The organism is Myxococcus sp. MH1, from assembly GCF_059738865.1.
Map to the genome: position 1 here is coordinate 8939523 of NZ_AP026947.1, position 115343 is coordinate 9054865.

General features: G+C 70.1%; 93 protein-coding genes and 1 pseudogene (1 of these 94 only partly in view). 46 read left to right on the top strand and 48 right to left on the bottom strand.

Translation table 11 applies throughout. The features are described from left to right. Positions 1–63: 63 nt before the first annotated feature. Positions 64–444 carry a type II secretion system protein GspG gene (locus tag AC6JA9_RS35255; RefSeq protein ID WP_223751381.1) on the top strand — a complete coding sequence of 127 codons (381 nt, stop codon included), beginning with the start codon at positions 64–66 and terminating at the stop codon, positions 442–444. 79 nt (positions 445–523) lie between these two features. On the opposite strand, the gene AC6JA9_RS35260 is transcribed toward AC6JA9_RS35255, so the two are convergent. Beyond that, complete coding sequence (locus tag AC6JA9_RS35260; protein WP_223751380.1) at positions 524–1060, bottom strand: carboxymuconolactone decarboxylase family protein; 537 nt, start codon at positions 1058–1060, stop codon at positions 524–526. Between the two features lie 115 nt (positions 1061–1175). On the opposite strand from AC6JA9_RS35260, the gene AC6JA9_RS35265 reads away from it, so the two are divergent. Both AC6JA9_RS35265 and AC6JA9_RS35270 read left to right on the top strand, forming a co-directional pair. Beyond that, entirely contained in the window at positions 1176–1748 is a 573-nt protein-coding gene (locus AC6JA9_RS35265; protein WP_223751379.1) for a MarR family winged helix-turn-helix transcriptional regulator, read from the top strand. A gap of 260 nt (positions 1749–2008) precedes the next feature. After that, positions 2009–2533: a hypothetical protein gene (locus tag AC6JA9_RS35270; protein WP_223751378.1), complete on the top strand. Its 525-nt coding sequence runs from the start codon at positions 2009–2011 to the stop codon at positions 2531–2533. Between the two features lie 81 nt (positions 2534–2614). Here AC6JA9_RS35270 and AC6JA9_RS35275 read toward each other — a convergent pair whose 3' ends face one another. From AC6JA9_RS35275 to AC6JA9_RS35290, 4 genes are all read right to left on the bottom strand, one after another. After that, a complete protein-coding gene (locus AC6JA9_RS35275; protein WP_497958458.1) occupies positions 2615–6175 on the bottom strand; it encodes an endopeptidase in 3561 nt (1186 codons plus the stop codon). Between the two features lie 248 nt (positions 6176–6423). Then, positions 6424–7023: a TetR/AcrR family transcriptional regulator gene (locus tag AC6JA9_RS35280; protein ID WP_267699577.1), complete on the bottom strand. Its 600-nt coding sequence runs from the start codon at positions 7021–7023 to the stop codon at positions 6424–6426. Positions 7024–7043: 20 nt separating this feature from the next. Then, a complete protein-coding gene (locus tag AC6JA9_RS35285) occupies positions 7044–7613 on the bottom strand; it encodes an imm11 family protein (protein WP_497958459.1) in 570 nt (189 codons plus the stop codon). A 37-nt stretch (positions 7614–7650) separates the two neighbouring features. Beyond that, entirely contained in the window at positions 7651–8070 is a 420-nt protein-coding gene (locus AC6JA9_RS35290) for a DUF4345 domain-containing protein (RefSeq protein ID WP_497958460.1), read from the bottom strand. Between the two features lie 62 nt (positions 8071–8132). Here AC6JA9_RS35290 and AC6JA9_RS35295 point away from each other — a divergent pair, with 62 nt between their 5' ends. The 3 genes from AC6JA9_RS35295 to ileS all read left to right on the top strand — a co-directional run bounded on the left by AC6JA9_RS35295 (position 8133) and on the right by ileS (position 13189). After that, positions 8133–8735, top strand: a complete 603-nt coding sequence (locus tag AC6JA9_RS35295; RefSeq protein ID WP_497958461.1) for a TetR/AcrR family transcriptional regulator — start codon at positions 8133–8135, stop codon at positions 8733–8735. A 103-nt stretch (positions 8736–8838) separates the two neighbouring features. Next, positions 8839–9381, top strand: a complete 543-nt coding sequence (locus AC6JA9_RS35300; protein ID WP_408889241.1) for a hypothetical protein — start codon at positions 8839–8841, stop codon at positions 9379–9381. A gap of 61 nt (positions 9382–9442) precedes the next feature. Continuing rightward, positions 9443–13189 (top strand): isoleucine--tRNA ligase, encoded by a 3747-nt coding sequence (gene ileS, locus AC6JA9_RS35305; RefSeq protein ID WP_497958462.1) that lies wholly within the window; start codon positions 9443–9445, stop codon positions 13187–13189. Positions 13190–13452: 263 nt separating this feature from the next. Here the strand turns inward: ileS and AC6JA9_RS35310 are convergent, their stop codons facing one another. The 8 genes from AC6JA9_RS35310 to AC6JA9_RS35345 are packed head-to-tail and all read right to left on the bottom strand — an operon-like array spanning position 13453 to position 20521. Next, positions 13453–15192, bottom strand: a complete 1740-nt coding sequence (locus AC6JA9_RS35310) for a complex I subunit 5 family protein (protein WP_223751370.1) — start codon at positions 15190–15192, stop codon at positions 13453–13455. Further along, positions 15189–16676 carry a proton-conducting transporter transmembrane domain-containing protein gene (locus tag AC6JA9_RS35315; protein WP_223751369.1) on the bottom strand — a complete coding sequence of 496 codons (1488 nt, stop codon included), beginning with the start codon at positions 16674–16676 and terminating at the stop codon, positions 15189–15191. The genes AC6JA9_RS35310 and AC6JA9_RS35315 overlap by 4 nt, the downstream gene beginning before the upstream one ends. Further along, positions 16673–18100 (bottom strand): complex I subunit 5 family protein, encoded by a 1428-nt coding sequence (locus AC6JA9_RS35320; RefSeq protein WP_223751368.1) that lies wholly within the window; start codon positions 18098–18100, stop codon positions 16673–16675. Before AC6JA9_RS35320 ends, AC6JA9_RS35315 begins: the two co-directional genes overlap by 4 nt. Continuing rightward, positions 18097–18426: a cation:proton antiporter subunit C gene (locus AC6JA9_RS35325; RefSeq protein WP_223751367.1), complete on the bottom strand. Its 330-nt coding sequence runs from the start codon at positions 18424–18426 to the stop codon at positions 18097–18099. The genes AC6JA9_RS35320 and AC6JA9_RS35325 overlap by 4 nt, the downstream gene beginning before the upstream one ends. Next, positions 18423–19355 (bottom strand): hydrogen gas-evolving membrane-bound hydrogenase subunit E, encoded by a 933-nt coding sequence (gene mbhE / locus AC6JA9_RS35330; protein WP_223751366.1) that lies wholly within the window; start codon positions 19353–19355, stop codon positions 18423–18425. The genes AC6JA9_RS35325 and mbhE overlap by 4 nt, the downstream gene beginning before the upstream one ends. Beyond that, positions 19352–19663 (bottom strand): monovalent cation/H(+) antiporter subunit G, encoded by a 312-nt coding sequence (mnhG, locus tag AC6JA9_RS35335; RefSeq protein ID WP_223751365.1) that lies wholly within the window; start codon positions 19661–19663, stop codon positions 19352–19354. The genes mbhE and mnhG overlap by 4 nt, the downstream gene beginning before the upstream one ends. Beyond that, complete coding sequence (locus tag AC6JA9_RS35340) at positions 19660–19956, bottom strand: MrpF/PhaF family protein (RefSeq protein ID WP_223751364.1); 297 nt, start codon at positions 19954–19956, stop codon at positions 19660–19662. The genes mnhG and AC6JA9_RS35340 overlap by 4 nt, the downstream gene beginning before the upstream one ends. Beyond that, on the bottom strand, positions 19949–20521 hold the full coding sequence (locus tag AC6JA9_RS35345; RefSeq protein WP_194869425.1) for a Na+/H+ antiporter subunit E: 573 nt from the start codon (positions 20519–20521) through the stop codon (positions 19949–19951). The genes AC6JA9_RS35340 and AC6JA9_RS35345 overlap by 8 nt, the downstream gene beginning before the upstream one ends. 301 nt (positions 20522–20822) lie before the next feature. Here AC6JA9_RS35345 and AC6JA9_RS35350 point away from each other — a divergent pair, with 301 nt between their 5' ends. Both AC6JA9_RS35350 and AC6JA9_RS35355 read left to right on the top strand, forming a co-directional pair. Beyond that, positions 20823–22223 carry a tryptophanase gene (locus AC6JA9_RS35350; RefSeq protein ID WP_223751363.1) on the top strand — a complete coding sequence of 467 codons (1401 nt, stop codon included), beginning with the start codon at positions 20823–20825 and terminating at the stop codon, positions 22221–22223. Positions 22224–22336: 113 nt separating this feature from the next. After that, on the top strand, positions 22337–23158 hold the full coding sequence (locus tag AC6JA9_RS35355; protein ID WP_223751362.1) for an alpha/beta fold hydrolase: 822 nt from the start codon (positions 22337–22339) through the stop codon (positions 23156–23158). A gap of 18 nt (positions 23159–23176) precedes the next feature. Here the strand turns inward: AC6JA9_RS35355 and AC6JA9_RS35360 are convergent, their stop codons facing one another. Beyond that, the gene (locus AC6JA9_RS35360) at positions 23177–25894 is read right to left on the bottom strand and encodes a N,N-dimethylformamidase beta subunit family domain-containing protein (protein WP_223781524.1); all 2718 of its coding nucleotides are present in this window, start codon (positions 25892–25894) and stop codon (positions 23177–23179) included. Positions 25895–26263: 369 nt separating this feature from the next. On the opposite strand from AC6JA9_RS35360, the gene AC6JA9_RS35365 reads away from it, so the two are divergent. Both AC6JA9_RS35365 and AC6JA9_RS35370 read left to right on the top strand, forming a co-directional pair. Continuing rightward, positions 26264–27025: an alpha/beta fold hydrolase gene (locus AC6JA9_RS35365; protein ID WP_267699564.1), complete on the top strand. Its 762-nt coding sequence runs from the start codon at positions 26264–26266 to the stop codon at positions 27023–27025. Between the two features lie 53 nt (positions 27026–27078). Continuing rightward, positions 27079–29514: a hybrid sensor histidine kinase/response regulator gene (locus AC6JA9_RS35370; RefSeq protein ID WP_497958463.1), complete on the top strand. Its 2436-nt coding sequence runs from the start codon at positions 27079–27081 to the stop codon at positions 29512–29514. Here AC6JA9_RS35370 and AC6JA9_RS35375 read toward each other — a convergent pair. Beyond that, the gene (locus AC6JA9_RS35375) at positions 29457–31238 is read right to left on the bottom strand and encodes a condensation domain-containing protein (RefSeq protein WP_483578680.1); all 1782 of its coding nucleotides are present in this window, start codon (positions 31236–31238) and stop codon (positions 29457–29459) included. The genes AC6JA9_RS35370 and AC6JA9_RS35375 overlap by 58 nt on opposite strands. A gap of 138 nt (positions 31239–31376) precedes the next feature. Continuing rightward, entirely contained in the window at positions 31377–32009 is a 633-nt protein-coding gene (locus tag AC6JA9_RS35380; protein WP_497958464.1) for a TetR/AcrR family transcriptional regulator C-terminal domain-containing protein, read from the bottom strand. 87 nt (positions 32010–32096) lie between these two features. On the opposite strand from AC6JA9_RS35380, the gene AC6JA9_RS35385 reads away from it, so the two are divergent. The 3 genes from AC6JA9_RS35385 to AC6JA9_RS35395 all read left to right on the top strand — a co-directional run bounded on the left by AC6JA9_RS35385 (position 32097) and on the right by AC6JA9_RS35395 (position 35878). Continuing rightward, a complete protein-coding gene (locus AC6JA9_RS35385; protein ID WP_497958465.1) occupies positions 32097–33599 on the top strand; it encodes an FAD-dependent monooxygenase in 1503 nt (500 codons plus the stop codon). A gap of 82 nt (positions 33600–33681) precedes the next feature. Beyond that, on the top strand, positions 33682–35160 hold the full coding sequence (locus AC6JA9_RS35390; protein ID WP_497958466.1) for a hypothetical protein: 1479 nt from the start codon (positions 33682–33684) through the stop codon (positions 35158–35160). A 67-nt stretch (positions 35161–35227) separates the two neighbouring features. Then, on the top strand, positions 35228–35878 hold the full coding sequence (locus AC6JA9_RS35395) for a carbonic anhydrase (RefSeq protein WP_223751354.1): 651 nt from the start codon (positions 35228–35230) through the stop codon (positions 35876–35878). A gap of 64 nt (positions 35879–35942) precedes the next feature. Here the strand turns inward: AC6JA9_RS35395 and AC6JA9_RS35400 are convergent, their stop codons facing one another. Together AC6JA9_RS35400 and AC6JA9_RS35405 are read right to left on the bottom strand one after the other, a co-directional pair. After that, entirely contained in the window at positions 35943–36404 is a 462-nt protein-coding gene (locus tag AC6JA9_RS35400; protein WP_426745102.1) for a hypothetical protein, read from the bottom strand. 117 nt (positions 36405–36521) lie between these two features. Continuing rightward, on the bottom strand, positions 36522–38948 hold the full coding sequence (locus tag AC6JA9_RS35405) for an ABC transporter permease (protein ID WP_267699558.1): 2427 nt from the start codon (positions 38946–38948) through the stop codon (positions 36522–36524). 285 nt (positions 38949–39233) lie between these two features. Here AC6JA9_RS35405 and AC6JA9_RS35410 point away from each other — a divergent pair, with 285 nt between their 5' ends. Together AC6JA9_RS35410 and AC6JA9_RS35415 are read left to right on the top strand one after the other, a co-directional pair. Continuing rightward, positions 39234–41288, top strand: coding sequence for a glycoside hydrolase family 71 protein (locus AC6JA9_RS35410; RefSeq protein ID WP_497958467.1), 2055 nt, complete (start codon positions 39234–39236; stop codon positions 41286–41288). A 103-nt stretch (positions 41289–41391) separates the two neighbouring features. Next, positions 41392–42138, top strand: coding sequence for a hypothetical protein (locus tag AC6JA9_RS35415; RefSeq protein ID WP_497958468.1), 747 nt, complete (start codon positions 41392–41394; stop codon positions 42136–42138). 12 nt (positions 42139–42150) lie between these two features. Here AC6JA9_RS35415 and AC6JA9_RS35420 read toward each other — a convergent pair whose 3' ends face one another. From AC6JA9_RS35420 to AC6JA9_RS35430, 3 genes are all read right to left on the bottom strand, one after another. Further along, positions 42151–43485, bottom strand: coding sequence for a hypothetical protein (locus AC6JA9_RS35420; protein WP_408889227.1), 1335 nt, complete (start codon positions 43483–43485; stop codon positions 42151–42153). Then, a complete protein-coding gene (locus AC6JA9_RS35425; RefSeq protein ID WP_497958469.1) occupies positions 43482–45524 on the bottom strand; it encodes a hypothetical protein in 2043 nt (680 codons plus the stop codon). Before AC6JA9_RS35425 ends, AC6JA9_RS35420 begins: the two co-directional genes overlap by 4 nt. Positions 45525–45639: 115 nt before the next feature. After that, positions 45640–47034, bottom strand: coding sequence for a hypothetical protein (locus AC6JA9_RS35430; RefSeq protein ID WP_408889224.1), 1395 nt, complete (start codon positions 47032–47034; stop codon positions 45640–45642). Between the two features lie 119 nt (positions 47035–47153). Between AC6JA9_RS35430 and AC6JA9_RS35435 the strand changes: the two genes are divergently transcribed. Then, positions 47154–47399, top strand: coding sequence for a hypothetical protein (locus AC6JA9_RS35435; protein ID WP_408889223.1), 246 nt, complete (start codon positions 47154–47156; stop codon positions 47397–47399). A gap of 22 nt (positions 47400–47421) precedes the next feature. Here the strand turns inward: AC6JA9_RS35435 and AC6JA9_RS35440 are convergent, their stop codons facing one another. Continuing rightward, the gene (locus tag AC6JA9_RS35440; protein WP_408889222.1) at positions 47422–48729 is read right to left on the bottom strand and encodes an acetamidase/formamidase family protein; all 1308 of its coding nucleotides are present in this window, start codon (positions 48727–48729) and stop codon (positions 47422–47424) included. A 99-nt stretch (positions 48730–48828) separates the two neighbouring features. Here AC6JA9_RS35440 and AC6JA9_RS35445 point away from each other — a divergent pair, with 99 nt between their 5' ends. Both AC6JA9_RS35445 and AC6JA9_RS35450 read left to right on the top strand, forming a co-directional pair. Further along, complete coding sequence (locus AC6JA9_RS35445) at positions 48829–50202, top strand: SWIM zinc finger family protein (RefSeq protein ID WP_408889221.1); 1374 nt, start codon at positions 48829–48831, stop codon at positions 50200–50202. Continuing rightward, the gene (locus tag AC6JA9_RS35450) at positions 50199–52883 is read left to right on the top strand and encodes a DUF6493 family protein (protein WP_408889220.1); all 2685 of its coding nucleotides are present in this window, start codon (positions 50199–50201) and stop codon (positions 52881–52883) included. The genes AC6JA9_RS35445 and AC6JA9_RS35450 overlap by 4 nt, the downstream gene beginning before the upstream one ends. Here the strand turns inward: AC6JA9_RS35450 and tal are convergent. Further along, entirely contained in the window at positions 52789–53910 is a 1122-nt protein-coding gene (gene tal / locus AC6JA9_RS35455) for a transaldolase (RefSeq protein ID WP_408889219.1), read from the bottom strand. The genes AC6JA9_RS35450 and tal overlap by 95 nt on opposite strands. Positions 53911–54104: 194 nt before the next feature. Here tal and AC6JA9_RS35460 point away from each other — a divergent pair, with 194 nt between their 5' ends. Beyond that, positions 54105–56000 carry a transketolase gene (locus tag AC6JA9_RS35460; RefSeq protein WP_497958470.1) on the top strand — a complete coding sequence of 632 codons (1896 nt, stop codon included), beginning with the start codon at positions 54105–54107 and terminating at the stop codon, positions 55998–56000. Positions 56001–56036: 36 nt separating this feature from the next. Next, on the top strand, positions 56037–58517 hold the full coding sequence (locus AC6JA9_RS35465) for a WD40 repeat domain-containing protein (protein WP_408889216.1): 2481 nt from the start codon (positions 56037–56039) through the stop codon (positions 58515–58517). Between the two features lie 9 nt (positions 58518–58526). Here AC6JA9_RS35465 and AC6JA9_RS35470 read toward each other — a convergent pair whose 3' ends face one another. Next, positions 58527–59345 (bottom strand): hypothetical protein, encoded by an 819-nt coding sequence (locus AC6JA9_RS35470; RefSeq protein ID WP_408889215.1) that lies wholly within the window; start codon positions 59343–59345, stop codon positions 58527–58529. 113 nt (positions 59346–59458) lie between these two features. Between AC6JA9_RS35470 and AC6JA9_RS35475 the strand changes: the two genes are divergently transcribed. Next, the gene (locus tag AC6JA9_RS35475; protein WP_497958471.1) at positions 59459–61420 is read left to right on the top strand and encodes a discoidin domain-containing protein; all 1962 of its coding nucleotides are present in this window, start codon (positions 59459–59461) and stop codon (positions 61418–61420) included. 126 nt (positions 61421–61546) lie between these two features. Then, positions 61547–62410: a GRP family sugar transporter gene (locus AC6JA9_RS35480; RefSeq protein ID WP_408889213.1), complete on the top strand. Its 864-nt coding sequence runs from the start codon at positions 61547–61549 to the stop codon at positions 62408–62410. A gap of 186 nt (positions 62411–62596) precedes the next feature. Here AC6JA9_RS35480 and gstA read toward each other — a convergent pair whose 3' ends face one another. After that, positions 62597–63205: a glutathione transferase GstA gene (gstA, locus tag AC6JA9_RS35485; protein WP_408889212.1), complete on the bottom strand. Its 609-nt coding sequence runs from the start codon at positions 63203–63205 to the stop codon at positions 62597–62599. Positions 63206–63340: 135 nt separating this feature from the next. Here gstA and AC6JA9_RS35490 point away from each other — a divergent pair, with 135 nt between their 5' ends. From AC6JA9_RS35490 to AC6JA9_RS35515, 6 genes are all read left to right on the top strand, one after another. Then, on the top strand, positions 63341–63736 hold the full coding sequence (locus tag AC6JA9_RS35490; RefSeq protein ID WP_473570994.1) for a winged helix-turn-helix transcriptional regulator: 396 nt from the start codon (positions 63341–63343) through the stop codon (positions 63734–63736). Between the two features lie 151 nt (positions 63737–63887). Further along, complete coding sequence (locus tag AC6JA9_RS35495) at positions 63888–64484, top strand: hypothetical protein (protein ID WP_223751339.1); 597 nt, start codon at positions 63888–63890, stop codon at positions 64482–64484. A gap of 146 nt (positions 64485–64630) precedes the next feature. Beyond that, a complete protein-coding gene (locus AC6JA9_RS35500; protein ID WP_497958472.1) occupies positions 64631–65542 on the top strand; it encodes a bestrophin family protein in 912 nt (303 codons plus the stop codon). A 77-nt stretch (positions 65543–65619) separates the two neighbouring features. After that, positions 65620–67026, top strand: coding sequence for an MATE family efflux transporter (locus AC6JA9_RS35505; protein WP_497958473.1), 1407 nt, complete (start codon positions 65620–65622; stop codon positions 67024–67026). Between the two features lie 256 nt (positions 67027–67282). Further along, on the top strand, positions 67283–67918 hold the full coding sequence (locus AC6JA9_RS35510) for a CAP domain-containing protein (RefSeq protein WP_223751336.1): 636 nt from the start codon (positions 67283–67285) through the stop codon (positions 67916–67918). Positions 67919–68259: 341 nt separating this feature from the next. Then, on the top strand, positions 68260–69672 hold the full coding sequence (locus AC6JA9_RS35515) for a hypothetical protein (protein WP_267699546.1): 1413 nt from the start codon (positions 68260–68262) through the stop codon (positions 69670–69672). A gap of 76 nt (positions 69673–69748) precedes the next feature. On the opposite strand, the gene AC6JA9_RS35520 is transcribed toward AC6JA9_RS35515, so the two are convergent. Then, a complete protein-coding gene (locus AC6JA9_RS35520) occupies positions 69749–70627 on the bottom strand; it encodes an aldo/keto reductase (RefSeq protein WP_223751334.1) in 879 nt (292 codons plus the stop codon). A 234-nt stretch (positions 70628–70861) separates the two neighbouring features. On the opposite strand from AC6JA9_RS35520, the gene AC6JA9_RS35525 reads away from it, so the two are divergent. Further along, positions 70862–72439, top strand: a complete 1578-nt coding sequence (locus AC6JA9_RS35525) for a hypothetical protein (protein WP_223751333.1) — start codon at positions 70862–70864, stop codon at positions 72437–72439. Here the strand turns inward: AC6JA9_RS35525 and AC6JA9_RS35530 are convergent, their stop codons facing one another. The 3 genes from AC6JA9_RS35530 to AC6JA9_RS35540 form a co-directional block, all read right to left on the bottom strand. Then, a complete protein-coding gene (locus AC6JA9_RS35530; RefSeq protein WP_223751332.1) occupies positions 72440–72952 on the bottom strand; it encodes a type II restriction endonuclease in 513 nt (170 codons plus the stop codon). Between the two features lie 97 nt (positions 72953–73049). Next, positions 73050–73520: an NUDIX hydrolase gene (locus AC6JA9_RS35535; protein ID WP_267699544.1), complete on the bottom strand. Its 471-nt coding sequence runs from the start codon at positions 73518–73520 to the stop codon at positions 73050–73052. Positions 73521–73613: 93 nt separating this feature from the next. Next, a complete protein-coding gene (locus AC6JA9_RS35540; protein WP_223751330.1) occupies positions 73614–74084 on the bottom strand; it encodes an NUDIX hydrolase in 471 nt (156 codons plus the stop codon). A 207-nt stretch (positions 74085–74291) separates the two neighbouring features. Here AC6JA9_RS35540 and AC6JA9_RS35545 point away from each other — a divergent pair, with 207 nt between their 5' ends. After that, positions 74292–75470 carry an IS256 family transposase gene (locus tag AC6JA9_RS35545; RefSeq protein ID WP_497958474.1) on the top strand — a complete coding sequence of 393 codons (1179 nt, stop codon included), beginning with the start codon at positions 74292–74294 and terminating at the stop codon, positions 75468–75470. 43 nt (positions 75471–75513) lie between these two features. On the opposite strand, the gene AC6JA9_RS35550 is transcribed toward AC6JA9_RS35545, so the two are convergent. From AC6JA9_RS35550 to AC6JA9_RS35575, 6 genes are all read right to left on the bottom strand, one after another. Next, the gene (locus AC6JA9_RS35550; RefSeq protein WP_497958475.1) at positions 75514–76629 is read right to left on the bottom strand and encodes a DUF2380 domain-containing protein; all 1116 of its coding nucleotides are present in this window, start codon (positions 76627–76629) and stop codon (positions 75514–75516) included. Positions 76630–76981: 352 nt separating this feature from the next. Continuing rightward, entirely contained in the window at positions 76982–78328 is a 1347-nt protein-coding gene (locus AC6JA9_RS35555; RefSeq protein ID WP_497958476.1) for a hypothetical protein, read from the bottom strand. 121 nt (positions 78329–78449) lie between these two features. Continuing rightward, a complete protein-coding gene (locus AC6JA9_RS35560) occupies positions 78450–78704 on the bottom strand; it encodes a hypothetical protein (RefSeq protein ID WP_223751327.1) in 255 nt (84 codons plus the stop codon). Between the two features lie 489 nt (positions 78705–79193). Further along, entirely contained in the window at positions 79194–80096 is a 903-nt protein-coding gene (locus AC6JA9_RS35565; RefSeq protein WP_141332606.1) for a hypothetical protein, read from the bottom strand. Positions 80097–80140: 44 nt separating this feature from the next. Beyond that, complete coding sequence (locus AC6JA9_RS35570) at positions 80141–81007, bottom strand: DUF6345 domain-containing protein (protein ID WP_223781497.1); 867 nt, start codon at positions 81005–81007, stop codon at positions 80141–80143. A gap of 166 nt (positions 81008–81173) precedes the next feature. Continuing rightward, positions 81174–81854, bottom strand: coding sequence for a MotA/TolQ/ExbB proton channel family protein (locus AC6JA9_RS35575; protein WP_223747237.1), 681 nt, complete (start codon positions 81852–81854; stop codon positions 81174–81176). Positions 81855–82140: 286 nt separating this feature from the next. Between AC6JA9_RS35575 and AC6JA9_RS35580 the strand changes: the two genes are divergently transcribed. The 3 genes from AC6JA9_RS35580 to AC6JA9_RS35590 all read left to right on the top strand — a co-directional run bounded on the left by AC6JA9_RS35580 (position 82141) and on the right by AC6JA9_RS35590 (position 84542). Next, a complete protein-coding gene (locus tag AC6JA9_RS35580; RefSeq protein WP_223781496.1) occupies positions 82141–82707 on the top strand; it encodes a hypothetical protein in 567 nt (188 codons plus the stop codon). A gap of 42 nt (positions 82708–82749) precedes the next feature. Then, positions 82750–83298: a P-loop nucleotide/nucleoside kinase family protein gene (locus AC6JA9_RS35585; protein ID WP_497958477.1), complete on the top strand. Its 549-nt coding sequence runs from the start codon at positions 82750–82752 to the stop codon at positions 83296–83298. 149 nt (positions 83299–83447) lie between these two features. Beyond that, positions 83448–84542, top strand: a complete 1095-nt coding sequence (locus tag AC6JA9_RS35590; protein WP_408889202.1) for a glycosyltransferase family 4 protein — start codon at positions 83448–83450, stop codon at positions 84540–84542. Positions 84543–84548: 6 nt separating this feature from the next. Here the strand turns inward: AC6JA9_RS35590 and AC6JA9_RS35595 are convergent, their stop codons facing one another. The 4 genes from AC6JA9_RS35595 to AC6JA9_RS35610 are packed head-to-tail and all read right to left on the bottom strand — an operon-like array spanning position 84549 to position 88163. Continuing rightward, positions 84549–85148, bottom strand: a complete 600-nt coding sequence (locus tag AC6JA9_RS35595; protein WP_223747233.1) for a carboxypeptidase regulatory-like domain-containing protein — start codon at positions 85146–85148, stop codon at positions 84549–84551. Beyond that, the gene (locus AC6JA9_RS35600) at positions 85148–86806 is read right to left on the bottom strand and encodes a caspase family protein (protein WP_497958478.1); all 1659 of its coding nucleotides are present in this window, start codon (positions 86804–86806) and stop codon (positions 85148–85150) included. Before AC6JA9_RS35600 ends, AC6JA9_RS35595 begins: the two co-directional genes overlap by 1 nt. Before the next feature lie 10 nt (positions 86807–86816). Continuing rightward, the gene (locus AC6JA9_RS35605) at positions 86817–87587 is read right to left on the bottom strand and encodes a hypothetical protein (protein WP_497958479.1); all 771 of its coding nucleotides are present in this window, start codon (positions 87585–87587) and stop codon (positions 86817–86819) included. Positions 87588–87590: 3 nt separating this feature from the next. Beyond that, positions 87591–88163 (bottom strand): RNA polymerase sigma factor, encoded by a 573-nt coding sequence (locus AC6JA9_RS35610; RefSeq protein WP_141333301.1) that lies wholly within the window; start codon positions 88161–88163, stop codon positions 87591–87593. A gap of 308 nt (positions 88164–88471) precedes the next feature. On the opposite strand from AC6JA9_RS35610, the gene AC6JA9_RS35615 reads away from it, so the two are divergent. The 3 genes and pseudogenes from AC6JA9_RS35615 to AC6JA9_RS35625 form a co-directional block, all read left to right on the top strand. After that, complete coding sequence (locus AC6JA9_RS35615; protein ID WP_223747230.1) at positions 88472–89218, top strand: hypothetical protein; 747 nt, start codon at positions 88472–88474, stop codon at positions 89216–89218. A gap of 129 nt (positions 89219–89347) precedes the next feature. Further along, positions 89348–91027 (top strand): carboxylesterase family protein, encoded by a 1680-nt coding sequence (locus AC6JA9_RS35620; RefSeq protein WP_497958480.1) that lies wholly within the window; start codon positions 89348–89350, stop codon positions 91025–91027. Between the two features lie 188 nt (positions 91028–91215). After that, positions 91216–91341 (top strand): annotated as a pseudogene (locus AC6JA9_RS35625) (imm11 family protein); the annotation flags it as partial. Positions 91342–91351: 10 nt separating this feature from the next. Here AC6JA9_RS35625 and AC6JA9_RS35630 read toward each other — a convergent pair. From AC6JA9_RS35630 to AC6JA9_RS35640, 3 genes are all read right to left on the bottom strand, one after another. Then, positions 91352–91846 (bottom strand): VOC family protein, encoded by a 495-nt coding sequence (locus AC6JA9_RS35630; RefSeq protein WP_223781490.1) that lies wholly within the window; start codon positions 91844–91846, stop codon positions 91352–91354. Between the two features lie 15 nt (positions 91847–91861). Beyond that, the gene (locus AC6JA9_RS35635; RefSeq protein WP_141327776.1) at positions 91862–92587 is read right to left on the bottom strand and encodes a sulfotransferase domain-containing protein; all 726 of its coding nucleotides are present in this window, start codon (positions 92585–92587) and stop codon (positions 91862–91864) included. Between the two features lie 158 nt (positions 92588–92745). After that, positions 92746–93522 (bottom strand): helix-turn-helix domain-containing protein, encoded by a 777-nt coding sequence (locus AC6JA9_RS35640; protein WP_497958481.1) that lies wholly within the window; start codon positions 93520–93522, stop codon positions 92746–92748. 135 nt (positions 93523–93657) lie between these two features. Between AC6JA9_RS35640 and AC6JA9_RS35645 the strand changes: the two genes are divergently transcribed. The 3 genes from AC6JA9_RS35645 (at position 93658) to hflC (ending at position 96171) form a co-directional block, all read left to right on the top strand. Continuing rightward, positions 93658–94041, top strand: coding sequence for a hypothetical protein (locus tag AC6JA9_RS35645; protein WP_223747225.1), 384 nt, complete (start codon positions 93658–93660; stop codon positions 94039–94041). A gap of 127 nt (positions 94042–94168) precedes the next feature. After that, positions 94169–95236, top strand: a complete 1068-nt coding sequence (gene hflK, locus AC6JA9_RS35650) for an FtsH protease activity modulator HflK (RefSeq protein ID WP_223747224.1) — start codon at positions 94169–94171, stop codon at positions 95234–95236. Further along, the gene (gene hflC, locus AC6JA9_RS35655) at positions 95233–96171 is read left to right on the top strand and encodes a protease modulator HflC (RefSeq protein WP_141327784.1); all 939 of its coding nucleotides are present in this window, start codon (positions 95233–95235) and stop codon (positions 96169–96171) included. The genes hflK and hflC overlap by 4 nt, the downstream gene beginning before the upstream one ends. Positions 96172–96261: 90 nt before the next feature. Here hflC and AC6JA9_RS35660 read toward each other — a convergent pair whose 3' ends face one another. After that, positions 96262–99660 carry a hypothetical protein gene (locus AC6JA9_RS35660; RefSeq protein WP_497958482.1) on the bottom strand — a complete coding sequence of 1133 codons (3399 nt, stop codon included), beginning with the start codon at positions 99658–99660 and terminating at the stop codon, positions 96262–96264. Between the two features lie 244 nt (positions 99661–99904). Between AC6JA9_RS35660 and AC6JA9_RS35665 the strand changes: the two genes are divergently transcribed. Further along, positions 99905–102118, top strand: a complete 2214-nt coding sequence (locus tag AC6JA9_RS35665; protein WP_497958483.1) for an RCC1 domain-containing protein — start codon at positions 99905–99907, stop codon at positions 102116–102118. A 117-nt stretch (positions 102119–102235) separates the two neighbouring features. Beyond that, a complete protein-coding gene (locus AC6JA9_RS35670) occupies positions 102236–102520 on the top strand; it encodes a hypothetical protein (protein ID WP_223781484.1) in 285 nt (94 codons plus the stop codon). A gap of 63 nt (positions 102521–102583) precedes the next feature. On the opposite strand, the gene AC6JA9_RS35675 is transcribed toward AC6JA9_RS35670, so the two are convergent. Both AC6JA9_RS35675 and nrfH read right to left on the bottom strand, forming a co-directional pair. Continuing rightward, the gene (locus AC6JA9_RS35675; protein WP_223781483.1) at positions 102584–104068 is read right to left on the bottom strand and encodes an ammonia-forming cytochrome c nitrite reductase subunit c552; all 1485 of its coding nucleotides are present in this window, start codon (positions 104066–104068) and stop codon (positions 102584–102586) included. After that, on the bottom strand, positions 104065–104583 hold the full coding sequence (gene nrfH, locus AC6JA9_RS35680) for a cytochrome c nitrite reductase small subunit (protein WP_223747217.1): 519 nt from the start codon (positions 104581–104583) through the stop codon (positions 104065–104067). The genes AC6JA9_RS35675 and nrfH overlap by 4 nt, the downstream gene beginning before the upstream one ends. Positions 104584–104954: 371 nt before the next feature. Here nrfH and AC6JA9_RS35685 point away from each other — a divergent pair, with 371 nt between their 5' ends. Together AC6JA9_RS35685 and AC6JA9_RS35690 are read left to right on the top strand one after the other, a co-directional pair. Further along, the gene (locus AC6JA9_RS35685) at positions 104955–107051 is read left to right on the top strand and encodes a PQQ-dependent sugar dehydrogenase (protein ID WP_497958484.1); all 2097 of its coding nucleotides are present in this window, start codon (positions 104955–104957) and stop codon (positions 107049–107051) included. 137 nt (positions 107052–107188) lie between these two features. Continuing rightward, a complete protein-coding gene (locus tag AC6JA9_RS35690; protein WP_497958485.1) occupies positions 107189–108712 on the top strand; it encodes a PKD domain-containing protein in 1524 nt (507 codons plus the stop codon). Positions 108713–108758: 46 nt separating this feature from the next. On the opposite strand, the gene AC6JA9_RS35695 is transcribed toward AC6JA9_RS35690, so the two are convergent. Both AC6JA9_RS35695 and AC6JA9_RS35700 read right to left on the bottom strand, forming a co-directional pair. Next, the gene (locus AC6JA9_RS35695) at positions 108759–109325 is read right to left on the bottom strand and encodes a hypothetical protein (protein WP_483578712.1); all 567 of its coding nucleotides are present in this window, start codon (positions 109323–109325) and stop codon (positions 108759–108761) included. Between the two features lie 121 nt (positions 109326–109446). Then, positions 109447–111381, bottom strand: coding sequence for an ankyrin repeat domain-containing protein (locus tag AC6JA9_RS35700; protein WP_497958486.1), 1935 nt, complete (start codon positions 111379–111381; stop codon positions 109447–109449). A gap of 259 nt (positions 111382–111640) precedes the next feature. Here AC6JA9_RS35700 and AC6JA9_RS35705 point away from each other — a divergent pair, with 259 nt between their 5' ends. Continuing rightward, on the top strand, positions 111641–112462 hold the full coding sequence (locus AC6JA9_RS35705) for a trypsin-like serine peptidase (protein WP_223781479.1): 822 nt from the start codon (positions 111641–111643) through the stop codon (positions 112460–112462). A 51-nt stretch (positions 112463–112513) separates the two neighbouring features. Here the strand turns inward: AC6JA9_RS35705 and AC6JA9_RS35710 are convergent, their stop codons facing one another. Next, positions 112514–112942, bottom strand: coding sequence for a hypothetical protein (locus AC6JA9_RS35710; RefSeq protein WP_426745059.1), 429 nt, complete (start codon positions 112940–112942; stop codon positions 112514–112516). Between the two features lie 175 nt (positions 112943–113117). Here AC6JA9_RS35710 and AC6JA9_RS35715 point away from each other — a divergent pair, with 175 nt between their 5' ends. Both AC6JA9_RS35715 and AC6JA9_RS35720 read left to right on the top strand, forming a co-directional pair. Next, positions 113118–113660 carry a DUF3060 domain-containing protein gene (locus AC6JA9_RS35715; protein WP_426745058.1) on the top strand — a complete coding sequence of 181 codons (543 nt, stop codon included), beginning with the start codon at positions 113118–113120 and terminating at the stop codon, positions 113658–113660. Between the two features lie 169 nt (positions 113661–113829). Next, positions 113830–115343, top strand: the 5' portion of a protein-coding gene (locus AC6JA9_RS35720; RefSeq protein ID WP_473570973.1) for an eCIS core domain-containing protein. The gene runs 463 nt beyond the window's last position; only the first 1514 of its 1977 coding nucleotides appear in the window; the start codon lies at positions 113830–113832; its stop codon lies beyond the right edge, outside the window.

The following is a 115343-nucleotide window of genomic DNA, read 5'->3' on the forward strand; positions in this document are numbered from 1 at the left end:
GACACCGACGCCCCACCGCCCCTCCCGGACTCCCGCCCGCGCCCACGAAAGGTGTGGCCCTGGGTGGTGGCGCTCAGCCTGCTGTCCTGCTGTGGCTTCAATGTGTTCGCGGTCATCCTCCCCAATTACAAGGCGGCGCAGCTGGACCGGGCCCAGTACGACCTGAAGAACCTCCGGCGCATGCTGGTCGGCTACCGGATGAAGACAGGGCGATACCCGACGCGAGAAGAAGGACTCCAGGCCCTGGTGACGAGCGGGCTCATCATCGGGGCCGTGCCGCTCGACCCCTGGGAGCGGCCCTATGGCTACTCGGTCGAGGCAGACGCCGTGGAGGTGTGGAGCCTGGGCCCGGACGGCCGTCGCGGCTGCGAGTGCGATGACCTCGTGGATGGGTATCCCGAGGGCCGACGTCCACCGTGCGCGGCGCCGCCGCACGCGCGATGACGACTATCGCGCGGGGCCGGGCGGGGACCTCCCGCTCGGCCTCACACGGTGCGAACACGCCACGGACCTCCGCGAGGACTCAAGCGACGCGAGGGAAGTCCACCTCGGTGCCCGCCACGACGTTGAGGTAGTTGGTGAGCACGTTCTGCGCGACGGCGGCCACCACCTCCACCAGCTCCGCGTCGCTCAGCCCCACCTTGCGCGCCTGCGCCAGCTGCGGGCCCACGTCCGCCGCCCGCGTCCGGGCGATGGCCACGGCCAGGTCCAGGATGGCCTGCTCGCGCGGGTCCGCCGAGCGCCCCGAGCGGAACCCCGTGAGCTCATCCGCCTTCACCCCCTGCCCCTTCGCCAGCGCCGTGTGCGCGGAGAGGCAGTAGGTGCAGCGGTTCAGCTCCGCCACCGCGATGGCGATGGCCTCCTGCGTGCGCGCGGACAGCTTCGCGCCGCCCATGGCGTTGAAGTAGCCCGCCACGGCCTCCAGCGCCGCGGGCGAGTGCGCAAAGGTGGAGAACATCTTCGGCACACCCCCGAACTTCGTCTTCAGGGCGGCGAGCGTGGGCTCGGAGGCCGCGGGCGTGTTCGAGGGGCCAACAGGGGCAATCAGGGGCGTCGTCATGGGGTGCTCCCAGGGACTGCGGGTGGTTCAGCGGGTCGATTAGTATCGACTCGATACTAAATGCGCCCGTCCCCTTCGCTTGTCAACTCAGTATCGACACGATACCTTTTGACCCATGGCCGGCGACCGCCTCTACGCGCTGCTCGAGCGACTCGGGAACCTGCTCCGAACGGAGGAGCGGGCGGCGGGGCTGCCCCATGGGTTGCAGCCGGTGCACCTGCAGGCGCTGCGCTACCTGCAGGCGTGCAATCGCTACAGCAACACCCCCGCGGCGCTGACGGAGTACCTGGGGCTCACCAAGGGCACCGTGTCCCAGACGCTGCTGCTGCTGGAGGAGAAGGGGCTGCTCCGAAAGGAGGCGGACACGGAGGACCGGCGCGTCGTCCACCTGCTGCTGACGGACGAGGGCCGCGCCGTGCTGAGGGCGGCCCTGCCACCGGAGCTCTTCAAACGGGCCCTGGCGCGGCTGCCCGGCGATGGCGAGGGACTCGAGGAGGCGCTCACCGGACTCTTGAGCGCGCTGCAGGCGGCGAACGCCCAGCGCAGCTTCGGCGCCTGCGCCACCTGCAAGCACTTCCAGCGCGAAGGCTCGGGGCGCTTCCGCTGCGGACTGACGCGCGAGCCGCTGTCTCGCGAGGACAGCCAGTTGTTGTGTCGGGAGCATGAAGCCCTGCCCGTGCCTCACTGACACGAGGCTCAGTGCGTGCGCCCGGCTGCGATTCCATCCGGTGGAACGGCTCCCGGACACCCTTCCCACCGAGGGCTTCGACTTCACCGTCGCCCCAGCGCCGCACGGAGCGTGCTGAAGACGCGAGACGCCCCGTGGGAGGCAGATGGTTGCCGGATGAGTGGCATCCAGACACCTCCTTGAACCTGTCTCCTCGGAGGAGGTCTCATTGCATCAGGGCACGCGGTGGTGATTCACGGCCCCAACGGAGGAGGCATCGGATGCGGAAGGCGACGTTCGCGAGATTGGGAGCCATCGGCACCGTGGTGATGCTGTCGACGGGGTGCGGCTTCGAGAAGAGCGTTTACGACATCGAGCTGAACGAGGCCGAGCTGAGCGCCGTGCCCTACGTCTGCGACAACGGCCGGAAGGGCTTCTCGGCTGCCTGGGAGGTCTCTACGAAGCAGCGATGGACCATCACCGCGGGAGAGCATGGCGACACGCGCATCGAGGTCCCTGGCTACTTCCGGACCCAGCTCCACAAGGTCCCCCTGGATGAGACGCCCTTCATCGTCAACGGAACCTCGGTCGAACGAGGCCCGTTCCAGTTCGTGGGCCTCGAGACCTTCATCGAGGACGACACCGGCAGTGGGACGGTGGTGCAGCGCTTCGTCATCGAAAGCGATTCGCTCGAGGCAGACCGCGTCGAGGGATTCATCGACCTCAGGACCCAGCTCATGGATGCCAACTTCGACACGCCCACGTGCAACTACGTGGTGAGCTTCACCGGCCGCCGCGTGGACTGAGTCTCGCGATACTCCACCAAGAGGCGCGCCTGGCGCACCGCCAGCCCCTGACACGAGCGGGCTGGCGGCACCGGAGCAAGCTCAGCGAGTCACCTTCGCGCGGCCCTGCACGGCCTGGGGCCGGGTGGGGCTGGACGCGACGGCGGCGGAGACTCCGAACACGACGTCGTCGTTGTCATCGTAGAAGCCGAAGGTGCAGCTCAGCTGCGGGCTGGACGCCTCCACGAACTGGGCCCGCAGGACGTGCTGGCCCACGCTGCTGCCCACGGTGAAGGTGTGGCTGAAGGTCTTAGCGCCGCTGCCCGTGCACTGCAGGCCGGTGACGAGCGTGGACCAGAGCGGGAAGCCGGACACGGGGGCGTAGTAGAGGTTGAGCTTGTCCGTGGCGTCGTAGCACCAAACCGTCACGTCCACCTTGACCTGCTTGCCCGGCGTAATCGGCCCGCCGTCCACGCTGCGCAGCACGACGCGGTCGATGCTCTCGTCCAGGTGGTAGAAGCCGAACGGACCATCCGGGCAGCCATCCAGCGTGTTGGGCTCGTTCGGCTCCGCCGCGAGGAACTGGCTGCCACGGCTGTTGACCAGCGTTCCGGTGTCGCAGCCGCAGCCGTTGCCGCAGACCGGCGTGCCGAGCGTGGCGTCATACGTGGCCACGGGCGGCGTCGTGCACGTCCCGCCTCCGCCCGTCTGGGTGGTGAAGCTGAAGCCCGCGCTGTAGTTGCCCGCGCCGCACGCATCCACCGCGCGCGCCCGCCAGAAGTACTGCGTGCCGGCCGTCAGCGCGGGCGTCACGCTCCAGGTGCTGGTGGGGAGCGTCGAGGCCGAGCGCACCACGCTGGAGAAGCCCGCGTCGGTGGCCACCTGCACCTCGTAGGACGTCGCGCCCGTCACATCCCCCCAGTCGAGCACGGGGGACAGCGCGACGCCCGTCGCGCCATTGGACGGCGTGGCGAGCACCGGGGCCGCCGCGGGCTGACAGGTGGTGTCCGCGGTGGTGAAGCGGAAGGCCGCGCTGTAGTTGCCGGCGCCGCAGCCGCTCACCGCTCGCACGCGCCAGAAGTACTGCGTATTGGCCGTCAGCGCGGGCGTCACGCTCCAGGTGCTGTTGGAGAGCGCCGTCGCCGAGCGCACCACGGTGCCGAAGGCCGCGTCGGTGGCCACCTGCACCTCGTACGACGTCGCGCCCGCCACGTCCGCCCAGTCGAGCACGGGCGACAGCGCCACGTTGGCCGCCCCGTCCGCCGGGGTGGAGAGGGTGGCGACACCCGGGGGCGTGCACGGACCGCCGGCCGTCGCGCAGGTGCACGCGGCGGCGGGGCCGTAGCAGGCGCTGGAGCTGGCCGGCACGACGGAGTAGCAGTACTGCCGGCCATTGGCGACCTCACCATCCGTGTACGTGGTGCCGGTGACGGTGGCGACGCGCACCTTGCCGAAGTCACAGCCCGCGTAGCCCTCCGTCTTCATCACCCAGTACTCGCTGGCGCCGGGCACGCTGTTCCAGCCGAGCGCCACCTGGCCGTCGCTCGGCGTGGCGGTGGCGGTGGGCGCCGTCTTCGGGCCCGTGGCGCAGCCGGAGTTGGCGGGCGCGGGCGTGGAGCAGGCGATGCCGTGGCGGTTGAACGCCGCGTGGATGGCCGTCATGTGCGGCGTGCCGTCGTTGAGGTTGCCGTTGTCGTCGTCCGCGGCCAGCCACTGCATGTAGCCGTGGCTCGCGCCGCAGCCATCGGACGTGCCCGCCGAGCAGTTGCAGGCGTGCCACGAGCCCACGTTGCCGCTGCCCTGGTAGAAGACCTTGTTGCCGATGATGAACGCCGTGTTGGAGTCGTAGTTGAACGGCGCGGCCTGCAAGTCACGAGCGACCAGGTCCCACGCGGCCTGACGCACGGGCGCCGCGGCGCAGTGCACCTGACGGCCGCAGGGGCCGGTGCCGGAGGAGCAGCGCGAGCACACGAAGTTCTGCGGCGTGGCCGGCGTCTGGTTCGCGTGCGCCAGGTAGTCCGCGTCGCGCACGCCGGAGCAGCGGGTGTTGCACCACGTCCCGCCCGCCTGCGCCTCGTTCTGGTTGTAGCCCGTGCCGTCCGGCGTCATGCCGCAGCCCAGGTTCGTCGTGGCGAAGAAGCCATAGCCCACGCACGAGGCCTGCAACCGGTAGATGGACGCGATGTCCGCGTACGCCTCGCTGGAGTTGCTCAGCGCGCCGCCGGAGTCGAAGTCATCCATGCCGTGGCCCCACTCGTGGTCGAACACGGCCGCGATTTCGCCCGTGTTCCGGCAACCACCGCCGCTGCGGTAGAAGTTGACGGTGGAGCCGTTCCAGAAGGCGTTGCACGTGCTGTTGATGTTCACGTTGGCGGTGAGCTGGTTCTGCAGCCACGTGTTGTTGGGCAGCCAGCCGCGGCCCAGCTCGGCGATGCGGTTGAGCTCGTAGAAGGCGGAGCGGGAGGCCGGCGTGTTGCCCGCGCCACCGCCGCCCGTGGTGCAGTCGTGCTGGTTGTTGGCGCCGCCCAGGTTGAGGTTGCCGGTGGCCGAGCTGGTGCTGGGCGAGCCGCACGTGTCGCTCACTCGCACGTAGCGGCCGGCCAGCGTGGTGGTGACGTTGCCGGAGGAGTAGTTGAAGACGCCGGCGCCGTCGGTGAAGTTGTTGGGCGAGGCCAGGCCCGTGTTCGCCCAGGGCATGGGCGTGTCCAGCTGCATGGTGCCGCAGGTCGTGTTGTCGGGGCAGATGCCGGTGCTGCTCAACGGATAGATGCCGCCCTTGATGGTGGCGTCCAGGTAGTGGTTGTCGTCCTCGAGCGCGAGCACCTCGCCGGAGTGCGCGTCCACCGTCACCTTCCAGCGCTCCACCTCACCGGGGTTCTGGAAGCCATACGTCCAGACGAGCTGGTGACGGTAGCCCTCGCCGAAGGCCGCGTCGGCGCGCGCCAGGGGGGCGAGCTCCAACGTGGGCTCCTGCCACAGCGTGCTCGGTGTCTCCAGGAGGCCAAAGCGCTCACCGCCGAGCGTCAGGGCCTGCTCGGGGCTCAGCGTGGGCTTCGTGGCCGCGGTGACGTTGCTCCACGCCTCCGTCCCCAGGAGCACCATGTTGCCGTGGCTGAGCGTGGCGACGAGCTTGCCGTGGCGCACGGGGATGCCGTCGACCTCCTGCGGGATGAGCACGTGCCACAGCACGTCGGTGACTTGCTTCACGCGGGGCTGGCCCAGCTGGCGCAGGTCCACGCCGAGCGCGGCCTCGTTGTCGCTCAGGAACTTGAAGAGTGCGTCGGCGACGACGGCCTCGTCGACCTCGCCGGTGGAGCGGCCCAGCTGCTGCTGGAGCGAGCCGAGCGTCACGGTGTTGCCCACGCCCTTGCCGGGGATGAGGGGGATGGCGCCCTGGACGGCGGAGGGCATGCCCGTCAGCGGGTCCAGGTACACGTGGAAGTCGCGCCCGTTGCGGGCGAAGAAGTCGTCCCACGCGCCGGGCGCCGCGCCCTTCAGCTTCGAGCGGGCTTCATCCAGGGACACGTTGGAGACGGGCAGGTACAGCTCCGGCTTGAAGAACGCCTGGCTCGCCAACGGGCTCGGTTGTGAGGGCTGGAGTGCCCACGCCAGCGCGCTGCAACACAGCACGAGACAGGCGACCCACTTCGACGATTGACGCATGCGGTCCTCCCGCGAAACGCGAAAGACAGACACTCCCCCCTGGGAGCACGCGTCCAGTCGAGCCCGCATCTGCGGGGCGTGAAAATCGCTACTTTCAGGAACTGTCGGACTTGCGGAAAGCCCTCTGGCGACGCGGAGCTAGACGGCCAAGGAGTGAACACTCACAAGGACTTCAAGTCTCACGTGTTCAAGACGGCGGGAAAGCAGCCGTTGCACTGGAGTTGACGCTTCGCGCCGGAGGCGGGGGCTCAGGAGGGGAAGAGCAGCCGCGTGTATTGCTTCACCCAGGCGCGGCGGGTGTCGAGGGTGCGGAAGTCGAGCAGGAGGACCTGGTCGAAGACGCGGGGGAGCATGGACACGAGGAGGATGGAGGACCAGACCTGGGTGAGCGCGAGTCGGCGGCGTGCTTCCTTCAGGTGGGGTGTGGCGGGGGCGAGCTTTCGGGACAGCGCTTCGAGGAAGGTGTTGAGGCGTTGGACGGCGGCGCCGTCGTAGCGTTGGTGCACGAGCGCGTCGTGCAGGTGGGCGTGGGCGATGCGGGGGTAGCGGCCGACGTTGCCGACGACGTCCTCGAGGAGGGTCTCGAAGGCCTCGCGGACGGAGAGGCCCTCATCGAGGAGCCTGTCGAAGTCGAGGAGGACGTGGGTGAAGGCCTGGTCCAGGGTGGAGTCCAGGGCCTGGGTGATGAGCTTCTCCTTGCTGCGGAAGTAGTAGCTGATGGCGGCGCTGTTCACCTGCGCCTCGCGGGCAATCTCGCGGATGCCGGTGGCATCCAGCCCGTCGCGCTCGATGCAGATGATGGTCGCCCGGAGGATGCGCTCCCGGGCGTCCTGTTCCTTCGTTCCCATGCGCCACCATACGGTGGACCTCAGACCTCAGTGAAGCGCATCCCCGTGATACCGAGCGCCTCCAGCGCGAGCTTGAGGTCCTCGGAGATGATGAGCGCCACGGACCAGCCCCACGTCCGGAAGAGCTTTGCCTCACCCACCTTCGAGGGGTCGATTCTCAGCCCGTCCACGTCCCGGTACTGGCCCACCTTCTCGGGCCGGCCGTCCTCGGCGGTCCACCGCTCCACCTCCCGGGACGCCGCGTCGTCGATGCACTCGATGAGTTTCGTCGCCACGAGGATGCTGTACTGCTCGGGGTACTCCGGAATCTCCACCGGGATGACCTGCACATCCTCGGGTGCCAGTTCCGTGAGCAGCGTCGCCACTCGGACGTGGACGACGGGTGTCGAAATCCCCGCGAGGGTGAAATCGAAAGTCCTGCCCGGGACGTCCACGGGAATCCTCAATCGACCCGGGTTCTCGATGCGACGCCCCTTCTTGAACAGCCAGGGGTCCTCGACCTCGCGGCCACTCATGTCCGTGGGGATTCCGAGAGAACATCGCCCAGGGAGCGACATGTCGGGAGCAAGCTCGAAGAACCGTTTCGTCATGGGCTTTGAGCAGAAGGCTGCAAGTACGTAGCACCCATCAAGTCCACGGCAGCGCCTCCGCGCGCACCAGCATCTGCGCGCTCCTCGACCACAGCACCGCGCAGAGCGCGCCAATCACCAACTCCGCCACCATCGCCGCGACCAGCTCCGGCGCGGGCGTGCCGTCCACGGCCAGGCTCAACAGCCGCGACATGCCGTAAGACAGGTACAGCGTCGTCGACACCGCCAGCGACGTGAACGTCAGCCGGCTCCAGATTCCGCCGGCCATGATGAGCAGCCCACACGCCAGCAACGCCCCTCCCGGCGCGCGCACCTCGCTCAACAGACTCACCTGCCCTCCATGGTCGATTCCACTCCACCCGTGGAACGCCTGCGGCGTGAACAACAACGCCGCGCCAATCGCCCCCCCGATTGCGCCCACGACCAGCAACACCCCCTTCGTCATCCGGTTTCGCATCGCCGTCCCTCGCTTGACACCGTGTCAATTGACTCCGCGAGAGATATTCGCGACTTTACATCATGTCAAGTGAACCGCCGGAGACCCGGACCCGCATCCTCGCGGCCGCGCTGCACCTGTTGGAGACGCGCCAGGGGCAGGCCGTCCGGATGAGCGACATCGCGAAGAAGGCCGGCGTCAGCCGTCAGGCCGTCTATCTGCACTTCAACACCCGGGCCGCCCTGCTCATCGCCACCACGCTCTACCTGGACGAGCTCAAGGACGTGCGCACGCGCCTGGTCCCCAGCCGCACCGCGAAGAGCGGCTCGGAGCGGCTGGACGCATACGTCGGCGCCTGGGCCGACTACATCCCGGAGATTCGCGGCGTGGCCAAGGCGCTGATGGCCATGGCCGACACCGACGAAGAGGCCGCCGAGGCCTGGAAGAAGCGCATGGAGGACATGCGCGAAGGCTGCGCCGCCGCCATCGAGGCCCTGCGCGCCGATGGCACCCTCTCCCCCGACTACACGGCCCGCGAGGCCACCGACCTGCTCTGGACGCTCCTGTCCGTGCGCAACTGGGAACACCTCACCCTGGAGCGCGGCTACTCCCAGCCTCGCTACAAGGACCTGCTGCTGCGCACCGCGCGCCGGCTCTTCGTCCGCGCCCCGCGCTCGACTTCATGAGCGTGCGCCAGCCGCTGCGCACCGTGCAGTCCCCTGCACACGTCCCACCCCCTGCCTCCGCTGCAACTTCCTCCAGGTCCGTGCGTTGCAACTCCAGCACGCCATGAACCCACGCCTCCTCTGCGCCCTCCTCGTCCTCCTCCCCTTCGCGTCGCAGGCCCAGGTCTCCTTCCCCAAGAACGAGACCTGGCTCACCGTCGGCCCCCTCGTCAGCATCGACGACCTCACGGGCAAGCCCCGCTACGGGCTGGGGCTGGAAACCACCCTCAACTGGGTCCATGAAGTCCAGAGCCTGGGCGCCTTCGCCCAGGCCCAGTGGATGACCCAGGGGGAGGCCCGCCTCGCCGGCGGCATCCAGGGCACCCTGCTCTTCGCGGGCCTGGAGCTGGGCGCCTACCACCTCACCGGAACCGAGGACCACCTGCCCACCACGGGCCTGCAGCTCACCCCCTTCCTCACGGGCATCTACGGCTCGCTGGGCGTGCGCATCAGCCTGCCCCTGAGCGACAAGGGCGGCGCGCTCGGCCCGGACGGCGTCCCCGGCCGCGTCCGACAGGGCCGCGAGGTGGGACTCGTCCTGACAGGCAAGCTCCCCTTCCTCCTGGGCGGCACGAGCACCTACGAGCCGTCCTATCCCTGGAACTAGGAGCGCATCCCTCCTCGGGCCCCCTTCCCTCCCTCGCTCCGGGTGCTATCAAGCACCCACCATGCCTGAGTCAGCGCCCCCCGCCCTGTTCGACGCCGTACCCGCGGAGATGGACTTCCCGGCCGAGGAACGCCGCATCCTCGCCTTCTGGAAGGACCGTCGCATCTTCGAGCGCTCGCTCGAGGCGCGCGAAGGGGCCAAGAGCTTCGTCTTCTACGAGGGCCCGCCCACCGCCAACGGCCTGCCCCACAACGGCCACGTCCTCACCCGCGTCATCAAGGATTTGTTCCCCCGCTACCAGACGATGCGCGGCCACTACGTGCCTCGCAAGGCGGGCTGGGACACCCACGGCCTGCCCGTGGAGGTGGAGGTGGAGAAGGAGCTGCGCATCCACGGCAAGGCGGAAATCGAGCGCTATGGCGTGGAGCCCTTCACCGAGCGCTGCATCGAGTCCGTCTTCCGCTACACCTCCGAGTGGGAGCGGCTCACCGAGCGCATCGGCTTCTGGGTGGACCTGAACCAGGCCTATGTCACCTACCACCGCCCCTTCGTGGAGAGCGTCTGGTGGGCGCTGGCGGAGCTGCACCAGAAGGGCCTGTTGTACCAGGGCCACAAGGTGGTCTGGTGGTGGCCGCAGGGCGGCACCGCGCTGAGCTCGGCCGAGGTGGGCCTGGGCTACAAGACGGTGGACGACCCGAGCGTCTACGTCGCCTTCCCGCTGCGCGACGCGCCGGACACCTCGCTGCTCGTCTGGACGACCACGCCCTGGACGCTGCCGTCCAACATGTACGCGGCCGTCAACGCGGGCGTCGACTACGTCACCGTGGACGCGGGCGACCGCAAGCTCATCGTCGCCGCCGCGCTGCGCGAGGAGCTGGCCAAGAAGCTCAAGAAGGACCTGCCTGTCCTCGACACGCAGCCGGGCCGCGCGCTGGTGGGCCAGCGCTACCTGCCGCCCTTCGACGTGTACTTCTCCAAGGAGGGGGACACGCGGCTGGCGCTGCGAGACGGCGGCGACGACGTGCGCGCCTGGCGCGTGCTGGCCGCCGACTTCGTCACGCTGTCGAGCGGCACGGGCATCGTCCACATCGCCCCGGCCTTCGGCGAGGACGACTACGACGCCTTCCGCAAGGACCGCGAGCGCTTCGCCCAGCCGCACGCGATGGAGCTGTTCTGCGCGGTGAAGCCGGACGGCACCTTCTCCGAGGACGTGCCGCTCGTCACCGGCAAGTTCGTGAAGGACGCGGACAAGGACATCCAGCGCAACCTCAAGGAGCGGGGCCTGCTGCTCGTCACCGAGCAGTACAAGCACGAGTACCCGTTCTGCTGGCGCGCGGATGACGACCCGCTCATCCAGTTCGCCCGCCCCGCCTGGTACATCCGCACCACGGCGGTGAAGGACCGCGCCATCGCCAACAACCGCGCCGTCAACTGGGTGCCCGAGCACATCAAGGAAGGCCGCTTCGGCGACTTCCTGGCCAACAACGTCGACTGGGCCCTGTCGCGCGAGCGCTACTGGGGCACGCCGCTGCCTTTGTGGGTCCACTCGGAGACGGGCGAGGTGGAGGCGGTGCCCTCGCTCGAGGCGCTGCGCCAGAAGCCCGGCAGCAACCTGGGCGCCGTGGAGTCGGAGCTCGCCGCGTTCCTCAAGGGCAAGCCGCACGAGGCCAACGCGCGCCACCTCATCGTCCACAAGCCCTGGATTGACAAGGTGACGTACGAGAAGCCGGGCACCCCGGGCCGCTTCGTGCGCGTGCCCGAGGTGGTGGACGTGTGGTTCGACTCGGGCTGCATGCCCTTCGCGCAGTGGGGCTTCCCGCATGCGGAGGGCTCGCACGCCATCTTCAACCGCGCCTTCCCGGCGGACTTCATCTCCGAGGCCATCGACCAGACGCGCGGGTGGTTCTACTCCCTGCTCATGGTGAGCACGCTGGTCTTCGACGAGGAGACGCAGGCGCGCCTGGGCCTCGTGCCCCAGCGGGAGTGGCCGCACCCGTACAAGAGCTGCATCGTGCTGGGCCACGTCTCCGACAAGGAGGGCCGCAAGGAGTCCAAGTCCAAGGGCAACTACACGCCGCCCGAAATCATCCTCGACGAAGTGCGCATGGACTTCGCGGTGCTCACCGCCGCCGAGGCGGGCATGCCGGGTGAGCCGGGCGTGGCGCTCATCGCGCGCGAGGACCTGGAGGGCCTGGACCTGGTGGAGGGCGCCAAGGTGCAGGTGTTCCGCCCGGACCGGCCGGACGTCTTTGTCACCGTGACGGTGAAGGCGCACAAGAAGCTCAAGCGCCGCGTGGTGCTGCTCGGGCCCGCGGAGCACGAGAAGCTGGGCGTGGCGCCGTCCGCCAAGGGCGCGGGCGTGATGCCGGTGGAGGTGCCGAGGCTCGCGGCCTCCGAGCGCGTCACCGTGAAGGACCCCAACGCCAAGGCCCCCGGCGCGGACGCGTTCCGCTGGTTCTTCTACGCGGCGAGCCCCACGTGGTCCAACACGCGCCACTCGCTGGCGAACGTGCGGCTGTTGCAGAAGGACTTTCAAATCAAGCTGCGAAACGTCTACTCGTTCTTCACCATCTACTCGAACATCGACGGCTTCAACCCGGCGAAGGGCAACCCGGACGCCAAGGCGGCGCCGTGGGAGGCGGTGAAGCAGAGCCAGGGCTGGCGCGAGGTGAAGCAGCGCCCGCTCCTGGACCGGTGGATCCTCTCCGAGGTGCAGCTGGCGCTGCGCGACGTGGAGAAGGCGCTGGACACCTATCAGGTGTACGACGCGGCCCAGCGGCTGGTGGCGCTGGTGGACGGCCTGTCCAACTGGTTCCTGCGCCGCAGCCGGGACCGGTACTGGACGGCCGGCCTGGAGCAGGACAAGCAGGACGCTTACTTCACGCTGTACGAGGCGCTGACCACCATCGCCGCCATCTCCGCGCCGTTCATCCCGTTCTTCGCCGACGAGATGTGGGGCAACCTGGTGCGCAAGCCCTGGCCCGCGACGCAGCCGGAGAGCGTGCACCTGGCGGACTTCCCCAAGGCGGACGCGAGCCTCATCGACGCGGAGCTGGCCGCGGACATGGCGGCGGTGCGCGAGCTGGTGTCGCCGGGCCTCAAGGTGCGCACGGACAACAAGCTCAAGGTGCGCCAGCCGCTGGCGCGCGCGGACATCATCCTCGCGCGCAAGGAGCTGACGCAGCGGCTGGCCGCGTACAAGGATTTGCTCGCGGACGAGCTGAACGTGCACGAGGTGCGCTTCGTGGAGCCGGGCAGCCCGGACGCGGACGTGGTGCGCTTCCGGGTGCGGCCGAACCTGCGCGCGGTGGGCGGGCGGCTCGGGCCCAAGCTGGCGCCGGTGCGCAAGGCTTTCGACACGGGCGACGGGCGCGCGCTGCACCGCGAGCTGCTCCAGACGGGGCAGGTGGCGCTGGAGCTGGGCGGCGAGAAGCTGGTGTTCACCGGCGAGGAGCTGGAGACGCTCGTGGAGGCCAACCCCGGCTTCGCGGCGGCGGGCACCGGCGCGGGCGTGGTGGTGCTCCACACGCAGCTCACCGAGGCGCTCGTCGACGAGGGGCTCGTGCGCGAGCTGCTCGCGCGGGTGCAGGGGGCTCGCAAGGATTTGGAGCTGGGCTACACGGACACCATCCAGCTCTGGGTGGACGGTGATGCGCGCGTGAAGCGCGTGACGGACGAGGGCCGCGCGTTGATTGCGCGGGAGACGCTCGCCTCCGCCATCCACGTGGGGCCCGAGGGCTTCACCGGGCAGGAGGAGGAGGTCAGCCTCAACGGCCTGCCGGCCCGCCTGCGCGTCCAGCGCGGCTGAGCCTCACCGGCCCGCGTGCTCGACACGCGGGCCGCGCCCCGGGGTGCGCTATTTCGCGCGAGCGCGCGGGCGCCAGGCACGCCCCGGGCCCACCCTCACGAAGCTCGCGGGCTCAGCGACACCAGGCCCTGGCGCGAGGGCAGGAGCAACATCCGCGCGAAGCGCGCATGGCTCCGCCGGCCCCTCATCGCGGCGCGAGAGCAAGGTCGACACCGGCGCGAAGCCCTTGTGAACCGGCGACGTCCTCGCGAGCCCGCGCAGCCTCAGCGCACCAGCAGGAACAGGAAGACGCCCAGGAACACCAGCAGCAGGAAGCCCACGTGGCTCAGCCGGCTCAGCCCCTCCTCCCCGCGACCCACCGCGCGGAGGAAGAGGTCCCGCACCCGCTCGAACCCGCGCAGCGTGCGCACCGTCAACTCACTCGGCTTCGAGTCCTCGCGCTCCGCCCCTCGCGTCAAGAGTCGCCACCCGGGGAGCACCCGCCGCGACAAGGGCCACAGCACGTCCCCCGCCGGTATCTCCGGCACGCTCCGGCCCATGCGCCACGCCACGACGCTCACGGCCACACCCAGCGCCACGGGCCAGGCCGCGGACAGCAGATTCTTCGGCTCCAGGAGCTTGGGCAGGAACTCCGAGCCCACCGGCGGCCCTACCAGCAGCACCGTGTCCACGACGAGCAGCAGCACCCACGACAACCACATCCCTCCGGTGGCGCGAGTCCCCTGCTCGGGCGCATCGGGGAGCACCGTCACCAGGAAGCGCGCCATGATGAGCGTGCTGCCCACCGCCGCCAGCGACAACAGCGTCGGCACCACCTCCGGCGCGTGCGCCACCGCCTCCGCCGACTTCAACGACAACTTCGCCAACGCCCCGCTCGTCAGCGGCGCTCCGGCGATCTCCAGCCCGGCCCACACCAGCCCCACCCACACCACCACCGCGCGCCAGCCCCGGCGCCCCGTCTCGTGCACCAGCCCCGCGCCCAGGAACAACAACCCCTTCGCCAGGGAGTGGTGCGTCGCATACACGAGCACCGCGCCCACCAACACCGGCGCCGCCTCCGGTGCGCCCAACGCCAGCCCCACCGCGAGCGTCAAGAACCCCATCTGGCTGATGCTCGAATAGGCGAGCACCGTCTTCGCCTCCCTCTGCGTCAGCCCCACCAGCACGCCGTAGAAGCTCGCCGCCAGGCCCAGGACCACGAGCACCTGGCCCACCTGGGGCACGCTCGCCTCGCCCAGCGGCAGGAAGCGCAGCCAGCCCAGCACGCCCACCTTGATGATGGTGCCGCTGAGCACCGCGCTGCCCGGCGCGGGCGCCACCGGATGCGCCAGGGGCAGCCACATGTGCAAGAGCAGCACGCCCACCTTCACGCCGAAGCCCGCGAGAATCAGGACGCAGATGAGCGCGCGCTCGGGCGACTGCGCCACCACGCGCGGCACCTCGTCGAACGTCAGGTTGATGCGCGTGCCCGCGATGAGGAAGAAGGCCGCGAGCAGCAGCACCTCGCCCACCAACGCCATGATGATGTACACGCGCCCCGCCCGCGCCGCGCGCTCGTCCCGCGAATGGACCACGAGCCCATACGCGCAGAAGGTCATCATCGCGAAGAACAGGTAGAAGCTCGCCATGTCCCGCGCGAGCACCGCGCCCACGTTCCCCACCAGCGTCGCCAGGTAGAAGCCCCAGAACGAGGCCTTCCGCCCGTCCTCGCGCAGATACCCTCGCGCGAAGAGCCCGGAGAACAGCCACAACACGCCGGTGAAGAGCAGGTACGTCCGCGTCACCTCGTCCGGCGCGTACAGCCGCATGCCCAACAGCACGTGCGGCCAATACACCGTCGCCCCGGCGCTCAAGCCCAGCACCACCGTCGGCAGCGCCGCCCACGGCGCCAGCAGGACGCCCCCCTTGCGCGTCGCCGGCAGCAGCACCGCCACCGTGAGCAAGAGCGGCACGCCCAACGTCGCCATGACCAGCAGCGAGGGCACCTCCTCCCAGCCGCTCATGGCCGGAACTCCCGGTCCGTGATGAGCCGCGTCCAGCCCAGGGGACTGAGCTCCGCGCCCGCGAACAGCCCGGCGGCCACCGACAGCGCCGCCGTCACCACCGTCGGGAACAGCAGCGCCCAGCCAATCTCCCACCCGTGGGGACGCGGGCTCGGCGTCCAGTCCTCACGCGGCGCCTGGAACCACGCCGAGTAGACGATGGGCAGGAAGTAGCCCGCGTTGAGCAGGCTGCTCAAGAGCAGCACCACCACCAGCCACGACTCGTCCGCCTCCAGCGCGCCGATGCCCAGGTACCACTTGGTGATGAAGCCCGCGACGGGCGGAATCCCAATCATCCCCAGCGCGGCGATGGTGAAGGCCGCCGTCGTCAGCGGCATCCGCCGCCCCACCCCACGCAGCTCCTTCACCCGGTGCAGGTGCAGCTCCTCCGCGTAGTTCCCCGCGCAGAAGAACAGGGTGATTTTCATCACCCCCTGATGCACCAGGTGCACCAGCCCTCCAATCGTCGACACCGTGCCGAAGATGGAGATGCCCGCCACGATGTACGCCACCTGGCTCACCGTCGAGTAGGCCAGCCGCTTCTTCAAGTCCCCCTGCTGGAGCGCCTTCAGCGAACCGTAGAGGATGGTGATGGCCGCGACGACGGCCAACGGACGGGTCACCCCCAGGTCGTGCACCAGGTAGACGCCATACACGTCGTAGATGACGCGGGTGATGCCGAACGCCCCCGCCTTCACCACCGCGACAGCGTGGAGCAGCGCGCTCACCGGGGCGGGCGCCACCATCGCCACCGGCAGCCAGCCATGGAACGGCACCAGCGCCGCCTTCACCGCGAGCCCGCCGATGAGCAGCGCGAAGGCCACCGTCAATTCCGCGCGGTGGCCCGCCACGGCCGACAGCGCCCCCCGCTCGGTGAACTCCACCGAGCCCGCCAGCGTGTAGAGCAGCACCACGCCCGCCAGGAGCAGCGTGGCGCCGCTGAGCGTGTAGCGCAGGTACACGTTGCCCGCGCGCAGCGCCTCCTTCGTCCCGCGGTGGATGACCAGCGGATACGTGGACAGCGTGAGCATCTCGTAGAAGAGGAAGAACGTCAGGAGGTTGCCCGCCAGGGCGATGCCCATGGTCGAGGCGACGCACAGCGAGAAGAAGCCGAAGAAGCGGCTGCGGTGCCCGGTGCCCTCCAGGTAGCCCACCGCGTAGATGGTGGTCACGAACCACAGCACCGCGGACAGCGTGATGAAGAGCAGGCTGAACGAGTCCGCCCTGAGCACCAGGTCCGCGTTGGGGAAGAAGGTCACGCGCGACTCGTACTGACGCCCCTGGAACACGCCCCAGGCCATGGCCGCCGTGAGCAGCAGCTTCGTCGCCGCGGCCGTCAGGTTGAGCACCGTGCGCGTGCGCCGCGCCTCCTCGGAGAGCAGGAAGATGATGAGCCCCGGCAACAGCGAGCTCAAGAGCACGCACATGGGCAGCCAGGTGTTCATCGCGCCGCCCCCACCGCCAGCAGCCCCAACGGGAACCAGGGCACCAGCCCCAGCACCAGCGCGATGAGCGCCAGCGCGAACGGCGCCAGCTCGTTGCCCAGCGGGATGGCGCGCACCGTGACGCCCTCGGGCAGCGGCAGGAACGAGCCCCGGAGGATGCGGAAGACGTACGCCGCCGCCTGGAGGCTGCCCACCAGCAGCACCACGCCCCACCACCACTGGCCCGTGGAGATGGACGCGTTGAGCAGCAGCCACTTCGCGATGAAGCCCCCGCTCGGGGGAATGCCAATCAGGCTGATGCCTCCCAGGCCGAGCGCCAGGAAGGTGAACGGCATCCGCCCCGCCAGGCCCTGCACTCCGCCCAGCGTGGTGATGCCCACCGCCTGGTGGATGTTGCCCACCGCCACGAACATGGAGGCCTTGGCCGCCGCGTGCGAGACGACCAGGTAGATGGCCCCCGCCCTCGCGTCCTCCGTCGCCATGGGGAAGACCAGGAACAGGTAGCCGATCTGCGCGACGCTCGAGTACGCGACCACGCGCTTGAGCTGCGACTGGAGCAGCGCCAGCAACGAGCCCCAGATGACGGCGGCCGCGCCCAACAGCCCGAGCAGCTGCGCCACCTGCGCGTCCATCACCGGCGCGAAGACCTCCATCCACAGCCGGAACAGCACGTAGTAGGAGCCCTTGGAGATGAGCGCGGACAACAGCGCCGTCACCGGCGTGGGCGCGCCCGCGTACGTCGGCGGCAGCCACACGTGCAGCGGGAACAGCGGCGTCTTGAGGCACAGCCCCACCGTGACCAGCGCCGCCGCCACCCACGTCACCGGCCCGGGCTGGACGCGCTCGGCGAGCAGCCCCACGTCCAGCGCCGCATAGGCCCCATACAGCAGCGCGATGCCCAACAGGTAGCAGAGCGAGCCCGGCAGCGCGAAGAGCAGGTAGCGCAGCCCTCCGTCCAGCCCCGGCGAATCCCTCCGCACCGCGATGAGCGCCACGGCGCCCAGCGTGGTCAGCTCCAGCGTGACGTAGAGGTTGAAGGCGTCCGCCGACAGCACCAGCGCGTTGAGCGCGCACCAGACCAGCAGCCACAGCGGCAGGAACTCCCGGTCCTCCCGGTCCGGCAGGTGGTCCAGCGCGTGGACGCTGGTGAGCGAGCCCACCAGGGCGATGGTGAGCAGCATCAGCACGGCGAGCCCGTCCGCCCGCCACTCGATGCCCAGCGGCACGCCCCAGCCGCCGATGCTCTGGCGCAGCACACCCCGGTGCGCCACCTCCCACGCCAGCACGGCGGACGCGCTGAGCGTGGCCACCGACGTCACGCCCGAGATGAGGCGCACCGCGGGCCGTCCCACCAGCAGCGCCAGCACCGCGCCCAGCAGAGGGATGACGACGGGCCACGCCATCAAGGCCGAGGCTCCCGTCATGAGAGCTCCCCATCGGAGACGGGCTCCCGCTCCGGGGTGTGGGACTGCTCGGCCTGCAGCCGCGCCATGCGCCGCGCCAGCGCCACCGCGAGCGCCGTGGCGCTCACCGACACCACGATGCCCGTGAGCACCAGCGCGTGCGGCACCGGGTCCGGCACGCCCGTGGGCACCCGCCGCGCGAGCGCCACCAGCACCAGCAGCACGCCGGAGCCCGCGATGTTCGCCGCGAGGATGCGCTTCACCACGTGCTGATGGGAGAAGAGCCCCACCAACCCCACGCTGAACATCGCCACGCCCGAAAGCGCATAGACGGCCCACGGGCTCACGGCGTCTCCTCCGGCAGCGCCCGGGGCGGCCGCGTCCCGGGGAAGAACATCAACAGCACCATGGCGATGGAGACCGTCAGCGCCGCCTCCACGACGAAGATGAGCGTGCCCGCGTACTTCTGGGGGTACTCGAGCAGCCGCCCTCCGGAGACGAGCGGCGCCACCGCCACCAGGATGAACATCAACGGCCCGGTGAGCAGCGCCCAGCGCACCCGGGGGGACGACATGCGCGGCGTGCCCATGCGCGCGGTGAGGATGGCCACCACCCCGCCGCCCGCGAGGATGGCGCCCGCCTGGAAGGCTCCGCCCGGACCGTGGTCGCCCACCCAGACCAGGTAGCCCGCCACCAGCAGCAGCGCGGGCGTCATCATCCGGAACAGCTCCCCCGTCAGCGGGTCCTCCATCGCCTCCTTGTCCGGCCGCTCGCTGCGCGGGTTCACCGCGCGCGCGCCCAGCGCGGCCACCAGCAGCACCGCGATTTCCAGCAGCGTGTCGTAGCCCCGGAAGTTCAAGAGCACCGCGGTGACGGGGTGCTCCACGCCGCTGTCCCCCTGGCGCGCGGCGATGAGCGGCCCCAGGCCCCGGCTGTCGGCGGGCAGCGCGAGCACCGCCCAGCCCAGCGGCGCCGCCAGCGCCACCGTGCACAACAGCGCCCAGGGCCTGCGCCGCGCGCGGGCGCGCACGTCCGAGGAGTCCTCCTCCGTCCAGCTCAGCGTGTGCATCAGCAGCGCGCCCGTCAGGCCCGTGCCCACCGCGGCCTCCACCAGCGCGATGTCCGGAGCGTCCAGCCGCGCCCAGCCCAGCGCGGAGAACAGGCCGAAGGCCACGAAGAGCACCACCGCCTGCGACAGCGCTTCCGTCCTCAGCACCAGCCAGGCCAGGAGGGGCAGACAGATGGCGAGGCTCGCGTCGAGCAGCCCGTCCATCATGACTCCCGCCGTCCAGTCCAGGCGGGCGTGCCCCGCCGCAGCGCCGCGCGGGCGATGAGCTGACACGTGAAGGCGCTGGCGACGAGGACGAACAGCCAGACCAGGAACAGCTTGAGCGCCGTGGCCCACGAGCCCGACTGGAGCGCCAGGCCCACCACCACCAGGCCCAGCCCCAGGTTGTCCACCTTGGTGAGCGCGTGCAGCCGGCAGTACACGTCCGGGAAGCGCAGCACGCCCACCGTGCCCGCCAGACAGAAGCCCGCGCCCGCGAGCATGAACGCCGAAGAGACACCGTCGAGGAGGGTCATCGGCGCGGCTCCTCGCCGCGAGCGCGCGCGTCCTCCGCGTCGCTGCCCACCGCGAAGCGCACGAAGGCCACCACCGTGACGGGCGCGAGCAACGCGAAGATGAGGGCCACGTCCCGCAGGGGAGCGCTCCCCTCGTTCCCGGCGAGCAGCACCAGCACGCCCACGCCCGTGGTGCCGAAAAGCTGCGCCACGATGAAGCGGTCCGTCAGCGTGGGCCCACGAACGACGCGCACCATGCCGGCCAGGATGTTCAGGAGCAGGAAGAGGGCCAGGCCCGTGCGCAACTCATGCATGGGCGCCCTCCCGCGGCGGAGCGGACGCGTCCAGGCCGAACAGGCGGCGCACGCGGCGCTCCAGGTCCTCCAGCTCCTCATGGATGCCCTGCCCCCGGTCCACGAGCGCGTGCACCACCAGCTCCTCGCCCTCCACGTCCGCGTTCAGCGTGCCGGGCATCAGGCTGAGGGTGATGCGGAACAGCGTCTGGGGCGCGCCCTCGGGCAGGCGCATCGGGTAGCGGACGAAGACGGGGGAGATGGGCAGGCTGGGCGAGAGGGCTCGCTTCGCCACGTCGAAGCCGCCGTGCACCGAGCCCTTCAGGAAGAAGAGCGCGAAGCCCGCCACGCCCAGGAGCGTCCACGCGTGGCGACGCGGCGGACTCAACACGAAGCTCACCCCGGACACGACGCCCACCACCACCAGGCCGAACGTCAGGCTGCTCGGGTCGCCGTCACACAGCGCCCACCACGTCAGCGCCAGGAAGACCACGCGCGCCACCGCGCTCTTCCAGGCCCCCACGTCCAGCCGAGGCGTCCGACTCCGGCCCTCCTCCGCGCTCGCGCGCGCGTCTCCAGTATCCACGGGGTCCACGCGTCGGACCCTAGGCCAGCCACCCCGCATGCGGCGGACGGAGTCCCTCGTCACGTTCGTCATCGGACGCTTGGTGGACGCAGTGGCGCATAACCGACGAAGCCCGGAGGCTCCAGGGGCGCGCTCGGGGCCTTTCGATTCCAGACATGCGCGGAGGCGCTCTGTCCGGGGCCCGCAAGCAGCTCGCCCTGCGGGGCATCGCCCTCGAGGACTGTCCGTCGGTTCAATGGGCAACGGAACCTCGGCGCCGCAAGTTCGTCGTCCCCAGCCCCCTCGATGAGGAGCGTCGCCGATGACGAAGCCCCAGGTCCTGCCCGAGCCCTTCCGCATCAAGATGGTCGAGCCGCTCGCCCTGCCCTCGCGCGACACCCGCGAGACGGCCCTGCGCGCCAGCCACTACAACATGTTCCAGCTCAAGAGCCGGGACGTGTATCTGGACCTGCTGACGGACTCCGGCACCGGCGCCATGAGCAAGGCGCAGTGGGCCGCGCTGATGAACGGCGACGAGTCCTACGCGGGCGCGGACAGCTTCTACACGTTGAAGAAGACCCTCCAGGAGCTGCTCGGCTTCGACCACTTCCTGCCCATGCACCAGGGGCGCGCCGCGGAGCACGTGGTCTTCAGCTCGCTGGCCCGCGAAGGGGACCTCATCCCCATGAACATGCCGTTCGACACCACGCGGGCCCACATCTTCCAGGCCCGGGCCCAGCCGCTCAGCTGCGTGGTGGAAGAGGCCTACCAGCCGGAGGTGGACGCCCCCTTCAAGGGCAACGTCGACCTGAGCAAGCTGGAGGCGGCCCTCGCGCAGCATCCGCACTCGCGGCGCATTCCGCTCGTCATGGTGACGGTCACCAACAACTCCGGCGGTGGCCAGCCCGTCAGCCTGGAGAACCTGCGGGCCTGCGCGCGGCTGACCCGCGCACGCGGCATCCCCCTGTTCCTGGACGCCGCGCGCATGGCGGAGAACGCGTACTTCATCCAGCAGCGCGAGGCGTCCTGTCGGAACCTCACGTGCGCGCAAATCCTCCGCCGGATGATGGACTGCGCGGACGCCATCACCGTGAGCTGCAAGAAGGACCCGCTGGTGAACATCGGCGGCCTGGTGGCCATGCGCACCGAGGCCCTCTACTACCAGCTGGCGCCCCGGACCATCCTGCACGAGGGCTACCTCAGCTATGGCGGGCTCGCGGGGAGGGATTTGGAGGCCCTGGCGATAGGGCTGCGCGAGATGGTCGACGAGGAGTACCTGGCCCACCGCGTCTCCCAGGTGCGCTACCTGGGGGACCTGCTCACCGAGGCGGGGGTGCCCATCCTGCGCCCGGTGGGCGGACACGCGGTCTTCATCGACGCCGGCGCGTTCCTGCCGCACATCCCCCAGCGGTGCTACCCGGCGGACGTGCTCAGCGTGGAGCTGTATCGCGAGGGCGCCATCCGTGGCGTGGGGCTCGGCGCGCTGGCGTTCGAGGACACCGACCCCGTCACAGGCAGGAAGAAGCTCCCGCGCCTGGAGCTGTTCCGGCTCGCCATCCCGAGGCGGGCCTATACGAACCACCACATGGCCTACGTGGCGAAGTGCGTGGCCGCCGTGCATCAGCGCCGCGCCTCCATCCGCCACGGCCTGAAGCTGGTCCAGGACTCGCCCGTGCCGGGGCTGTCGCACTTCGTCGCGAGGCTGGAGCCCACGCCGCTCTGAGACACCCTCCCCCATCCGGGGGAGTCGGGCGCGCCTCGGCTTGGGGTGGGGCGCGACCGTGCACCTGGCTACGGTGGCTCTCGCGGAAGTCACTTCCCGAAGGAGCCGGCACGATGAGCATCGTCACGACGAAGGATGGAGCGCGCATCTTCTACAAGGACTGGGGCACGGGTCAGCCCGTCGTCTTCAGCCATGGCTGGCCGCTGAACTCGGACAGCTGGGACGAGCAGCTCCAGTTCGTCGCCTCGAACGGCTACCGCGCCATCGCGCACGACCGCCGGGGCCATGGCCGCTCCACCCAGACGTGGTCCGGTCACGACATGGACACCTACGCCGACGACCTGGCCGCGGTGCTCGACGCGCTCGACGTCAAGAACGCGGTGCTCGTGGGCTTCTCCACCGGCGGCGGCGAGGTGGCGCGCTACATCGCCCGGCATGGCACCCGGCGCGTGGCCAAGGCGGTGCTCGTGGGCGCGGTGCCTCCGCTCATGGCGAAGACGGCCAGCAACCCGGGCGGCCTGCCCATCGAGGTGTTCGACAACATCCGCGCGGGCGTCCTCGCCGACCGCTCCCAGTTCTTCCAGGACCTCACCACGCCCTTCTTCGGCGCCAACCGCCCCGGCGCCAAGGTCTCCCAGGGCGCGCGCGACGCGTTCTGGCTGGCCGGCATGCAGTGCGGCCTCAAGCCCGCCTACGACTGCGTCAAGGCGTTCTCGGAGACGGACCAGACCGAGGACCTGAAGAAGTTCGACGTCCCCACGCTCATCATCCACGGCGATGACGACCAGATCGTCCCCATCGAGGGCGCGGCGCGCGCGGCGGCCCGGCTGGTGAAGGGCTCCACGCTCAAGGTCTACGCCGGCGCTCCGCACGGCCTGACGGTGACGCACCGCGAGCAGTTCCACGCGGACCTGCTCGCCTTCCTGAAGTCCTGAGCCTGAACGGGCCCGTCGTCAGGGCGGGCCCACCTGGATGACCTGCGTGGCGAAGGCGCTCGCCCCCAGGTCGTCCGTGGCGGTGAGCGTGACGGTGTAGCGGCCCACGCCCGTGTAGCGGTGCTCCAGGTACGCCGCGTCGGACGTGGTGCCGTCCCCCAGCTCCCACCGGAAGCGCTGAATCCAGCGGCCCGCGCCCGTCGCGGTGCTCGTCGTCGCGTCGAGGAACACGTTCAAGGGCGCGCTCGTCCCGGAGAAGGGTCCACCGGTGATGCGCGGCACGGGACGCGAGCCTCCCCCCGAGGCGGGCGCGAGCAGCTTGCGCACCGTGGACGCGCCCTGGTCCACCACCAGCACGTCCCCGTTGGGCAGGCCCGCGATGCCCGCGGGCAGGCTGAAGGTGGCCTGCTCCGCCGCGCCATCCCGAGCGCCATGCGCGCCCGTGCCCGCGTACGTCCTCGCCCGGCCGGAGGCGACGGCGCGGATGCGCTCGTTGCCCGTGTCCGTCACCAGCAGCCGGTCCTGGACGTAGGCCGCGCCGAGCATCGGCAGGAACAGCGCCGCGCTGCCCGCCCCGTCCGAGAAGCCACCGGTGACGGCGCCCGCGGCGGTGGAGGTGGTGAAGGAAGCGTCCAGCGCCACGCGGCGGATGAGGCGGTTGCCCGTGTCCACCACCCACAGCGCGCCGCCGCCGAAGGCCACGCCCGTGGGCCGGTGGAGCTTCGCCTGGCTGGCGGGCCCGTTGGTGCTGCCCGAGCCGCGCGCGCCAATCAGCGTGCTCACCCGCCCGTCCGGGGAGATGCGCGCGAGCCGGTGGTTGAAGGTGTCCGCCACATACAGGTCCGTCCCGGCGAACGTCACGCTGGAGGGTGTCTGGAAGCGCGCGGCGGTGCCCACGCCGTCCACCTTGCCCTGCCGTCCGTCCCTCGAGCCCGCGAAGGTGCTCACCGTCCAGCGCTCGTCCCGGGCGATGCGGACGACGCGGTGGTTGCCCGTGTCCGCCACGTAGAGCGTGCCGTCGGTGGCGATGGCGATGGACTGCGGCGAGCGCAGCGCCGTCGTCGCGCCGGCCCCCTCGCCCACCCCCGGCGTGCCCGTGCCCGCGATGGTGGTGACGGTGCGCGCCGCGTCGTTGGCGATGCGCCGCACCGCGTGGTTGCCGGTGTCCGCGACGAACACGTTGCCCTGCGCGTCCACCGCCACGCCCACGGGCCGACGCAAGCGCGCCTGCGCCGCAGGGCCGTTGACGAACCCCTCCTGGAACGCGGCCCCCGCGAAGGTGGACACGCCCGCGGACTGTCCGGTGCGGTCCACGGGCCTGGGGTCGTCCGCGCCGAAGGTGTCGCCCGCCAGCGGCGGCACGAGGCCCGCCCTGCGCAGCACGTTGTCGGTGATGCGCTGCACGCGCAGGTCCGCGAAGTGTGGATGCGACAGGCCGTGGGACCAGGAGATGCCGCCGCTGGCGAAGACGAATGCGCCCGAGGGCGCGGTGTAGAGGGTGGAGGTGTGCCGGTTGGGCTCGCCCCTGCTGCTGATGGCCGGCGACTCGGCGAGGGCGACGAGCCCCGGCGGCGAGGCCCCGTTGCTCCACGCGCGGTCGATTTCGTAGCCCACCACGGAGAGGAGGGAGTCGCCCTGCGCGAGCCCCGTGCCGGCGAAGGGCCAGGCGCCCGGCGTGCGCACCACGTAGGGCTGCGGGATGAGGCCCCACGCGTCGGACATCACGCCCACCAGGCCGTTCTCCGGCTCGCCCAGGCGCGCGTTGCGCCAGCGCACCGTCATGAGGTTCGTGCCAGCCTTCGGGTCCTCCTGGGGCGCCTCGTCCTTGTAACAGACCTGCCTGCGCCTGGACGTGCCCGTGGGCCCCGCCTCCAGGCGGATGAGCCAGCAGCTGGTGTCGCTGCCCAGGAACGCCAGGTTCACCCCCGACGCCAGCGCCGCGTCCACCGCCTGCTTGAGCGGACGCGACCAGTACTCGTCATGCCCCACCGAGATGAACAGCTTCTGTCCCAGCAACAGCGAGGGGTCCCGGTCCAGGTCCACGTTGGTGACGTAGTTGAGCTCGTAGCCCTTGGACTCGGCCCACAGCACGAAGTGGTGCGAGGCATGGAAGTACTCGCCCGCCCCATTTCCATCCAGGTACGGCCGGTCGAACGAGGCGACCTTCGCGTGGCCTCCGGACAGTCCCAGGGAGGTGGCGTAGAGGCTCTCTCCGCCCCAGGCGTTGTAGGCCTGGAACGTGGTGAACGGAATCAGGACGACGCCCGTGTTCTTCCGCTCGTCGGCGCGCACCACGAAGATGACGTAGGACTGCGGCCCGTCGTCACGCACCAGCTTGAGCAGGTACACCCCGCTGGGCCACGAGGCCTGGGTCGCCACGGTGAAGCTCACCGGCCAGCGACACTCGACCAGCCCCGTCGTCCTGTCCGCCGCCGGCGTGGGCTGCGGGCCGAGGGTGACGGGACCTCCGGACGCCATGCGCCGCGAGCCCGCGCCGCCGTAGTGGCCCATGCGGTACAGCTCCCAGCGCACCGCATGCGGGCTGTCGGTCCGCACGTGGATGTCGATGGACTGGCCCCGCTGCACGCTCGTCGCGCTGGCGTAGCCCTCCAATTGCGCGCCCGTCGCCGGTTGGCTGAGCGCCCACTCCGTGCTGCCGGGCAGCCGGGCCTCGCTGCCCGCTGGAGCGACAGACATCAGCCCCACCCACATCGTCAGGAACATCGACAGTCCCATGCGCGCTCCTCCCCACGCGCCGTTGTCCCCGCACGCCTCGCGCGCCTCAACCCTCCGGGCCCGCGAGTGGGCGCCCCCGGACAGACTTCGCACGCGATGTGCCGGGGCCGACGCGGCGACTGTCCGTCATGACCCGCCTGCATGTCCCGCGCGACTACGGGGTTCCCGCGGGTCAACTGGCCCTCGGTACACTGCCGCCTTGTGCGGCAACGTGAGCGCGCCTGCGCGAGTCGTGACGTTCCGTCGGGTGGTCGACTTGCGAGCATGCGGGCTGCATCGTCCCGTGCGCCCCGCATCATCTAGACTCGCGCCATGACCAAGTCAGTCACCACTCGAAACAATGTGCAGGTCATTGGCCGAGGCGACGATGTGATTGTCTTCGCCCACGGCTTCGGCACCAACCAGAGCGCGTGGCACCACCAGGTGCGCGCCTTCGAGGACACGCACCGCATCGTCCTGTTCGACCACGTGGGCACGCACGGCACGGACCTGGAGGACTACAGCCCGCATCGCTACGCGGCCCTGGAGAGCTACTCGCTGGACCTGCTGGAGGTGCTCGAGTCGGTCAAGGCGCGCAACGTGTTCTACGTGGGCCACTCGATGAGCGGCATGATTGGCGTGCTCGCGGGGCTGGTCCGACCCGAGTTCTTCCGGGGCATGCTCTTCATCGGCGCCTCGCCCCGCTACCTCAACTCGCCTGACTTCAAGGGCGGGTTCGACCGCCAGGCCGTCGACGAGCTGTACAAGACCATCGAGCAGCACTTCGAGGCCTGGGCCAGCGGCTTCGCGCAGGCGGCCATGGGTCCCGCCGCCACGCCGGAGATGGTCAAGGGCTTTGCCGACTCGCTGCTGGCGCTGCGCCCCGACATCGCCGTCGGCGTGATTCGCATCATCTTCGAGTCGGACTACCGCGAGCAGGTGACCCGGCTGAAGGTGCCCACCTGGGTCGTCCAGCCGCTCAACGACTTCGCCGTCCCCACCGCGGTGGGCGAGTACCTGGCCAGGAGCCTGCCGAGCGGCAACATCCGCTACGTCCCCAACCAGGGACACCTGCCGCACCTGAGCGCGCCCAACGAGGTCAACACGCTCATCTCGGACGCCCTCGCGGCAAGCGCCCTCGCGGCGGCGTGAGCGCTTCCTCGACGGAAGTGACGGAACCGGGGCCCCCTCCCGGTTCCCTGACCGTGGACCCCGCGCTGGCGGAGCTGATGGTGGCCGCGGTGCGAGCGCTGGGCACGCGCGACGGCGGCCAGCTCACCCGGCTGCTGGAGGTGGTGCGTCAGGCCTGCCGCGCGGACGTGGCCGTCAGCCTGCGCCGCATCGACCCGCTCACCGTGTTCGAGCTGGCCGGCACGCCCGCGCAGCGCCCTCGGCTGGCGCACCTGGGCGAGGCGCTCTTCCGCGGCCCCCTGGCGGAGGACTCGGCGTGGCGCTTCCATGAACCCCGTCCCCTGGAGAGCGGCGTCCCCGAGTCGCTGCGCGGCGCCATGGCCGTGCTGCCGTGGCACTCCGTTGACGACCGCAAGGGCGGCCTCGTGCTGGTGCGCCAGGGCCCCACGGGCTTCTCCCCCGCCGAGCGCGCCTGCCTCCAGGCCCTGACGGGGCTCCTGCTCACCTGCGCGCGGGAGAGCGACCTGGAGAGCGCCACGGAGACCTTGCGCGCCCGTGTGGACGCCATCACCGACGCGGTGCCCTGCGCGCTGGTGTTCCTGGAGCACAACCGCGTCGAGACGTGGGTGAACAAGCCGGGCGCCGTCATGCTCGGGCTGCCCGAGGGGCAGGTGCCCGCCCACCAGATGTCGCGCGCCATGGCCTCGCTGCGAGAGCGCGCGACCAACCGCGCGCAAATCGAGGAGCGGATGGCGAGGCTGTTCGATGGCAGCCAGCCGGAGCTGCGCGACATGCTCTGGCGCTTCGAGTCACCACACCAGACGTTGTCCGTCTCCTGCGTGCCCGCGCGCCGGGGCTCCGCGCGCGGCAGGCTGTGGGCGCTGCTGGACGTCACCGAGGCCCAGGACGCCCTCTCCAGCATGGGGGAGAAGAACCTGGCGCTGGACGCCGCGCGCGCGGAGGCGGACGCCGCCAACACCGCCAAGTCCAGCTTCCTGGCCAACATGAGCCACGAGATCCGCACACCCATGAACGGCGTGCTGGGCATGGCGCAGCTCTTGCGTGAGACGTCGCTCACCGAGGAGCAGCGCGAGAGCGTGGACGTCATCCACACGAGCGGCGAGGCGCTGCTGCGGCTCATCAATGATCTGCTCGACTTCTCCAAGATAGAAGCGGGCGCGTTCGAGCTCGACGGACAGTCCTTCTCGCTGCGCCAGAGCCTCAAGGAATGCCTGGGCCTGTTGGGGCCGCAGGCGGCCTCGCGCGGTCTGTACCTGAAGCACACGGTGGACGCGGACGTGCGCGACGCGCTGTGGGGCGACAAGACGCGGCTGCGGCAGGTGCTGGTCAACCTGGTGGGCAACGCGCTCAAGTTCACGCACGAGGGCGGCGTCAGCGTGCGCGTGTCGCGCGGGGAGCTGAAGCCGGGGCTCGAGCCCGACAGCTGGCCCCTGCGCTTCGACATCCAGGACACCGGCATCGGCATCCCCGCGGAGCGGATGAACCGGCTGTTCCGCTCGTTCAGCCAGGTGGACGCGTCCACCAGCCGCCACTACGGCGGCACGGGCCTGGGGCTCGCCATCAGCCTGCGGCTGGCGGAGCTGATGGGCGGCACCATCCGCGTGCACAGCACCGTGGGCCTGGGCTCCACCTTCAGCGTGGAGGTCGTCCTGCGCGAGGGCGAGGAGGTGGCCACCCGCGCCTCCGCGGAGCTGGACGCCACGCTGGGCCAGCGGCTGCCCCTGCGCATCCTCCTGGTGGAGGACAACCCCATCAACCAGAAGGTCGGCCTGCGCCTGTTCAAGAAGCTGGGCTACGACGCGGACGTGGCGGGCAACGGCGTGGAGTCGCTGGGCGCCCTGGAGCGCGAGCGCTACGACGTCGTCTTCATGGACGTGCACATGCCGCAGATGGACGGCCTGGAGGCCACGCGCCGCATCCGCGCGGACGCTCCCCGGTATGGCAGCCCCCGCATCATCGCGATGACCGCGAGCGTCATCCAGGGAGACAAGGACCTGTGTCTCCAGGCGGGGATGAACGACTTCGTGACGAAGCCGGTGGACGCCACGCTGCTCATGGCGGCGCTGGAGAGCGCGGCGCGGCTGCCCGACCTCCCGCTGGCGCCGCCGCCCGAGGCGCCCGGGTTCGACGCCTCCGCGGTGCAGAAGCTGGAGCTGCTCACCGGCCCGGACCGGGGCGAGCTGGCCACGCTGGTGCGCGACTTCCTGCGCAACGCCGACAAGCACCTGTCCTCGTTCCAGCAGGCCCTGGAGACCTCCGACGCGGCGGCGCTCACCCGCCACGCGCACAGCCTGCGCTCCAGCGCGGCCCTGTTCGGCGCGGCCCGGCTGTCGCGCCGGTGCGAGGCGCTGGAGACGCGCGCGCCGCACGAGCCGCTGGAGCTGCTCCGGGAGTGGGTGGACCTGGCGCGACGGGACTTCGAAGAGGCCCGTCAGGCGCTGGAGTCCGCCGTGCCGGAGGTCCTCGCGGGCCCGCCGTCCGGCGCCTGACGCGGCGCTTCGTCGGACAGGGCCAGCTCGTCCAGCCGCGCGTCCGGCGCCTCGACGATGCGCCCCAGCAGGTGACGGAAGGCCCGGGCCAGCTGCTCCACCTCCGCGGGATGGAAGACGGCGGAGGCGTACTCGAAGGCGCCGCGAAGCCCCGCCAGGTCCTCGCGCAGCAGCAGCGTCAGCGCATGGCGGGCGAACCCCGGCACGGATGCGTCCGGCGTGTCCGACAGCAGCGTGCAGGACAGGCCGGGGATGGACAGGTCCACCCCCGTCGCGCTCTCGAACACGCACGCGGCCTGCAGCCCGTGCGGGAGGCTCGCGGCCACCTCGTCGAAGGGCAGCTCCTGGTGGCCCAGGTCCTCCGTGGTGCGCAGGCGGTGGCGCCGGAGCAGCTCGCGGAAGGACGGGTTGCCCGTCAGGTCGCAGCGCAGCGCCACGGTGTTGGAGAGCAGGCCCACCACGTCGCGCAGCTCGCGGCGTCCCCGGTTGGCCACCACCGTGCCCACGAGCACGTCCTCCTGGCCGGACACCTGGCGCAAGAGCGCGGCGAACACCGCGGACAGGGCCGTGAACAACGTGGCGCCCTCCGTGCTCGCCAGCGACTTCCAGGCGGCCGTCAGCGCCACGGGCACCTCGAAGCGCACCAGCCCGCCCTGCCCTCCCGCGGCCTCCTCGCGAGTCCATCGCGACGTCAGCGAGAGCGGCGGGGCGCCCTCCAGCCGCGCGCGCCAGTACTCGCGCTGCAGGCGGGCCGCGTCACTCGTCGACCAGCGATGTTGCCAGCGCGCCACGTCCACGGGCTGACGCGCGGGAGGCGCCAGCGGCGAGGGCACCCCGGCCTGGAAGACGCGGTACAGCGAGGCCAGCTCCCGCCCGAAGACCCCGAGCGACGGCCCGTCCGTGATGAGCTGATGCTGCGTCACCAGCAGGACGTGGGTCTGCTCCGCCAGGATGACCAGCGCGGCGCGCATCAGCGGACCGGACGCCACGTCGAAGGGCGCGCGCGCCTGGGCATCGTTCATCGCGCGGAACGAGGACGAGTCCAGCGCCTCCTCCGGCGCGCCCCCACCTCCGCCCCGCAGGTCGACGACCGGCAGCTCCAGTCGCGCCGCGGGCGAGACGACCTGGGTCAACGCGCCGTCGCCCTCGCGGAACGTCGTCCGGAGAGCCTCGTGCCGACGCACCAGCTCCTCGAGGCCGAGCTTCAGCGAGTCGACATCCAGCGGCCCGTCGAACCGCAGCCCGAAATGGACGTGGAAGCGCGGGCTGTCGGGCACAGGACGCATCAGCCGCCACAGGCGCCGCTGCCCCGAGGACGCGGGCGCGGTGTCCGACGCCAGCCCCCCCGCCGCGTCGCCCGCATCACTCACGGGCGACAGGGAGAACAGCGTGTCCGGCGAGGCCAGGGCGCGCGCCAGCGACTCGATGGTGCGCTGCTCCCAGAGGAACGACAGGGTGAGGGGCAACCCCAGCCACTGCTCCAGGTCGTACGTGAGCCGCATCGCCCCCATCGAGTCGAGGCCCTGCTCCACCAGGGGGCGCCGGGTGTCGATGGAGGCCGTGGGCATCTGCCAGTGCAGGGCGAGCCACTCCACCACCCAACCCTCGATGGTCACATTGTGAGCAGGCAGCCGTGACGCGGACAACCCCGGCCGCGACGGGCGCTCCCAGGACACCTCTCGGTCATCGGCTCGGAGCTTCACCACATCCTTCTCGTCGCGCACGCACGGCCACCAGGGCTGAGGTGGATGCGTGGAGGGGCGACGTCAAGGAGCGCTTCCAATAGTCTGACATCCGGTCGTGCAAGAGCAGACGCGGCGCACCGCGAGGCGCGCCCCCAGGGCAGGGTTGCTGTCGCCTGGTCACCGCGCGCGCGCGGGTCTACGAGCACGCACGCCGGCCAGGAGCAGCTCCAGGCCGAACGTGAAGCGCGCGTCGAAGTCGGGGTCCACCAGGGCCTCCACCGCCCGGGCCACGTGGGGGAAGCGCGGCGTGGCCAGGGCCCGCATCTGCTCGGCCACCGGGGGCGCCTGGGCGTCGCGCGTGCCCAACGACTGCTCCTCGATGGTGAACCCGAGGACGTAGTCGAGCAGCGTGAAGGTGGTCCACCCCGCCTCCTTGGAGGACAGCCCCGCCTGCGTCAGCGCCTCCATCAGCCACTCGCTGACGCGGAAGGTGTTCTCCGTCGCGACGACGGTGCCCGCGAACACCCGGGCCGCGTCCCGGTGGCTCAGGAACGCGCGCCGCAGCTCCCCCGCGACGGCCTTCACCACCACCTCCCAGCTCCTCCCCGTCGGGCGCACCACCGCCACGTCCGCCAGCAGCGCGTCCGCCATCGTCTCCAGCAGCGACTGCTTGCTGGGGAAATGCCAATAGAGCGACGGCGCCTGGATGGAGAGCGCCTGCGCCAACGAGCGCATCGTCAGCCCCTCCACACCCACCTCATCCACCAGCGCCCACGCCGCCTGGACCACCTGCTCCTTCTGGATGCGCATGCGCCCGTGCCACCTCGTGTTGACGGCCCAATCTAACGCCGTTAGATGAAAACTAACAACGTTAGATTCGTGATGAGGAGGCAGGTCATGGAGCTGGACGTCGAGGTGGCCATCGTCGGAGGCGGCCCCACCGGGTTGATGCTGGCGGCCGAGCTGGCGCTCGCGGGCGTGGAGGTGTGCGTCCTGGAGCGAAGGGAGGCGCCGGTGCGGGAGTCACGCGCCCTGACGATGCATCCGCGCTCCCTGGAGGTGCTGGCGCTGCGGGGGCTGGAGGCGCCCTTCCTGGAGCGCGGGCGTCCCCTGCCCACCGGGCACTTCGGCCTGCTGGACACGCGGCTGGACTTCTCCGGGCTCGACACGACGTTCCGCTACACGCTGTTCCTGCCCCAGGCGCTCACCGAGGCCCTGCTGGCGGAGCACGCGCGCGGGCTGGGGGTGGACATCCGCCGAGGCCACGTCGTGGAGTCCTTGCACGAGGACGAGGAGGGCGTGGTGCTCGCGGGGAGCGTCCAGGGGACGGCGTTCCGCTGCCGCGCCCGCTACGCCGTGGGGGCGGACGGCGCGCGCAGCGTCGTGCGACAGCTCGCGGGCATCGGCTTTCCGGGGACGGACTCCACGCGCACGTCGATGCTGGGCGACGTCACGCTGGAGCACCCTCCCTCCACGCCGTTCCTCGCGCTCACCAACGCGCGCGGCAACGCCGTCATCGTGCCCCTGGGCCAGGGCCAGTACCGCGCCATCGTCACCGACGCCCGGCGCGAGCGCACCTCGCCACGCGAGCCGCTGTCCCTGGAGGAGCTGCGTGAGAGCCTCACGCGCGTGGCCGGCTCCGACTTCGGCATGAAGGAGCCCCGGTGGCTGTCGCGCTTCGGCGACGAGACGCGGCTGGCGGAGCACTACCGGCGAGGCCGCGTGCTGCTCGCCGGAGACGCGGCGCACATGCACTACCCGGCCGGTGGACAGGGGCTCAACGTGGGCCTGCAGGACGCGATGAACCTGGGCTGGAAGCTGGCCGCCGTGCTGCGCGAGGGCGCGCCGCCCACGCTGCTGGACAGCTACCACCAGGAGAGACATCCGGTGGGGCAGTCGCTCCTGAGCAACACCCAGGCCCAGTCCGCGCTCATGGGCTTCACCCCGGAGGTCCTCGCGCTGCGCGAGCTGATGAACGGCCTCTTGCGCCTGCCCGCCATCAACCAGCGGCTCGCCGAACAGCTCGGCGGACTGGACGTTGCCTTCGCTGGTGCACCCATCCCCGCGCCTTCACCGAGCACCCTGCCGGGCTGGACGGGACGCAGGCTCCCGGACTGGACGCTGCGACTCGCCGACGGAGGCCAGCGCTCGCTCTACTCCGGCCTCCATGACGGCCACTGGCTGTGGCTGCACGCGACACCCGCCGCCGCGCCGTCCTCGGACTGGGAGCCCGCACCTGGCTGGCGCCCCCGCGTCAATGCCCTGGCGCTGGAGACTTCCGCCGACACAGGCGCGCTGCGGGGCGTGGACGGACTGCTCGTGCGTCCGGATGGCCATGTGGCCTGGGCGTGGACAGCCTCGTTTCCACGCATACCGAGACGCGTCATACGACTCTGCTAGGGTGTCGGCCTTCAGAGGTTCTCCCCTGCGGACACGCTTCACGATAGGTTTCTTCCGGGCTTGGGGTACGGCCGCCCTGCTCTTGCTGCTTCCCTGGGTCGTCTACGGAAGCGCCGTCTCGCTGCGCTACGGCCTGAGGGACGACTACGCCATCCTGCGCGAGGCGCGCGAGGAGCCCGGGAAGATTCTGCGCGTCTGCGGCGCCATGGGCCGTCCGCTGTATGGCTGGATGCTGGAGCGCACCACGCGCGCGGCCGAGGACCTGGACGGGCTGCGCGGCCTGCGGGCCCTGGCGGTGCTCGGACTGGGACTGCTCGCCGTGGTGCTCTACCTGCTCTTGCGCGCCGAGGGCTGGAAGCAGGTCCCCGCCGCGCTGCTGGCCGCGTTCATCCCGCTGATTCCGTCCGCGCAGGTCGTCGCCAACTGGAGCATCTGCTGGCCGCAGGCCGTGGCCCTGCTCGCGAGCGCGGGGGCCTTCGCGCTGACGAGACAGGCCATCGGGCCAGCTGGCGCGTGGCTCGGCGGCGTCCGCGGACGGCTGCTCCTGGTGGGCGGCGCGCTGGCGCTGGCGGCGTCGACGCTCATCTACCAGGCCAGTGGTCCGTTCTACGCGGTGCTGCTCGCGGCGGTGCTGGTGACGCGGCGACACGAGGACGTGCGCGCTCCGGCCCGCTGGCTCCTGGGCCACGTGTCCGTGCTGGGCGTGGGGCTGGGGCTGGCGTACGTCGTCACGCGCGTGAGCTTCGCGGTGGGGCTGTTCACCCCCTCGCCGCGCATGGCGCTGGAGCGACACCTGCTGGACAAGGCGGCGTGGTTCGTCACCCAGGTGCTGCCCAACGCCCTGGCGCTGACGGCCATCGACGACACGGACACAACGCCCGCGTGGGGCTACTGGCCCATGGTGGGCGTGACGCTGGGCCTGCTCCTGCTGACGCTCGTCGTCGAGTGGCGGCGCGCGGGGCGCACGGGCGTGGCCGCGTGGCTCCTGGCGCTGGTGGGGCTGTCCGGCGTCGCGTACTGCGCCAGCCTGCTCGCGGGTGAGCGCTGGCCCACCTACCGCACGCTCTTCGCGCTCGCGGGGGTGTGGAGCGTGTTCTTCTTCGCGGGCGTGGTGAAGCTGGGCGAGCACTGGCCCCGACACGGGCCGCGCGTGGCCGGCGCGGCGCTGGCGCTGCTCGTCGCGGTGAGCGGACTGCTCGCGCATCAACAGTCGCTGGAGCTGTTCGCCTGGCCCCAGCTGCGGGAGCTGGAGCTGATGCGCCAGGGGGCCGCCGCGCTCGTCCCCGAGCGCACGCCGCGCGTCTTCGTGCTCACCGCCCGACAGACGGACTCCTCCGCGCCCCAGCGCTACCTGGACGAGTTCGGCTCGGTGTCCGTCGACACGGAGTGGGTGGCCAAGGAGCTCTTCGCCCTGGCGGCCCGGGAGCGCTTCCCCGACGTGCGCGCCAGCTACCGCTTCGACGCGGGGCCGGTACTCCCCAAGGCGCGGGCCTACGACATCCTGGTCGACATGCGTCAGCTCCGGACCTCCACCTCCCGGCCCATTCAGCTCGCCCGCTGACGCTGTCACCCTCCGAGCGCACTTCCCCGTTGACGCGGGGGAGCCCATGGAGGGATGCCACCGATTCGTGCCCTCCTACGAACAGCTTTTCGAGAACAACCGCCGCTGGTCCGCCGCCAAGACGAAGGACGACCCGCAGTACTTCGAACGACTGTCCGCGGAACAGAGCCCCGAGTACCTCTACATCGGCTGCTCCGACAGCCGGGTGCCCGCCAATGAAATCATGGGCGTGGAGCCCGGGGACGTCTTCGTCCATCGCAACGTCGCGAACCTCATCAACAACGTCGACCTGAACGTGATGTCGGTCATCAACTACGCCGTGCGCCAGCTGTCGGTGAAGCGCATCATCGTCTGCGGCCACTACGGCTGCGGGGGCGTGCGGGCCGCCATGCAGCCCAAGGACCTGGGCATCCTCAACCCGTGGCTGCGCAACGTGCGCGACGTCTACCGCCTGCACAAGGCGGAGCTGGACGCGCTCGAGGACGTCGAGGCGCGCTATGCACGGCTGGTGGAGCTCAACGTCACCGAGCAGTGCATCAGCGTCATCAAGACGGCCGCGGTGCAGCGCTCGTACGTGGAGAAGGGCTTCCCCACCGTGCACGGCTGGGTGTTCGACATGCGCACCGGCCTGCTGAGGGACCTGGAGCTGGACTTCCCCCAGCTGCTGCGCGGCGTGCAGGAGGTCTACAACCTCACCGACAAGGACTCCATCTTCTAAAGGGAGACCGCGCTTCCGCGCCGGGGCGCACCGACGCGGAAGGCCTCAGGCCACCTTCGAGGGACTACTGGCTCTCCTCGGCGCCCGTGGGAGCCGGGTCGTCATCGAGGCTGCCGTCCGTGCCGTCCGCCGCGTCCACGCCCGAGCCACCCGTGCCCTCGGTCGAGTCACGCGGCTCGGAGCCACCCGGCTCCTCCATGACGTCCCACTTCTCGCCGTCCGGCGTCGTCACCTGGGTGCCCGTACCGGAGCCACCCGTGGCCTCGTTGTCGTAGATGGTCGGCGCCCCGCCCCGGTCCCGGCGCTCGTTGTCCACCACGTCCGCGGCCTCACCCGGGCTCTCGTTCGCGTCGCGCTCATCCTCGCGCGCCTGACGCTCCTGCTCGGCCGCGTCCACCGAGCCCGAACCACCCGTGGCGCTCGGGACGCTGGAGCCCGAGGGGCTGTCCGCCCGCGTGCTCGCCGAGTGGCTGGAACAACCCCAGAACGTCAGTGCGGCCACGGCCGCCATCAGTGGAAGCTTCATGGAAGTCTCCTTGGGAAGGATGGTTCCCTGAAAGCTGGAGACTGTTCCGGAGAGGACAACCCGGGACACAGGCCCGTGTCGGCCGGCCCGCCCCAAGGCAGGCGGCCGGGCGGGCGCTCACTCCTGACGGAGCGCGATGATGGGGTCCACCCGCGTGGCGCGCCGCGCGGGCACCCAGCTGGCCAGCAGCGCCACGCCGACGAGCAGCACCGCCACCGCGCCATACGTCACGGGGTCCCACGGGGCGACGCCGTACACCAGCCCCTCCAACAGCCGGCTGACGACGAGCGCCAGCCCGAGCCCCACGCCGAGCCCCACCAGCGTCAGCCGCAGGTACTGTCCCAGCACCAGCCGCATGAGCTCCACGCCGCGCGCGCCCAGCGCCATGCGGATGCCGAACTCCCGCGTGCGGTGGCTCACCGCGTGGGCGATGACACCCGACAGGCCCACCGCCGCGAGCAGCAGCGCGAGGAGCGCGAAGCCCGTCGTCACCAGCATGTAGAAGCGCGGCCGTGACAGCGCCTCGCCCATCAGGTCCTCGAGGGTGCGCACGCTGCCCAGCGGCAGGCTCGCGTCCAGGGCGCGCACCTCCTCGCGCACCTGGGCCATCAGCGAGAGCGGCGCGTCCTTCGTGCGCACCACCACCGTCATCTTCCCGTACAGCGCCTGGGAGAAGGGCACGTACACCTGGGGGAAGGAGGCCTTCTCCAGCCCGTTGTTGCGCGTGTCCCCCACCACGCCCACCACCTGTCCGCCGAAGCGGCCCAGGCCGAAGTTGATGCCCATCTCCACCGTGCGCCCCAGCGGGCTCTCCCCGGGCCAGTAGCGCCGCGCGGCCTCCTCGCTGATGAGCAGCGCGCGCTGCCCCTCGCCCAGGCCATCCGCGGACGTCAGCCACCGGCCCGACACCAGCCGCAGGCCGAGCGCCTCCGCGTAGCCGGGGGTGATGACGCCCACCTGCACGCCCCAGCTCTGTCCCGGCCCGGGCTCCGGCCGCGCCGAGTCCCACATCCCCGTCACCATGTAGCGGCCGTCCAGCGGCACGCCCAGCGCGGCCCCCGCGGCCTGCACGCCCGGCAGCGCGCGCAGCCGCTCCAGCAGCGCGTCGTAGAAGCGCTGGTTCCGCGTCGACGCCCAGCCGTAGGCGCTCTCCGGCAGGTCCAGCTCGAAGCTGAGCACCCCGTCCGGACGGAAGCCGGGGTCCACGTCGGAGAGGCGGTGGAAGCCCTTGAGCAGCAGCCCTCCACACACGAGCAGCACCACCGCCAGCGCCGTCTCGCCGACGATGAGCAGGTGACGCGCGCGAGCACCACCGCGCGTGCCGCCCTTGGCGCCCACCTCGCGCAGGCTCACCGCCGGACTCTCGCGGGAGGCCTGGAGCGCGGGCAACAGGCCGAACAGCAGCGCGGTGACGAGCCCCAGTCCGCACGTGAAGGCGACGACACGCGCGTCGATGGCCACCTGGGCCAGCCCGGGGATGTCCTGCGGGGACAGGCTCACCAGGACATCCAGGAGCCACCCGGCCAGGAGCACCCCGAGCCCCGCCCCCATCGCCGCCAGCACGCCGCTCTCCACCAGCAACTGGCGCAGGATGCGGCCCCGGCTGGCCCCCAGCGCCATGCGCACGGACAGCTCCCCCCGACGACTCACCGCGCGGGCGAGCAGCAGGTTGGCGAGGTTGGCGCACGCGATGAGCAGCACCAGCCCCACCGCGCCCAGCAGGAACAGGAGCGCGGGACGGACATTGCCCAGCAGCGCCTCGCGCAGCGGTACCAGCGTGGCGCGGTACCCGCCGTTCGAATCCGGGTAGGCCACCGCGAGCGCCTGGGCCACCGCGGCCACGTCCGCGCGGGCCGCCTCCAGCGTGACGCCCGGCTTGAGCCGCGCGTAGACGCGCAGGCTGTGGGTGGCGCGCATCGTGGCCCCGGTGAGCGACTCGTCCCACACGAAGGGCACCCACAGCTGCGTCTCCAGCGGGAAGCTGAAGCCCTCGCTCGCCACACCCACCACCGTGTGCCGCTCACCGCCCAGCCACAGCGAGCGGCCCAGCACCTCCGGGTCCGCGTTGAAGCGGCGCTTCCACAGCGCATGGCCGAGCACCACCACCCGCTCCTGCCCCGGCTGCTCGTCCTCCGGACGGAAGGCCCGGCCCAGCGCCACCCGCGCGCCCAGCACGTCGAAGAAGTCCGCGGTGCTGGTGGTGCCGCGCAGCCGCTCCGGCGCCGCGCCGTCGCTGGCCAGGCTCTGCTCGCCGCTGCGCACCGCCGTCATCCCGGAGAAGGAGCGGGTGCGCTCGCGGAAGTCCACGAAGTCCGGCCCCGACGACGGCGAGTCACCCGGCGAGCCGTCCGAGCTGTACAGCCGCACGAGCCGCTCGGACTCCGCCATGGGCAGGGGCCGCAGCAGCACCGCGTCCACCACGCTGAAGATGGCGCTGTTGGCGCCGATGCCGAGCGCCAGCGTCAACACCGCCACCAGCGTGAACCCCGGCGAGCCGCGCAACCTGCGCAGCGCGAGGCGGAACTCCTGGACCAGGCCCGTCATGCCAATCTCCCAAGCTGAACCAGCGACTCGGTCCCGACAGCAAGGCGGGTGCCACGGGCCCTCCACTGGGGAGCACCCCGTGGGACACACCTCCGCCTTCCCACATCCGGGGGAAGGGTGCCCGAAAATGGGATGTGCTGATACGCCGGCTGGCGGGTGGAATTTGGCGACAACGGCGCAATACACAGCCATCGCCGAGTTTGTCTCGGATTCACCGCCTGTCGCGTGTTACAAGAGGACGGGCTGTCTGCCTGTCTTTCCCTCACCCCCTCGGAAGACGCCCCCATGAATCGGATTCCCTCCCGCCGAGCGCGCTGGCTCGCCGTGCTCGTTCCCTGGCTGAGCGCCTGTGGCCCCACCACCTCCGAGCCTGTCTCGGAGCCCCCTGGCGACACGGCCGAGGCGCGGGCGCTCCAGGCCGTCACCTTCATCGCCGCGGGGAGTACGTGGCGCTACCGCGACACGGGCGTGGACCCGGGCGCGGGCTGGACGTCGGTGGGCTACGCGGACACGTCGTGGGCCCAGGGGCCCGCGCAGCTGGGGTACGGCGACGGGGACGAGGCCACCGTCGTCGCCTACGGCCCGAGCACCAGCTCGCGCCACGTGACGACGTGGTTCCGCCGGGCCTTCACCGTCGCGGACCCGGCGCGGGTGAGCAACGTGGTGCTGCGGCTGCTGCGCGATGACGGCGCCATCGTCTACCTGAATGGCCAGGAGGTGCTGCGCAGCAACCTGCCCTCGGGCACGGTGACGGCGTCGACCCTGGCGAGCACCGTCATCGCCGACAGCGCCGAGCAGGCGTGGCACACCACGAGCATCCCCAGCACCGCGCTGGTGGCGGGCACCAACGTGGTGGCGGTGGAGGTGCACCAGTCCACGCTGAACTCGTCGGACCTGAGCTTCGATGCGTCGCTCACGGCCGAGGTGGAGGACGCCCCGGCCACGCCGTGCTTCGCGCTGAACCTGCCGGCGCTGAGCACGCTGCGCGCGTCGCCGAAGAAGGTGTTCGCGCACTACTTCTCGCCCTACCCGCTCTCGCTCGACAACCGGGAGCCCTCGGTCGACTACTACGCGCGCAACTACCTGCAGCCCACCGGGGAGAACTCCAAGTTCGCGTACTGCGGCGGGCTGCTCAAGCAGCGCCCCCTGCCCCAGGCCCCGCGCGCCTCGGGCGTGGACTACGAGCTGGCGAACTTCGAGGTGGAGGTGCGGCGCGCGGCGGCGCTGGGGCTGGATGGCTTCACGTATGACATCCTCAACCACACCGGCACGCACTGGAACCGGCTGCTGAAGCTGCTCCAGGCGGCGAGCAACGTGGACAGCGGCTTTCGAATCGTGCTCATGCCGGACATGAGCTCCACGTACTCGGGCACGGACGCGGAGGCGCTGTCGGCGTTCGTGAGCTCCATCGGCTCGGTGGCCTCGCACCCGGCGGTGTATCACCTGCCGGACGGGCGGCTTTTGCTCTCGCCGTACATGGCGGACAACCGCACGCCGCAGTGGTGGGCGTCGGTGCTGCAGGCGCTCCAGGCGCGGGGCATCCCCTCCGCGCTGTGGCCCGTGTACGTGCGCCCCTGGGTGGCGGCGACGAACACGCTCCAGGCGGTGGTGCCGCTGCATGGGACGTCCACGTGGGGGAACCGAACGCTCGGTAGCGCGGCGGGACAGCGCACCAACGTGGGCACCGCGCACGGGATGGGGCTCCAGTGGATGGCGCCCGTGGCCGTGCAGGACTCGCGGCCCAAGGACCTCGTCTACACGGAGGCGAACAACTCCCAGGCGTACCGGGCGCTGTGGGACGCGGCCATCCAGGGCGGCGCGGACTGGGTGCAGCTCATCACCTGGAACGACTACTCGGAGGCGACGGAGATTTCGCCCTCGTCCGGCACGCAGTGGGCGGCGTTCGATTTGACGGCGTATTACACCGCCTGGTTCAAGACGGGCGTCCAGCCGACCATCGCCCGGGACGCGCTCTACTACTTCCACCGCGTGCACTCGACGAGCGCCGCGCCGGACCTGACGCAGCAGCGCGCGCCCTACGAGCTGCGGGGCGGGGCTGCGGCCGCGAACGAGGTCGAGCTGCTCGCCTTCCTCACCGCGCCCGGGACGCTCGAAATCGAGTTCGCGGGCGTCGTTCAGCGCAGGGACGTGGCGGCGGGCATCCAATCGTTCCGGGTGCCGCTGCAGCAGGGCACGCCGCGCTTCCGGCTGGTGCGAGGCGGCGTCACCGTGGCGTCGGTGACGAGCGCGTTTTCCATCAACAACACCATCGTCTACCAAGACATGCTGTATCGCGCGGGAGGCAGTCTCGCCTGCGACCGTTCGTTCTTCTTTCCCTGACATGAGTCGGGTCCGCCGTTGAACAGACATGGCGGACTCGACGGCCGTGAAAGACTCGCATGCCTAGCTTTGGGCCGCTTCACCTCCCACAGGAGTGGCTCACATGCGATTCGTCCCAGGCAGGAAGGCTCGGGGTTTGTTGACGGTGGTGGCGTGCGCGGGGTTGTTCGCGGGCTGCGCGGAAGGGGGCGCCGTGTCACCGTCGGGTGACGCGGCTTCGTCGTCACAGGCGCTCACCGCGTTGCCGCCCCGCGTGGGGCTGACGTTGCAGGCCATCCGGGACGCGGGGTCGAACCTCCCCTACTGCGACCTCTACAAGGACTACCTGACGCCGCAGGTGCTCCAGGCGTACTACTCGGACCAGGGGTTCGACGGGTGCGTCGTGGCGTGGATTGGGGACACGGGTGAGACGCTGGAGGTGAACACGAACTACGCGGAGGATGTCTACCGCGTGTATGTGAAGCGCTCGGGGCCGGTGCTCAACAACACGGTGTACCGCAAGCTCGGGGACGGAGTCGGTCCGGTGGACCTGCGGCTGGGTGGGCCGCCGGGGAGCGCGGTCAACACGTTCACGCTGGCGCTGGACGAGCGGGGCTTTCCCACCGTCGCCTGGCTGAAGAAGGCGTCGCCCCACTTCAGCAACGTGGAGCTGCGCGCGGCGCGCTGGGATGGGCAGGCGTGGCATCCGCTGGGTGGGGTGCTCAACGTGAATGACGCGCAGGACTCCGTCGCGTCCCAGCCCGTGCTGAGCTGGGATGTGCAGGAGCGCCCCGTGCTCAGGTGGGTGGAGACCACGGGGGCGTCCACGGTGAATGTCACCCGGACGTGGAACGGGAGCAGTTGGGAGTAAGGGCCGCGTCCGTCAGGAACGGCGCCGCGTCGCCTCGAGGAAGAACTGCGTCAGCGAGCAGTCCAGCAGTGATTGGCTGGACTGCATGCACCGGCGCGCGCGGAGGAAGGGCAACCAGACGCGATTGCCAACACGGACCTGGGACTCCTCCAGCTTCCGCCGAGGTACCCAGGTTCCATTGAGCCGCCGCACCAGCACGTTGCCCAGGTAGGCCCCCAGGGCCGGCACGGTGTGCTCGTCGATGAAGTCCCTCAGGTACCGCTCCGGGAAGCGCTCCTTCAAGAAATGGAGGTCGAGGTCCGTGAGCGACTCGGGCGTCGCATCGAAGAGGCTCGGGATGTTGACGTGCAATGCCGCCACGAGGCTCTCGGACAGTTCGTCGAAGTGGGCGAGGGCGCGCTCCGGGTCCTCGACGTCCGCAGGGAGGGCGGCAGGGAGCCACTCTTCTGGCTCCGGTGGGCGCCAGGCGTTGAGCTCGGCGATCTTCCTCTGGCGCTCGCTGAGCCTGAGCTCGGGTATCAGGCGCGAGAGAAGAGGAGCAAGGTCCGGGTGGAAGCGAGGCTCCACGGGAGCAAGCGCGGCACTGCGCGCCCGCAGCGCGCGGAGCACCGCGTCGAAATCCAGGTCGGGCCTCAAATGGACCAGGGCACGGGCCTGAACCACCCGCGCCTCGTCACTGGCGAAGTCGGCGGCGGTGGGTCGAAGCACCACGAGCACCGCGCCACTGGGAAACTCCTCGACCCGATATGCAGGCGTCGAGAGCACCCGCTCGCGGCCCACGGATGCCACTTGCTTGGGACCGAAGATATTCAGCCAGGCCACTTCATGAATCCCGTCGGCGTCCAGCGTCTCCGAGGCCACCGCATCGCGCGTTTGATTGGCGGCATCGACCAACTGCTCCTCCGCGACACTGTTCGCAGTGGCGAGAGTCACCGGGTAATGAGAAGCCCAGGCTCGCACCATGTCCATGAACCCCTGGCAAAGCGCGGCGTCGCCGAAGAGCGCAATCGGCTGGACCGAAATATAAACATGAATCCTCTTCCCGGACGGCGGCAGCCAGAGCCCAACGGACATGTCCGCCAGGTGCCCCGACGTTTGAGAAAGGCTGACAGAGGTGCTCCTCCGTCGACGATTCTCCTCCAGTGCGGTCAGGACGGCACTTCGTGAGTAGGGATACGGGCGTGAGCCTTCGACGAAGTCCGGCATCCACGCACCTGCTCGCGCCTCGAGCGCCTCCAGAAGCGGAGCCAGTTCTGACTTCAGGTCGGCGGTGGGGTCGTACGTCGCCTCGAAGGAGAGAGTGAGGTGGTCCTCAGCATCGTATTTTCGCGCTGCTGAGACCTTCATCGGAACAACACCTCGACTCCCTCGACTTCGTGCTCGGTTTCTCGCACGGCTGCTCTCTCTGCCTTGGGGTTTGCAGGCCTGAGACTACCGCCATCATAAACGACGCGGACCCTCTGGACTTGCGCCAACTGCTCGATTCCAGGACGGCGGATGCTCAAGGTCTCACCGTAGTACCGCATGGCCATGCCTGCGTCCTCGTTCATCTGCCTCTTGAGCGCACCGACTTCGGTCCGAGAGAAGTCCCGACTCTTGAAGCTGAAGGTCTCCACACGCGGAGCCTGCCCGGGAGCTGGCCGTGTTTCGATGACCAGCACGTCCGCGAAGCGGAGGTCCGCCTTCAACACCCCCACGTGCGTTTCGATGCGCGGCAGCTCGAAGTCCCGCAGCCATCGCCGCTGCGCTCTCGGCAAGGCCGCGTCCGCCTCCAGGATGCCGACCATCTCCCTCTCGAAGGCCAGACCTCGTGCGTATCGCTCGCGCACCAGTTGGTAACCGGCCCACGGTAGCGGCCCCTTCGACGCCAGGCCCTGCTGGATTTCAGCGGCCCGCTTCTCCAGATACGCCAGGTAATCCGACCAGAGGGGATGCACCTCCGCACCACGAGGCGCGGCCTTCATGAGCGCATCGCGATGTGCCCTCAGGGCAACAACGTCCATCGATAGCCGGGCCCCTCCGACCTCGGCCTCCACCTGCCGGAACTTCGCCTCCGCCACTTCGGCGGGGAGGCCTGCCGAATCGAGCATTGACGAGGACCTGCCCCTCCCACCGCCACCCTTCGGCGGCGGCCTCGCGGACTCGCCGTGCCTCACCGCCAACAAGGCTTGCGCTCGAGCCGGGTGACCGCCCGCTTCATGGAGGGCCAGCGCCCCGGCCTCCCCCCACTCCGCAACCAGGACGGCCGCTTCCCGACGCTCCTGGAGGTGGCGAGCCAAGTCGCCCACGGAGTTCGTCTCCGTCCGCGACTTCAACCGCTCCAGCACGGCCTTCAGCGCCTCGACGCGAGGCACCGTCACCTGCAGCGGTGTTCCTTCCCGCCTGGTCTGGCCCATGTCGCGAAAGGAACGCGCCCCTGTTCCTCCCACGTAGAGGCCCACCAGGAGCGCCGCGGGCGCCAGCTGTCGCGTGGCCTCCTCGTACTCTCCCTTCGCGAGAGACGCTCCGCCTTGCGCCGTTCCGGCGGCCAGCGAGTAGAACCCCAGTGGCACACCGAAGCTGAGGTGGTCGAAAGAAGCCAGAGCCACGTTGCCGGGCGCGAAGGCTCCCAGGTACCGCGCCTTCTCCACCTCCTGGTACGCGGTCCGGTAGACCGGTGGAAGCTGCGCGGGCAGCGAGGACGCCTCCACGCTCCGGCTTCCAGCGACGAGCGGAATGGAGGACGCGACGTCGTCCGCCGCTCTTCCCAGTCCTCGCGCGATATCTCTCGCGCGGAAGTCCCTCTCCGGGAAGTCGACCAGCGCCATGCCGCGCTGACGCAGCTCCTCGGAGACGACCTCCATGCCCCCCAGGGCCCGACTCAGCAGCTTGTCCTCGGCCAGCAGACGCAGCATCTCCCGCACCTCGTCGTCGAAGGCCGTGTGCAGGACGAAGAGGACGAGGACTTCCGCCTGCCCCGGGCCATGCTTCTCGGCGACGGTGGCCAGGAACGCGACGCGCTTCTTGAGCAGGACGGTGGCGGCCGCTGCTTCCAGTGGACCCAGAGCGCCCAGCCGGACGGCATTCCAGTCTGAGAGGGACTGCACCAGCCGAGGCATGTCCACCGTGCGCTGCAGGGCCAGGAAGGCCGCTGGCGTGGTGCATCCCAGGAAGGGCGCCAGCACCTCCTCGTCCGTGGACAGGCGTGGCCATCCCGGAGGCGCTTCACCGCAAGCGCTGGCCTGGATATCGGCGACCGGAAGAGGCGCGGTCTCACTGCGGACGCCCGGCCCAGGAAGCAGCTGCGGAGCACGACGACGGTGCAGCAAGGGGCCCACTTCCGCCTCGTCGTCTGGCGCGTCACCCGTGGGAAGGCTCGCGACGGCGCCGCGCTCCAGCGCGGACATCGGCGTTCGGCTCGCGAACGAAACCAGGGCGACATCCGAGCCAGCCCGCGCGGCACATCCCGCCGTGAGGAGCGCCAGGACCCATGAGAGGAGGACTCCGCCACGCGGCGAGCGATCAACGCACATTGTCCACCCCCAGCCCGACGCCAACGAACGCCCCAGGCCGCAACGCGCGCTCCGGCGTGGGAAACAGCAACGTGCCGCCCTGCCCCACGGCGAACAGCCGCCCGCCGAGGAAGCGCCACCGCGCCTCCGCCGACACGAGGTAGCGCGCCCTCGACTGGCCCATCCCCATCGCCAGCCCGCTCACACCCAGGCTCAAGTCACGATGGAAGAGCTGCGCCTCCATGCGCCCATCCACGTCCACCCGGCCCCACGTGAAGGCTTCAACGCCCAGGGAGACGAAGACGTGGCGCTGTCGCATGCCGCTCAGGCGCACTGCATCCCAGCCGAGAATCACCTCGCCGTAGGCCGAGCCGCCGCGAGGGAAGGACGACTCCGCCAGCGGCGCCGGGGACGAGCCCGCCACCTGGAAGCGCGCCAGCTCGTAGTCCGGACCGAAGGCGCCCTGTCGAAAGCCGCCTCGCTGCAGCCGCCCCTCCAGTCGCGCGCGCAAATCCACCGTCGACGACACGGCCTCCAACCCCAGGCCCGCCACCGCGCCCCACGCGCCGCCCTCGCCAGGACGTCCGCCCCATCCTCCCAACACGTGGACCTCGAGGCCCGTGTCCCGACTCCGACGCCTCAGCACCACGGCGGTGCCATCCACATGCGCCAGCGTCATCGGCGCCGATACACCGCCCGCCCTTCCCCAGTCGTGGACCGCTGAGAACGCCAGCGTGTAGCGCCCGGGCACAGCGGGACGTCCGAAGAGGACATGCTGCACATCCAGCGCGACCTCCGCGCCGGTGAGGCGAGCGCCCAACAGGTCCGAGACGAAAGCCTCCGCGTACACCGGCCCCAGCGTCCCCGAGGCCCCCAGACCCGCCGGGTGGTAGTCCGGGTTCAGTTGGTTGCTGTAGCGCCGCACCAGGTGCCCGGACAGCAGGGAGTAGCCCTCCATCCGCCCCGCCCACACCGCGTTGGACGCATCGACGCCCACGGAGAAGAGGCGCATGACCTGCCCCCAATCGGACAGCGTGTCCCAGTCCTCCTTCCTCACGAGGCCAGCCCCCGCGCTGTCGCCCCACAACCGCAGCCGCAGGGGGGCCCCGACGTTGAGGCGGATCCACTCGCCCTGGTCCAACGCCACCATGGGCTCCACCTGCACGAAGCCCTCGGCCCCTCCCGCCCCACTTCGGGGCAACAACGTCCACGTCATGCTCTCCAGCCGCAGGACGTTCGTCCAGGACGACGTCGCGTCGGATTCGACAGGAGGAGAGGCCGCCTCCAGCTCGCGAATGACGGCTTCTGCCTCCTCCCAGAGAGGAGGGACAATGGGCTCCTCCGCCCTTCCCACACCAGGAAGAAGCAGCGGCAACACGACGGCCCAGCTCCGATGCGAGAACATCGACGCCTCCTCGAAAGCCCCCGTCTGGGGATGGAGAAGGGCAGAGGTTCTCAGCCCAGTCCGACACGATGCCGCGCATCGAATGGAATGGAGAGGAGGTCCGGAGTTAAGTCACGGGAATGCCAATCCGTCTGGTCATCCGCGTCAAGAATCAACTCGAGCGAGCAACCTGGCTGACCGTCGAGCCGTGGGGAGAGGTCAAGGAACTCGCCCCCAAAGCGCATGTCAATATCCAGGCCCAGGGCCCCGGTCCAGACGAGGCGCCCGATGGAGGACTCGTCGAAGTGCAGATGACTCCCGACGGCATCAAGGTCTGGGGCTGGAGTGGCTCCGATCTAGAAATCGTCGAACCGGCCCCGAAGTAGACGGGAAACCTGCCCGCGAGAGCTATTTCCCCGCCGGCCGCAGCGGCGCCAACCGCGCCTTGTCCAGCTTCGCCGCGACACCGACGCTGCGGCCCGCGAGGTTGGCGACGACGTACTGCACGCTCGTGCCCATCACCTGCGCGCTCTCCGAGAGCGACAGCCCGTAGTCCTGCGCCAGCCACTGCGTCAGCCCGCTCGTCGCCTGGCGCAGGGCATCGTCGAGCGAGCCCGCCTGTCCCAGCACCATCAGGTGCGTGGGGGACTCCACGCGCGGCATCGACGGCGCCTTGCCGCGGATGACTTCCACCGTCAGCTCCACCTCCATCGACGTCTCCAGCGCGAACTGCGACGTCTCACCATCCCCCTGCCCCGCGTGCGCATCCCCCACGTAGAGCAGCGCCCCCGGCTGGAACACGGGCAGATACACGGTGTTGCCCTCCACCACCTCGTTGAAGTCCATGTTGCCGCCAAAGCGCCCCGTATCCCCCGTGGAGACCGGCGGCGACCCGAAGCCCGGCGCCACCGCCAGCCCGCCCAGCATCGGCCGCAGCGGCACCGTGAAGGCCTTCAGCTTCTCCGTGGGCGTCTCCGGCCGCGCCACGCCCTTCTCCCAGTCCAACGTCCAGCGCACCGGCTTGCCCAGCTCCGTCGCCTTCGACGCCAACAGCGGCGTCATCGCCCGCCCGACGATGCTGTCCAGGCTGTCCGCGCTCCTCCGGTTCAATCGCAGGCGCTTCAAGTGGACCGCCAGCATGTCCCCGGGCCGCGCATCCCCGATGAAGAACGGCCCCGTCTGCGGATTGCCATACAGCGCGCGCGACACACCGCGCTCATCCATGCCACCGGAGTCGAGCGTCGTCGTCTTCACCGTGTCCCCGGACCACACCGTCAGCACCGGCGCCCGGTCCGCGGAGAACTCGTTCGACCACGACGTCGGGGTGAACTCATGCCGACGCGGCGGGCCCGCGGGTCGCTCCGGAATCCGGCGCGCCGTGAAGGCCCGCTTCACCCGCGCCTTCTTGTCGTTCGTGTCCGGCACGTCCGCCGTGCCCTCCAGCCGGTCACCCCGAACCTTCCCCGTGTAGACGTAGCGCGCCTGACGCGAGTCGGTGACGGTGAAGCGGACCTCGTTGCCCGTGCGCTCGCCCTCCAGCGCGTCACCGTCGAACGTGCCGGACAGCTTCTTCCCCGAGCGCTCCAGCGTGAGCCCCTGGTGCAGGGCGTTGCCCCACATGTCCGTGGTGACGACCCACTCCTCCTTCACCACCGACTGCGCGAGGACGAGGGACGGGACGCAGCAGCACAACCAGGCCAGGAGGAGTCGTCGCATGTCCGCAGCACCATGCCAGAAGCCCGCTCTGGATGTGTGGGTCAGCGCCACGCGGTTGGTCGAGTCGCCCCACCGCGATAGCCTGGGCGACCGGCCACCATGACAGCGCTGAACCACACCTATCTGTACGCGGGCCCCTCGGAGCTCGTCCCCGTGGAGAAGGGGCACGCGCTGCGGCTCATGACGTCGGGCGGCGGCGCACCCCAGCCGTATTTCTTCGAGGGGCGCCTGCTCCAACCCCGCTTGACGGCGCTGTCGCTGCGAGCCCTCTCGCGCGTGGTGGGCTCGCGCTTCTTCATCCCGCCCGCCATGTTGAACCGCATCCTGCGCGAGGCCGACCCGGTGGTGACGTGCGGGCGAGGCATGCTGCGCTTCGAGGGGTTCTCGGGCTGCGCCAGCACCTACGCCCGCGTGGACCTCCCCCCCGCCGCCTACGAGGGAGACGTCGCGTCCTTCGGCACGACGAACGTGGACTTCAACGCCGCCATGCGCGCGGCCCTGTCCACCGTGCGAGAGGACGAACCCCTCTCACTGTCCGTCGGCCACGCGGAGGTGGCGCTCCAGCGAGGCGACACACGCGTGGTGGAGCGCAAGGTCCCCCTGCCCCTGCGCTGGCTCAAGGGCTTCGCCGAGGTGCAGGCCTACCTGTCGCGCCTCACGCCCTTCGCCGAGCTGTCCGCGACGGAGGCCCTGCGCTTGCTGCGAGGACTCCCCCGGACCCGCGCCGACAAGAGCATCCACTACCTGGTGCCCCAGGGGCGCACCGTCCGCCTGAGCTCCACCGAAGCGAAGGGCGCGATGCGCATCACCGGCCTGGAGCGGCTCCGGGTGCTCGAGGACCTGGTCCCCTTCGCGAGGCGGCTCGTCCTGCACGCGGACCCTCGGGGACAGGCCAGCGCCTTCGTGCTCGACCTGGGCGCGCCACGCTTCACGCTGGCGCTCTCGAGCGAGGTCTGGCGCGGCTTCTCCGGCGAGGGCCAGGCGTTGACGGCCCTGGCGCAGCAGGGCCAGGTGGAGCAGGTGCTGAGCACGCTGCGCGCGGAGCTCCGCTGGGAGGCCGTGCTGGAGCCGCGGGCGCTGGCGCGCAAGCTGGGCGCCCCCGAGGAGCTCGTGCGGCAGGGCCTCCAGGTGCTCGGCGTGCGAGGGCTGGTGGGGTTCGACTCCCAGACGGCCGCCTTCTTCCACCGTGAGCTGCCCTTCGACTTCGCGCAGGTCGAGGCCCTCGCGCCGCGACTCGCCGATGCCCGGGCCCTGCTCGCGGCGGGCGCGGTGGAAGCCGACGCGAAGGCGCCCGGAGCGTTCTGGGTGCGCGGCTCGGACGTCACGTACCACGTGCTGCTGGATGGCGAGGGTGAGCCCCTGCGCTGTGGCTGTCCCTGGTTCTCAAAGCACGCGCTGGACCGCGGGCCGTGCAAACACCTTCTCGCGGCGCGGCTGCACGTCCATCGCGCCGAGGACGACGATTCCCGATGAGCGCCCTCCTCCTCGACTCCCTCCTCGCCGCGCCGAGCCTCGAAGCCAGCACCGCCCTGCTGGAGCGCCTGACCCAGGCCGAGCGCAGGCAGCTCGGCGCCGAGCTGCCAGACCGCATCAAGGCGCTCCGGGACGAGCCCTATACCCAGACGCTCCCGCCGCGAATCCAAGCGCTGGCCCTGCTGTCCTTCTTCTGCGTCCCTCCCTCCGAGTGGAAGCGGATGCACCTGTCCGCGCTGCCCGAAGAGACCGCCCAGGTCGCCGTGAAGCTGAAGGCTCCCGGGCTCGAGGACGCGGCCGAGCGGCTGGTCGCGCTCGACGCCGTCTTCGGCGCCGTGGCCCGCAAGCTGGTGCGCGCGGGCGTGTCGCGGCGCCCCACCCACGACAACTACATCCTGAGCCTGCTGAGCGTGGACGTGCGCTTCGTCCCGAACCCGCTCGACGCCGACCCGCGCGTGCGCGAGGACGAGGTGTGGCACCTCTTCGAGGTCGAAGGCGGCGGAGAGCTGAGCCTCGCCGCGAGGGACAAGTACACGCCCGACGCCAAGACCTGGATGCAGACGTTCCTGAGACACATGCGCCAGGGGACCCTGGACCGCGCGCGGTTGCTGGACGCCACGCTGGGCGCCCTGGAGCGCGACTTCGCGGCCTTCCGCGCGGGCTGGTTCTCACGCTTCCATCAATCACTGGAGCCGACGCACGAGGAGCTGGAGCGACACCGCGAGCGCTATCTGCGCCTGCTGGGCAGCACCCTCCCGGCGACGGTCAGCCTCGCGCTCGACGTGGTGGGCACGCTGGACGGGCGCCATCCCTTCCCCGAGTCCACCTTGCGGCCCGCGCTGGAGCCCGTACTCCTCGCCCGCCACAAGGCCGCCGCGCAACAGGCGACGAAGCGGCTGCTGGCCCTGGCCGAGCGGGAGACCACGGACGCCCGTCAGCGTGTCCTGCTCTCGCTATGCACGGGCCTCGCGCACGAGGAGGTGGACGTCCAGAAGGCGGTGTTCAAGGCCCTGACGTCCCTGGCGAGCGTCCCCGAGGCCGCCCTGCGCGCCGCCGTCGAGGAGCGCATGGAGGGCGTCGCCGCGTCGCTGCGCAAGCAGGTCCAGGCGTGGCTCGGCGCCGTCCGCGACACCCCGCCGAAGGCAACCCCCATCGAACCGCCGCCCCACCACGGACCGGTGTCGCCGTGCGAGCCCCGCTTCGCCGTGGCCCCCATCGAGGACCTCGACTCGCTCATCGCGGCCTTCTCCGCGGGCCTCGAGGACGCGAGCGACCCGATGGAGGTCGAGCGCCTCCTGGACGGCGTGGCCCGACTCGGAGGACAGCGCCCCGAGGACTTCGCGCGAAAGACCTCCGCGCTGGGCAAGCGGGCGAAGAAGTCGTGCGCGAATCCCTACCAGGAGCCCATGGCCTTCCGCCTCGCCAGCCTCGCCCTCGCGTGGCTCGCGCCTCACGGACAGGCCGTGACCGCGCTGCGCGAGCTTCCCAAGACCCCGCTCTCGCCCGCGCACAAGGTCTTCCTCCCGTTGCTGGACGCGCGCCTCCTGGACATCGCTCGCGCGCTCGACAAGGGGCACACCGACGGGCTGTTGTCGTTCCCCACGCACGCGGGCGGCTGGATTGCGCCGGAGCCACTGGTGGAGCGCGTGCTCGCGAGTGCCACCGAGCCCTCGCCCACGGACCTGTGTCTCGCCCTGTCCCGGCTCGCGCCCGCGGAAGAATCACGCACGGCCCCGGCTCCGTCACGCAAGGGCCAGCCCCACGTGGAGACGTTGAAGCTCATCGACTGGGCCTCGGGGCGCGGACGCACCGAGCCTCGCGGCCCCGAGGCGCTCCTGGCCATGGGCCGCAGGCACCGGGGAGACACCGCCCCCAGCGTCCACACCTTCACCGTGAAGGCCCGGCGCTCCGGTGAGTACACGTTCCACGACCTGCACGTGTCGACGAAGCCCAAGCCCAAGGCGACGCGCGGAGACCTCCCGAGCCAGGTGCTCTCGGCGAAGTACGGCGGCGTGGACAAGCCCTACGCGCGCTGGGCGGCGACGCTCTGGCCCTCGGGGATGGAGGCCTATTTCGCCAGCCGCGCGGAGGAGCTGGCCGGGAACCTCGACTGGTTCGAGGCGAGCTGGGGCAACGCCGCGTGCTACGAGCAGCTGCTCCATCCCTGGCTGCACCTGGGCCCCATGGGGCGACTGGTCCTCGCGCTCGGGCTCGCGGCGAAGAAGCCCGGGGAGTCCGGCGTGAGCGTGGACGCGGCCATCGCCGCCCTCGAGACCGGGCGACTCTCGGCACAGGAGCTGGGCGCGACGATGGGCGAGCTGCGCACCACCGGCCTCGTGAAGCTCAAGCGCTGGGCCACGACGCTCGCGCGGGTGGCCAGCGCGTCCGAGCACCACGCCCGTCAGGTCTCCGTCGCTATCCAGCGTGCCTTGCGCAAGAGCCCCCACGCCGCGCCTCGCGACGAGGGCTCGCTCGTGAAGCTCCTGCTGGAGCTCCTGTCCCAGACGGAGACGCGGCTCGAGGACACCGAGGCCTGGGACTACCTCCGGGAGACGCCCCATCGGAAGTCCCTCGAGGCCCTGGCGCCTATGATTTCTTCAACTGCGCCTCCACCGCCTTCAGGAGCGCGTCGAAAGACTCCTCGAAGAGCCGCACGCCGTCCACGGCCAGCCGCTCGGTGACGCTCTTCATCGACACCCCACCGGCCTCCAGCTGGCGCATCGTCTCCTTCGCGCCCGCCAGGTCCTCCAGCAGCGTGGTGCGCACCTTGCCATGGTCCCGGAACGCATCGATGGTCGCCGGCGGCATCGTGTTCACGGTGTCGGGGCCAATCAGCTCCTCGATGTAGAGCACGTCCCGCAGCTTCGGGTCCTTCGTGCTGGTGCTCGCCCACAACACCCGCTGCACCTTGGCGCCCTTCGCCGAGAGCGCCTTCCAGCGCGGACTGCTGAAGACCTCCTGGTAGATGCGATAGGCGAGCTTCGCGTTGGCGATGGCCACCTTGCCGTGCAGCGACTCCAGCACCTTGCGCTGCTCCGCGGTGACGCCCGCGTTCAGGCGCTGCTCGATCTCCTTGTCCACCGCCACGTCGATGCGGCTGACGAAGAACGAGGCCACGCTGGACACCTTGCTCAAGTCTCCGCCCGCCTTGGCGAAGCGCTCCAGGCCCGTCAGGTACGCGTGCGTCACCTGCCGGTAGCGCTCCTGGCTGAACAGGAGCGTCACGTTGATGTTCAGCCCCTCCGCGGTGAGCTGCTCGATGGCGGGCACCCCGGCTTCCGTCCCGGGGACCTTCACCATCACGTTGGGCCGGTCCAGCATCTTCCAGAGCCTGCGCGCCTCGTCGAGCGTGGCCTTCGTGTCGTTCGCGAGCCGAGGCGAGACCTCCAGCGACGCGAAGCCATCCCGCCCCTTCAGCGCGTCGTAGACCGAGCGAAGGATGTCCGCGGCGCCCTGCACGTCGCGCACGGCGAGCTGCTCGTAGACGTCGCCCGCCGAGCGCCCCTGGCCCCGCGCGGCCCGGAAGAGGTCCTCGTAGTCCTCGCTGCCCGACACCGCCTTCTGGAAGATGGTGGGGTTGGAGGTCAGCCCCTTGAGCCCATCCTCGGTGATGAGCTTCTGGAGCGTCCCCTGGGTGATGTAGCTCCGCTGGAGGTTGTCCACCCAGACGGCCTGGCCGAATTCCTCGAGCTGACGCAGTGGATTCATGGCGGTTCACACCCCTGCCTTGAATCTGCCCATGCGCGCCGGAGCGTGAGCGGGCCTGCGCACGGGAGCCCCCTCGTCGGGTTGCCCTGCGAAGAGGGGCGCTCGGCCGCCGTCTCACCTCGTGCCTCCACGCCGCTTCACCCGGGGCCCGGCCATCAACACCCTACGGAGGTCCCCCAGCCTGGAGAGAGACGATGGCAGACACCCTGGCAGAGCTCGCGGCGCAGCTGCGGGTCGACAGCATCCGCGCGACGACGGCGGCGGGCTCCGGACATCCGAGCTCATCCATGTCCGCGGCGGACATCGTCGCGGTGCTGTTCCAGAAGTACCTGCGCTTCGACTTCCAGCACCCGCACGCGCCGGACAATGACCGCTTCGTGCTCTCCAAGGGCCACGCGTGCCCGGTCCTCTACGCCGCGTTCAAGGCGGCGGGCGCCATCGACGACGCGGAGCTGTTGTCCTTGCGCAGGTTCGGCAGCCGCCTGGAGGGACACCCCAACCCGCACGTGCTGCCGCTGGTGGACGTGGCCACCGGCTCGCTCGGCCAGGGGCTGGCCATCGGCGTGGGCATGGCGCTCACCGCGCGCCTGGACCAGCGCCGCTTCCGCACGTACGTGATGATGGGCGACAGCGAGACGGCGGAGGGCTCGGTCTGGGAGGCGTTCGACAAGGCCTCGCACTACAAGCTCGACACCCTGTGCGCGCTCATCGACATGAACCGGCTGGGCCAGAGCGGCCAGACGGAGCTGGGCTGGAACGGCGAGGCCTACGTCGCCCGCGCGCGGGCCTTCGGCTGGCATGCGCTGGCCGTGGACGGACATGACCTGGGCGCCATCGACCGCGCGCTGGCCGAGGCCCAGGTCACGAAGGGCAAGCCCACGTGCCTCGTCTTCAAGACGGAGAAGGGCCACGGCTACTCGCTCATCGCGAACAAGGACGGCTGGCACGGCAAGCCCCTGCCCGAGGACAAGGCGCGCGAGGCCATCCAGGAGCTCGGCGGTGAGCGGAACCTGCGCTTCGAGGTGAGGAAGCCGGAGGTGACGAAGCCCACCGCGAAGCCCGCAGCCGGACCGCTGAAGCTGCCCACCTACGCCACGGACGAGAAGGTCGCCACGCGCAAGGTGTACGGCGACGCGCTCGCGGCGCTGGGGGATGCCTACCCGGACCTGGTCGCGCTGGACGCGGAGGTGTCCAACTCCACGTACTCGGAGGAGCTGCGCAAGGCGCACCCGGACCGGTACTTCGAGATGTACATCGCCGAGCAGAACATGGTGTCCAGCGGCGTGGGCATGGCGGTGCTGGGCAAGCGCGTCTTCGTCAGCACCTTCGCCGCCTTCCTGTCGCGCGCGTATGACCAGCTGCGCATGGCGGCCGTGTCCAATGCGACGCTGCACGTGTGCGGCAGCCACGCGGGCGTGTCCATCGGCGAGGACGGCCCTTCGCAGATGGGGCTGGAGGACCTGGCGATGATGCGCGCCGTCGCCGGCAGCACCGTGCTCTACCCGAGCGACGCCAACCAGACCGCCCGATTGATGGCCGCCCTGGTGGACCTGCGCGGCATCAGCTACCTGCGCACCACGCGCGCCAAGACGCCCGTGCTCTACGCGCCCACCGAGGAGTTCCCCATCGGCGGCAGCAAGGTGCTGCGGCGCTCGGACCGGGACGTCGTCACCATCGTCGCCGCCGGGATTACGCTGCACGAGGCGCTGGAGGCCCACGCGCGTCTCCAGGATTCGGGCGTGGCCGTGCGCGTCATCGACCTGTACTCGGTGAAGCCCGTGGACGTGAAGACGCTGCGGCAGGCCGCGAAGGAGACCCAGGGCCGGCTCCTGGTCGTCGAGGACCACTGGGCGGAGGGTGGGCTCGCGGACGCGGTGCTGGAGGCCTTCTCGGACGGCACCGAGCCCTTGCCGCGGGTGAAGCGGCTCGCGGTGCGCAAGCTGCCCGGCTCCGGCAAGCCCGAGGAGCTGCTCGGCGCGGCGGGCATCGACGCGGCGCACATCGTCGAGGCCGTCCACGCCCTGCGCGACACCTCGGCCCCCGAGGGCTCGCGCACCACCGGCACGGCGAAGGCCCGCCGCACCCATTGAACCCGATGGAGGGTCGCCGCGAGAATGCGGCCCTCCATGCCCCACGACCTCGCCTCCCTCACCGAGCTCTCCACCCTCGAATCCCTCCTCGCCGCCGAAGGGGTGGACGGACTGCTCGCCGCGCTCGACGACGTGCTCGCCCGGACACCCGCGGACACGCGCGTGCTGCACGAGGACGGCCCCACCGTGGGTCCCCGGACGCTCGGCGTGCTGCGCAAGGCCGTCGCGCTCGACGCGGACTTCCTGCGCGAGCACCCCGAGGCCCTCTTCCAGTGCCTCTACAACCGGCTGCGCTGGTACGACGCGCCGGACGCCGCGCCGCACTACGCCACGACGGGGCAGGCCCCCTGGGACGACCCGGAGGCGCACCTGTACCAGCTGGCGGCGTGGTGGCGCAGGCAGCGCGAGGCCTCTGGCGGCGCGGCCTGGGTGGAGTCCCTGCTGCCGCTGCGTGGCGCACTGGATGGCGCGGACGTGTACCTCTGGCACGAGGCCCACGTCCTGTGCGCGGCGTTCGATGCGACGGGGACGAAGCTGGCCACCGGCTCGCACACCGACGGCTCGCGCGCCGACGGAAACAACGTCCACATCTGGGACGTGGCGACGGGCAAGCAACTGCGGGTGATGGAGGGCCACGAGGCGGAGGTGCGAGCGGTTGCGTGGAGCCCGGATGGCAAGCAACTGGCCTCGGCCTCCAGGGCCCATGAGGCGCGCGTCTGGGACGTGGAGACCGGAGAGCACCTCCACCTGTTCCGCCGGCAGGAGGGACAGGTGACGTCGGTGGCCTTCAGCCCGGACATCACGCTGCTGGCGGTGGCCAACCTCGGCTGGCTCATCCACCTGTATGACCTGGACACAGGTGAGAAGGTCCGCACGCTCAAGGGGCACCAGCAGTCGGTGCTGAGCGTGGCGTTCCATCCCTCGGGCCGCTGGCTCGCGTCAGGCGCGTCGGACAACACGGTTCGCGTGTGGAACGTGGCCACGGGCGAGCAGGTGGCACGGCTGGACACGCAGCGCTCCGTGAGCACGGTGGCCTTCAGTCCGGACGGCGAGTGGCTCGCGTGGGCGGACCTCGACGACGTGGGCGTGGCGGAGACGAAGACGTGGCAGCGGGTGCGCGGCCTGCAGGGCCAATCGCGCTACTCCCACGTGCAGTGGCTGGGGACCTCGCGGCTGGGCTTGTTGGGGTACGACCGGCTGGAGGTGCTGGACGTGAAGGACGGCGCCACGGTGTGGTCGCGTCCCTATTCCTCGGATGGGCATGAGCGCGGCGCGGCCTTTTCGCCGGACCTGAAGCACTTCGCGCTGACGGCCGTCGATGGCGGCGTGCTGCTCAGCAGGCTCGACGCGCCCACTCCGCCCATGCTCCTGTCCGAGCAGCACCGCGTGAAGCACCTGTGGGGACGGGCCGAGGGCGGCCTCGCCGTCGCGAAGCGGATGGACGGCATGCTCGTCGTCGACGCCCAGGGGCAGGTGTGCGAGCCGCCTCGTGAAGCCCACGACTCCGGCCTGCATCCCTGGCGCTTGAGCCCGAACGAAGCGTGGGCCGCCTATCCCGTCACACGCTACCTGGACGACGGGTGGCGGCGGGGCATCCAGCTGTTCGACGTGGCGCGTATGGCGCCGACGACGGAGCTGACCGACAAGCCGCTGGAGGGGCGGGATGCATCCAAGAAGATGACGATGGAGCAGGTGATGACCTTCTCCCCGGACTCGACGCTGCTCGCGGGCACGTTCGAGCTGGGCGTGGTGCGCGTGTGGCGCGTGGCCGACGGGCGTCTGCTCCACACACTGAAGGGACCCGATGCCGCCGTCACGATGGTGGAGTTCACCCCGGACGGCGCCTGCATCGTGTCGGGCTACGAAGCCCTCTCGCGGCTCCAGGTGCACGACGTGAAGACGGGGCGGCTCGTGCTCGACACCCATGCGTTGATGAAGCCCGCGGTGGCGTACACGGCGGCCGAGCGGGTGCCGCGCATCGCGGTGGGCCGGGCCACGGGTGAGCTGGAGCTGCTCGACCTGCCCGCGGGCTTCCGGCGCGTACTCCACGTCTCCGAGGAGCCGGTCATCGCCGCGCGGTTCTCCGCGGATGGCTCGCGGGTGGCGGTGTGCACGCTGGACGACCGGGTGCGCCTGTACGAAGCGGACACGGGGCGGTTGGTGTACGAGGTGCCGCACCCCGCGCTGCCGTTCGAGGTGGCGATGGAGGGGGACGTGCTGGTCACCCGCGCGGATGACCAGAAGACGCGCTTCTTCGACCTCGCCACGGGCGCGCCCCGGGAGGTGCTCGACGGCAACGCGCCGCCGGAGGAAGTGACCCGCCGCGCGTACTGGGAGGTGCTCGGCGACGCGCCCGTCGCGTTCCACCGTCGCATGGACACCACGCCCCTGGCGCACTTCCACGACTCGCTGGAGGAGACGCTCATCCTGCGCGACGGACTCGTCGTGGCGCGCGGCCTCACCGTCCCGGACTTCCTCTACGTGCTCAAGCTCCACGGCCCCACGGGCGGAGCCTGAAGCCCGTCATCACCCGCAGCCCACGCGCCGAGGTCCCACGGCCAGGTCATCCAGCCACCAGTCCGTGGGCGTCGAGAGGCCCTGGTAGAGGAACACGCCCGCCTCCAGCACCGTGAAGTCGCGAGCCTTCTCGCGCGTCGGCGGTGTCTGGGTGGGCGGGTCGGCGAAGACGAACCTGCGAGGCCACTGAAGCTCCACGCCGTCGAGCCACACGCGAGGCTCGGCGGCCTGGGGCGCGTCACCGTTCGCGCCATCGAAGAGCCACTCCACGCACGTCCACCGGTCCAGCACGAGCGGCGTGTCGGAGACCTGCACCCACTCCGGGAAGCCGGGCGGCTCCGGGGGATGCCAGATGGCCATGTACTTCTCCTGGTACGTCGCCACCTCGTACCAGTCGAGCGCCTCGAACGCGGTGTCCTGGCTCCCCGGGCGCGGATACCGCGCGTTGAAGAGCCCCGCGTGTGAGGCCGGCCGCGCGGGTGTCACGTAGACGTGGACACGCCCCCAGAGCACGGGGCCGAAGTCCTTCGGGAGCTGGAAGCGCACCGTCTTCTTCGGCCCCCCCTGCTCGCCCTCGCGGCCTCCGGCGAGCTGGCTCGCGTGCAGCGCATACCGGCCGCCCCGGGCCCGTGTGTCATCCACGAGGAGCTGTCCGCTGAACTCGTCACGGAACGGTGTCCAGCCCTCCGGGAGTCGCCCCTCCTCGAAGTCCCAGCACAGCGTCCCCGGCGCCGAGCAGCCCGTGGACGCCGTCCGCCCCGAGGCGTGGTGGGCACACGAGGACACCAGCAACACCACGAGCCATCCAGGAGCGACTGCGACGCGCATGTTCCCCACCTCTCGGTACCCGACGGGACGGTACACCCGCGCAAAACACGGAGGCCATGAGACTTGCCGCGAGCGGCCCCGTTCTCCTCCAAGAGCCTGAGGAGGAGGACACCATGCGAAGGATTCCGTCTCGACTGTGCACCCTGGTGATGGGCGTGCTGCTGGGTTGTGGCGCCCCCGATGAAGCGGGCCTCTCGCGACAGGCCATGGCCCTCGCGGAGCCCATCAACGTCACGCTCCACAAGCCCGCCACCGCGAGCTCCACGCAGGGCAGCTTCCTCCCGGAGTACGCGGTGGATGGGGACATCACCAGCGATGACTCGCGCTGGTGCCCCGGCGTCTACAACGAGACGCGCCTGCTGGACATCGACCTGCAGGGGACGTTCGACCTGGTCCGCATGGAGCTCTACACGGGCTTCCGCGCCGACCGCCCCATCAAGAGCTACGAGCTGTTCTACGACGACGGCACGGGATGGAAGCCCCTCCCCGGCGCGAGCCAGACGAACAACACCAGCATCGCGGTGTCGACGACGTTCACCCAGCCGGTGACGGCGAAGAAGGTGCGCTTCTCCTGCAAGGACCCGCTCGCGGACAACTGCCGGGTGAAGGAGCTGTGGGTCTTCGGAACCCCGCACGCCACCGAGGTGAACATCCCGCCCGTGGTCGACGCCGGTCCGGACCGGTCCATCACGCTGCCCACGAACAGCGTCACCCTGAGCGGCGGCGCCACCGACGCGGACGGCACGGTCGTCTCGCTGTCGTGGACGCAGGTGAGCGGCCCCACCGCGACGCTCTCGGGCACCACCACCGCCACGCTGAGCGCCACGGGGCTGACGGCCGGCACCGCCGTCTTCCGGCTCACCGCCACCGATGACGACGGCGCCACCGGGACGGACGAGGTCAGCGTGACGGTGGCCCCCGCGCCCCAGGCGCTCACCAACGTGGCGCTCGGCAAGCCGGTCTCCGCCGGCAGCAGCAACGCCACCCTGCCGCCCTCCAACGCCGTGGACGGGAACCTCACCACGCGCTGGGAGTCCGGCTACCACTTCCAGACGCACAATTATTTCGACGTCGACCTCGGGAGCGCCCACGAGGTGCACGGCGCGACGCTGCACCTGTCCACCAGCGCGACGTCGTCCTACGCGATGACCGCGTTCGAGCTGCAGAGCTGGGACGGCGGCTGCTGGAAGACGATTCCGGGCTCCGTGGTGGAGGGCAACCCGACCAACACCACGCAGCGCTCGCTCACCTTCACCGCGCCCGTCACCACCACGAAGGTCCGGGTGGTGTGCAAGGACCAGCCCTACTGCCGACTGCGCGAGCTGGAGCTGTCGGGCCGACCCGGGGTCGCGTCGACGGCGCCCACCACGTGCGCCGCCGGACAGCAGACGCTGGTGCGCAACGTCCGCTACGACTACGCCCTGTTCCTGCCCCAGCAGTACAACGCGGACCGCACCACCCGCTGGCCGCTCATCATCGCGCTGCACGGCCTGGGCGGCGCCACGCTGGCCACGGACCGCTCGGGCGTGCTCGCCAACCCCGAGGGCCTGGCGCGGCAGTTCAACTCCGCCAGCTTCCGCGCGGCGATGAAGGCCATCGTCATCTCCCCGAACCAGCGGCTGCCCTTCACCAATTCGGGCACGGGCTGGTTCAACAACGACGCGCTGCTGGCCCTGGTCGAGGACGCCAAGAAGGACTACCGCGTGGACACGGACCGCATCTACTTCACCGGCCTGAGCGGCGGCGCCAACCGGAGCCTCGAGCAGGGCATCACGGACAACGGGCCGCTCGCGGCCATCGTCCCCATCGCCTTCACGTCCACGCCCACCAACGACGCGAACGTCTGCAACCTGAAGGCCCTGCCCATCTGGTCCTTCCAGGGCGAGTTCGACACGCCGAGCCGCCCGAGCAACCTCAAGAACTGGCTGGACACCCGCTGCGGCGCGGGCTCCAGCGCGATGCGCTTCACCGTCATCCCGGGTGGACGCCACGACGGCTCGACGTGGGACACCGCCTACGCCACGCTCGAGCTCTACGACTGGCTGCTCCAGCAGCGCCGCAGCCACCGCCCGTAGCCGGCCCTCGGGCGGAGGGACAACGCCGTCACTGTCCCCCGCCCCACATGGCGCTGCCCACGGGGCCGATTCCCGCCACGTCCTCCAGCCCTAGATTCCGGGGGGCCGTAGGCGGGGAGCATGGGGATGAGCCTGGAGAACCTGGTCGTGCTCATCCCGCCCCTGTGCTGGGGCATCCAGCCGCTGCTCGTCGCGAAGGTGGGCGGTCTTCCCAAGCAGCAGGTCCTGGGCAGCACGCTGGGCGCGCTGGCGCTGGCCCTGTTCGCGCTCAACGTCGTCTCACCGCACCTGTCGCGCACGGTGGTGCTGGCTGGCTTCGCCTCCGGCGCCTGCTGCGCGGTGGGCCAGACGAACCAGTTCCGCTCGTTCGCGCTGCTCGGCGTGTCGACGGCGATGCCCGCCATCGTCTGCCTCCAACTGCTCGGCACCTCGCTGATAGGTGTCCTGGTGTTCCACGAATGGCCCACCACCGCGAAGGTGGCGCTGGGGACGACGGGGCTCGTCGTCGTGATGCTGGGCGTCGCGATGACGTCCTACAAGGAGTACCACGACATCAAGAGCCGGTCCGAGCGGAGGGCGGGCCTGATGGCGCTGCTGCTCTGCGGCGCGGGGCTGGTCGCCTACGTCATCATCCCCAAGTGGTTCGGCGTCAACGGGTGGGACGCCATCCTCCCCCAGTCGGTGGGCCTGTTGACGACGGCCTTTCTGCTGTCACTGCGTGGCGAGGGTCGGCCCTTCGTGAAGAAGACCTGGCTCAACATCCTCCCCGGCCTCATCTGGGCGACGGGCAACCTGGCGCTGCTGCTGGCCGACGAGCGCGTGGGCGTCACCACCGGCTTCACCGTGTCGCAGATGGGCGTCATCATCTCCACGCTCGGCGGCGTCTTCCTGCTCGGCGAGCACAAGACGCGCAAGGAGCTGGTGCTCGTCTTCATCGGCGTCGCCCTGGTGATTGCAGGGGGAGTCCTCGTGGGGCAGGCCCGCGCCTGACGGAGGGGCCTCCGGGTCCGAGCCCCCCTCCTGGAGCAGTGGCACACCGCCATCCGCCTCCAGCGGAAGAACGACCCCGTGAAGGCGATGGAGGACCTGCGCCGACTGGTCGACGCGGGACACATCCCCCCGGCGAGTACGAGTCGAAGCGGACTGAAATCCTGGCCCGGATGTGAGGCCGGGACGTCAGACGGGCAGCCCCTCGGCCTCGAGCGCCTTGCGCACCGCGGGACGCGCGGTGACGCGCTCCATGAACGCGAGCAGGTTCGGGAAGCCGGACATGTCCACCTTCACGTACTTCGCCCAGCGGGTGACGGTGTAGAGGTACGCGTCGGCGATGCCGAAGGTGTCCCCGAAGAGATAGGGACGCGTGGCCAGGCGCTCCTCGAGCAGCTGGTAGCGCTTGAACAGGTAGGCCGTGCGCTCCTCGCGCACCTCGGCCGACGTGTTGGGGCGGAAGAGCGGAGCGTAGGTCTTGTGCAGCTCGGAGTTGATGTAGCCGAGCATCTCCTGCACGCGGTAGCGCTCCAGGCTGCCCGCCGGAGGCACCAGCCCCGCCTCGGGCCGCAGGTCCGCCAGGTACTGCACCAGCGCGGGGCCCTCGGTGAGGACGTCGCCCGGCTCCAGCTCCAGCGCCGGCACATAGCCCTTGGGGTTGACCTTCCAGAAGTCACCGCCCGACTGCATGACCTTCGTCTGGGTGTCGACCTTCTCGAGCTGCAGCGTGAGGCCCGCCTCGTGCGCGACGATGTGGGGGGACAGCGAGCAGGCGCCCGGCGCGAAATAGAGCTTCATCGGCTTCCTCCTGGTGGGTGGGAACGACGGCGCATGAGTAACGGGGCCGGGTTACTTCTGGAAAGTAGCGCGGATAAGGTGAGCGCACTTTCCACTCACCCCGCGGTAACTCCACTCACCTGGCGGTAAGTCCCCATGTCCCTGAAGCTGCGCAAGAGCAAGGCCCCACCGCCACCGCCCGGCTGTCCCATCCATGCCTGCATGTCGCTCCTGGGTGGAGCGTGGACCACCCATGTCGTCTGGCAGCTGTCCGGCGGCCCGCGGCGCTTCGGCGAGCTGTTGCACGACATCCCCGGCATCTCACCCAAGGTGCTCACCACGCGGCTGAAGGAGCTGACGGCGAAGGGCGCGGTGACGCGCGAGGTGCGGCCCACGTCTCCGCCCTCGGTGGAGTACGCGCTGTCCCCGCTCGGAGAGGAGCTGGTGCCGGTGCTCCACGCCATCGTCCGGGTGGGCACGCGGCTGCGCGAGGTGCCCCTGGACCCACATCGCCACGAAAGGCCCACCCGCCGCGCGCAAAGACAGACCTGACCCCTCCTCGATGTGGCCCCAGGTCCAAGTGCCGTCTGGTCAATGCTTGTCACGCCAGGAGCCCGACAGCCTCCTTGCCCCCAGGTGTCGGTCCCCACGGCGCCAGGGCACGTATCCGTATGGTGTATGCCCATCAACCCAAGGGGCATTCATGCGTTGTCACGTGTCGGGCTTCGTCGCGGGGCTTCTCGTCATCGCGGGGTGTGGTGTCGGACCGGAAGCGCTGGAGCCGGAGCCAGGAGCCTCGACGAGCCCGGCAGAGGTCGGCGCCGCCGAGCAGGGACTGCTGACGCTGGTGACCTGCGGAGGCACGGTCATCTCCACCTTCGACCCGCCCCTGAAGAACGAACCGCAGGACGTGGTGGCCTCGGCGGGAGGCGTGCTGTCCAACTGCCTGCTCTCGGGACTGACCGCCACCTTCGTGCCTCGGACGGGCCCCATCAAGGCCGCGTCGTGCCTGGACCTCCTGCACTCCAGCTACGGCACGCTGCGGCTCATCTGGAGTGAGCCGGGAAACCCAGCCCCGGGAGAGTCCGAGGTCCTCTTCTCCGCCACCGTCATCGGGGTGGGAGACGTGGCGACGACCATCACCGACACGGGCACGGTGAGGTCGGGGAGGTTCGCGGGCGCGACCATGGTGCGGGTCAGCACCTACGCGAACGACCTGCTCGGCAACAAGTGCGCGTCGCCAGAAGGGCTCGCCACGCTCAACGGGTCCGTGACGTTCGTCCTGACCAGGCTGTTGTGAGCCCTTGGAGGCACGCCAGGGACTGCCCCGAGGTGCGCTGAGCCGACGGGCGGGGGCTCGTCCGCGCGGATGCCCCCGATGAGTCCGCCTTCAACGAGGCCGGGGCGTCCCCACCCTGCCCCGGCCTCGCGTGTTACAGGGGCGGCATGATTGTCCGCCCGCGAATGCACTGGCTTCGCATGCTCTTCGTCTGGCGTGGCTCGGTCATGCCACGCATCTTCCCCCGGCTCGGCTTCTTCCTCGCGCTGGCGTGCCTGGCCGTCGTCCTGCAGCCGCTGCCCTTCGACCTGAAGTTCAACCTCCGGGAAGGTCCGCTCGGCCTGTTGGGCGTGGCGCTCGCCATCTTCCTGGGGTTTCGCAACAGCACCGCCTACGACCGCTTCTGGGAGGCGCGCAAGCTGTGGGGCTCGCTGCAAATCGTCTCGCGCTCCTTCATGCGCCAGGCCCTCTCGCTGCCCACCCCCGCCCTCTCCACCGAGGAGCGCCGCGAGGTGACGGACCTGCTCCGCGCGCTCGCCCTCACGCTCAACCACCAGCTGCGTGGCACCCCCGTGGCGCTCGACACCCTGCCCCCGGGCGTGCGCGCGTGCGTGGAGCAGACCGGGCAGCGCGCCCCCCGCGTCATCCTGGCGCTGGCGGACTGGGTGGCCCGGATGCGGCGGGAGGGACGGCTGGGCGAGCTGCTCGTCGCCCCGCTCGAGGCCAACCTGGACCGCTTCTCGGAGGTGCTCGGCGGCTGCGAGCGCATCGCCAGCACCCCCATCCCCTACGTCTACAGCGTGATGCTCCACCGCACCGTCTACATCTACAGCCTGCTCCTGCCCTTCGCCCTGGCCGGCAGCCTGGGCTGGTCCACGCCCCTGGTCTCCGTCTTCGTCACGTACACGTTCATCGCGCTCGACATGGTGACCTCCGAGCTGGAGGACCCCTTCGGCACCGAGCCCAACGACTTGCCGCTCGACGCCCTGACGCGGAACATCGAGCGCGCCGTGCTGGAGCTGGCCGGCGAGCCCCTCCCTCCACCCACACGGCCCGACGACAGCTTCCTGCTCACCTGAGGCCCCACCGGTTTTTTCCGGTGTCTCCCGCGCGACACCATATTACGCTCATCATACGTCACGCGGGAGCGGGAACCATGCAGGTGAAGAGCGCACTCTCCTCGGAGGCCGAGGCCAGCGGCGAGCAGAAGGCGGGCGCGGACATCCGGCAGGCGCTGCTGCACGGGCCCATCCTCCCCACGCTCTTGAAGCTGGCGGTGCCCACCACGGTGGTGCTGGTGGCGCAGTCCTTCGTCGGCGTGGCGGAGACCTGGTACGTGAGCTTCCTGGGCACCGACGCGCTGGCGGGCGTGTCGCTGGTGTTCCCCATCTTCATGTTGATGACGATGATGTCCAACGGGGGCATCGGCAGCGGGGTGGCCTCCGCGGTGGCGCGGGCGGTGGGCGCGCACCGCAACCAGGACGCGGACGCGCTGGTGTGGCACGCGGTGGTGATGGGCGTGGGCCTGGGGCTCGTCTCCACGCTGCTCGCGTGGCTGGGAGGCCCCGCGCTCTACCGCGCGCTGGGCGGCGAGGCGGGGGCGCTGGACGCGGCGGTGGAGTACTCGAACTACCTGTTCCTGGGGGCCATCCCGTTCTGGGTGGTGAATCTCCTGGCGGCAGCGCTGCGAGGCGCGGGCAACGTGAAGCTGCCGGCGAAGGTGACGCTGGCGGGCGCGGGGGTCCTCGTCGTCATCTCCCCGGCGCTCATCTTCGGCGTGGGGCCGCTGCCGGCGCTGGGCATCGCGGGCGCGGGGCTGGCCATGGACCTGTTCTACCTGGGCGCCGCGCTCTGGCTCCTCAAGCACCTGGCGTCGGGGCGCACCTCGCTGCGGCTCGCGCCCTCGCGCCTGGAGGGGCGGCTGGTCCGAGACATCCTGCGCGTGGGGCTGCCCACGGCGTTCAGCGCGGTGCAGCCGAACCTCACGGTCATCGTCGTCACCGGCGCGGTGGGCCTGTTCGGCGTCGAGGCGCTCGCCGGCTACGGCATCGCCTCCCGGCTGGACTACCTGCTGGTGCCGCTGCTGTTCGGGCTGGGGACGGCGGTGCTGACGATGGTGGGCACCAACGCGGGCGCGGGGCAGCTGGAGCGGGCGCGGCGCACCGCGTGGGTGGGCGCCTGGCTGGGCTTCGGGGTGACGTCGGCCATCGGACTCGTCGTGGCGGTGGCGCCCGGCCTCTGGCTGCACCTGTTCAGCCAGGACCCTGCGGTGCTCGCGCCCGGGGCGCTGTACCTGCGCATCGTCGCGCCGTTCTATGGCCTGCTGGGCCTGGGCTTCGTGCTCGGGTTCGCCTCCCAGGGCGTGGCGCGGGTCTTCTGGCCCGTCGTCGGAGGCACCGCGCGCATGCTCATCGCCGCGGGCCTGGGCTGGCTCGCCGTCTCCCACTTCGGCGCGGGCCTGCCCACCCTCTTCGCGCTCGTCTCCGCCGCCCTCGTCGCCTTCGCGGCCGTGACGAGCGTGGCCACCCTGGCCGGCGCCATCTTCCGCGAGGGGCCCCGGTAGCGCGCTTCATTCCCACGAAGTGACGCGGACAGGGGTGATGGAACATTCCGGCCGGCAAAGGAAGACAAGCCACGTGTGAGGAAGGGGGCCAGGAGCGCCACGATGTCCTGGTAAGATTTGCATCGCATTGAGCGCATGGCCCCTCGCCCGAGCAGCCGGGCGCCGGGTTCCCTCTCGACATCCCGTCGGTCCTCGCCAGGATGAGGAGACCATCTCGTCCGGAGATGGCCACACCTCTGACTCGAAAGGATTCGCGATGCGATGGAGCTCCGTCCCCCTGTTCCTGATGGGCGCCGCGCTGATGGGCGGCTGTGGTGGGCCCGAGACGCCGTCCGCAGGTGGCCCCGGTGGCGCCCCGGAGGAAGGCACCCTGATTCCTCCCATGCACGTGGAGACGGGAGGCGCGCCCTCCGGCACCGGCTCCGTCACCGCCAGCGCCATCTGTAGCGACGTGGCGACGTGGGACCCGGCCTGGGCCGCGTTCGAGGAGCAGGTCCTCGTGCTCGTCAACCAGAAGCGCGCGGCCGGGGCGACCTGCGGCGGCACGGCCTATCCCCCGGCGCCCGCGCTCACCATGAACGACCAGCTGCGGTGCGCGGCGCGGCGACACTCCAAGGACATGGGCGTCAACAACTTCATGAGCCACACCGGCTCGGACGGCTCCACGCCCTGGCAGCGCATGACGGCGGCGGGCTACTCCTACCGGCGCGCCGCGGAGAACGTCGCGGCGGGCTACGCCACGCCCACGGCCGTGGTGAACGGCTGGATGGCCAGCAGCGGCCACTGCGTGAACATCATGAACGCGCAGCTCGTGCACATCGGCGTCGGCTACTACAACGCGCCCTCCAGCACCTACAAGCACTACTGGACCCAGGCGTTCGGCGCGCCTTGAGCCTGTCGCACCCGGGCCCGCGCCTCACCGGCGGGCCCGGGGCAATGACTGCTCATCCAACGCCGTATCGCGGGATGAGTCAGACCTCACCACCCGTTTGCCAATCAAACCTTCACGCGGCTGTAGCGCTCCTCGCCACGCGTCGGACGGATTCGTGGCGGAATGGGTTACGCCCTTTCGTCCACCGGTCGACACTCCCACCTCCCCTCGGGTCGGGGAGGTCCGGGGGCTGTCTCAGGAAAAACAAACAATCCATGTCACGGGCACGAGACCTGCTTTGACAGACACCACGCCCGGCAATCCCTGTCGGCCGTGCCTCCTGTCTCATAAGGGGTTTCCCCATGTCATACCGTCCCACGCGGGGTCTTCTGGACCTCGTGCTGCAACCGCTGCGCTCGCTGCCCCTGTCCGTGCTCGCGCTCGGAGGCCTGCTGCTGGCCCCGATGGCCCGCGCCGCCGACCCCGACCCCCAGGCGGAGAAGGGCGCCGCGGCGACCATCACCGGGCTCTCCCTGGTGGGCGAAGGCGGACTGAAGGTCCGCATCCAGTGGGCCGACAACCAGGAGCTCCCCTCCGGCCTCGTGCTCACGTCCTACAACGGCAAGGACGAGGGGACGGCGAGCGTGGAGGTGCAGCCGGAGCCCGGCAAGGAGACGGAGATCTCCCTGGATGGCGCCATCAAGGAGTTCTGGGAGACGGGCTGGTCCCAGCGGCTGGTGCTCGAGGACAGGGAGGGCAAGGAGACCCTCCTCACGCAGCCCTACAACCTCAACCTCGACTGCCCTGACGACAAGGAGTGCCAGCTCACCGTGGCGCCGGGCGCGGGGACGAGCGGCGACGTGCTGCACGTGAGCGAGGAGCTGGACGCGGCGCTCGCCGAGGTCGCCGCGAAGGCCGGTGAGGGCAAGGAGGTCGACCTGCTGGACGAGGTCGTCGCCATCAATCCCGCCCTGCGCGGCCAGGCGGTGGCCTACTCACTGGCGCTCTCGAAGCTCCAGGTCCAGGGCCCCTGCACCTGCGTGTGGCAGGCCGTTTATGGCCAGAGCCCCTCGGGCTCCGGTTACAGCGTCTACATCAACAACAGCGGAGGCATCGTCAGCGGCACGAACGGCCCCGGCGCCAAGCACGCGCTCACCGCCCTGGGGCGCAATGGCATCTCCTACGGGTTCTCCGGCATCAGCCAGGTCAACCTCCGGCTCAACTGCTCGCGGTGGATCATCACCTATTACATCGAGTGGATCGTCACCTGGCCGGGTGGCCCGCGCTTCCCCATCCTCGTTCCCCGCCTGAGCATCGCCGCGTGCACCTCGACCTGCCGGGTGCGCTTCGACCACCAGGGCCGCATCAGCGGCTCCACCTTCGCGGCCTATACCAGCCCCGGCGCGGCCACCGCGTACGAGCAGGGCTCCTATCGCGTGGACGGCACGTATCTGTTGAACACGAGCGCCAGCAACGGCGGGTTCTTCAACCAGCTCAGTGGCGTGTCCCTGTTCTCCAACGTCGGCACCATCGGCCGCGTGGACTCCTACGGCTACGTGTATGCCTACTCCCCGACCTTCCCCTACTTCGCGTCGGCGTCCATCTCGAATGGCCACTCCATCGCCATCCACGGTCAGTCCTCCTGCCCGAACGGGCCCTATGGCCACGCCGCCGTGTGGACCTACGGTACGTCGCAGGGCACGCCGCAGACCACCAGCCTGCGCAACTCCATCCGGAACTTCTTCCTGAACTGGGGCATCTGGACCAACCCCTGAGTCCCGAAGCGGAGTGATGGCGCCCCGGAGGCCAGCCCGAGCACCTGGGCCGGCCCCCGCCGGGGCGCCGTCGTCTTCAGCGGCCCGAGGCCTGGGCGTCCACCGCGGCCAGCTCGTCCTTGCTCAGTGAGAGCTCGGCGCCCGCGAGGTTCTCCTCCAGGTGCTTCACCGAGGAGGTGCCCGGGATGGGCAGCATCACCGGCGAGCGGGCCAAGAGCCACGCGAGGGCAATCTGCGCGGGGCTCGCCTGGTGCTTGCGCGCCGCCGCGTCGAGCGCGCCGCCCGGCTTCGCCAGCCCGCCGGTGGCCAGCGGGAACCAGGGGATGAAGCCCAGCTGCTCCTGCTCGCAGTACGCCAGCACCTTCTCGTGCACGCGGTCCGTGAGGTTGTAGCGGTTCTGCACCGACACCACGTCCACCACCTTGCGCGCGCGCTGGATGTCCTCGACGGAGACCTCCGACAGGCCGATGTGGCCGAGCTTGCCCTCCTGCTGGAGCGCCTTGAGCTCGCCCAGCGACTCCTCGACGGGGACCCTCGGGTCGATGCGGTGCAGTTGGAACAGGTCGATGCGCTCCAGCTTCAGGCGGCGCAGGGACATCTCCACCTCCTGGCGGAGGTACTTGGGCGCGCCCACCGGGTGCCACTGATTGGGGCCGGTGCGCACCAGGCCCGCCTTGGTCGCGATGACCAGCCCCTTCGCGTACGGGTGCAGGGCCTCGGCGATGAGCTCCTCGCTGACATAGGGGCCGTAGGAGTCGGCGGTGTCGATGAAGTCCACCCCCAGCTCCACCGCGCGGCGCAGCACGCGCACCGCCTCCGCCCGGTCCTTCGGCGGGCCCCAGATGCCGGGGCCGGTCAGCTGCATGGCGCCATAGCCCAGGCGATGGATGGGCAGCACTCCGCCCAGCTTGAAGACGCCGCTCTTTTCGACAGGTCGTGACGAGGTGCCGCTCATGGAACGCTTCCTCCTTCTCTGAAGGTAGGGCGCGTGGATAACGCCCCTGGAGGACGCCTGCTCGCCGCGATGACGGGCGACGGGGCCTGCGTCCCCCCGGGCCCTCCAGCCGGGGAGCGGGCGTGCTCGACGTGGTGCGTCGCCCTGGGGGCTTGCGGCTCCCCGATATCCTTTTCGACCCCGAGCGTTCCAGCCCCGCCACTGAGTTCTCCGACGCGACAAGGGAGGCCATCGATGCACCGAGCCCTGGCTGGTCTGGTGTTGCTGCTCGCGGGTTGTGCGAGGAACGTCCGTCCCCCCGAGCAGGCCGAGGCCACCCAGCCCGCCCCGCCGCCCGTGGAACCGGAGCAGCCGAAGTACGAGCACATCTTCCTGATGCCGCCGGAGCGGGCGCTCGCCGAGGCCGCGAAGCTCTTGAAGAACGAAGGTTGGGTGCTCCAGCCCATGGAGGACCCCCGGCTGCTGCTGACCGAGTGGCGCGCGGCGCAGATCGGCACGAAGTCCTGGGGCTACCAGAGCGACGGCGACCACACGCGCTACCTGGTGTCCAGCGAGTCCCTCTCCGAGCGCGAGTGCATCATCCGCATCTTCCGGATGAAGCGCGTCGCCTTCAGCAACGACGTCGAAATCAAGCCCGAGGCGAGCGGCGCCATCCACAACCGCTTCGTGGGCATGAAGCGCTTCGAGGACGAGTTCCGCGCCCGGGGCGCGCCGGTGGAGCTGGCGCAGCGCGAGCGGGACACCGCGGCGTGGGTGGAGCTGGACGGCGCCACGCAGGGGACGCGGGACTTGGAGCTGGAGCGGCAGCTCACCCTGATTCTGGAGTCGCGCCCCTCGCTGGAGACGCTCACCGGCTCGCTGAAGCTGTCGCGGGATGACTCGTTCGCGCGGGATCCGACCTTCTATCTGCGGCGGTGGAAGGAGCCGGTGCAGGAGCCCTGTGAGCGCAAGGTCCCTGGGTTCCAGCCGCTGCTGAAGGCGGGGCTCACGGTGCTCATCGGTGAGCAGTTGGGCACGCGGGAGGTGCCGGCGAGCGTGGGAGATTTGATGTGCGAGGCCTCGCAGGCGGGCCATGCCGTCACGCTCGCGCTCACCGTGCCCGACAAGGAGCAGGCGCGTATCGATGCGTACCTGGCGAGCGCGGGCAAGCCGGCGGACCAGGACGCGCTGCTCGGGGGCCACTTCTGGCGCAAGGTGCAGCAGGACGGCCGAGGCAGCCGCGCGATGATGGACTTGCTGGACCGGGCGCGGGCGCTGAAGGCGCAGGGCCGTGCGATTTCCGTGGTCGCGATGGACACGGACATGAGCCAGGGGAAGGCGCGTGACGCGCACATGGCGGGCAAGGTGTTGAAGCCTCGCGCCGCGCGGCCCCAGGACGTGTTCCTGGTGCTGGCGGGCAATGCGCACACGCGGCTCGGGGACGCGGACTGGAACGATGACTTCGTGCCCCTGTCGCGGCACGTGGTGGAGAAGCACCCGGACGTGAAGGTGCTGGAGGTGGGCTACGCGCAGGGCCGCCGCTGGGGTTGTGACGTGGAGCTGAACGGGGACATCACGTGCAACGTGATGGGCATCACCCCAGGCCCGGTGGTGGAGATTCGTCCCCAGACGCCCGTGGGTATCCGGATGCTCCCCAAGGTGCACTCGGAGGGGTTCCATGGCTTCCTGGACGTGGGGGCGCTGACTGTGTCGCTGCCCGCCATCGCCTTGCGAGGACATGAACCGGAGGCGCCCGCCGCCGAGCCCGCGAAGCCCCAGGTTCCCACGCCAGCGGCCAGTGGGGCGGCGACGACGCCCAGGTCCGCGCCGTAGCTACCGGAGTCGGGGCACCAGCTCCGGCACGGGCGGCGCTTCCGGGTGCCAGCCATTCAGGGAGGAGCGCTGGCCGGGCTGGCGCTTCTCGGCGCGCCACTCGATGCGCTCGGATGGGGCGCGCACGTCCAACGAGAAACAGATGACCCAGTGCGCGGTGTACTCGTCGAGCGGGAAGCGGCTCTGCACCAGCGGCTCGCGAATCACCACGCCCCCGGACATCCCGGTGGACCAGCGCACCTCGATGTCGACGGCGACCTTGGCCCGGTCCGAGTCGTCCTTCAGCAGGGTGAAGTGGGGATACACCTCGGGAGGTGCATCGACGACGCGCAGGCCGTGGCGGTCCGCGATGTCGACAAGCAGCGGCTGACAGTAGAGCTCAAGCAGGGACGCGAGCAGCCGTGAATCCAGCGTAGCCAACTGCGGCTGGGTGACGGGCTCCAGCAGGCTGCGGACAGCAAAGTGGATGTCTTGACGTCGAACCGCCGCGGCGAACTCGGTTTGCAGGTTCACGAGCGTTCCCCCCACCTGATTCCCCGCAGCATTAGTCGAACCCGCCCCCCGCCGCCAGTTCCCGCCGCTTCCGGCCACGAGGGGCTACCCACTTCGTTCAGGCTTCGTCGTCCGGCAGGAGCGTGCGAAGCAACTCGACATCAGGACCGAGCGGGCGCCAGCCAACGGGCGGGGGATTGGCGAAGAGAGCGTCACTCGCGCGGTCAACACGCTCTTGGTGTGTTTCCGGGGTGTAGGCGAACCACTGTCCGAGCGCTATCGCAACATCCGTTCGTGCCTCTCCCTCCAGTGCGACAGGCCAGCCACCAGGGAGATGTTCGTACAACTCCCTCACGAGTTGCCCGCGCACCAATCGAGTGAGCCTCTTGTTGCGCTCAGCCTCGGCGACCAGTCCCTTGAAAACCTGAACGCCCGCAACGTCATCCGGGCCAAGCTCCTCTGCAAGCTCGATGAGGGATGCGGTGGGGCGGTCCTCGGCAAAGGCAGTGACCGAGTCGTAGCCTCGCTCGCGGACCCGTTCGTACAGGCGAGCCTTGATGTTGCCCTGCCAAGCTGCTCCGTCGCTCATCGCCTTCTCCTCTGCATGACGTCCAGATTGACTCGTGGCGGCGCTACAACGTGGTGCCCCGCCTCACCCACTGGCGGGGCCACCATCTCCGGCTCAGGCTTCGTCGTCGGGTAGGAGAATGCGGAGCAGCTCATCGTCGGGGCCCATCGGACGCCAACCGGGCGGCGGCGGGTTTGTGCGAAGCGCAGCTCTGGCGTGCTTCACGCGCGCCTCATGCGTCTCCGGGGTGTAGCTACTCCAGCGAGCGAGGGCTTGGGCAACATCGAATCGGTTTGTGTCATCCCGTACAGAGGGCCACCCAGTAGGAAGGCTCGCATGCAGTTCACGCACGAACTGCCCACGCACCAAACGAGTGACCTGATGGCTTCGCTCCGCTTCAGCCACGAGCCCGCTGAACACCTGCACTCCGGCAACATCGTCAGGCCCCAGTTCCTCGGCCAGTGCCGCGAGCGAAGCAGTCGGGCGTGCCTCGGCAAATGCGGTCAGCGAATCGTAGCCGCGCGCTCGGACGCGCTCATACAGACGGGCCTTCCAGTTCCCCTGCCACGAACGCCCGTCGGTCATCGGCTCGTCCCCTTCATGAACTTCATCGGGATGTCGTACTCCTTCAAGTATCCCGCGATGAGCCTCAAGATCTCGTTCCGCGTCAACCGGTCGTGTCCCTATAAGTGTGTAGTCGGCGAGCAGGGACGAGCGGGAAAGAGGGAAGCTCCTCGGTGAAACCAACCGAGACGGTCTCCCCCTGGCAGGGGAGCCGAGGAGTTCCCTGAAGTGGACGATACCGAGTTTGCCGCGCCCTCGCACGAGGAGGTGCGCACCGACGTGCGAGGCCTGTTCCTGGGAGCCATCCGCATGACGCTGGAGATGCTGCTGGAGGAGGAGATTCGAGGGCTGGTGGGGGCCGGGCGCTGGCAGCAGGTGGCAGGGCGGAAGGACCAGCGCAACGGCAGCTACCTGCGAGGCCTGCTGACGTCCATGGGGCACCTGGAGGTGGCCGTGCCCCGGACGCGGGCCAGCGGCTCGGCGGAGGCCGTCCTGGGCCGCTACAAACGGCGCAGCGAGGAACTCGACGAGGCGATTACCAGCGCGTACGTGCAGGGCGTCTCCACGCGGAAGATGGGCCGGGTGACGCGAGCGCTCATGGGGGCGGAGGTTTCGCGTTCGACGGTGAGCCGAGTGACGAAGTCCCTGGAAGAGAAGGTGGAGGGCCTTCGCACCCAGCCTCTCACCCAGGCCTTCCCCTACCTGTACCTGGATGCCACCTTCCTGGACGCCCGGTGGGCGCGCACGGTGCAGAACGTCTCGGCCCTGGTGGCCTACGGCGTGGGAGAGGATGGGCACCGGCACCTGTTGGCCGTGACTCTGGGGGGCAGCGAGTCGCAGGACTCCTGGCTGGAGCTGCTGCGCCAACTGCTCGAGCGAGGGTTGAGGGGCGTGCGCCTGGTCATCGCCGACGGGCACGCGGGACTGGCCGCCGCGGCCCGGCAGGCACTGCCCGAGGCCCAGCTCCAGCGCTGCACGGTGCACCTCACCCGGAACGTCCTCGCCAAGGCGCCCTGGCGCCTGCGCGGACGCCTCGGCAAGGAGACCTCGGCCGTCTTCGAGGCCCCCTCTCTCCTGGACGCCAGGAAGCGTCTGGAGGCGCTCCAGTCCGGACTGGGCCGCCAGATCCCCGAGGCCATGGAGTGCCTGCGCGAGGGCTTCGCCGCCGCCACCTGCTTCTTCTCCTTCCCCAAGGCCCACTGGAAGCGCCTGCGCAGCACCAACGGCCTGGAGCGTCTGCACGGCGAAGTGAAGCGCCGCATCCGCTCCGTGGGCGCCTTCCCGGACCGTGCCAGCGCGCTGCGTCTCATCACCGCCGTCGCCCTCGAAGTGACTGGTATCTGGGACGACCGCCGCTACCTCGACATGACCCTGCTCAACTCAACCCCAGACACTGCCGCTGCTTGACCCCGCCAAGGAGCATTCCTCCCCCGAACCCCCCTCCGAACAACTACACACGATTCGGGACTTGACCCGTCAACCTCTGGCCGTTTTCTGCTTCAGCCTCCCGCAGCACCTTCATGATCATCCGGTTCCACTCCCCGGGCCATGTGCGTCCCAGCCTCCAGTTCCCCCCTCCGTGAATCGCCTCGTGATGGGCCTGCTCCAGGCGGACACAGAACTGGTCGATGTCCATGTCGCCCTTGAAGCCGCGCTGCTCGAACCACTCGCGGTGCTCCTTCGGCATGACATGGTGCCTTGGCACCTCGGACATGCCCGCCCCAGCTCTACCCGTCACCCGCATACCGCGCACCTCCGGACTGTCCCCCAGCGCGTCCTTCACGCCCTTGGGCAAGTCCTGGTTCGCCTGGGCCATCATCACCTGCCCACCGTGAATACGGACCGCCGCGCTCACGACGGGAAGCGAGATGACGCCCGCTTGCACCAGCCTTCGCATCATCTCCACCCACTCGGCGGAGACGACCAGTCGCGAGCCCGCCATGACGCCGCCCGAACTCATCACGAGCCCCACGCCGAGCATCGCGGGCGAGGAGGGTGGCGGCCTGGGGAGTGACATCTTCAGCGTGGAAATCAGGGCCAGCATCTCCATCACCTGCACCGCGACCATGACCTTGCCGCCCTGCTCCATGGCCAGGCGCGCGTCTCGCTGAATCACGTCGAACTCATGAGTCAGCTTCCCCATCAGCTCGGGCATCGCGAGTGCCGCCGCCTCCACTCGCTCGGGGTCGCGAGAGGCGAGGTCCGCGAGCGTGGGCTCCATCAAGCCCTGAACGCGGTGGAGGTCCACGAACAGCTTCTCGTCGCCGCACATCGGGCACTCGCGCAGCAGGACGTCGGAGAGCTGGAGGAAGTCCACCCAGGTGGCGAACAGCAGGGCACCGAACATCGCGGACTGGAGCCGTGGACCCGCCATGCGAAGGAGTGCCAACTCCAGCTCCGAGTCCCCCACCTCCGACGCGCCCCCCGCCAGCATCGTCGCGCTTCCGAGGGCGCCGCGAATCCACGCCACTTCATGGGCGCCCTGGTCGAGATAGCGCGTGAACGCTCCCCCACTGAGAGCCCTGCCACTGAACACGGGAGCGCTCTTCGCGAGTTTGGAGAACATGGCTTCGGACTCCTTCAGCGAGTCCTTCACCTCGTCGAGGGAGTCAAGGAAGGCTTGCCGCGCCGAGGCGGCTTGCGGGCCTCTGCCTCCGACAGCTCCAGATGCGGTGCCAGGTGCTGCCTTCGTTCCCTCACCTCGTGGCCCGACATGACGGAAGAGGCGCTGCCCAGCCCCAGAGCCCGCGAGGGAGTACGGAGGGGAGCCGGAGGCATGAGGACCTTCGTCACTCAGCACGTCCACCCGCTCGGGAGAGGTCGTCCCGCGAGGCGTGTAGTTCAGCGTTCCGCCACGCACGGGAGCATGCGGCACCGACGCGCATCCCGTGGCCAGCACCACGACCAGGAGCAGGGCTTCAGCGCGCATTGTCCACCCCCACGCCCGCCGAGGCGAAGGCCCCCGGCCGCAGCGTCCCTTCCGCCGTGGGGAACAGCAGCGTGCCGGCCGTCCCCATCGCGTAGAGCTTCCCGCCGAGGAACCTCCAGCGGACCTCCGCCGCGCCCAGGTAGCGAGCCCCGGGCTTCCAAGCTCCAACCGCGAGCCCCTTCAACGCGACTTCCAAGGCGCGCTCGAAGAGCTGCACCGCCACGCGACCGTCCACGTCGACGCGCCCCCACGAGAAGGCTTCCGCGCCCACCGAGAGGCTCAGGTGCTTGTAGGGCCCTCCGTAACTGACTGCATCCCACTCCACGAGGGCTTCTCCGAATGCGGAGTAGCCGCCCGGGAAGTGCGCCTCCGCGAGCGGCACGCCGTCAGGGCCCGCCGCCTGGAAGCGCGCCAGTTCGTAGTCCGCGCCGAAGAAACCTTGCCGGAAGCCACCATGCTGGCGCCTCGCCTCCAGCCTAAGGCGCAGGTTGAACCTCTCGGAGAGGGAGTCCACCCCGCCTCCCATGACAGCGCCCCAAGCACCGCCCTCTCCCGGCTGCCCGCCCCACCCCGCGTTCACGTAGGCCTCCATGCCGGGCCGCACCACCATCACCGCCATGGCATCCAGGTGGGCCAGCGTCATCGAGGGCGCTGCTCCTCCCGCTCTCCCCCAGTCATGGGCGGAGGACAGGGCCAGCGTGTACCGGCCCCGCTGCTCGGGTTGCCCGAAGAGGATGTGCTCCAGGTCCAGGGAGAACTCCGCGCCCACCAGCCGCGCGCCGAGCACATCCGAGGCGAACGCTTCTGTGTAGAGCGGACCCAACGTGCCCGTGAAGATGCCCCCAGCCGGGTGGTAGTCGGGATTCGTGCGATTGGAGTAGCGGCGGACGAGATGGCCGGACAGGAGGCGGTATTCCTCCAGCGCGCCGAACCAGACGCCAAGGGGCGCGTCGTCGGAACCCAACTTGAGGCCGCGAACGAGCTGCCCCCAGTCCGAGAGCGTGTCCCAGTCCTCGCGACGCACGAGGGTCCCGCCGTCGTTCCCGCCCCACAGGCGAAAGCGCACGGGCGCTCCCACGTTGACGCCGAACTCTGGACCACCGTCGAGGATGAACGTGGGCGCCACCTGCACGAAGCCCTCGTCATCCCCCGTGCCAGCGCGAGGCAGCAACGCGAACGACGTGGTTTCCACGCGCGTCAGGTAGTGCCACTTGCGCGCGGGTGGTGCGGCCGAAGCGGTGGAGGCTTCTTCCTCCGGGGCCGAAGGCTCCGAGGCCCCTCCTGTCGCCGGCAACAGCAGCAGCGCGGCGGCCAGACAGCTTCGCTTCCTGTGCATACACGCCTCCTGTGCGTGCCCCGGGATGAGGCACGAAGAACACACGCCTCCCGGTCGGCTGGAGCGAGTCGCGCCGCGCCGATGGTGGCTCCGTGGTGGTGAAGGGAACGGGGTGCCGCCGCTACGCGGTCAGCGGCTTCGTCAACGTGCGACGGCGCGGAGCTGCACCGGGCTCCGTTGCCACCGGGTTGACAATGCCGATTGCGAAGCTCGCGTCGTCCATGCGCGCATGCACGCAGGCCAAGGCCACCGCGACCTCCGCGCTCCCGTAGAGGATGAGCGCCTCGGAGAAGCCGCGGTCACGCGCCTGGGCAACGGACAGCAGGGTGTTGAGCGGCAACCCTGCGACGCTCTCCATCGTCACACGCAGGCCCATCTCCGACTCGAAGAGGCCATGGACGCGCGCGATGCTCGGGCGACATGGGACAGCGCTCCCGGCAGGCCGAGAGTCAGACGGATTGGACATGGGCAGGACGCTCCGAGTGCCAGCGCAACAGGGGTCGCGCAAAGGCAGACTCAAGGTACTACCAGTCCTTCCACATCTGAACGACGTGACAGGTCCAAAATGCTCGAATCACTATCGGCAAGGAGAACGCACGCTGGAATAGTCCAGCCGTCTGGAAGCTGGGCCTCCGTGTAGCGCCCTACTGCAACTCAAAACCTGCAAGACCCGCAGGGAGCAGACCGGCCGGGCCACTCGCCACGGCGTGAGCACGAAGCGCTTCCACCAACTCGGCGTGAGCGAAGAGGCTCGCCCCCCTGAGGATGACGAGCCCTTTCAACTGGAGGCGGCGGGAATCGAAGCCGCCACCCTGCCACCCTCCCCGTCCACCAGAGGCCTGGGCGAGCAGGTGACACAGCGCGACTACGGGACGGCGTTCACATCCACGTCAATCACCCGAGGCTCCTCGGTGTGGGTGTCCGTGTTGACGGAGGGCAGCGAGGCGTTGACCTGCAGCGTCAGCGCCCAGGTGCCGTCGGTGAGCTGGCGCGGCACGTACTTCCAGCTGAGCCGCACGCGGCCCGTCGTCAGGCCCTCGGCCACGAGCGCCTCGGTCGCCTTGCGCTCGATCTCCGCCGTGCTCAGGCGGGTGCGCAGCAGGTGCCCCTCACGCGCCAGCGCCGGCCACCGGATGAGCGCTCGCTGGAAGCCACCGTCCACGCCGTGCGTCACCACCGCGCGGTGCCCCTGCACGCGGATGCCATTGATGGCGCGCAGCACGAACGTCTTGTGACGGTGCAGTTCCGCGGGCGAGACCTCGCCCACCTCCTCGTTCTGCAGGAAGGACTGCACCTGGCGAATCTCGCCAATCTCCCCGGAGGGGATGCCCCAGCGCTGCAGTCGCGCCACGGCGTTGCGCTGCAACACCCCGGGCTCCTGCGGCGTCGCGGGGCCGCTCTCCACCTTGTTCAGCACCAGCACGCGGCCGGACGAGATGTCCCGCTCGAACCGCCAGGACGGCGACTCCAGGTCGCGGCGCGTGCCCAGCTCCTCCGCGACGGTGAAGGACTCGGAGGTGCCGATGAGCCCGCGCTGGACCATCGCCTCGTTGAAGGCCGAGGCCGGCAGCAACTGCGTGGGAAGCGCGCCCGAGGGCAGCGCGGCGATGCCGCTGGAGTCGAAGGCGAAGCTGACGGTGGTCGCCGCCTGGGCCACCTGCGCGGGCGCCGTGTCCTGGCCCTCCTCCGCCAGGGGCGCCGCGGTGTCGCAGCCGAGCAGCGCGGTGAGAGGCAATGCGGTCAGGAATCGGATGAGTTGGGTCTTCATGGTTTCAAAGTCCGAAAAGAATGGATGGGTGGAGAGAGGAAGGCTCAGGGCAGCTTGCGACCGTTGTCCGGGTTGCAGCCGCTCACGTAGAAGTAGGAGGAGCCCGTCTTGCTGCCGGTGTTCTTGCGGTCCCTCCACCCACCCGCCTCGTACATGCTCTTGCGCTTCGCCTTCGAGTCTCCGAAGACGATGGAGACCGGGCAGTCGTCGTAGATGACGCCCCAGTCGTAGGCCTCATCAATCCAGTTCTCACCGACGCCGTCGTTGCGGGAGTCCTCCAGGTAGTCCTCGAGGTAGTCCTTCACGAAGCCGCCGCACGACGAGTCGCCGTGGAAGGCATTCCAGACGCTGAAGCCGCTGGTGGCCGTCACCAGTTGCTGGCGGTAGCCACCCCGCTCCCAGACCTCGATGTTGCCGGACCGGCAGGCCTTGATGACGGCGATGTCCAGCTTGCCGTTGCCCAGCCGCATGTGGCTGTCCGTGAGCGCCGAGCAGGAGGGGCTGTTGCTGCCCATGACCAGCGAGCTGCGCGGCGTGGACACCTCGTGGCCGCCGTGCGTGTGGATGAAGATGACGTCCGCGTCGTCCACGCCCGCGTTGAGGGCGGCGTCGTTGGACTCGCCCACCGCGCCCTTGGCCGGGTCCGTCCACAGGTCCCGCGTCACGTTCATGTTGGAGAGCGTGCGCACGTCGGACCAGAGGCCGGAGTTGCGCAGCGACGTGAAGTAGCTGGCGAACGCCGACGCCGTCTGGGTGTGCACCGAGTGCGACGAGCCCGAGCACTGCCCGGAGCCGCCGAAGTTGGCGATGCCGTAGGCATGCGTCTCGTTCGCCAGCGCCGCCGCCGGCACGAGCAGGGCGCCCGCGAGCGCGCCTGCCAGCCACTGCTTCTTTTGAGTCCGAATCTTCATGGTCCAGGTCCCCCTCGAAGGAGGGCGTGCCCGCATGGCACGCCGGAGACGGGAAGGAGCGCGTCGCGCTTCTGCTTCCCGGCCTCGGCACCTGAACGAGCCTGGGTCCGGATATTCCCGGCCGTATTTTCCAGGAGGATTCGGAAGGCCGCGCGCGGCGCCCGGCTCAGCCCGCCGCGACGCGGGAGCGCTTGAGGACCCGGGCCACGACGTCGAGGAACTCGTTGCTCGCCTCGGCGAGGTCCACGGCGCGCGCGTCCACCCAGCCCTGCAGGGAGTTGTAGCCCATGACCGCGGGGATGGCGACGAGCAGGCCGAAGGCCGTCGTCACCAGCGCCTCGGAGATGCCGGTGGAGATGTTCCCGATGCCGCCCGCGCCCGCCTCGCCCATCTGCTGGAACGCGGTGACGATGCCCATCGTCGTCCCGAGCAACCCCACGAAGGGCGCGGTGGAGGCCACCGTCGCCAATTGTCCCAGGCCGCGCTTCATGCCCTGCACCTCGCGCTGCGCCTGTCGCTCCAGGTTCCGGGCGACCGACTCCATGACCTCGTTGCGGTCGTCATCGGAGGCGGTGCGATAGGCCGTCAGGCCGGCGCGGATGGTGCGGCCGAGGTAGCCCACGTCGGGCCCCAGCTTGACGTGGGCGGCGGTGTCGAAGTCCCCGTTGGCGAGCAGCGTGGCCAGCTCCGAGGCGAACCTGCGCGAGTTGCGGCGCGCGGTCCGGAAGACGAGCGCGCGCTCGACGAGGATGAGCAATGACAACACGGACATCACGCCCATCACGATGACGATGAGCTTCGCGAAGGGGCCCATGTGGCCCCACAAGCCAATGAGGGTGAAGTTCATGGTGATTCGAAACGCGCCTCCTCGCGCGTTGGCCCCGCGACGGAGCCACTGGGGGAACGACGACTCGAGCACTCGCGAAGCAAGGTACGCGGCGCGGACGGAGGCAGGGCGTTTGCCTTTCCATGAGTCAGTCATGGTTGCGTCATGGGCGGCGACGGGCTCCCCGTGAGGCATTGCGCATACATCCCAGGACAGACGTGGACCCGGGTACAGTTCCAGGACGCCCCGCATCCGGGTCACCGTACGCGCCATCGCCGCCACGTCGGCGGCGGAAGTCGGAGGAGCCATGTCCGGACCTGCTCGTGAATCTTCCTGGAACCGATGGGGCGCGCTCGCGCGGCTGCTGGGACTGCTGGTGGCGGCGCTCCCCGCCCATCAAGCCTTCGCGCAAGCGGCGGTGGTGAGCTGTCCCTCGGGGACCAACTCGGTGACCTTCAACCCCGGGCTCACGAACGAGCCCCAGGACGTCCTCATCACCGGAGAGACGACCTACAGCCTGTGCGCCACCGTGCTCGGCCCCCGTGTGACCACCGCGACCTGGTCCGTGGGGCCGGTCCTGTTCCCCGGCAACTCGTGCGACAACTTCCTCTCCACCTACCGCAGCACCCTCACGTTGCAGTGGGACACCGGAGAGACCTCCACCGTCCTCTTCACCACCGTGAAGGTCTCGCTGCAGAGCACCACCTTCGCCTTCGTCCAGACGGGCACGGTGACCGCCGGCAAGTTCGCCGGCAACCGCGCCGTCCAGACCATCACCTACCTCAACGAGGACCTGGAGAACGGCTGCAATTCGCCGTCCGGCCTGACGCGCCTGGACGGCCCCGCCACGCTGACCATCGCGCCGTTGTTGTGAGCCGGAGCACCTCGCCCGGGGCCCTGGGGTACGCTGGGCAACATGAGCGCACCGCGCGTCATCCTCGTCTCCGGTCCTTCGGGTGTCGGAAAGTCCACCGTGGCACGGAGGCTGACGGAGCAGTCACCCGAGGCCCGCTCGGTCCACCTGCCGTCGGATGACTTCTATGCCTACGTGCGCCAGGGCTACCTCGAACCCTGGCGCACCGAGGCCCATGGCCAGAACACCACGGTGATGAACGCGCTGGTCGCGAGCGCCACGGCCTATGCCGCGGGCGGGTACGAGGTGGTGGTCGATGGGGTCATCGGCCCCTGGTTCTTCGCGCCCTGGCTGGCCGCCGCGCGCACACACCCACTCGACCTCCGGCTGGTCATCCTCCTGCCGGACGAGGCCCGGACGGTGGCGCGAGCCCAGGCGCGCACCACGTCGGACGCACTGACGGACGCCGCCGTGCTGCGTGGCATCTGGCGCGGCTTCCGTGACGCCTCCCTCCCGGAGGGTCATGTGCTCGACACGGGCGAGCAGGATGCCGCCGCCACGGTGGCCGCCGTGCGCCTGGCGATAACTGAAGGACGGTTCAGGTTGGTGTGACGATGTCGGCACATCCACCATGCATCTTCTCGCACGTTGAGAACCGCGCCGTGGCGGCTCATGGGCCTTAACAAGGCCCACGGACTGAAGTTAGGTGGGTGCCGTGCGCGGCATGTCGCCGCCAGCCGCGACGGACGGACGTGCAAGCGATGTCGGCGCCTCCACGCATTGCCTTCGCCATCGAGACGACGCTCGGCAACGCCGTCTTCCTGCAGAACCTCAAGAGCGCCATGGCCGCGCGCACCGACATCACGCCGGTGTGGCTGCCCATCGACGAGCACGCGGACGACCTCTGGGAGGGCCTGCCCCTGGTGCGCTCGCGCCTGTCGCTTCGCGGAGGGCTGAGGACACGCTCGGCGTTGAATCAGGCGCTCGCGCGGGCCCCGGTGCAGGCCGCCGTGGTCCACACGCAGCGCATGGCGCACCTGGCGCACGACTTCATGGGGCGCGTGCCCAGCGTGGTCTCCACGGACGCCACGCCGAGCGGCCTGGAGGACTATCTCCGCTACTACGGCCTGCGCTCGCAGCACGCCGGCTGGGTGGGCAAGGCGAAGAACGCGCTGCACCGCCGCACCTACTCCATCGCGAAGGGCATGTTGTCCTTCTCGGAGTTCACCAAGCGCTCGCTGGTGGAGGAGTACGGCGTTCCGCGCGCCCGCGTGCACGTGGTCTGGCCGAGCGTGGACACGCGGCTGTGGCGTCCGGCCCCCGAGCGCAAGGCACGGGACGGCGTGGTGCGGCTGCTCTTCGTCGGAGGGGACCTGGGCCGCAAGGGCGGGCACCTGCTCCTGCGCTGGGCCCGGGAGACGCGACTGAGGAACTGGCGGCTGGACCTGGTGACATCCGACACCTTCGAGGCGCCGCCCGGCGTCCGCGTCCACACCGGCGTCCGGCCCAACTCGCCCGAGCTGATTGGGCTGGCGCAGGCGGCGGACCTGTTCGTGCTGCCGACGATGGCGGACATGTCCTCGTGGGCCATCGCGGAGGCGAAGGCCGCGGGCCTCGCGGTGGTGGCCACACCCGTGGGCGGCGTGGGCGAGCTGGTGCGGGACGGCGTGGACGGGCGGCTCGTCATCCCGGGCGACTACCCGGCGCTCGCGAGGGCCCTCGACTCGCTGGTGTCGAGCCCCGACACCTTGCGCACCATGGGACACGAGGCCCGCCGCATGGCCGAGGAGCGGATGGACCTGCATGCGACGTGCGACCAGATGCTCGCCTTCATCCGGGGCGTCACCGGCGTCTGAAGTCCGCTAGTCGTCGTCCTCCTCGTCATCGTCGTCGGCCTTCTCCAGGACGACGTCGTGCAGGCGCTCCTCGCCCTCGCGGACGCAGACCTGCTCCTCCTTCTTCGCGTGCTCCTTCGCGTCGACCTCCAGCTCGTAGCACCCCTCGGGCAGGGGCCCCACGCGCAGCTCGCCCGTCGACGGGTCCACCGGCAGGTCATCGAAGGGCGTGCCATCCACCTCCACCTCCCCCTCCTCGGGCACGTTGCCGTCAGGCCCCCGCAGCCGCACGGTGATGAAGGCGCCCGGCGGCGCGTCGATGTCTCCCACGTCGATGATGCGAGCCCCCTGCGGCACCACCCGCACCCGGGCCGCGTGCGTGCGCGACGCCAGCACGAACAGTTCCACCGTCCTGGCGGGCACGCCCTCCAGCTCGAAGCGGCCGTCCGAGGACACACCGGTCATCAGCTCGGACTCGCCGAACACGCTCACCCACGCCACGTCGGCATCGGCGCCGAGGATGCGCCCGCGCACGGTGCCCTCCCCCAGCTGACCATTGTTGAAGCCGCCGCAGGCCCCCAGGAGGACGAGCATCGACAGGAGCCACGGCTGTCCAGGCGCACGCATCAGAAGCGATACCCTCCGCTCAGCCACAAGCCACCGAAGCCCACCGCGCGAGTGCGTCCGTCCACGGGCACATAGGCCCAGAGCAGCTGCCCCTTGGCCTCCAGCACCCACCGCGCCCCCAGCTTCCATGACACTCCCGCCATCCAGCCAGGCCATACCGTGAAGTAGCGCTCATCCTGTTTCAACAGGTCCAACTGGAAGGAGCGCTCCATCCACAGAGCGGCCACACGAGGCCCCGTGGACACGCCCAGCCGCCCCCACTCCCACGACGGCCCCACCGTCAGCCCCAACATCACCGCCCGGTGTCGCACCGGCACCGCCCCACCCAGCTCCAACTGGAGCGCCTGACGCCCCTGCCCCACGGCCAGGTCCACGCCCACATCCAACCGCTCCTCGAGCAGCAGCCCATGCCACCGCAGGCCCGCGCCCGCCATCAACGTGCGCGGGAGGACCTCGCGCCGGCTGCGGGCATCCAGGAAGCCCAGCACGCCCATGTCGAGCGAGACGGTGCGCCGAGGCCCCTCCGCCTGCTCGCGCAGCATCGAGTCCAGCGCCCGACGCTCCCCGGGACGCAGCACCACCGTGTCCTCCCACAACACCGCGCCGCCCTTGTGCAGCCCCAGCCGGCGGTTTCCCTCCGGGAGCGCCACACCGCCGGGCAGCTCCCCCGCGTCCACGCCATCCACCTTGAGCGTGAAGCCCTCCAGGCGAGGACTGTAGGAGAACACCTCCGGCTGGCCGGGCTGGGACAGGGCGCCGGAGAGCAACACCGGGTCCGCGCCCACTTCCGTCATCCGCACGCTCGGGCGCTGGCGCCCCTGCGTATACGTCCACGTGTGGCGGCGCGCCCAGTCGTGCGCCTCGGTGGCGCTCACCGCGCCGTCGCGGTTGCGGTCCGCGCGCCCGTCGAGCGCCTGGACGAAGAAGTGGGTGTAGATGTCATTGCCGAGCGCGTCGTCCTCGCGCGCCGCCTCGCCCCAATCACTGGCGGAGAGGACGAGCGACGCGCGGCTGTCCTCCTCCAACGGGCGAGGGAGGAACGCGGCCTTGGTGCGCTCCAGCTCCGAGCGCACCGACTCCGGCAGCAGCGACTTGCCCGTGCCGCTGTGGCACGTGGCCAGCACCAGCACCCGGCGCAGCGAGCCCAGCCGCTCCAGCGCCTGCTCCAGCACCACCATCTCCAGCCCCGTGCCCTGCACGTCCCGGAAGCGCGTGTCGCGCATCACCAGGTAGCGCTGGAGCTCGCCCCGCGTGTCGCGCGCGAGCGTGCCGTGGCCGGAGACGTAGACGACCACCACGTCCCTCGGATTCCACGCGCGCGCCTGGAGCGTCCGCAGCGCATCCAGCACTCCCGCGCGCGTCGTCTGCTCCGGACGGTTGAGCACCGTCACCGAGGCGAAACCTCCACGCCTCGGGTCCGCCAGCACGCGCCCCAGGTCCTCCGCGTCCTTGCCCGGATAGCGCAGGTCGTTCCAGGAGTCGTCGTCGTACTGGTCGATGCCGATGAGCAGCGCGTGGCGCTCCCCCTCGTGCGCCGAGGCGAGGCGCGCCGGGTCCAGGCGCACCTTCACCGCCTTCCCCTTGTCCCGCGCGCCACCGCAGGCCGAGAGCGCCACGAGCACGAGACAGAAGACGAACTGGAGCCGGAAGCGAATCAAGGGCCCACGCTCAGCGAGCGCCCTCCGGAGTCACCCGCAACCCGAGCCGGGCCAGCGTCGCCTCTTCCGGCACCCGTCCTCGCGCGAGCGCCGCGTCACGAGCCTCCCGGGAGCCCTCCCCCCGGGGCCACGCGGCCAGCACGAGGGTCCTCGGGCCCTGCTCGCCCTCCAGGGACACGCCCGCCAGCTCACCGTCCTCGCGCAGGTCATGCGTCCCCGCCTCCAGCGTGTAGGCGCCCAGCATCTGCAAGGAGCCGTCGGGCGACTCCAGCGCGAGCAGCGCGTCCGCCAGCTCGCTCGCGCGATAGCGCACCAGCACCACGGCCTCGGGAGGAAGCTGCGCTCCATCCGTCAGCGGGCGCAGGTTCCCATCCGGCATCCGGGCGAGCGCCGTCAGCTCCAGCGACAGCGCGGCGCCGCCCTTCAGTCGCACCGAGGTGCCCGGCTGCCCGCCCGTCAGCATCGCGGGATGGAACGCGAAGGTGACCATGGCGGCGACAGCCACCGCCACCGCGCCGGAGAGCCACAGGCGCCGAGACGGACCGAGCCGCTTGCGCAAGCGGGCCCAGCCCACCGCGTCCTCGCGAACAGGAGCCAGGCTCCCGAGCGCCTCGTCCGTCATCGCCTCCAGGCCGAACGCGTCGTCGTTCTTCTCGAGGAACGCCTCGCACTCCTCGCAGGGCCGCGACAGGTGGTCGGCGAAGTACGCCACCGCGTCGGGCGCCTTGTCCCGCAGCGCCCGCCAGCTGTGCGCATCCAGGTGCCTGCTCGCGTCACCCATGGCTCATCCCACTCCCGCGGCCAACAGCCGCGACAGCAACTGGCGCTTCACCCGCGCGCGGAAGCGCTCCAGGCGCATTGTCACCGCGCTCTTGCCCAGCCCCAGGCGCTCGGCGATCTCCCGCGCGCTCAGCTCACCCTCCAGATAGAACAGGCGCACCGTCTCCTTCTCGGGGCCCTCGGGCAGCGCTTCAATCAACTCGCGCACCACCGCCACGCGCCGCTCCAACTCCAGCGCCGGAGGAATCGCGGGCGTGGTCGACTCCAGCTCCAGCGCCAGGTCCTCCGCCGCGCGACCTCGCAGCTGGGCGCCCCGGCTGAGCGACTGCGCGTGGTGGCGGGCAATCGTCACCAACCAGCTCCCGAAGGCGCGGGGGTGCTGGAGCCGGGGCAGCTCGCGGAAGGCCCGGACGAAGGTCTCCTGGACCACGTCCTCCACCTCCGCGGGCCCCAGCGCCGAGTAGCCCAGCGCCACGCGGCGCACGGCCCCATGGAAGCGCTGGTACAGCTCGCGGTGCGCGTCCTGAGCCCCCTCGGCTGCCCGCCGGATGCAGGTGGCGACCTCCTCCTCCGTCACGCCCGCTCTCCCCCGCCCATCCCCCACGCATCCCCACGTGCGTCCACCTGGGAGCACACGAAGAGGGCTCCGGACCACCGGAGGCACTCCCATCTCGAGGCACGCGCACAAACCATGTCTCCCCAGTCAGTACCTGTCTCATGGGAAGGAGTCACGGGCCCCGTTTCGGCCACGCCGCCCTTCATGCAGGCGAGGTGATGTGGCCGATTCGGGCCTCAAGGCTCCTTCATTTCCAGACCGGGATTTTCGGGCGGCGGCAGGCCGGAGACGCCGCTCGCCAGGTCCCTCGATACCAGGAGATGGAAGGTATGCGATTCATCGGATTGTGCGTGTCCGCCATGCTGCTCGCGGCTTGCGGCAATGAGGACAGCGTCAAGGTCGGACTGAGCACCCGGGTGGGTGCGGCGCGTGGCGCCCAGGCCGTCGGCAAGAGCGCTCAGCAAGAGGAGCCCGCCGCCGGCATCACGCTGGACCGGGTGCGCCTGTCCGTCCGCGAGCTGGAGCTGGAGTACGAGGGCGATGATCGCGACGATGACCGGGACGACGACGACGATGACCAGCTGCGCCCGCGCGATGACGACGAGCAGCGGCTGGGGCCCGTCCTCATCGACCTGTCCGCGGAGGACCTGAATGGCCGCATCGTCCCCGTGGGCAACCTGCGGGTGACGCCCGGCATCTTCGATGAAATCGAGTTCGACATCGGCAAGGTCACCGTCGCCCAGGCGGGCCAGGACGCGCCCCTGCGGGAGCTCGCCGAGCTCGGCGCCTCGGTCATCATCGATGGCCACATCGACGGGCAGCCCTTCAGCTTCGTCTCCAGCGTCCGCCTGGAGCAGGAGCGCGAGGCGCGCTTCGAGGTGAAGGAGGGCCAGGAGCCCAACATCACGCTCAACATCGACCCGACCGGCTGGTTCGTCGATGGCAACGGACAGCGGCTGGACCCGCGCGACGCGTCCGCCCGCTCCACCATCGAGAACAACCTGCGCCGCTCCATCGACGCCTTCGACGACGACGACCTGGACGGTGACGAGGACGACGACCACGACGACGACTGAAGCCCGGGAATGAAGTCGGGTTGCAACGGCAACCCCATCCCAGGAACATCAGAAAATGATTAATCTGGACTTCACTGTTTAATCTGGATTGTCCTTGGCCTCCTCACCATCCTGAATGAGGAGGCCTTCGTGATTCGTTCGCGGCTTCGTGAAGCATGGCTGTGTGGTTTCGCCTCGCTGGGCATGCTGGTCGGCTGTGGTGCACAACAGGAGGGGGACGGCGTCGAACAATCCCTCTCCACGGTGACGTCGCCGCTGGTGGGGCAGAAGCTGGTCATCGACCCCGCCAACGTCCAACCCGACGGCGTCCGTCCGACGCTGGGCGTCTATCAGAACCTGTATGACGAGCAGGCCCTGATAGGGGACCCGCGCGCGGGCTCGACGTTCAAGCCCGCGACAACCTGGGGCAACGTCGTCTACAACGAGAACCAGTACCCCATGGGTTTCGTCATCGACCTGGGGCAGCTGTACGACGTGACGGAGGTCGGCGTGTTCGACACGTATGACTCCGGCACCGTCTTCTTCAGCGTCGGGGCGCCGGGGGCCTGGTCCACGCCCCTCTCCCTCACCACCAACGGGTGGGAGCAGTGGAAGTGGCTGACGGTGGGCCAGCGCACGCGTTACCTCCACTTCGCGCGCAGCATGTACGGCGCGTCGAACGAAATCGTCGTCTACGGCACCCCGGCGGGCACGACGGCCAACGTGCCGCCCACCGCCTCCGCGGGCCTGGACCAGACGCTCATCCTGCCCACGTCGTCGGCGCAGCTGACGGGCACGGCGAGCGACCCGGACGGGACGGTGGTGTCACGGCAGTGGACACAGGTCTCCGGTCCCAACACCGCGACGCTGACGGGCGCCACCACGCTGTCCGCCACGGCCTCCGGCCTGGTGATGGGGCTCTACGAGTTCGAGCTGAGCGTGACGGATGACCAGGGCGCCTCGGCGAGCTCCCGCACGAAGGTCCGGGTGGAGCCCGCCCTGAACGGACGCGGGACCACCGTGGAGATCTACAAGGACACCACGAGGGTGTTCCAGGGCAACTACGGTCACGTCGTGTACCTGCCGCCGGGCTACGACGCGGGCACGAACTGGCCCATCGTCATCTTCCTGCACGGCGCGGGTGAGCGGGGAGACGGCGGGCCGACCCAGCTCGGCCGGGTCCGCAACATGGGGCTCCAGTCGTACATCGACAGGAACGGGAAGGACTATCCCTTCATCCTCGTGTCGCCCCAGACGAGCACCTCCAACTTCTGGAACGACCAGGAGGCGCTCGACAGCCTGGACCCCTTCATCGAGCGAATGCTGTCGACGTACAAGGTGGACAGGAAGCGCGTGTACCTGACGGGCCTGAGCATGGGCGGCGCGGGCACATTCTCGTATGCGTCCACCTTCCCCGCGAAGCTGGCGGCCGCGATTCCGGTCTGCAACGGCGGCTACGGCTCCTCCGTCGCCCGCGCGCAGGCCATGGTGAACGCCAACCTGCCGGTCTGGGGTTCGCACGCCATCAACGACCCCGCCTCGTACACGGGCACGCGGGACTGGTTCACGCGACTGGGACAGGCCATGGGCGCCACGGGGACGGTCATGGACACGTACACGTACCCCAGCCGCGCGCAGACGGCGTTCTTCCGTCAGGGCCCGGCGCGGTGGGAGTGGGTCGACGGACAGACGGCGCAGGATGCCAGCGGCAATGCTCCCGCGAAGCCGGTGCTCTTCACCCTCTTCCATGATGGCGGCCACTCCATCTGGGACCGCGTCTACCAGGAGCCGAAGGTGCTGAGCTGGATGCTCGCGCAGCAGCGTCCGTGAGGCGGAGCGCGAAGTGGACCCGTCACTCCCGGGTAACGGGTCCTTCTCGCGCCGGAGGGCCGCGCGCATCCTGCGCCGGCCTTCCACCTTCCCTCCTCGGGCAAGCCCTGCTGAACGCGTCGTTCCTAATGGATGGGATTCTTCGTCTCCGCGTCCGGCACGCGCGCGTACCGCGTCGTCCTGCTGGCCGGGGCGTCGCGGGCATGCGAATCGACCCCACGAGAGTGGGCGACGCCAAGGTGTTCCGGACATGGGGATGGACCATCGCGCTCATCGTGTCCGAGGACATCAAAGAGGCGCTCGAGCGCGCACGCGTCGGAAAGCTCATCCCAGCTGATGGACGGCCTCCAGCTTGTGCCCATCCGGGTCCGTCACGAAGCCCGCGTAATACGTGTCGCTGTAGTGAGGACGCAGGCCAGGAGCCCCCTGGTCCTTGCCCCCGTGCTTCAAGCACGCGGCGTGGAAGGCGTCGACGGCCTCCCGGCTCGGCGCATTGAAGGCCAGATGGAAGCCGTCACCGGGCGGCGTGGCCTCCGGCCGCAGGAACAGCGCCAGCGTGTCCCCCTCTCCCTCCGGGCCGTAACCCGCCGAGCGCTCCGAGCTCCACACCCGCGTGTAGCCCAGCGGCGCCAGCGCTGCGTCGTAGAACGCGATGGCGCGCGCGATGTCCCGCACGCCGAAGGAGAGATGACCGAGGAGAAGCCCCGCCCGCGCCACGCTCTTCTGGAGCGCGCGCGCGAGCACGGCCTTCTCCTCGACGCTCAGGCCCGAGTCGTTGATGGCGGCCAGGACCTCTTCACCACGAGCCGATAGCTTCATGCGAGGGGCACCTCCTCAGGACTCCAGCGGATAGCCGTAGCGCTTCAGGGGCTCCGCGAGGAGCTCGTTGACGTAGCCGTGCCACTCCTTCGGGATGATCTGCCGCCACTTGCCCACCGAGCCATCACCCGTGACGTGCAGCCCGTTGATGCCGTCGATGGTGTAGGCCTGCCACTTCTCGTCGATCCACCCCGCCCCGCCCTCCTGCCGGCAGACCACGGCGACGCGCTCCGAGCGCGCCTTGTTCGCCTCCAACGAGTAGCTCGAGCGGGCCCGCTCCTTCTGCTCGTCCGTGAGCTTCATCCCGAAGAACCGCTCGATCTGCCCGAACAGGTAATCGAAGTTGCCGAAGAAGTCCTCGTACCGCAGCCAGAGCACGTTCTTCCGGTCACCCCACGTCTCGCTGACGCGGTACAAATCGCTGAACGAGGAGTTGTCCTCCGCGTGCTCCTTCACCAGGAAGTCGATGCTCGCCTTGGTGACAGGCAGGTTGGCGCGCTTGAAGTAGGTACAGAGGATGTCTCGGAAGTCCCGCACCGTGACCACCACGCGGTCCTCCGGCCGGAACTGGGGACACTTGTGGGTCTTCTTCACGTTGCCCAGGATGGAGTTGAGCACCTGCCAGACGAACGTGGAGCCGCTGCCCGGGAAGCCGAACTGGATGATGAGCGGTTCGGCCCGCGCATCCCCGTGGGGGTCCACTTCCTTCTCGAAGTCTGAGTAGGACTTCACGCTGTCCATGACAGTACCTCCCGATTGCACGAGCAGGGTTTGGCGACAACCCTATGCCATTGCCTGGAGAGGACAGAAGCCCAATCCCTCACGCGAGAGCACCCAACTGGAAGAATGCCGCCAGGACAGAAGGCAGACCTCGCAACCCCTCACGCCCACCCCGAACCTCAGCGGGGGTAGAACTGCTCGATGGTGACCTCCTCCGCCAGGGCATGCAGCGGGGCCCCGAAGGTCGTCACGGTCGTGAACCAGTGCGTGGCGACGCCATCGACCACGAACGTCAGCGGAACCAGGACGCCCGCGGAGCGGCCAGGCATCCTCGCGGGGAGCTCTCGCGCGTCCGGGTACGTGAGCACTCGCGCCAGCACGTTCGCGACCTCGGACCCGGGCCCTCGCAGACGTGCGTTCTCCTTCAACCGCGCGAGCAGGTAACCCGCGATGTCCTGCCAGTTCCCAATCGCGGAGCGGACCCGCCCGGGCGCGAAGACCAGGTCCATCAGGTTGGTGCGCCCCAGCGCGTCGCGCCCCAGCCCCATCATCGCCAGCGCCCCCGCGTTCGCATCCAGCACCGTCGACGCCGCGTCCAGCGCCAGCGCCGGATGCGGCTCGTGCGCGCCGAGAATCAGCGCCGCCGCCTGCCTCAGCTCGCGCATCTCCTCACTGTTCCAATCACTCTCACCGAACTGGGGCGCATACCCCGCCGCGACCAGCAGCGCGTTGCGCTCACGCAAGCCCAGGCCCAAGGCCTCCGCCAATCGCAGGACCATGTCCTGACTGGGCTCCGTCCGGCCCGACTCGATGAAGGCCAGATGCCGGGGCGACACCTCCGCGTCGAACGACAGCGCCAGCTGGCTCTTGCCCCGCGACGCGCGCCAGTCCTTGAGCAACGCCCCCAGCTCGCTCCGGGGCTTCGGGACACCCTTGCGCGGACGCCGGGTCGACACCTCGACCTCCCGGAGCGCGGTCCGCTTCATCGCGCGCCCACACGCGAGGCGGCCACACACTTCCCTCCCAGGTCATTGCGGGGCAGTCGAGGCAACACCGAGTCTTCGAGGCATCCCATCACCCGAGGATTCCCCATGAACGACCGCCTCGTCTATCGCCTGGATGCCTTCGCCGCCTTCAGCATGGGCGTCACCTTGCTGTTCGTCGCCACCCCGCTCACCACGCTCGCGGGATGGACGCTGCCGCCGTCCTTCCTCTTCGGCCTGGGCGTGTTCCTGGTGCCATGGGCCGGCATCAACGTCTGGGCCTCCACCCAATCGCCCGTCGCCACGAGCATGCTCCTGGTGCACCTGCTGGTGGACGGCACCTGGGTCCTGGGGAGCGTGGCCCTCATGCTCGTCCACTCCGCCACCTTGTCGACCCTGGGCTTCGTGATGCTCGCGAGCCAGGCCGTGAGCGTGCTCGGCGTCTTCTCCCTCAAGCTCGCCCCCTCCCTGCGCCTTCGCCTCGCGCGGTGAGCCGGACGACCGGCCCCGAGTGCTCGCCATCTCACGAGGGCCACCAGGGAACCAGGTGGCCCCTTGTTTCACTCGGCGACCGGGTTCCCGCTTGCATCTGGATGTTATGTAGTCCAAAGACTGAAGGATGGCATGGGACCCCCGCGTATTGAAGCCCGAGCCGAATGGCCGGGATCCTGGTGATGTGCTGGATGAGCTGCGCAGGCAGCTCAAACGAGGCTTGGGCCGCCGGCTGCTCTTCGGTGGCGTCGGTCTGGCCCTGCTGGTGGGCCTGTTCACCAGCTACGCGCAGGTAGAGCCCGACGAGGTCGGCGTCATCCTGCGGCTCGGGCGTTTCGTGGACACGGTGGAGCCGGGTCCGCACTTCCGGCTGCCGTACGGCATCGACCGCATCGTCAAGGTGCCGGTGCAGCGCCAGCTCAAGGCGGAGTTCGGCTTCCGCACCGAGTCCGTGGGCGCGCGCAACACGTCCTACGCCGCCAGCGGCTCCGACATGAAGCGCGAGTCCCTGATGCTCACCGGCGACCTCAACGTCGCCGTGGTCGAGTGGATCGTCCAGTACAAGATCAAGGACCCGTACAAGTACCTCTTCAAGGTGAAGAACGTGGAGGGGATGCTGCGAGACATCTCCGAGGCGTCGATGCGCGCCGTCGTGGGTGACCACTCCGTCAACGAGGTCCTCACCACCGGCCGCCAGACGGTGGCCACCCAGTCCAAGCTGCTCCTCCAGGACCTGGCGGACCGCTACGAGACGGGCGTGGACATCCAGCAGGTGGTCCTCCAGGACGTCAACCCGCCCGACCCCGTGAAGCCATCCTTCAACGAGGTCAACCAGGCCATCCAGGAGAAGGAGCGCGCCATCAACGAGGCCTTCGCCGAGCTCAACCGCGCCATCCCGCGCGCCAAGGGCGAGGCCGAGGAGGCGCTGCGCTCCGCGGAGGGCTACGCCATCGAGCGCGTCAACCGCGCCAAGGGCGAGGCCGAGCGCTTCACCCGCGTCTACGAGGAGTACCGCAAGGCGCCCGAGGTCACCCGCCGCCGCATGTACCTGGAGACCGTGAGCCAGGTGCTCACCAGCACCGGCCAGAAGGTCGTCATGGACGAGAACCTCAAGGGCCTCACGCCCATGTTGCGCATGGACGGCCCGGACTCCGCGGCCGCCGGCGCGGCGCACACGACGGAGGCCCAGCGATGAGCCGCGTGGCAACGATTGTCCTCGGCGTCGCGGTGCTCGCCATCGTGCTGGGCTTCTCCAGCACGTACACCCTGAGCGAGCACGAGCAGGCCGTCATCACCCGCTTCGGCCAGCCCCGCGGCCAGTCCATCACCGAGCCGGGCCTGCACTTCAAGCAGCCCTTCGTCGACACGGTGAACCGCTTCGACAAGCGCTGGCTCGACTGGCGCGGCGACCCGAACCAGATTCCCACCAAGGACAAGAAGTACATCTGGGTGGACACCTTCGGCCGCTGGCGCATCGTCGACCCGCTGCGCTTCTTCCAGCGCCTGCGCGACGAGCGCAACGCGCAGTCCCGGCTGGACGACATCATCGACGGCGAGACACGCAACACCATCGCGTCCTTCGCGTTGATTGAGGCGGTGCGCTCCACCAACCGCCCGTTCGAGGACGACGAGTACACCACCGAGGAGGAGCGCGGCGAGTCGCTGGAGCAGGTGGCCCAGGGCCGCGACAAGCTCACCCGGCAGATCCGCCTGCGCGCGGCCGAAATCGTGAAGGAGTTCGGCGTGGAGCTGGTCGACGTGCAGATTCGTCGCATCAACTACGTCGACGAGGTCCAGGTGAAGGTCTTCGAGCGCATGATTTCCGAGCGGCGGCGCACCGCGGAGCGCTCACGCTCGGAGGGCATGGGCCGCGCCGCGGAGATTCGCGGTCAGCGCGAGCGCGACCTGAAGGAGATCCGCTCCGAGGCCTACCGCAAGGCGCAGGAAATCACCGGCAAGGCCGACGCCGAGGCGACGCGCATCTACGCCGACGCCTTCGGTCGCGACGCGGAGTTCTACCAGTTCATGCGCACCCTGGAGGCCTACCCCCAGGTGATGGACCGCTCCACCTCGCTCTTCCTCGGGAGCGACTCGGAGTTCTATCGCTACCTGCGCAGCTCCAAGAAGTAGCCGGACCCACTTCGCGAAAACACTCGGGCCGGACTCCATGCACGTGACATGGAGCCCGGCCCGTTCATTTCCGGTGACGACGTCCGCGCGTCAGTGCACGCGGCCCGGGGGCAGGTTCGAGCGCGGCGGGAAGCCCGGCACCGCGTCCTGCTTCGGCGCCGACGAGCCACTCAGCGAGCGAGGCGCGAGCAGCCCCTCCCCCACCGAGCCCAGGCTCGGCGCCAGTGCCTGCGGAGCGCCGCACACCAGCGTCTCCAAATCGTCATCCCGTCGTCCCAGGTCGTTGAAGACGCGCGGCGTGCCCGTGAGCGGGTCCGGCACGGGCTGCGCGCTGACGAGGAAGGGCGACAGGAACGAGGGTGCTCCCGCGGAGCGCGGGAAGACGTGGAGGAACGGCGTCTGCGTCTCACCCGCGTGGCAGCCATTGCAGGTGTTGAGCGAGAAGCGATGCCGGACCTCCGGGTCCGCGCCGGGGACGGACCACGTCAGGCCGAAGGGCGTCAGCGCCGAGCCGGCGACGAAGGCCTGTCCCTGGTACAGCGAGGGCACCTCGTGCGTGCCGGCCAGGATGGCCACGGCGTTCTCCTGCACGAAGCTCGCGAGCCGGGGCGAGTTGTTGAGGCTCAGCTCCGGCGTGAGGGCCACGGGGGAAGGGACGAGCCCGTTCGGACCGAAGTGGAACTCGCGCAGCTCCCACAGCGGGTTCAGCGCGTTCTCGTTGGTGCGCACCTGGTGGATGGCGCTGCCCATGAAGCGGCCCTGCGCGACGAAGGGCTCGGTGAAGCGGTCGGTGAGGGCCTGGAGCTTCGCGTTGTAGAGAGGGCTGCCGAGCGGCAGCGAGCCCAGCTCGTGCCAGTCCCGCGCCCAGCGCTGGATGTCCTCCGGGCCGTCGCCGGGCAGCATGTACTCGAGGATGACGGTGAAGGGCAGGTCGAGCCCCGCGGGCGTGGTGACACCGAAGACGAAGCGCCCCTCACCCGAGTGCGTGCCCTCGCTGCGCAGGTCGATGCGGTTGACGATGGCGAGCAGCCGGAAGGGCGCGGTGTTGAAGTCGAGCGGCGCGGACGGGCCGCCGCTGCGCGTCTCCCAGGGCGTGAGCACGTCGGGGAGGATGCTCGGACGTCCGGCGACGGGCAGGCCCGCGATGACCTGGTTCGTCTCCCATGTCTTGAGCCAGGTGCGAATCATCTCGGACGGATTCTGGCCGCCGTTCATGCGCCGCATCAGCGTGCCGAACGTCCAGGCGCCGCCGTTGACGGTCCGCACCGGGTCCTCCACCACGGGCAGCGCCGTGATGAGCAGCTCGTTCTCCGGCGACACCTGACACACGCCGGGCGCGCAGGCCGTGCTGGACTCGCAGCCGTTGAGGGGGCTGCCATCGCAGTCGAAGGTGCCCACCGCGCAGGCGAGGCCGCAGGTGCCCGCGCCGCAGACCCCGCTGGCGGAAGGCGCGCCGGCGCACACGGTGCCGCACGCGCCGCAGTTCGCCGCGTCCTCCATCACCGAGGTCTCACAGCCGTTGACCGGGTCACCGTCGCAGTCGCGGAAACCCGCGAAGCAGGTCTCCTCGACGGCCACGCACGGCGACAGGTTGCCCGCCATGTCCCGGAGGCGAAGGGACATCGGGACGCCGACCTGGCTCGCGACCAGGGGCACCAGCGCGCTGCCGCCGCTGTCCACCGCGACATCGGTGCTCGTCGGGTTGGCGCAGTCATTCCCCCAGAAGAGGAAGAGGCGCGAGCGGGGCTCGGCCTGGACGCGCATGCCGGCGACGATGGAGCCCTGGGACAGGGGCACCAGCCCCGTCGTGAAGGTCGGCGCGGCCGGCGCGACGGAGTCATGCGTGTACGCCACGGACGTGCAGCCCGACAGGTTCCCCGCGGCGTCCACGGCGCGCACGGAGAAGGTCGTCACCGTGTTCGCGAACACCGCCCGGTTGGTGCTGAAGACGCCGGTGGTGGCGTGCGCCGTGGCGGTGGTCGGCACGGACCCCGAGCAGTTGGCGCTCCGGAAGACGAGCACGACCGCGCCGGCCTCGGTGCGGCCCTCGAGCTGCGGGTTCAGCTCGGAGCCCGTGTCGCTGGGGACGAAGGCGAGCTGGAAGGGGGTGACGGGCGCGACGTTGTCGTGCGTGTAGCTGACGGGAGCCGAGCACGCGGAGACATTGCCGACCAGGTCCTCGGCCTTCGCGGAGAACGTGGTGGTGGTGTTGGTCGCCACGGTGAGCGCGCGGGAGAAGGCGCCCGAGCCCGTGGCCGTGAGCGTCGCGATGGGCGAGCCCGCGCAGGTGCCGCCGGAGAAGAGGCGCACGGTGGCGTTCCCCTCGGTGACGCCGTTGAGGGTGATGGCCGTCTGGTTGCCGGGCGACGGCGGGGTGAAGGCGGAGAACGAGGGGACGATGGGCGGCGTGGTGTCGCGCTCGCAGCCGAGAAACTCCACGCGCGCGAGGGCGACGGTCTCCACGCCGGCGCGTGGGTCATTGTCATCCGTGATGTCGAGCTTGAAGCGGTTGAAGGCCCTGGGGAGGCTGAGCGGGTACTCGCGCCGCTCCGCGCTCGCCCAGTTGAACTCGTCCACGCGCCTGTCGACGACCACCCAGGCGGTGCCGTTCCAGGCCTGGAGGGTCCAGCTCTTCGGAGCGCGGGTGGCTGCCTCGCCGTTGGGGAACTTGAGGGCGTAGCGGGTGAGCATGCGCGAGGCGCCAGGCCACTCGTAGGAGAGCCAGGAGGGCGTCGCCTTGGAGGAGAGCCACATGGACGCGGAGGTGTCGACGTTGTCGAAGGCCTTCCACGGCTCATTGCCCGCCTGGAGGAAGCCGGAGCCCGTGACGGTGCCCGAGGGCGCGGTGGCGCTCGTCATGGCGGGCACCTGGTTGACGATGGTGGCACAGGCGCAGTTGTAGAAGGACAGCCGGCCGATGGAGAGGACATCCACGCCCGTGCCGGCGGTGTTGTCCTCGGTCACCATCAGACGGTACTTGCTGTAGGCGCCGGGGGTGGTGATGGAGAACTCACGCTCCTCGGCGCCGCCCCAGTTCGTCTGCTGCGTGCGGGTGTCCAGCGTGTTCCACGCGCTGCCGGACCACCCCTGGAGCGTCCAGTCGCGCGGCGCGCGGTTGTTGAGTGAGCCATTGGAGAACTTGATGGCGTAGTGGGAGAGCGTGCGCGCGCCGTCGAAGAACTCGTAGGTGAGCCAGGCGGTGGATTGGCCGCTCGCGGTGAGCCACATGGTGCTGTCGCTGCCGTCGACCGCGTGCCAGGCGGGGTTGGACGCGTTGAACTCGCTGGAGGCGATGACGAGGCCGCTGACGGGGTTGTCGCGGGCCGACATCACGGGGATGAGGCTGCCGCCGCAGGTGAGCCCTTGCGAGACGGTGCCGAGCGGCTCGGGAGTGGAGTCGATGGGCGGGGCGTCCTGACACCCGGGCACGAAGGCCAGGGTGAGGGCGCTCGCCAGGAAGAGGACGTTGAGGGACATCGGGCGACGCATGCACACGCTCCTCGCTACGGGCCGCCGGAGGACACCGGTGGCGCTGGAGGAGCGTTTCGTACCGGGCGCTGACGAACGCGATGCGAGGGATGTGGCGAAACCGCCCGGGCCCGTGACGAACGCGCCGCCCTGAGGGGCGAAGTCTTCACGGCGGAAGCACGACCACGCCTCTTTCGGATTATCCCATTAAATAAGAAATCCCAGCCCTCGTCTCGACGCCGCTTCAATCTCACACGAGGGTCGAATGTCACATCCGTCGTCGTCACGGTTGCGCGGTGTATTGGGTATCACGCTGGGACTCCTGCTGTCCGTGGGCTGTGGTCAGCAGGAGGCGGGCGTCGACCATCCGGCTGAAGGCAGACATGAGGCCGCCATCTCCCGCACGCGGCCCCGGGTCAAGCTCGCCGCGAATCGCCGCCACTCGCTCGCCATCCGCTCGGATGGAACGGTGTGGGCCGCCGGGCAGAACCTCCGAGGCCAGCTCGGCCAGCCCGGCACGGCCAGCACCGCCACGCCGGTGCAGGTCCCCGGCCTGACGTCCATCACCTCCGTGGCCACGGGCGACTACCACTCCGTGGCGCTCCGCTCGGGCGGCACCGTCTGGACCTGGGGCGATGGCTCCCATGGACAGCTGGGCACCCCTGACTTTCCCTACGGCCCCGTCGGCTTTCGCCCCACGCCCGTCCAGGTCCCGAACCTGACAGGCGTCGTGGCGGTGGCCGCCGGAGACATGCACACCCTCGCGGTGAAGGGCGATGGCACGGTGTGGGCCTGGGGCTACAACGGTGAAGGCCAGCTCGGCGACGGAGGAGTCGACAGCACCCGCTACGCCCCCGCGCCCGTCCCCGGGCTGACGAACGTCGTCGCCGTGTTCGCCCGGTACATGACCTCCTGTGCCATCCGCTCGGACAGCACGCTCTGGTGCTGGGGGAGCAACCAGTTCGGGATGATGGGCATCGGCAGCACCCAGGGCAACAGCATGGTCCCCGTGCAGGTGCCCGGCCTGACGAACGTCGTGGCCGTGAGCATCGGCCCCAGGCACACGCTGGCCGCGAAGTCGGACGGCACCGTGTGGAGCTGGGGGATGCAGGACCCGACGACCTATACGTTCCACCTCTCCCCCGTCCAGGTGGCCGGGCTCACGGGTGTCACCGACGTCTCGGCGGGCCTCGACACCTCCTTCGCCCTCAAGTCCAACGGCACGGTGTGGAGCTGGGGCGAGAACACCCAGGGCCAGCTCGGAGACGGCACCAAGCAGCGCCGCGCCACCCCGGTCCAGGTGTCGGGGCTGACGGGCGTCTCGGTGGTCGCCGGAGGCGAGACGCATGCCCTGGCGCTGCGCAGCGATGGCACCCTCTGGACCTGGGGAACCAGCCATGAGGGCGAGCGCGGTGACGGCGCCGTCACCTTGTATCCGCTCCCCGGACTCATCCCGCTCACCGAGCCCGCCCTCGCCGTCGCGGCCGGCGCCGCGCACTCCCTGCTGCTGAGCGCCCAGGGCACCGTCTGGTCCTGGGGCTCCAATGAGGCGGGGCAGCTGGGCGATGGGACCACCTCGCGCCGCGTCCTCCCAGCGCCTGTCGCGGGACTCCAGAACGTCATCGCCATCGCGGCGGCGGGCCGGACGTCCCTGGCCCTGCGCGACGACAACACGGTCTGGGCCTGGGGCGGCGGCACGCTGACGCCCACGCAGGTGCCGGGACTCCAGAACATCATCGCCATCTCGACCAGCGCCACCCACCGCCTCGCCCTGCGCGACGACTCGACAATCTTTGCCTGGGGCGACAACACCCACGGCGCCCTGGGGGATGGAACGCTCGTCTCCCGGACCACGCCCGTCCAGGTCTCCAACCTGAGCGACGTGATGAAGGTCGTCGCGGGACCTCACACGTCCTACGCCATCCGCTACGACGGGTCCGCCTGGGCCTGGGGACGCAATGATTATGGCCAGCTCGCCGACACCACGACCACCCAGCGGCTCACGCCCGTCCTGATTCCGGGGCTGAGCAATGTCCTCGCCATCGGCGGCGGCACCCACCACGGCATGGCGCTGCTGGCGGATGGGAGCGGGATGAGCTGGGGCCATGGCGCCTCCCGTGCCGGCATGGGACTCGGCAGCCCCAGCAACTACAGCCCGCGTCCCATGGTCATCCCGGGGATGCTCGAGGTGGTCACCAGCGAGGACGCGTCCGCGGCCATCACCCTCACCGGCGAGCTGTGGACGGGCGGAAACACGCCCTGGGGTCAGGCCGGCAACGGCGCCTGGAGTGGCGGCGCGGCCCCCGTCCAGGTGTCCGGCATCACCAGCGGCGTGACGTCTCTCGCGGTGGGCGGCGAGCACATGCTGGTCGTCCAGCCGGATGGCACCGTCTGGTCCTGGGGCAGCAACTCCGACGGGCAGCTCGGCCGAGGCCAGCCGCTCGACGCCCTCATCCCCATCCCGTCCTTGCTGGACTGACGACGCGCCTCTTGCAACCGGATGACCGCAGGGTTGCGGGGGCAAGAATTCATGGAATAGCCTGCAAAAGCCAGCAATCCCCCCGCTGGCCCCCACAGAGCACTCCAGGAGTCTCCCATGCGAATCACCTCGTCGCTCATCGCGGCCGTCGCCGCCCTGACGCTCTCCATCACCGGCTGTGGTGGTGGCGCGCCGAGCGAGCCCGAGCAGGCGCCCGAGGCCATCTCCAGCGAGGCGCCTTCTTCCGAGGGTGAAGTCTCGGCGATGGCCATCTGCCCGCAGAAGTGGACGTGCAACTCCACGAGCAACTACTACGGCACGCTGGAGACCTGCACCGCCGCGTGTGGCACCAACATCTGTTATCGCGACTTCGACTGCCGGGGCGCCTGCTTCTGTCCCTGAGTCGTCTCGCGCGACGTGAAGCACGGGGCGGGAAGCCCGTCCGCCCCGTGTCTCACCGACGCGTCACCGCGAGCCCTGCTGCGTCCCTTCCGCGGCCGCGGGCACCGGCTTCGGCGCACCCTGGGGCCGCGTGTCCGGCGAGGTGGAGGCCCCGCCCTCGGGGCGCAGCGCGTTCTGTCCCAGGCGCGAGAAGTTGATGGAGTTGCCCAGGATGCGCACCGCCTCCTGGTCCGCGTGGAAGCCCATCGAGTTCTCCGCCTCCACGAAGTCCAGGTAGAACTGGGCGCGCTTCTGGTAGTCCCGCGCCTTGGCCAGCGCCTCGTCGGACACGCCCGCCTTCTGGGCGTTCTGCAGGTCGTGGATGAGGTCCACCAGCGCGTCCATGGCGATGTTTCGCGTCTCGAAGGTGCGCGTCTGGATGGCCTCCGCGCGGCTGAGCAACTCCGCCTCGCTCCACTTGTGACACGTCTGGCAGGCCCGGTTGATGTTGAGCAGCGGGCTGCGCACGTGGTGGTCGCTGACCTTCATGGCGCCCTCGCGCTGATAGGGCATGTGGCAGTCCGCGCAGGCCACGCCGCTCCTGGCGTGGATGCCCTGGTTGTACATCTCGAACTCGGGGTGCTGCGCCTTGAGGACCTTCGCGCCCGTGAGCTTGTGCGTCCAGTCGGTGTGCCCGTCCTCGTCGTAGTAGGCCATGATCTGCTCGATGTGGATGCCCTTGGCCCACGGGTACGTCAGGCGCTTCTGCTTGCCCTTGAAGTAGTACTCGACGTGGCACTGCCCGCAGACGTACGTGCGCATCTCCTGGCGGGTGGCGTGCTCGTTCACCTTGAAGTCGGGCACGCCCTGGCTGGCCTTGAGCGCGGCGATGCCCTCGATGAAGCCGGGGCGCGTGACGCGCAGCTGCATCGTCGTGGGGTCATGGCAGTCGATGCAGGACACCGGGTGGTCCACGAGCTTCCGGGCCTCGGCGAAGGGCAGCTGGTTCATCTTCTCGAAGCCCTTGATGAGGTCCCCGTCGCCCAGCTTCTTGTAGGGCACGTACACGCTGCCGTGGCAGTGGATGCAGGTGCCCGGCTGCGCCGTCACGTGCTGCCGCTCGGTGAAGACCTGGTCCTCGAGCATGTGCGCGTGTCCGCGCTCCTCGCGGAAGTCGGTGGCGAAGGCGTAACCGCTCCACATCGTGACGAGGCGCGGGTCCTCCTCCAGCCGGCTCTGCGCCACCACCGAGCGCGGGTCCGCCTTCGTGGGCGTGCGCGCCACCGCCTCGCTGCCGCCGTAGCGGGTGCGCTGCTGGTCCACGGTGCGCTTGTAGCTGTCGTACTGGAGCGGGAAGTTCTTCCCCCACACGGCGGGGTCGGTGATGGTGTCGTCCAGCTCCACCACCCGGTAGAACGGATTTCGCGCCTCCTGCTTGCGCTCCATGATGTTGACCAGGAGCGCGGTGACGCCCGCCGAGGCCAGCGCGGCCGCCACGGCCACCGCCACCACCAGCCGGACGCCGCTCAACCAGCGCCGCTTCCCAGGAGCCTTCTGGGGCTCGGTCATCGTGCAATCTCCTGACGGATGAGCTCGGGGTTGCCCGAGCCTTCGGGGTGGCCCACCGAGTTGTGACAGGTGAGGCACTGGAGCTGCTCACCAGGGGCCACCTGCGCGTGGCCCGCGGGGGGCGTCTCGATGGCCTCGACAATCGAGGCGTGGCACTTGCGGCACGCGCTCTCCGTCACCACCCGGTTGCCCGGACGCAGCCGGATGGGGTCCGGGAAGGTGCCGGTGGTGAAGTAGTACGAGTGCCAGAAGCCGTTGCTCGCCTTCGTGTAGTACTTGGGAATCAAGCCCGCCGGCGTGTGACAGTCGTTGCAGGTGGCCACCGCGTGGTGGCTGCTCTTGCGCCAGCCGTCGTACTGCTCATTCATGATGTGGCAGTTGGCGCACGCGGCCGGGTCGTCCCGCAGATACGACGCGCCCTTCGCGTAGACGAAGGTAAAGCCTCCCAGGCCCACCGCGACGCCGAGCGCGATGCCGAGACTCACGGCCAGGACGGTGCGGGGCGCGCAGAGCACGCCGCGCAACCTAGCAATGCCCATGCGATGCGGAAGTAGAACTTGAACAAGACTTGGACAAAAACCCCGGCCCCGGCTGACGGCCACACCCGAGGCGAAAGGAATGCGCGCTCACCGAAAAGGCGCGCAAATCCTGCGCGGCGAGGACGGTGCGACGAGGCCCTCGGGCCCGTCTGGGTTCAGCGCCGAGCCCTCGCGCGAGCTTCCGCTCCCGCCGCAAAGATGTCATCGGATTGCGAAAACCCCCGTCGAGGTGCGACAGGGGCGCGCCGCTCGTGCCTGGAGTTCAACATCCGCGGCGCACGACACCCGAAGATTGCTTGAGCCCGCACCTGGATACCGTGAAAAGACGGAAAACAAGGAGCGTGGCAATGACTCGTCGTCCGCCGCCCGTCGCAGCAAGCCGCATCATCCTCGCCGCATGTCTCACCACCCTCGCCGCCTGTGAAGCCACGCCGGAGCCAGGCGGCGAGGAGCTCGGGTCGCAGTCCGCCGCGGTGACGGCGGGCACGCGGCTCATCAGCGCGCAGTCCGGCCGCTGCCTGGACGTGTCGCAGAACAGCCAGACGTCGGGCCAGGGCCTCAACATCTACGACTGCCACGGGCAGGGGAACCAGCGGTTCCTCTTCACGCCCGAGGGCGAGCTGCGCGTGTTCGACGGCGCCTGGTGCGTGCAGCCAGCCACCGCCACCGCCGGAGCGCGCGCGGTCATCAGCGCCTGCACGGGCGCGGCCGCCCAGCGCTGGGTGCGCAACGCCAACGGCACGGTGGTCCACACCGCGTCCTCGCTGTGCCTGGACGTGTCCGGCGGGGCCACCGCGAACAGCTCGCCGGTCATCGTCTGGGATTGCAACGGTCAGACGAACCAGCAGTGGAACCTGCCGGCGGACACCCAGCCGCCCACCGTGCCCACGGGGCTGGTGGTGACGAACCTGACGTGCAACACGGCCACGCTGTCGTGGGCCGAGTCCACGGACAACCAGGGCGTCGCCTTCTACGACGTCTACCACGACGGTCAGCTCATGAAGTCCGTCTCCGGCGCCGTCCTCTCCACCGGGCTGACGGTGGTCCCCGGCGCCACGTGGGGCCTGTATGTGAATGCGCGCGACGCCGCGGGCAACGTGTCGCAGGGCAGCGCCACGCTGAGCATCACCCCGCCGCCGTGCCAGGTGGACACCCAGGCCCCGAGCATCCCCACGGGCCTCACCGCCACCGCCACGGGCACCAGCGTCACGCTCAACTGGACGGCGTCCACGGACAACGTGGGCGTGAGCGCGTATGTCGTGTTCCGGGGCGGCGTGCAGGTGGCCACGGTGCCCGGCGCCCCGCCCGCGACGACCTTCGTCGACAGCGGCCTGGCCGCGAACACCGCCCATGTCTACAGCGTGCTCGCCCGGGACGCGCAGGGCAACGCGTCCGCACAGAGCACCACGGCGAGCGTGACAACGGGCCAGGCCTGCACCAACCCCGTCTGCTCCGTCACCCAGGTGGCCACGGACACGGACATCCCGTGGGGCCTGGTCAGCCTGCCGGACGGCGCGGTGCTCTACGGACGCCGGGACGCGCAGGACATCATCCGGCTGGACCCGGTGACGGGACAGAAGACGTCGGTGGGGACGGTGCCCAACGTGCAGAGCACCGACGGTGAGGGCGGGCTGATGGGCATCGTGCTCTCGCCCACCTTCGCCACGGACCGCTGGCTGTACGTCATGCACACCTCGCCCACGGACAACCGCATCGTCCGGCTGCGGTACGAGAACGGGGCGCTGAACACGGCGTCGCTCCAGGTGCTGCTGCAGGGCATCGGCCGCAACAAGTTCCACAACGGCGGGCGGCTGCGCTTCGGACCGGACGGCAAGCTCTACGCGGCCACGGGTGACGCGCAGAACGCGGCCTACGCGCAGGACCTCAACAACCTGGCGGGCAAGGTGCTGCGGCTCAACGCGGACGGCACCGTCCCGTCCGACAACCCCTTCGGCAACTACGTGTGGAGCTACGGCCACCGCAATCCCCAGGGGCTGGCGTTCGACTCGCAGGGGCGGCTGTGGGAGCAGGAGTTCGGCAACTCGGTGATGGACGAGACGAACCTCATCCAGCGCGGCGGCAACTACGGCTGGCCCAACTGCGAGGGCACCGTGTCCCAGGGGGGCTCGGGCTGCGCGACGCCCGGCTACATCGCGCCGAAGCAGACCTACACCACCGCGGCGGGCTCGTGCTCGGGCATCGCCGTGGTGCGCGACGTCCTCTACGTGGCCTGCGCCCGGGGCACCCGCCTCTACCGCGAGGTCATCAGCGGCACGGAGCTGACGAACGTGCAGCAGTTCTTCGTCGGCACCTACGGCCGGCTGCGCACCGTGGAGCCGACGCTGGACGGAAACCTCTGGCTGACCACCACCAACCAGGGTGACAAGGACAGCATCCCGAACAACAGCAACGAGCGCATCTTCCGCGTCGTGCTGGGACAGTAGGCGCGTCTCCCCCTGTCCCCGGCATCCACCGTGCCGGGGACAGGGCGGCGGCACCCCGTCCTTGCGACTTCCGCCGCGCCGGTGCGTTTGCAACACGGTGACGATTCGTCACCTCCCCCTGCTGAAAGGTCCCCCTCATGCGCTGGCATCCCCCGAGCCTCCTCGCCGCGGTCCTCTCGCTGGTCGCCCTCCCCGCCTGGGCGCAGACGACGAACGTCGCGCTCAACAAGCCCTCGACGGCATCCTCCATCCACCCCAACGGGTATCCGACGCAGTTCGCGAACGCGAAGGCCTTCAACGGCATCCTGAACACGGAGGACCGGTGGGCCGGAGCCTCGGTGCCCTCGGCGACGACGCCCGAGTGGATTGAGGTGGACCTGCAGGCCGTCCACCGCATCGAGGGCATCACGCTGTACTCGGGCCGCGACAACACCGTGGGCCAGCAGATGCTCGACTTCGACTTCCACCACCGGCTGGCGACCACGGCCAGCTTCGAGCCCATGCCCGGTGGCGCCGTCACGAACAACGCGCAGCCCACCTGGACGCTCGCGTTGGCGCAGCCGCTGGAGACCCGCTACGTGCGCCTGTCGTGCAAGCGCGCCTCCGCCGACGGCCTGTGCCGGGTGCGGGAGCTGGAATTGCGCGGCGCGCGACTGGCCAACCAGCCTCCCACGGCCTTCGCGGGGAACGACACGGCCATCGTGCAGCCGGCCAGCTCGGTCCAGCTCCAGGGCACGGCGAGCGACACGGACGGCACCATCGCCACCTATCAGTGGCAGCAGGCCTTCGGCCCGACGCCGGCCACGCTGACGGGGGCGACGACGCGGACGGTGACGGCGAGCAACCTGACGCCGGGCTCGTACATCTTCCGGTTCACCGCCACGGACAACGGCGGGGCCGCGGTGTCGGACACGGTGAGCGTCAAGGTGCACGCGGGCACGCAGGCCGCGGACGCGCGCGCGGGGAAGATTCACGTGTGGTCGCGCGGCGGGACATATGACACGGCGGTGTTCCTGCCCATCGAGTACGGCGCGGACCCGCTGAAGAAGTACCCGCTGGTCCTGTCGCTGCATGGCCGGGGCGGCACGACGCTCAGCTCGGACCACACGACGGTGCTCTCGAATCCGGAGGGGTTCATCCGGCAGCTCATCCCGGGCAAGGCGATTGTCACCACGTACCCGGCGGTGGTCATCGCGCCGCACGCGCCGCGCATCGGCGCGACGCCGCCGTACGACACGTACTGGAACGTGGACCTCACGCACGCGCTGGTGCTCGAGGCCATCACCCGCTTCAACATCGACCCGGACCGCGTGACGATGACGGGCCTGTCCTTCGGCGGCGCGGGGGTGAACGACCAGCTGCTCAAGTACCGCAGCACCTATGCGGGCGGGATGCCGCTGGCGTACACGTCGCCCGTGGCCAATCCGCTGTGCAGCATCGCGGACTTCCCGCTGTGGGCCGCGGGCAACTCGGGTGACGGGACGTTCAACGCGTGGAAGTGGACCAACCCCACCGACGGCGTGCTGACGCAGCTGCGCCAGTGCCCGAACTACACCGGGGAGATTCAGGTCACGGTGACGCCGGGCACCACCCACAGCGGCTGGGATGAGTTCTGGAGCCGCCCGGATGCCCAGACGTGGCTGGTGAGCCAGGTGCGCTGATGTCCTGGAGGCCGCGGGTCAGGACGAGGCCCGCGGCCTCGAACCCTCAGAGCAGCCCGGTCAGGGTCAGCGTGCTGGGCCCACTCAGACGGGAGAGCCCCTCTGGGGTGTAGCAGGCGTCCAGGTCCGTGTTGAGGAACTCGAAGGCCCGGACCGACGTCGCGCCAGCGAACTTGCCCGAGGTCACGGAGCCTAAAAGGAGCACGGTAACCGAGGTCCCTGCCCCCTGGACCACCACCCGGGTCTGGACCAGCGTGGAGGTCTCCCCCGTGTTCCACGTCAGCACCGCGGGGGATGACCCCATCTGCAGCAACCCCTGGCAGGAGTAGTCCGGAAACGAGCCGCCGGTGGGGCTGCTGGCGGTCAGCACGCCTCCCCCCAGGCAGTTGGAGTAGACGGCGGAACCGACGACATTCACGTCCTGCGGCGTGTTCGTGAGCGGCGGCGAGTAGTTGCTCGACACCGAGCCGACGCATGTGACCAGGGTCACCAGGGGCTGCTCCGTCCGAGACTGACCCGGCTCTGCCTCCGTTTCGACGGTTCCTCCGCAGCCGACGAGCCAGGCAGCGGTCATCGCGACGGCCTTCACGACATTCCGTGGACGTTGATACATGGCGACCTCCCCCAACGTGTGCCACTGGGGAAGTAGCGCGAGAACAGTGGGTCGGACCATTGTCTGACAGGACAAGGCCCCTCGCTTCGAGCGCCTCGGTGGCGCCCCCGCACACGCCCGACTACAGCCGGACGACACCGGTCTTGCTCAGCAGGTCGAACAGCTTCTCCCGGTCCAGCGTCCTGCTCTTGAAGGCCTTCGGGACGAACACCTTCTTGAGCGCCGCGTCCGAGGCGTCGAACCCACCATTCGCGTAGTGGTGCTCCGCCTTCACCTTCGCCTGCACGTCGTGGTCATCCGCGATGACCACCTCGGCCTTCACCACGCCGCCGACCCGGAGCGAGGTGTCGTTGCCGTGACCCCAGACGACCTGGGCCTCCACGTCCTTGCCGACGATGACCTCGCCGTCCGTGTCCAACCCGCTGACGCGCAGCGTGCCTCCCACCGCGAGCAGTCCCTCCAGGCCCGCGTTGCGCAGCACCCCGTTCACCGTCAGGTCCCCCGTCACCAGCAGGGGCGCGTCCAGGTGCACGTCGCCCTTCACCACCAGGTTCCCCCGGACGAAGCGCGGCGCCTGGATGAAGCCAGGCGTCTTCTCCTCGGCGGGGAGCACGTCCCGCGCGAGCTCCACCAGGGCCATGACCGTCCAGGGGAACTCGCCCCGGAGCGCGGCCGCGAGCTCATCCCACGACGTGGCACCCTGCAGCTCCAGCCCCTTCAGGACCTGCTCGATGGCGTCCACGTCCTCGCCCTCGTAGTACCAGGACGTGAGCACCGCCTTGCGCCGACGCTCCAGCGCCTCCAGCAGGGGGCGCACATCCAGGGCGCCCTTCTTGCCCTTGGGCGCCTTGGCGCCCAGCAATTGTGCGAGGGCCGCGTGCTTGTGCTCCAGCGCCTCCTGCACCGGCGTCTGTCCGCTGGAGTTCTTCAGCGTGACGTCCGCGCCGGCCGCGAGCAGGACCTCGATGACGGGCCCACGCTCCTTGAAGCGCGCGTGCTGATGCAGCGGCGTCCAGCCCTTGCCCGCGTTGGGATTGGCCCCGGCGTCGATGAGCGCCTTCGCCACCTGCGCCGTCCGGGCCTCGAAGAGCGCGGTGCGCCCCGAGCCGTCGAGCGCATCCACGGGCACGCCTCCCTTCGCGAGCGGGCCGATGCAGGCCACGCTGCCGTGCTCGGCGGCGGCATGGAGGGGCGTGGACTTGTCTCCATCGACAGCATCCGTGGAGGCCCCCAGGCGCAGCAGCTCCTTCACCAGCCCGGCGTCATCCACCATCGCGGCGAGGTGCAGCACGCCCTGCTTGCGGGAGTCCTTCGCCTCCAGGTCCGCGCCCAATGCGAGCAGCCCCAGCACCCGGCCCGTGCGACTGTTGCCCACGAAGCCCGGGCCGAAGAACGGCTGGGCATCGAGCCCCGCCGCGAGCAGCAGTCCCTTGTCGAGCGCCTTGCCCTTCTTCTTCGCGGGCTTCTGCTTGCGCAGCCACGTGTGGAAGCCCTCGTCGGAGAAGGCGCCCTCCAGGCCCTGGAAGTTGAGCGGGTCGTCGTCGTCCGTCACGCCCTGGGCGGACATGCCGGGGTTCTCCTCCAGCAGGGAGAGCAGCTCGCGGTAGCCCTGCTCCTTCTTGCCCTGGGTGAGCGCGCGCCAGGCCTGGAGCCCACGGCGTCCGCGCTGCTGGTCCGGCAGGGGCCGCAGGCGCTCGGATTCGTCGAGCGCGGCCTCCACCTCGTCAAGCTGGGCGACAGTCGGAGTGCCTCGCACCACGTCCTCGGCCCACTGACTCAGGGCCAACGCGCGGGCCTTCTGCGCGAGCGTCAGCTTGCCACCGGGCTTCGTGCCCCGGGTCAGCGCGAGGATGCGGTCCCGCAGTGCCCAGTGCTCGGCCTTCACCTCGAGCGCCCAGCGATGGGGCTCCATGCGCCGGGTCGCGTCCAGCGACCAGCTCAAGGAGTGGAGCGCCAGCAGATGCTCGGGGTCCTCCGCCACCACCTGACGCAGCAGGACCACCGCCTGGTCGAGCTGCGGCGGCATCTCGTCCAGCAGCGCATCCGCTTTCTTCATCAGCGCAGCGACATCCACCTTCTTCGGTTCCCGGGCACGCGACATGGTCCCGAAAACTGCCACGCACCCGAGGAGCCGGCGCGAAAATCGCACCGGGTCTCGACACCATCGCAATCCGAGAATTCTCTCGGTTCAAGATGCGATGGAAGGCACGAGCCAGGGGCGTCGAGGCAGGTACGCTGCGGGTGTGACGCCCCACACACCCCAGGCCACGCCGTTGTCGCACGCCGCTCCCCTCCCACAGCCCCTTCCAGGAACAATGCTCCGCAAACATCCCGCGCTCTGGGCAGTGCTCGCCGCATCGACCGCTGGCTGTTCCATCCTCGGCGCGTACCCGTATCCGGATGAATCGCATCCAACCACGCCCTCCTCCGCCAGGCAGCAGCAGTCGCCGGTGACACAGCTCTCCAGACCCCTGGAAGCCGTGTGTCATCTGACGACCCGGCGGCGGAGCATCAAGAAGCTGTGGATCGGCGACGTCTACTCGAATGGGAGCGCCGCGCTGGCCCAGGGTCGATACCTCATCACGGCGGCGCACAACGTCTACGACTATCCCCTGGGGTGGCTCGACCACGTGGACGTCAGCTGCAACCAGAAGACGGCCACGGCGCAGACGGTCATCGCGAGCTTGAATCGGGAACACATCCAGCAGCGGGTCTCCGCGCCAGGCTACGCATGGCGCCTGCATGGCTCGGAGCGAAAGTTCGAGTTCGACTTCGCGTTCATCGACCTGGGGACGAGCGTCGTGAGTGATGACCCGTTCCTGGTGGACCCGCAGGTCGTGCCCCGCGTCGGCGAAGCGCTCTTCCTCGGAGGGTATCCCGGCGGCGACATCTCCGATGCGCACACGCTCCACCTGGGCAGCGGAGTCGTCGTCGGCATCGACAACAACCTCATGACGTACGACATCGAAACGGCCACCGGGAACAGCGGAGGCCCTGTCTGGGTGACACGCGAAGGCAAGCACTACCTCGTCGGCGTGCATGTCTCGGATGGCAGAGCAAGGCTCTTCAATGCGAGCTTCTTCACCGCGTGGAACACGTTCCTGAAGTCCGCGGAGGAGAGTCCCGGCACGCACTGAGCCGATTCTCCTCGGCCCCTTTGACATCCAACATCTGCCCCCGGCGCACCGTCACGAGACCCAGACGCGCTGCTCCATCAACTCACCATCCGGACCCCGCTCCAGGCGCACGCCGCAGGCGTCCCGAGGACCCAGGTGGCTCGCCGCGTACACCTGGGTCCCACCGCGATACAGCGCGACCTCGAGCACGCCCACCTCGGTCGCCAGCGGAGAGAACACGGACGAGCACCGCAGCGCGCGGTGGCGCAGGTAGCTCCACACGTCCCGCCGCACGAAGCCGGCGTCGGTCAGGAACCAGGCCGCGAGCAGCGGCACCGTCACCGTGGCCCCTTCGAGGTCCTCGTCGCGCGCGATGGCCCCCCACAGCACCACCCAGGCTCCCCGAGGACGACGCTGCTCGTCACGGGACGACCACTCCGCCACGAGTCGCCGGACCGACTGCTCGACGAGCCACCGACCTGGGGTGTCCGCATCCGTCATGGGCGCCCGTGAAAGCACGATTCGGACACCGCCGCCATGCCCCCTGCCGCTGCGGGTGCCCAGCTGAAGGGCCACTGCAATCCAGGGGCTGGCGCCCGAGGAATCGCGCGGATTTTGAATCTCCGCGCCGCCGGTGCGTACATTGCGCGTGCATCCACACAAGAGGTCCACCGCAATGCGCAACCCATTCAAGTCGAAGGCCTTCATCGTCATCGCATGTGTGCTCGGGTCGATGTCCGCCAGCGCCCAGGACGACGACGAGGCCGCGTCGGTCAAGGTCGGCAAGGACGGCAACGTCCGGGTGAAGGCGCCAGGCGCCACCATCGAGACTCGCGACGGCTCGGCCCGGGTGCGCGGCGGGGGCGTCGACATCCAGGCCAACGGCGCCGCGGCGCGTGACGACGACGACGCGGCGGAGACGACGTCCCAGAGCGAGGGCTCGCTCGAGCTGGTCGACTCCGACCGCACCGTGAAGCACGACTGCGGCGAAGGCGGCAAGGTGGAGATCGTCGGCTCCAGCAACCAGGTCATCCTGACCGGGACCTGCGAGTACATCGAGGTGACGGGCAGCGAGAACAAGGTCAGCGCCCACACCGTGCGCCGCATCGAGACGACGGGCAGCGACAACAACGTCGTCTGGAAGCAGGGCCCGCAGAAGGGCAAGAAGCCGCGCATCAGCAACACCGGCACCAACAACCGCATCTCCCAGGCGCGCTGAGCCGGAACGTCGCGCCGAGGTGGGGCGGGCAGCCCTCCGCCCCCCTTTCGGGTACAATGTCCCCGCAGGTCCGACGAGGGGGACGTCCATGGGCTCGTTGCACTCCGCGACTCGCGCAGCCACGCCCGCACCGGCGCCGAAGGCCACGCCTCCACGTGTGACCCGGACGGTGGCCGCACAGCCCTCCGCCGCGCCCACCTCGGACGTCTCCCCGGGTGAGTCCGCCGACAGGGCTCCTCGCTTCGACATCGGCACCGTCGCGCTGTACCCGCCCGCCCGCGCCTTGCGTCCCATGCCCGGCGGCGCGACGACCCGGCCGCTGGGGAGGGTGCAGGCCCCCAGCGCTCCCGTCAGCCCGGGGCCGGCGCTGGGCGCCATCCCGACCTCCGTCGCGGCCACGGTGGGCACGTTCGGAACGAACCTGCTCCGCGCCGCGCTGACGCCCCGCGCGCCCGTGGGCGACGCCTCCCCCTCCCTGTCCCGACTCGCGGGTGGCAACCCTGTCCCCGCCTGGCTCCGGGCGCCGTTCGAGCAGTCCTACGGCTACGACCTGTCACCGGTCCGCCTGCACACCGGCCCCGGCGCGAGACAAGCGGCCAGGTCCGTGGGCGCCGCGGCCTTCACGCTGGGCGACCACATCGTCCTGGGAGGCGACGTCGACGTCGCGAGCGGCGCGGGGCGACACATCCTGGGGCACGAGCTGGCGCACACCGTCCAGGCGCGGCTCGGGGGTGGCCGGGGCCGCATCAGCGAGCCCTCCTGGCCCTCCGAGCGCGAGGCCGAGCGCGCCACCCGCGCGGCCCTCATCCAGTCACCCTACGAGCTGACCGAGGGCGCCGGAGAGGACCTGCACCGCATCGCGCCGTGGCTCGTGCTGGCGGGCATCGGATTGGTGGCGGGCGTCGTCACGTGGGCCACCTCCGACAGCACCGAGGAGAACCAGCGGCGCCACGCGGAGGGCGCCCCGGACCCCTCCAGGAGCCTCTGGGCGCTCGTGCCCGTCTACGGCTCGGTCCAGCAGATTCGCGAGGCGGAGTCGTTCTTCCAGCGCGCCCTGGGCACCGGCTTCCTGATGGTCGACTTCGCCACGCTGGGCGCCGCGGGCGTCGCGGGCCGGGCGCTCATCCGCGTCCCCGTCTCTGTCTACCGCACCGCCGTGGCCCGGCGCGCCGCGGGCGAGCTGGTCGTTCGCGAGGGAGGCGAAATCCTCACGGAGGCGATGGCGCGCGAGACAGCGGCGGCCTTCGGTCGCGAGGGCGGCGCGGTCTTCGCCACGCGGGCGGCCGCGGCCACCGAACTGGAGCGAGCCCTGGGACGCGGCGCCATGGTCGCGGTGACGGAAGGCGGGCTGAATCACGCCGTCATCTACGCCCGCAACGCCGCGGGGCAGATCATGAAGCTCCACGGCGGTCCGCTGCGCGTGCTCTTCCAGGAGGTGCCCCAGGCCCTGACGCCCCAGCTGGCGGAGAGCGTCGCGCGGAGAGCCAACGCCTACGTGGTCATCGAGGCCGCGGAGGCCGCCGTCACCATCGAGCAGGCGGTCGCCGTCGCCCAGCGTGGAGGCAATGCCATCCTTCGCTGGCTGCGCGGCACGCCCACGAGTTGCGGCATCATGCAGGGCGCGATCCTGGAGGCCACGGGGCTCCCGGCGCAGACGCTCGCGAGGCTCCTGCCCTCGGGTGG

Coding starts and splice junctions, on each gene's coding strand:
- AC6JA9_RS35260 (WP_223751380.1), bottom strand. CDS start 1,060: ATGACGACGCCCCTGATTGCCCCTGTTGGCCCCTCGAACACGCCCGCG.
- AC6JA9_RS35265 (WP_223751379.1), top strand. CDS start 1,176: ATGGCCGGCGACCGCCTCTACGCGCTGCTCGAGCGACTCGGGAACCTG.
- AC6JA9_RS35270 (WP_223751378.1), top strand. CDS start 2,009: ATGCGGAAGGCGACGTTCGCGAGATTGGGAGCCATCGGCACCGTGGTG.
- AC6JA9_RS35275 (WP_497958458.1), bottom strand. CDS start 6,175: ATGCGTCAATCGTCGAAGTGGGTCGCCTGTCTCGTGCTGTGTTGCAGC.
- AC6JA9_RS35280 (WP_267699577.1), bottom strand. CDS start 7,023: ATGGGAACGAAGGAACAGGACGCCCGGGAGCGCATCCTCCGGGCGACC.
- AC6JA9_RS35285 (WP_497958459.1), bottom strand. CDS start 7,613: ATGACGAAACGGTTCTTCGAGCTTGCTCCCGACATGTCGCTCCCTGGG.
- AC6JA9_RS35290 (WP_497958460.1), bottom strand. CDS start 8,070: ATGCGAAACCGGATGACGAAGGGGGTGTTGCTGGTCGTGGGCGCAATC.
- AC6JA9_RS35295 (WP_497958461.1), top strand. CDS start 8,133: ATGTCAAGTGAACCGCCGGAGACCCGGACCCGCATCCTCGCGGCCGCG.
- AC6JA9_RS35300 (WP_408889241.1), top strand. CDS start 8,839: ATGAACCCACGCCTCCTCTGCGCCCTCCTCGTCCTCCTCCCCTTCGCG.
- ileS (WP_497958462.1), top strand. CDS start 9,443: ATGCCTGAGTCAGCGCCCCCCGCCCTGTTCGACGCCGTACCCGCGGAG.
- AC6JA9_RS35310 (WP_223751370.1), bottom strand. CDS start 15,192: ATGAGCGGCTGGGAGGAGGTGCCCTCGCTGCTGGTCATGGCGACGTTG.
- AC6JA9_RS35315 (WP_223751369.1), bottom strand. CDS start 16,676: ATGAACACCTGGCTGCCCATGTGCGTGCTCTTGAGCTCGCTGTTGCCG.
- AC6JA9_RS35320 (WP_223751368.1), bottom strand. CDS start 18,100: ATGACGGGAGCCTCGGCCTTGATGGCGTGGCCCGTCGTCATCCCTCTG.
- mbhE (WP_223751366.1), bottom strand. CDS start 19,355: ATGATGGACGGGCTGCTCGACGCGAGCCTCGCCATCTGTCTGCCCCTC.
- mnhG (WP_223751365.1), bottom strand. CDS start 19,663: ATGACCCTCCTCGACGGTGTCTCTTCGGCGTTCATGCTCGCGGGCGCG.
- AC6JA9_RS35340 (WP_223751364.1), bottom strand. CDS start 19,956: ATGCATGAGTTGCGCACGGGCCTGGCCCTCTTCCTGCTCCTGAACATC.
- AC6JA9_RS35350 (WP_223751363.1), top strand. CDS start 20,823: ATGACGAAGCCCCAGGTCCTGCCCGAGCCCTTCCGCATCAAGATGGTC.
- AC6JA9_RS35355 (WP_223751362.1), top strand. CDS start 22,337: ATGAGCATCGTCACGACGAAGGATGGAGCGCGCATCTTCTACAAGGAC.
- AC6JA9_RS35360 (WP_223781524.1), bottom strand. CDS start 25,894: ATGGGACTGTCGATGTTCCTGACGATGTGGGTGGGGCTGATGTCTGTC.
- AC6JA9_RS35380 (WP_497958464.1), bottom strand. CDS start 32,009: ATGCGCATCCAGAAGGAGCAGGTGGTCCAGGCGGCGTGGGCGCTGGTG.
- AC6JA9_RS35385 (WP_497958465.1), top strand. CDS start 32,097: ATGGAGCTGGACGTCGAGGTGGCCATCGTCGGAGGCGGCCCCACCGGG.
- AC6JA9_RS35400 (WP_426745102.1), bottom strand. CDS start 36,404: ATGAAGCTTCCACTGATGGCGGCCGTGGCCGCACTGACGTTCTGGGGT.
- AC6JA9_RS35405 (WP_267699558.1), bottom strand. CDS start 38,948: ATGACGGGCCTGGTCCAGGAGTTCCGCCTCGCGCTGCGCAGGTTGCGC.
- AC6JA9_RS35410 (WP_497958467.1), top strand. CDS start 39,234: ATGAATCGGATTCCCTCCCGCCGAGCGCGCTGGCTCGCCGTGCTCGTT.
- AC6JA9_RS35415 (WP_497958468.1), top strand. CDS start 41,392: ATGCGATTCGTCCCAGGCAGGAAGGCTCGGGGTTTGTTGACGGTGGTG.
- AC6JA9_RS35420 (WP_408889227.1), bottom strand. CDS start 43,485: ATGAAGGTCTCAGCAGCGCGAAAATACGATGCTGAGGACCACCTCACT.
- AC6JA9_RS35425 (WP_497958469.1), bottom strand. CDS start 45,524: ATGTCCGCGCTGGAGCGCGGCGCCGTCGCGAGCCTTCCCACGGGTGAC.
- AC6JA9_RS35430 (WP_408889224.1), bottom strand. CDS start 47,034: ATGTTCTCGCATCGGAGCTGGGCCGTCGTGTTGCCGCTGCTTCTTCCT.
- AC6JA9_RS35435 (WP_408889223.1), top strand. CDS start 47,154: ATGCCAATCCGTCTGGTCATCCGCGTCAAGAATCAACTCGAGCGAGCA.
- AC6JA9_RS35440 (WP_408889222.1), bottom strand. CDS start 48,729: ATGCGACGACTCCTCCTGGCCTGGTTGTGCTGCTGCGTCCCGTCCCTC.
- AC6JA9_RS35445 (WP_408889221.1), top strand. CDS start 48,829: ATGACAGCGCTGAACCACACCTATCTGTACGCGGGCCCCTCGGAGCTC.
- AC6JA9_RS35450 (WP_408889220.1), top strand. CDS start 50,199: ATGAGCGCCCTCCTCCTCGACTCCCTCCTCGCCGCGCCGAGCCTCGAA.
- tal (WP_408889219.1), bottom strand. CDS start 53,910: ATGAATCCACTGCGTCAGCTCGAGGAATTCGGCCAGGCCGTCTGGGTG.
- AC6JA9_RS35460 (WP_497958470.1), top strand. CDS start 54,105: ATGGCAGACACCCTGGCAGAGCTCGCGGCGCAGCTGCGGGTCGACAGC.
- AC6JA9_RS35465 (WP_408889216.1), top strand. CDS start 56,037: ATGCCCCACGACCTCGCCTCCCTCACCGAGCTCTCCACCCTCGAATCC.
- AC6JA9_RS35470 (WP_408889215.1), bottom strand. CDS start 59,345: ATGCGCGTCGCAGTCGCTCCTGGATGGCTCGTGGTGTTGCTGGTGTCC.
- AC6JA9_RS35475 (WP_497958471.1), top strand. CDS start 59,459: ATGCGAAGGATTCCGTCTCGACTGTGCACCCTGGTGATGGGCGTGCTG.
- AC6JA9_RS35480 (WP_408889213.1), top strand. CDS start 61,547: ATGAGCCTGGAGAACCTGGTCGTGCTCATCCCGCCCCTGTGCTGGGGC.
- gstA (WP_408889212.1), bottom strand. CDS start 63,205: ATGAAGCTCTATTTCGCGCCGGGCGCCTGCTCGCTGTCCCCCCACATC.
- AC6JA9_RS35490 (WP_473570994.1), top strand. CDS start 63,341: ATGTCCCTGAAGCTGCGCAAGAGCAAGGCCCCACCGCCACCGCCCGGC.
- AC6JA9_RS35495 (WP_223751339.1), top strand. CDS start 63,888: ATGCGTTGTCACGTGTCGGGCTTCGTCGCGGGGCTTCTCGTCATCGCG.
- AC6JA9_RS35500 (WP_497958472.1), top strand. CDS start 64,631: ATGATTGTCCGCCCGCGAATGCACTGGCTTCGCATGCTCTTCGTCTGG.
- AC6JA9_RS35505 (WP_497958473.1), top strand. CDS start 65,620: ATGCAGGTGAAGAGCGCACTCTCCTCGGAGGCCGAGGCCAGCGGCGAG.
- AC6JA9_RS35510 (WP_223751336.1), top strand. CDS start 67,283: ATGCGATGGAGCTCCGTCCCCCTGTTCCTGATGGGCGCCGCGCTGATG.
- AC6JA9_RS35515 (WP_267699546.1), top strand. CDS start 68,260: ATGTCATACCGTCCCACGCGGGGTCTTCTGGACCTCGTGCTGCAACCG.
- AC6JA9_RS35520 (WP_223751334.1), bottom strand. CDS start 70,627: ATGAGCGGCACCTCGTCACGACCTGTCGAAAAGAGCGGCGTCTTCAAG.
- AC6JA9_RS35525 (WP_223751333.1), top strand. CDS start 70,862: ATGCACCGAGCCCTGGCTGGTCTGGTGTTGCTGCTCGCGGGTTGTGCG.
- AC6JA9_RS35535 (WP_267699544.1), bottom strand. CDS start 73,520: ATGAGCGACGGAGCAGCTTGGCAGGGCAACATCAAGGCTCGCCTGTAC.
- AC6JA9_RS35540 (WP_223751330.1), bottom strand. CDS start 74,084: ATGACCGACGGGCGTTCGTGGCAGGGGAACTGGAAGGCCCGTCTGTAT.
- AC6JA9_RS35550 (WP_497958475.1), bottom strand. CDS start 76,629: ATGTTCTCCAAACTCGCGAAGAGCGCTCCCGTGTTCAGTGGCAGGGCT.
- AC6JA9_RS35555 (WP_497958476.1), bottom strand. CDS start 78,328: ATGCACAGGAAGCGAAGCTGTCTGGCCGCCGCGCTGCTGCTGTTGCCG.
- AC6JA9_RS35560 (WP_223751327.1), bottom strand. CDS start 78,704: ATGGGCCTGCGTGTGACGATGGAGAGCGTCGCAGGGTTGCCGCTCAAC.
- AC6JA9_RS35565 (WP_141332606.1), bottom strand. CDS start 80,096: ATGAAGACCCAACTCATCCGATTCCTGACCGCATTGCCTCTCACCGCG.
- AC6JA9_RS35570 (WP_223781497.1), bottom strand. CDS start 81,007: ATGAAGATTCGGACTCAAAAGAAGCAGTGGCTGGCAGGCGCGCTCGCG.
- AC6JA9_RS35575 (WP_223747237.1), bottom strand. CDS start 81,854: ATGAACTTCACCCTCATTGGCTTGTGGGGCCACATGGGCCCCTTCGCG.
- AC6JA9_RS35580 (WP_223781496.1), top strand. CDS start 82,141: ATGTCCGGACCTGCTCGTGAATCTTCCTGGAACCGATGGGGCGCGCTC.
- AC6JA9_RS35585 (WP_497958477.1), top strand. CDS start 82,750: ATGAGCGCACCGCGCGTCATCCTCGTCTCCGGTCCTTCGGGTGTCGGA.
- AC6JA9_RS35590 (WP_408889202.1), top strand. CDS start 83,448: ATGTCGGCGCCTCCACGCATTGCCTTCGCCATCGAGACGACGCTCGGC.
- AC6JA9_RS35595 (WP_223747233.1), bottom strand. CDS start 85,148: ATGCGTGCGCCTGGACAGCCGTGGCTCCTGTCGATGCTCGTCCTCCTG.
- AC6JA9_RS35605 (WP_497958479.1), bottom strand. CDS start 87,587: ATGGGTGACGCGAGCAGGCACCTGGATGCGCACAGCTGGCGGGCGCTG.
- AC6JA9_RS35615 (WP_223747230.1), top strand. CDS start 88,472: ATGCGATTCATCGGATTGTGCGTGTCCGCCATGCTGCTCGCGGCTTGC.
- AC6JA9_RS35630 (WP_223781490.1), bottom strand. CDS start 91,846: ATGAAGCTATCGGCTCGTGGTGAAGAGGTCCTGGCCGCCATCAACGAC.
- AC6JA9_RS35635 (WP_141327776.1), bottom strand. CDS start 92,587: ATGGACAGCGTGAAGTCCTACTCAGACTTCGAGAAGGAAGTGGACCCC.
- AC6JA9_RS35645 (WP_223747225.1), top strand. CDS start 93,658: ATGAACGACCGCCTCGTCTATCGCCTGGATGCCTTCGCCGCCTTCAGC.
- hflK (WP_223747224.1), top strand. CDS start 94,169: ATGGCATGGGACCCCCGCGTATTGAAGCCCGAGCCGAATGGCCGGGAT.
- hflC (WP_141327784.1), top strand. CDS start 95,233: ATGAGCCGCGTGGCAACGATTGTCCTCGGCGTCGCGGTGCTCGCCATC.
- AC6JA9_RS35660 (WP_497958482.1), bottom strand. CDS start 99,660: ATGCGTCGCCCGATGTCCCTCAACGTCCTCTTCCTGGCGAGCGCCCTC.
- AC6JA9_RS35665 (WP_497958483.1), top strand. CDS start 99,905: ATGTCACATCCGTCGTCGTCACGGTTGCGCGGTGTATTGGGTATCACG.
- AC6JA9_RS35670 (WP_223781484.1), top strand. CDS start 102,236: ATGCGAATCACCTCGTCGCTCATCGCGGCCGTCGCCGCCCTGACGCTC.
- AC6JA9_RS35675 (WP_223781483.1), bottom strand. CDS start 104,068: ATGACCGAGCCCCAGAAGGCTCCTGGGAAGCGGCGCTGGTTGAGCGGC.
- AC6JA9_RS35685 (WP_497958484.1), top strand. CDS start 104,955: ATGACTCGTCGTCCGCCGCCCGTCGCAGCAAGCCGCATCATCCTCGCC.
- AC6JA9_RS35690 (WP_497958485.1), top strand. CDS start 107,189: ATGCGCTGGCATCCCCCGAGCCTCCTCGCCGCGGTCCTCTCGCTGGTC.
- AC6JA9_RS35695 (WP_483578712.1), bottom strand. CDS start 109,325: ATGTATCAACGTCCACGGAATGTCGTGAAGGCCGTCGCGATGACCGCT.
- AC6JA9_RS35700 (WP_497958486.1), bottom strand. CDS start 111,381: ATGAAGAAAGCGGATGCGCTGCTGGACGAGATGCCGCCGCAGCTCGAC.
- AC6JA9_RS35705 (WP_223781479.1), top strand. CDS start 111,641: ATGCTCCGCAAACATCCCGCGCTCTGGGCAGTGCTCGCCGCATCGACC.
- AC6JA9_RS35710 (WP_426745059.1), bottom strand. CDS start 112,942: ATGACGGATGCGGACACCCCAGGTCGGTGGCTCGTCGAGCAGTCGGTC.
- AC6JA9_RS35715 (WP_426745058.1), top strand. CDS start 113,118: ATGCGCAACCCATTCAAGTCGAAGGCCTTCATCGTCATCGCATGTGTG.